This is a genomic window from Pseudomonas sp. RGB, assembly GCF_007713445.1.
Classification (GTDB): Bacteria; Pseudomonadota; Gammaproteobacteria; order Pseudomonadales; family Pseudomonadaceae; genus Aquipseudomonas.
This window is the reverse complement of record NZ_VMSH01000014.1, coordinates 1-111,640: the sequence shown is the minus strand read 5'-3', so window position 1 is coordinate 111,640 and position 111,640 is coordinate 1. Positions and strand designations below refer to the sequence as shown.

The following is a 111,640-nucleotide window of genomic DNA, read 5'->3' as shown; positions in this document are numbered from 1 at the left end:
GACGGCGGATGTGCACTACTGCGCGGCGCACCATTACCACCCCGACCGGGCGGCATTTCAGGATTTCGAGCCATTCTGGGAGTTTGTGGCCGGGCCTTTGAATGCAGGGAGTTTTGGGCCCAACCCGCTGGATAAAACCTTTGGCCCACAGGTGGTGTTCGAGAAGGCGCCGCCTGCGCAGAACACCTCGCCGCTGGCTGGGTTTCAGTTTTTTGGTGAGGTGCAGATTGACGGGCAGACGGCGGAGTTGACCGTAATCTTGCGGGACTTGGATGGGGTCTCGGTGTTCGAGCAAAAGCTGCAGCCTGCCTGACCTGCAATGCACTTAAACACTGTGGGAGCTGGCTTGCCTGCGATTGCATCACCCTGGTGTCACTGATACACCGAGGTGCCTGCATCGCAGGCAAGCCAGCTCCCACATTTGATCCTCGGTGTTTATGAGGGCTTAGTACACATCCCGACGATAGCGGCCCTGCTCGATCAAGCGCTCGACTGCTTCGCTGCCCAGCACCTCATGCAGCACCTGGTCCACGCCCGTCGCCATGCCCTGCAAACTGCCGCAGACATAAATGGCGGCGCCGTCTGCCAGCCATCGACGCAGCACGTCCGCCGACTCGCGCAGGCGATCCTGCACGTAGATTTTTTCTTGCTGATCGCGCGAAAACGCCAGGTCCAGCAGGGCCAGATCGCCGCTGGCCAGCCAGCCTTGTAGCTCGTCCTGGCACAGGTAATCGTGGGCGATATTGCGCTCGCCAAACAGCAGCCAGTTGCGCTGCTGGCCAGCGGCAATGCGCGCCTTGAGCAAGCTGCGCAGGCCGGCAAGGCCAGTGCCGTTGCCCAAAAGAATCAGCGGCACTGGCGCCTCAGGCAGATGGAAACCACTGTTGCGACGCACGCGCAGGCTGATGCTTGAGCCGAGGGCGGCGTGTTCGGTCAGCCAGCCGGAACCCAGGCCCAGACTGCCGTCGGGGTGACGTTCCTGGCGCACGATCAGCTCCAGCACGCCGTCGCTGGCAATCGAGGCGATGGAGTATTCGCGCATGCCCAGGGGCACCAGGGCGTTCACCAGTGCCTGGGCATGCAGGCCGACCAAGTGCGCGCGGTTGTCCGGCAATTGGCGGGTCGCCAGGGCTTGGTTGAGGGTTTGCGCAAGGCCCTCGATCAACACGCCGTCGCTGCCGGCCAGGCCCAGGCCGGCGAGGAAGTGTTCGATGGCCCACGGGCAATTGCGCGGCAGTATTTCCACCAGGTCGCCGGCCAGCCAAGTGTGTGGCGCAGGCGGTGTGAGGCCGAGCAAGTAGATGTCCGAGCCGACGCTGTCGCGGTTGAGCAGGGTGCGTCGGGTCAGGGTCCAGTTTTCGTACTGGGCGGTCTGCCAGGCGGATGCCGGCGCATGCCCGGTGAGCTGGCCCAGCTGCTGTTGCCAGGTCAGCAGCGCTTCGGTGTCGCCGCTGTCGACTTCCACAGGCGCGAACAACGGGTTACCGCCTTGGTGGGTCAGCCAGAAATGCAGGCGCCGGGCAAAGCCGCAGAAGTGTTCGTACTGGCGGTCGCCCAGGGCCAGCACCGAGTAGTTGAGGCCTTTGAGCGACAGGTCCTGGCCGAGCACGCTGCGTTCGAAACCGCGGGCGCTGTCGGGCGCTTCGCCGTCGCCGAAGGTGCTGACCACGAACAGTGCATGTTCTGACTCACACAGGTCTTGCTGGCTGACACTGCCCAACGGCTGCACCTTTACCGGCAGGCCGGCGGCCTGTAATTGGCCGGCCGTCTGCCACGCAAGCTGTTCGGCAAAGCCGCTCTGGCTGGCAAAGCCGATCAGCCACGCCGGGGTGTCGCTGTGGTTGGCGCCGAGGCCTTTGCGGGCATCGCGGACCTGGCGTTTTTTGCGACGGCGGTCGAGGTACAGCAGCCAGCCGGTAATAAAGAACAGCGGCATGCACAGCGCACTGACGGTCAGGATGATGCGGCCTACCAGGCCGAAGTAGCTGCCGGTGTGCAGCGCGTAGACACTGGTGAGCAATTGCGACTTGAAGGTCTTGCTCGCGTAGCGGTCATGGGACTTGACCTCGCCGGTGGCCGGGTCGAGGTTGATCTGGTTCAGCGCGCGGTCATGCGGCGATGTGTTGAGCAGGTAATACACAATGGCCGGCTGCCCGGCGACGGCCGGCATACGGATGTTGTAGGCGCTCAAGCCGGGGCCGGCGTTGGCGTAGATGCTGCTCCAGATCGCGTCGTAGTCGGCCACCGGCGCCGGGCCTTCGGGCGGCGGGCCGCGCTTGCGCATGCGTTCATTTTGCGGTGCGTCGGAGAGCAGTTTGGTCACGCCCTGGTTGTACCAGTCATACGACCAATACAGGCCAGTGAGCGCGGCCAATAGATAAAACAGCAGGCACCAGGTGCCGAATACCGAGTGCAGGTCCCAGTTGAAACTGCGGCCCTTTTTGCGCCAGTCCAGCGTCAGCCAGGCGCGCCAGCTTGCCACCTGGCGCGGCCAGCGCAGGTACAGGCCCGACAGGCAGAAGAACACCAGGATCAGCGTGCAGGCGCCAGTGATTTGCCGGCCGGTATCGCCAGCCGCCAGGAAGCGGTGCAGCTGCAAGATGAAACCGAACACGTCCTGGCCGACGGCGTCGCCCAGGTAGTTGCCGGTGTATGGGTCGAAGTAGCGCATCTGGCCACGCCGCTCGCCCGGCGGTGCGGTGAAGAACACGCGCGCGGCGTTGCCGCTGTCGCTTTCCACCCACAGCATCGACACGGTCTTGCCTTCGGTGGCCTCCAGCTTGTGCACCAGTTCGGCAGGCGGCAGCACGCCGGCTTCGCGTTTTTCGACGCTCAATACGGTCGGATTGAGCGCGCGCAGAATTTCATCCTGAAACGAGACCGCAGCCCCGGTAATCCCCATCAATGCCAGCACCAGCCCGGCGGTAATGCCGAAGAACCAGTGCAACTGGAACAGGGTTTTCTTCAACACGTCGGACCGCCTCGCTCATCTGGATATATAAGTCACGGCGCGCATTATGCCGTGGGCTAACGAGAAATCTTCTGTTTTACACGCAAAAGCCCCACGCATCCGATGCGTGGGGCTTTGGGCCAGAAGTTTGCCGCGTTTAGAAGTGGAAACTGGTGGTCAACAACGCCGTACGACCGGCCGCCTGGTTGGCGAAGTGCGCCGCGTAAGCTTTGTCGTAGTAGGTCTTGTCGGTCAGGTTTTGCACGTTCAATTGCAGGTCGACGTTCTTGGTCAGCTTGTAGCTGGCCATGGCGTCGTAGCGTGTGTACGACGGCACGTAAACGGTGTTGGCCGCATCGCCGTAAACCTGGTCGACGTAGAACGCACCGCCGCCGATGGTCAGCTTTGGCGTGATGTCATAGGTGGTCCACAGGCTGAAGGTGTTTTTCGGCGTGTTGGGCATTTGGTTGCCCTTGTTGGAACCGGCAGTGACGACACCCTGGCGGTTGCCGTTTTTGCCGGGGTCAACCAGCTCGCTTTTCAGGTAGCTGTAGCCGGCGAACACTTGCCATTGTTCGGTGAGCTTGCCGCTGGCGGACAGTTCGATGCCGTCCACTCGCGATTCGCCCGCGGTCTCGTAGGTGTTGGAGTCCACCAGAATGCGCGTGTTTTTCTTCTCGGTACGGAAGATCGCGCCGGTCAGGGACAGGCGGTTGTGGAACAGGTCCCACTTGGTGCCCAGTTCGTAGTTGACGGTTTCTTCGGGTTTCAGGTCGCTGGTGTTGATGCCGGTGACGAAGCCGTTGGTTTCCTGGCCTTCACCGACCATGCCGCCGGCAGGCGATGCCGAGGTGGCGTAGGAGGTGTAAATGCTGCCGTTCTCCAGCGGCTTCCAGACCAGGCCCGCCTGCCAGTTGAAGAACTGGCTGTCGTCCTTGATTTTGCTGCGCCCCGCGGCGGCGTTGGTGTTGGCTTCGGTGTCGAAGGTGTCGTAGCGCAGGCCCAGGTTCAACAGCCATTTCGGGTCCAGCTCAATGGTATCGAACGCGTAGGCAGCGCGGCTGGTGGCCTTGGTGTTGGTGCCGTAGTAGTTGCGCGCGACGCTGCCGGTCCAGGCGTCGTCCGGCGTCGGGTTGCTCAGCGAGGTGCACTGCCCGCCCAGGCTGCCTTTGGCCACGGTGCAGGTCGGGTTCGCGTTCGGGCTGACCGTGTAGCCGCTGACGCGGGTTTCTTCGCCGGTGAATTCCAGGCCGGTGGAGTACGAGTGCTTCATGCCCGCCAGCTGGAAATTGCCGAACAGGTCGGTCTGGTTGGTGGTGGTGTCGGTGGTCGACACTCGCGTGTTGGCACGGCGCCACACGGTGCCGAAACGGCTGACGTTGCGCTGGCTGTCGTCCGGCTGAGTGAGCACGTAGTCCTGGCCGGTGCTGCCATGGCGAAGGGTGTTTTTCAGCGTCATGTTGTCGTTCAGGTCGTGCTCGATGGAGAACGTGCTGATATCGGCGCGGGTCTTGCGGAAGTCGCGGTCCTTCAAACCGTAGAAGTTGTTGCTGTCACCGCCATCGGTGGGTTTGTCGTGCCCGTGGGCCGTGGCGGTCGGCGAGCTGTAGCCGTAGGGAATGCCCGAGTCCGGCAGGTCGTTGCTTTCCATGTGGTAGTAGCTGAAGTTGACGCGCGTCGGCGTGCCCAGGCCGAAGGTCAGCGACGGCGCAACACCCCAGCGGTCATAGTCGATGACATCGCGGCCAGCCACGTTCTGCTCGTGGCTCATCAGGTTCAAGCGGAACGCGGCGTTGTCGAGGAACTGGCGGTTCACGTCGAGCACGTAGCGGCGGGTCTGGTCGGAGCCGTAGGTGAAACCGCCGTTGGTGAAGTCGCGCGCCTGTGGCGTTTTGCTCACAAGGTTGATGCTGCCGCCCGCCGAGCCGCGACCGCCGAACGAGGAGTTCGGGCCCTTGCTGACTTCAATCGATTCGATGTCGAAGATCTCGCGGCTCTGGCCGCCGGTGTCGCGCACGCCGTCCAGATAAGTGTCGCCCTGGGCATCAAAGCCGCGAATGAACGGACGGTCGCCCTGAGGGTTACCGCCTTCACCGGCACCGAAAGTAATGCCCGGTACAGTGCGCAAGGCGTCCTGCAACGAGGTAGCGGCGGTGTCCTTGAGCACTTGTTGCGGCACCACGGTCACCGAGCGCGGGGTGTCTACCAATGGCGCGGTGTACTTTTGCGAAGCGGCTTTTTCCACCTGGTAGGACGTGTTGTCCTGCTCTTGGCCGGTAATGCTGGTGGCGCCCAGGGAGATGCTGTTGCGCTCGCCTTTGTGTTCGGTGCTCTCGGCCGCTTGCGCCAATTGGGCGGCAGAGCTGGCGCTGAGTGCGACGCCGATGGCCGAAGCCAGCAGGCGTGGTGAACTGGCTGGTGTTTTTAGCAGTGTGCGCGACATTGACGTGTCCCTTCCCCAAGGTTGTAAGGCCGCGGAATATAGGGTCAACAAGAGTTTCTATCAATTGCGATACATTACTATTCGCACTGAATTTACATTCTTTACACTTTTTGCTTACGGTTTTTACCAACTCGTTCGTCTCCCGCGTTTTACAGGGCGGATAAGAATCAATACCATTGGCGCCTCTCTGCCTCCAGGTACTGCCCCATGCTGCTGCACATTCCCGGCCTGTTCTCTCGCGAGGAGGTGCTGCGCATTCGCCAAGCCTTGGAAAGCACCGAGTGGGCCGACGGTAAAATCACCGCCGGGCACCAGTCCGCCAAAGCCAAACACAACCTGCAATTGCCCGAAGGCCACCCGCTGGCCAAGGAAATTGGCGCGGCGATGCTCGAGCGTTTGTGGAAAAGCCCGCTGTTTATGTCAGCGGCGTTACCGCATAAGGTCTTCCCGCCTTTGCTCAATTGCTACACGGCCGGTGGCAGTTTCGACTTCCATATCGACAACGCCGTGCGCCAGGCGCGGGGCAGCCATGAACGGGTGCGGACCGACCTGTCGTCCACGCTTTTTTTCAGCGACCCCGAGGAATACGACGGCGGCGAGCTTGAGATCCAGGACACCTTCGGCCTGCAGCGGGTCAAACTGCCGGCCGGCGACATGGTGCTGTACCCGGGTTCGAGCCTGCACAAGGTCAACGCCGTAACCCGTGGCGCGCGTTACGCCTCGTTCTTCTGGACCCAAAGCCTGGTGCGTGAAGACAGCCAGCGCACCTTGCTGTTCGAGATGGACGGCGCCATCCAGCAACTGACCCGCGATGTTCCTGACCATCCAGCGCTGATCCAGCTCACCGGCACGTACCACAACCTGTTGCGCCGCTGGGTCGAGGTCTGACATGGGCTTTTTACTGCGCCGTGAAGAAGTGCTCAACGTCGAGCAACTGCAAAGCATGCTCGACGATTCCCCGGTGCGCGCCGCCCAGGCGATTTTGATGGCCGCCAAGGCGGGCGTGGTAGACGCCCAGGCCTTGCTGGGGCAAATCCTGCTGGAAGGGCGCGGCATTGCGCGCGATGAAGCGCTGGCGCTGCGCTGGTTCCAGATCGCCGCCAACGGCGGGCAGTTGATGGCACGCAATATGGCCGGGCGTTGCCTGGAACATGGCTGGGGCTGCGCCGTCGATGAAGTGGCAGCTGCGCGGGAGTATCGCCTGGCGGCAGAGGCTGGGTTGGATTGGGGCCAGTACAACTATGCCAATCTGCTGGCCACCGGTCGTGGTGTCGACGAAGACCGACCGCGAGCGCTGGGGTTTTATCGGCTGGCTGCAGAGCAGGGCCACGCCAAGTCGATGAACCTGCTGGGGCGTTATTTGGAAGACGGCCACTCTTGCCCGAGGGATTTTGAGGTGGCTGTCGAGTGGTATCGGCGTTCAGCCGAGGGCGGGGATTTTCGCGGGCAGTTCAGCTATGCCGCGATATTGGCTGACCGAGGCCGAATCGACGAGGCATTGGCGTGGCTGCGCAAGGCGCTGGCGGGCGGCAATCTGAAGTTTTTGCGAACGGCTCACACCGCGTTGGCCGCAGCCAGTGATCCGCAGATTCGGGCGATGGCCGAGGCCTACCAACAGCGCGCCGCGAGCCTGTCCTGACCAAAAAAAACCCATGACATGTCATGGGTTTTTTGTGTGCGAATTGCTTACACGTAGTAAGACTTCAACGGCGGGAAGCCATTGAATTCCACAGCGCTGTAGCTGGTGGTGTACGCACCGGTCGACAGCCAGTACAAACGGTCACCAATCGCCAGGTTCAGCGGCAGGCCGTACTTGTAGTTTTCGTACATGATGTCGGCGCTGTCGCAGGTAGGGCCGGCGATGACCACTTCTTCCATCTCGCCTTTTTTCTCGGTCCAGATCGGGAACTTGATCGCTTCGTCCATGGTTTCGATCAGGCCGGAGAATTTGCCCACGTCGGTGTACACCCAACGCTCGACGGCGGTGCGGGATTTACGCGCCACCAACACCACTTCGCTGACCAGGATGCCGGCGTTGGCGATCAACGAACGGCCTGGTTCCAGGATGATTTCCGGCAGGTCGTCGCCGAAATCTTCCTTGAGGAAGCGGATGATTTCTTCGGCGTAGGTTTCCAGGCTGTTGGTGCGGGTGATGTAGTTGGCCGGGAAGCCACCGCCCATGTTGATCAGCTTCAGATGAATGCCGTCTTCTTCTTTCAGGCGTTCGAAGATCACTTTGACCTTGGCGATCGCCGCGTCCCACACGCTGATGTCGCGCTGCTGCGAGCCGACGTGGAAGGAGATGCCGTATGGCACCAGGCCCAGGTCACGGGCGAGGATCAGCAGGTCCATGGCCATGTCGGTCTGGCAGCCGAATTTGCGCGACAGCGGCCAGTCAGCCGTGGTCGAGCCTTCGGTGAGGATACGCACATAGACTTTCGAGCCCGGCGCGGCCTTGGCGATGTTGCGCAGGTCGGCTTCGGAGTCGGTGGAGAACAGGCGCACGCCCTTCTCGTAGAAGTAGCGGATGTCCTTGGATTTCTTGATGGTGTTGCCGTAGCTGATACGGTCGGGGCTGACGCCACGGTCCATGACCTTGTCCAGCTCGTAGATCGAGGCGATGTCGAAGCTCGAACCCTTGTCTTTCAACAGGTCGATGATCTCGACGGCAGGGTTGGCCTTGACCGCGTAATAAACTTTGGCGAATTCGAAACCGGCGCGCAGGTCATCGTAGGCCTGGCTGATCATCGCGGTGTCGATCACCACGAACGGGGTTTCTTGCTTGTCGGCGAACGCCTTCATTTTGTCAAACGTGGCGCGCGCGAAATAATCTTCGACGTTGATCGACATGCTGGGAACTCCTAAGGGCAAACTAATTTGATCAATGGGTGCAAATGAACGTCCTCCGTATCCCCACTTTGGTTCGCCTACTTCCCAAGGCATGTCGCCGAAAGCAAAAAGGCCATGGGATCACTTGCTTCCCTTGGCCTTGCTGTCTCGTCGTCAGTACTTGAGCCGGATGGATCGTTTCCAGCATGGACGTTCGGCGCGAACTTTAGGACGTGAGGGGCCATAGATCAACTAAAAATGTCGCGTTTTTGCACGCGTTCGTCGCAGGACCTCGTGCAGCTACTTATGTAACCGACCGGTGTGACGGATTGATGTTCCCCGGGAGGGCTAAATCGGCGGGATTTCAGCGAGCAAATGTGGGAGGGGGCTTGCCCCCGATAGGGGTGGATCAGTGACTGATGAAGTGACTGACACACCGTCATCGGGGGCAAGCCCCCTCCCACAGGTTGACCTGGGGTGTTTCAGATCAGGCCAGGGCGGTCTCGGCAGGGGAGACAATACTGGTCTTGCCGCCACGCGACTTACCGGAACTCAGGTACTCGGCAATCGATTCCTGAGTCACTTCACCCAGGAACACACGCTCCGCGTCCATCACCGGCAACCACGAGCGGTTGAACTCGTACATGCGCGACAACAGGATGCGCAAGTGCTCGTCATACGCCGCCGTGGCGTTGAACTCGCGCAAGTACTGGCCGCAGGTACCGGTCTGACGGTGCAGGTCGCGACGTCGTACATAACCCAGCGCCTTGTTCTCGGCACAGGTGACCACCACGTAGCGACGGTCCGTTTCGTCCATCAGCTCCAGGGCCTCGGCCACCGGAGTTTCGGGGCTCACCGACGGGGCGTTGTCCGCCGCGTCTTCGGCTTTCACCAGCAGCAGGCGCTTGAGGGTGCTGTCCTGGCCGACGAAATTGCTCACAAATTCATCCGCCGGATGCGCCAGCAGCGTGTCCGGGTGGTCAATCTGCAGCAGTTTGCCGGCACGGAAGATGGCGATTTTGTCGCCCAGCTTGATCGCTTCGTCGATGTCGTGGCTGACCATGATCACGGTCTTGTTCAGCGCGCGCTGCATCTCGAAGAATTCGTTCTGGATCATCTCGCGGTTGATCGGGTCAACCGCGCCGAACGGCTCGTCCATCAGCAGCAGCGGCGCATCGGCCGCCAACGCACGGATCACGCCGATGCGCTGTTGCTGGCCGCCCGACAGTTCACGCGGGTAGCGATGCAGGTAGTGCTTGGGCTCCAGCTTGATCATGCTCATCAACTCGCGGGCGCGGTCGTGGCATTTCTGCTTGTCCCAGCCGAGCAGCTTGGGCACCACCACGATGTTTTCCTCGATGGTCATGTTCGGGAACAGGCCGATCTGCTGGATCACATAACCGATGTTGCGACGCAGGGTCACCTCATCCAGGTCGGTGGTGTCTTCGCCGTTGATCAAAATCTTGCCCGAGGTGGGCTTGATCAGGCGGTTGATCATTTTCAGCGTGGTGCTTTTGCCGCAACCCGATGGGCCGAGGAACACGCAAATCTCGCCTTCATTGACGGTCAGGCTTACGTCGTTCACGGCAGATACGGTTTTGCCGTTGCTTTGAAAAGTCTTGGTCAGGTTTTGAAGTTCGATCATTTGAGCAGTCCTTTTGGAGTCAGCGAGCGTTGCAGCCATTGCAGAAGCAGGTCGGCGAAGATGGCCAGAAGACTGACCAGCACGGCGCCAACGATCAGCATCGACATGTCGCTGCGGCTGATGGAAGCCAGAATAAGTACACCCAGGCCACCGGCGCCGATGGTGGCGGCGATGGTCATCACACCAATGTTCATCACCACGGCGGTGCGCACACCGGCAAGGATCACGGGCACGGCGATGGGCAGTTCAACCATGCGCAGGCGCTGGCCGAAGGTCATGCCGATGCCTTTGGCGGCTTCGCGGATGCCCGGTTCCACGCCGGTGAGGGCCAGGTAGGTGTTACGCATGATCGGCAGCAGCGAGTAGAGGAACACCGCGGTGATCGCCGGCATCGGCCCCAGGCCCTGGCCGAACTTGGAGTAGAACGGCAGCAGCAGGCCGAACAGCGCGATCGACGGCACGGTCAGCAGCACGGTGGCGCTGGCTTGCAGCGGGCCGGCCAGGGTCGGGAAGCGCGTCATCAGCACGCCCAGCGGCACGCCCACGACGATTGCCAGAATGACGGCAATGCCGACCAGGGTGATGTGCTGCCAGGTCAGGTGCAGGACCTGGGCCCAATCAAGATGGGAAAAGGCGTTCAGAAATTCCATGTCTTCTCCTCTTATTGGCTGATGGGATGTTGGCGCAGGAAATCTGCAGCCACGGCGGACGGGCTTTCATGGTCGACGTCGACCCGTGCGTTCAACTGGCGCATGGTGGCGTCGTCAAACAGCGCGGCCAGTGGTTTCAGGTCAGCGGCCAGTTCAGGGTGAGCGTTGAGATAATCCTGACGCACCACCGGCGCAGCGGTGTAGTCCGGGAAGTAGTGTTTGTCGTCTTCCAGCAGCTTCAATTTGAAGGCGTTCAGGCGACCGTCGGTGGTGTAGACCAACCCGGCAAACACCTGGCCATTACGCAGCGCGGTGTAGACCAGGCCGGCGTCCATCTGCCGGGTGTTTTTGCGCGTGAGGTTCATGTCATACAGCTTGACCATGCCGGCCATGCCGTCGGAACGGTTGGCGAACTCGGTGTCCAAGGCCACCAGGCGCGTGCCTTTGGTTTTCTCGGCCAGGGCTTGGGTCAGGTCGCTGATGCTGTTGATCTGCGGGAATTCCTTGGCCACGTTTTCCGGCAACGCCAATGCGTAGGTGTTGCTGAATTTCGACGGGGAGAGCCAGACCAGGCCTTTTTTCGCATCGAGTTCTTTAACTCGGGCGTAGGACTGTTCGCTGTCGAGCTTCTCGTCCACATGGTTGTAGGCCACCAGCGACACGCCGGTGTATTCCCAGATCAGGTCCAGTTGCCCGCTTTCCTGGGCACTGCGCGCCAGGTTGCTGCCCAGGCCGCCGGTCACGCGGGTGTCGTAACCCTTGGTGCGCAGGTACTGGGAGGTGATTTCGGCGAGCAGGGTCTGTTCGGTGAACACTCGGGCGCCGATGCGGATCACCGGTTTTTCAGCGGCTTGCGCAAAACCTGCGAACAGCAGGACGCAGCTCAATATCAATGTCAGTTTTTTCATGTGAATTCCTTTGCCAAGCCTTAAGACGGACGCAACCCGCGTTCCAGCCAGAGGCGGCTGGCCATGGTCACCAGACCGTCAAGCAGCAATGCCAGCAGCGCGGTGCACGCGGCGCCGAGCAGCAGTTGCGGCTGATTGTTCAGGGCGATGCCGGGGAAGATCAGGCTGCCCAGGCTGTTGGCACCAATCAGGAACGCCAGCGGTGCGGTGCCGACGTTGATCGCCAGGGCCACGCGCACACCGCCGATGATGATCGGCACGGCGTTGGGCAATTCCACGCGAAACAGCACCTGGCGCGGCGTCATGCCGATGCCGGTGGCGGCTTCTTTCAGTGAGCCTTGAACGTTTTTGAGGCCTTCGTAGGTGTTGCGCACAATGGGCAGCAACGAGGCGAGGAACAACGCGAAGATGGCCGGGCCACTGCCGATGCCGAGGACGCCGAGGGCGATGGCCAGTACGGCCAGGGGAGGGACGGTGTTGCCGATGTTGAAGATCTGCATGAAACGTTCTGCGCGCCCGACCATGTTCGGTCGGCTGAGCAGGATACCGGCGGGGATGCCTACAACGAGGGCAGCCAGCATGGAGACAAGAACGAGGATCAAGTGTGCTTGCAGGTAAAACAACAAATCGTCGCGGTACAGTTCGATCGTGTTGATGCCGATCCAGTGGACCAGCAGGGCCAGGAGAGCGACGACAACCGCTCCTCCTATCAGCCCTTTGCCATAGCGAATAGCCACAGGCGGACTCCTTTTTTTCTTTTGTCGGCGAACACATTTCCGAGCGGCAATGCCATTCCTGGCTGTCGGCGAATGAGTTCGCGAAAAGCAGCTCGCCGATACCGGCAACGCGGTATGCGATCAAGCCATGAGCGCAGCCTCGTCAGGCTAACTTGCTGATTTTTCAGCCCCTGGTACGAGTGCGGTAGCAGGGGAGTGGACGTCTCTACCTTTTAAAAGGTTCCACACTTGGCAGCATTTAGCCACCCCCAATCGGGTGAACGGTGGTCTGGCTCCCTGGGTTTGCGCTATACTCGCCGCCCTTTTTTGACTCACCTGCCAGGCGATTTCCCATGACCCACCAGGCCGCCGAAGTCGCGAAACGCCGCACTTTCGCCATTATTTCCCACCCCGATGCCGGTAAAACCACCATCACCGAGAAGCTCCTGCTGATGGGCAAGGCAATCGCAGTGGCCGGCACGGTGAAATCCCGCAAATCCGACCGCCATGCCACCTCCGACTGGATGGAAATGGAAAAACAACGGGGTATTTCCATTACCACGTCGGTCATGCAGTTCCCGTATCGCGACCACATGGTCAATCTGCTCGACACCCCGGGCCACGAAGACTTCTCCGAAGACACCTACCGCACCCTGACCGCGGTGGACTCGGCCTTGATGGTCCTCGACGGCGGTAAGGGCGTTGAGCCACGTACCATTGCGCTGATGGACGTGTGCCGCCTGCGTGACACGCCAATCGTCAGCTTCATCAACAAACTCGACCGCGATATTCGCGACCCGATCGAGTTGCTCGATGAAATCGAAGCGGTCCTGAAGATCAAGGCTGCGCCGATCACCTGGCCGATTGGTTGCTACCGCGACTTCAAGGGCGTGTACCACCTGGCCGACGACTACATCATCGTTTACACCGCTGGCCACGGCCACGAGCGCACCGATGTGAAAATCATCGAAAAGCTCGACTCCGACGAAGCCCGCGCCCACCTGGGTGACGAGTACGACCGCTTTGTTGATCAACTGGAGCTGGTGCAGGGCGCCTGCCATGAGTTCAACCAGCAGGAATTCCTCGACGGCCAGCTGACCCCGGTGTTCTTCGGTACTGCGTTGGGCAACTTCGGTGTCGACCACGTACTCGACGCCGTCGTGAACTGGGCGCCGAAGCCTCTGGCCCGGGTTGCCAATGAGCGCACCGTGGAACCGGTCGAAGAGAAATTCACCGGCTTTGTGTTCAAGATCCAGGCGAACATGGACCCCAAGCACCGCGACCGTATCGCCTTCATGCGTATCTGCTCCGGCAAATACGAAAAAGGCATGAAGATGCGCCACGTGCGCACCGGCAAGGACCTGCGCATCGGCGATGCCCTGACGTTCTTCTCCTCCGAGCGTGAACAGCTCGAAGAAGCCTACGCCGGCGACATCATCGGCTTGCACAACCACGGCACCATCCAGATCGGTGACACCTTCACCGAAGGCGAAGTGCTGGGTTTCACCGGTATCCCGCACTTCGCCCCGGAACTGTTCCGCCGCGTACGCCTGCGCGACCCGCTCAAATCCAAGCAACTGCGCCAGGGCCTGCAGCAATTGGCGGAAGAGGGCGCCACCCAGGTGTTCTTCCCCGAGCGCAGCAACGACATCATCCTCGGCGCCGTCGGCGTGCTGCAGTTCGATGTGGTCGCCAGCCGCCTGAAAGAGGAATACAAGGTCGAGTGCTCCTACGAGCCAATCACCGTGTACTCCGCGCGCTGGATCGATTGCAGCGATAAGAAGAAGCTGGAAGAGTTCTCCAACAAAGCCGTGGAAAACCTGGCAGTGGACGGCGGTGGTCACCTGACCTACCTGGCCCCGACCCGCGTGAACCTGGCATTGATGGAAGAGCGCTGGCCGGATGTGAAATTCCGTGCGACGCGTGAGCATCATTAAGGTCTGAGCGGTACAAAAAGGGCGAAGCTGTCATGGCTTCGCCCTTTTTTGTGGGCGCGCCGGCGGCTCAATGTGGGAGCCGGCTTGCCTGCGATGGCGGCCTGTCAGTAACCCTATGAGTGGCTGACCCACCGCTATCGCAGGCAAGCCAGCTCCCACATTTGATCCTCATCTGTCAGCGGCATTGGCGAGAAGTCCGCATCCGGTCTAGCGTTTCAACTACTTCACCCAATCAGCGACGGATCAGGAGGCGACCTTGCGTATAACTCAACGCGCCATTCATGTGGTGCTGCTGGGGGCCTTGGGGCTGTCCACTGCTTTGGCTCACACCGCGGCGCTGGCGGATGCCGGAACCCCCCAGTGGAAGGACACCGGCCCTGTCAGCAAAAAAAAGCAAAAGGAGGTCAACTCCGGCAGTTGGCAACCCCAAGCCCAACCCGCGCCGAAGGAAGATGCAGAAAACCCTTATAACGAAGGCGAGGACAGCGACACCTACGACGATGGCGACACCTGAAGCCTGGCGCAAACCCGGCATTGGGACTAGCTTCTAACCTGGCGACAGTAAAACGCTGTCGTGCAGGATTCATCTACTGACTGGACGGAAATCGACCATGAGTATTTTTCAACGTGTAGTGCTGTTGATAAAAGTGCTGGTGCTGTTGTCGTTGGGGATGTCGACGGCCTGGGCGCATAACCCGGTGCAAGGCAGTCAGACGGGCTTTTCGGCGGTGCAGACAGCGCAGGGCAAGGGACTGCAGCTGGCCAAGTCGGAAGCCGAACCAGGCGATGAGGACCAAGGCGGTTCCAAGGATGATGACGACCAGCAAGCCCCGGATGACGATGATAGCGATCAAGGTGACAGCGATACCTGATTCGGCCTGAAGCACGGCCCCTCCCGTCAGGTATGCACCGCCTGACGGGAGGGCTGTAAACGCTTAACCCGTTCCCTTATAAGAATCACGCGATATCTTTGAAATAGTCGCTGTCCACTATCTTGTCTATTGAAAGTCCCTGTCCTGGCAGGTAATCGGTGCCGCTCGCGGCGGTGAATTTAATATCGCTGCTGCCCTTGGTAATGCTGCGCTCACCTGCAGTGGACGTGCGGGTGGTGTAAACCGTATTACGCATCGCCACGTACCCGCTCAAATCATTATTCATCTTTGTAAGACGGTCATTTATCTGGCCGGGCGTGAGGTTGAGTTTCTTTTCCAGGCGCACACCCCATCGCGTCAGGCAAGTTTCTGCAAAGTGGCGAACAATCTCGCCGGGTTCGGCATACACCTTGGCACCTTGGTTTCCATCGGGGGCAGCATTACCCACCAAGGTCGCGTGGCGCCCGGGCATTGGATAGATATGAACATGGGTACTTTTATCAAAGGTGGGCACAACACATGCGAAGCCGGAAGATCGCTCGTCCCTGGCGTAAAAACCGACGTACTCTTTAACGTTGCTGCCGAGCGTTACTCGACTGCTCTGGAAGTTCAAGAGTCCCGGAACGGGGTCGACAGCGAAGATATTGACCGGCACATTCTTCAAGACGCTGTCGTTGAGCATGGCGTTGGCCAGCATGTGGCAGCTGATCCCGCCGCGGCTCCAGCCGACCAGGTTGACGCGCGTGGGAATGATGCCGTCCTTTCGGAAGGTCTTGATGATCTGCTCTTGCAACTGCTGCTGCGTTACTTTGCGCGTACCGTAATCGTAAGTGCGCCAATACCAACTGCCGGTGACTTTGACGTCTTCAATCGGAATGCCGGCTTTTTGCAGTTGGGTGTAGTTTTCCTCCGTCAGTTTTTCGCGCTGCCAGGTAAACGTGCCCTTCATGATGTTAACCGCGTGAGCCACGTTTTCTTCCCAGCCGGAGCCCAGGGCGGTGCCCTTTAACTGAAGATAATTGCCAGACTCGGAGAACATCTCATCGGCCTGCAAGTTGCCGCTGCCGGGGCCGTCGATAACAATCCATTCGGCAAACTCCTTACTGACGCTTTGAGTGTTTTGCGCCAGCGTGGAAATCAACTCACCGTTCCAATAACTTGCGTGAGTATCGTCAAACTTGGTTGAGCCAGTGCCGCAGAAAAAAACAGTGAAAGTTGTCATGAGCGATTACCCGTCCATTGGATAAAGGGGTGAACTCATAACAATGCAAAAGGCCGTGGCTGGCTACTGTGAGAACTGACAGGCAGTTAGATTGGTTTCGAATACTGAAAGGGATTTGGTCATCAAAAGCGGGTGGTGCGAGCCAAAAAAAAGCCCCTCCCAACAGGCTGATGCGCAACCTGATGGGAAGGGCTTGTAGAACACCTGTCATGCCCTGGCGCTATCGCCAGGGCATTTTTGTTGCCAGCAGGCTCAGGCCACGAACTGCTCCGCGTAGTGGCAAGCCACCTGGCGGTTGTCCAGCGGCCGCAACAACGGCTCCTCGCTGCTGCAACGCGCTGTCGCATACGGGCAGCGCTTGTGGAACGCGCAGCCCGATGGCGGGTTCAGCGGGTTGGGCAGTTCGCCGACGATCTTGATCTTCGGCTTGTTCGGGTCTGGGTGGATGGTCGGGGTGGCCGACAGCAGCGCCTGGGTGTACGGGTGCAGCGGGCGGGCGTAGATGTCTTCCTTGGGGCCCACTTCCACCGGGCGGCCGAGGTACATCACCATCACGTCGTCGGCAACGTGTTGCACCACTGCCAAGTTGTGGGAAATGAACACGTAGGCGGTGTTGAATTCCTGCTGCAGGTCCATGAACAGGTTGAGCACCTGGGCCTGGATCGACACGTCGAGTGCCGAGGTCGGTTCATCGGCCACCAGCACTTTGGGTTGCAGCATCATCGCGCGGGCCAGTGCAATACGCTGGCGCTGGCCACCGGAAAACATGTGCGGGTAGCGCTGATAATGCTCAGGGCGCAGGCCCACTTGCTTCATCATCGCCTGCACTTTCTCGCGGCGCTCGGCGGCGGAGAGGTTGGTGTTGATCAACAGCGGCTCGCCGAGTTGATCACCGACCTTCTGGCGTGGGTTCAGCGAGGCATACGGGCTCTGGAACACCATCTGCACGTCTTTGCGCAGTTGCTTGCGCTGGGCCTTGTCGGCACCGGCGACTTCCTGGCCGGCGATTTTCAAGGAGCCCGACGACGGCTCTTCAATCAGCGTCAGCGCGCGGGCCAGGGTGGATTTGCCGCAACCCGACTCACCCACTACGGCGAGGGTCTTGCCGGCTTCCAGTTCAAACGACACACCATTAAGCGCGCGTACCAGCGCGTGGCCCTTGAACAGGCCACGGGAGACTTCGTAGTGACGGGTCAGGTCGCGGGCGGTAAGAACGACGGCCATTACGCCACCTCCTGGTTCAAGGGGTAGAAGCAACGCGCGAGGCTGTTGGTTTTCGGGTCAAGGCCAGGCCGCTGGGCACGGCAGGATTCCTGCACATACGGGCAGCGTGGCGACAGCAGGCAACCCTGCGGGCGGTCATAACGACCGGGAACAATACCCGGCAGCGTGGCCAGGCGCGTGGCGCCCAGGCTGTGCTCGGGGATCGCCTTGAGCAGCGCTTCGCTGTACGGGTGCGCCGGGATGTCGAACAATTGCGGCACCTGGCCGACTTCCACGGCTTGGCCGGCGTACATCACGCACACGCGCTGGGCGGTTTCGGCCACCACGGCCAGGTCGTGGGTGATCAGCACCAGGCCCATGTTCTGCTCTTTCTGCAGGGCCAGCAGCAGCTCCATGATCTGCGCCTGAATGGTTACGTCCAAGGCCGTGGTCGGCTCATCCGCGATCAGCAGTTTCGGCTCGCCGGCAATCGCCATGGCGATTGCGACACGCTGGCTCATACCGCCGGACAGTTGGTGCGGGTAGGCATCCATACGGCTGGCGGCACCCGGGATTTCCACTTTTTCGAGCAGTTCGATCGCACGTTTGCGCGCTTGCTTGCCGGACATTTTCAGGTGCAGGCGCAGCACTTCTTCGATCTGGAAACCCACGGTGTAGCTGGGGTTCAGCGCGGTCATCGGGTCCTGGAACACCATCGCCAGGTCTTTGCCGACGATTTGGCGGCGCTGACGGTTGCTCAGCTTGAGCATGTCCTTGCCATCGAAGTTCAGGGCGTCGGCGGTGACGATGCCGGGGTGCTCGATCAGGCCCATCAGCGCCATCATGGTCACGGATTTACCCGAGCCCGACTCGCCAACAATCGCCAGTACTTCGCCTTTGTCGACGGAAATGTCGAGGCCATCGACCACCGGCACGGCGGTCGCGTCGCCGAAGCGTACGTTGAGATTCTTGATTTCTAACAGTGACATGGGAATCTCCTCAGGCGGCGTTCTTGAGTTTCGGGTCCAGCGCATCGCGCAGGCCGTCACCCATCAAGTTGATTGCCAGCACGCTGAGCAAAATGGTCAAGCCCGGCAAGCTCACGACCCACCAGGCACGTTCGATGTAGTCACGGGCCGAAGCCAGCATGGTGCCCCACTCAGGGGTTGGCGGTTGTACGCCAAGGCCAAGGAAGCCCAGGGCCGCGGCATCGAGAATCGCCGAAGAGAAGCTCAAGGTGGCCTGTACGATCAGCGGCGCCATGCAGTTGGGCAGCACGGTGATGAACATCAGGCGTGGCAGGCCGGCGCCGGCGAGGCGGGCGGCCGTCACGTAGTCGCGGTTCAGTTCGCCCATCACCGCAGCACGGGTCAGACGCACATAAGAGGGCAGCGACACGATCGCAATGGCGATCACGGTGTTGATCAGGCCAGGGCCGAGGATCGCGACAATGGCCACCGCCAGCAGCAGCGACGGCAGGGCCAGCATGATGTCCATCAAGCGCATGATGGTTGGGCCAAGCAGGCGTGGGAAGAACCCGGCGAACAGACCCAGCAGGATGCCCGGGATCAGCGACATCACGACCGACGACAAGCCGATCAGCAAGGACAGGCGCGAACCCTGGATCAGGCGCGAGAGCAGGTCACGGCCCAGTTCGTCGGTGCCGAGCAGGAACTGCATCTGCCCGCCTTCCAGCCAGGCTGGAGGGGTGAGCAGGAAGTCACGGTATTGCTCGCTCGGGTTATGCGGCGCAACCCAAGGGGCGAAGATCGCGCAAAACACCACCAGCAACATGAACAGCAGGCCGGCGACGGCGCCTTTGTTCTTGGAAAAGGCTTGCCAGAATTCTTTGTACGGGGACGGGTACAGCAGGCTTTGATCGACTGCTACCGCGGAAGTAGGTGTGGTCATGGTCATGATCTCAGCGCTGGTGACGGATGCGTGGGTTGGCGAAGCCGTAGAGGATATCCACCACGAAGTTCACCAGAATCACCAGGCAGGCGATTAACAGGATGCCGTTTTGCACCACGGGATAGTCCCGTGCGCCAATGGCTTCGATCAGCCATTTGCCGATGCCGGGCCACGAGAAGATGGTTTCGGTCAGAACCGCACCGGCCAGCAGAGTGCCCACTTGCAGGCCGACCACGGTGAGTACCGGGATCAGCGCGTTACGCAGGCCGTGGACGAATACCACGCGCGCCGGCGACAGGCCTTTGGCCTTGGCGGTACGGATGTAGTCTTCGCGCAGGACTTCGAGCATCGACGAACGGGTCATCCGCGCGATAACCGCCAGCGGGATGGTGCCGAGCACGATGGCCGGCAGGATCAAGTGGTGCAGGGCGTCGAAGAACGCGTCCGGCTCGTCAGCCAGCAGCGTGTCGATCAGCATGAAGCCGGTGCGCGGCTCGATGTCGTAGAGCAGGTCGATACGCCCGGAAACCGGGGTCCAGCCCAGGCTTACCGAGAAGAACATGATCAGGATCAGGCCCCACCAGAAGATCGGCATCGAATATCCCGCCAGGGAGATGCCCATCACCCCATGGTCGAACAGGGATCCTCGTTTCAGGGCCGCGATCACCCCGGCCAACAGGCCCAGGATACCGGCGAACAACAGGGCGGCCATGGACAGTTCCAGGGTCGCAGGGAAGAGGGCGGTGAATTCGGTCCACACGCTGGTGCGCGTGCGCAGGGACTCACCGAGGTCGCCGTGGGCGAGTTTGCCTACGTAGTCCAGGTATTGCGCGTACAGCGGCTTGTTAAGGCCGAGGCGTTCCATTGCCTGTGCGTGCATCTCGGGGTCGACTCGTCGTTCGCCCATCATGACTTCGACAGGGTCGCCGGGGATCATGCGAATCAACGCAAACGTCAGCAACGTGATGCCGAAAAACGTGGGGATCAATAACCCCAATCGGCGGGCAATAAAACTAAACATCTTGTTGTGTACCTCAATCAGCCGGTTAGGCAGGTTCGGCACCGTCAATGGCGACGGTGCCGAGCGTCTTCTCTTATTACTTCACCTGGGTGGTGGCGAAGTTATTGGTCGTCAGAGGGCTTTGGGTATAACCCTCGACGTTTTTGCGCATGGCGGTGAACATTTTCGGGTAAGCCATGGGAATCCATGGTTGGTCCTTCTCGAAAACGTCCAGTGCTTGTTCATAGAGTGCAGCGCGCTGGGCCGGTTCAGCGATAGCGCGTGCCTTGTCGATCAAGTCTTGAAACTCTTTGTTACACCAGCGGGCGTAGTTTTCGCCGTTTTTGGCTGCATCGCAACTCAGGTTTGGTGTGAGGAAGTTATCCGGGTCCCCGTTATCCCCCGCCCAACCGGCGGACACCATGTCGTGCTCACCGTTTTTGGCACGCTTGAGCATTTCGCCCCATTCCATGACCTTGATGTTCACTTTCAAGCCGATCTGCGCCAGATCCGCCTGCATGCGCTGGGCGCCGAGCATCGGGTTGGGATTGGTCGGGCCGCCGCCGTTACGGGTGAACAGGGTGAACTCGGTGCCTTCCGGTACGCCGGCTTCCTTGAGCAGGGCGCGGGCCTTGTCCAGGTCACGCGGTGGGTTTTTCAGCTTGTCGCTAAAGCCCAGCAGGGTTGGCGGGTACGGGCCGGTGGCGTCGATTGCGTTGCCTTTGCCGTACAGGGACTCGTTGTAGCCTTTTTTGTCGAACGCGATGTTGATCGCGTGGCGCACGCGCGCGTCGCTCATGTACTTGTGGGTGGTGTTCAAGGCGGTGTAGCTGGTGGTCATCGCCGCCAGTTCCGCGACTTTCAGGTTGGGATCAGCCTTGGCGCTCGGCACATCATCGGGCTTGGGATACAGCGCGATCTGGCATTCGTTGGCCTTGAGCTTTTGCAGGCGCACGTTGCTGTCGGTAGTGATGGCCAGGATCAACGGGTCAGCCGGCGGCTTGCCACGGAAGTAGTCCGGGTTGGCCTTGAAGCGCACTTGGGCGTCTTTGGCGTAACGGTTGAAGATGAACGGGCCGGTGCCGATGGGCTTGGCGTTCAGGTCATCGGTCTTGCCGGACTTGAGCAACTGGTCGGCGTATTCGGCGGAGTGAATCGAGGAAAACGCCATGGCCAGGTCGGACAGGAACGGTGCTTCAGGACGGGTCAGGGTGAAGACCACGGTGTGGTCGTCGGTCTTCTCTACGCTCTTGAGCAGTTCCTTGAAACCCATGCTCTCAAAGTACGGGTAGCCCACGTTGGACTTGTTGTGCCACGGGTGATTCGGGTCCAGCTGGCGCTGGAAGCTCCAAAGCACGTCGTCGGCATTCATGTTGCGCGTGGGTTTGAAGTAATCGGTGGTGTGGAACTTGATGTCGTCACGCAGGTGGAACGTGTAGGTCAGGCCATCGGCGCTGATTTCCGGCAAGTCTTTGGCCAGGGCAGGCACGACTTCGGTGGTGCCGGGCTTGAAGTCCACCAGGCGGTTGAACATGGTTTCTGCCGCGGCGTCAGCGGTGACGGCGGTGGTGTACAGGACCGGGTCAAAACCTTCCGGGCTGGCTTCGGTGCAGACCACCAACGGTTTGGCCGAAACGCCGATCGCAACGCTCAATAGCGCAGCGGCAATGGCAGCTTGTAACGGGAGCATTTTCATTCAGAGCCCTCTGCAATCGAGTGAACCAGACAAGCGTAGACGGCGGGCTCGTCCTGAGCCCGCCGTCTACCTGGCGCTAATTAAAGAATGTTGAACGGGATGGTGGTGACCAGGCGGAACTCACGCAGGTTGCCGTCAGCCTGGTTGGCGCTGGCACGGTGAGTCACGTAGGTACCACGAATGGTGGTGGCCTTGAGTGCGCCGCTTTGAATCGCGTAGGAAGTACCCACGCCGTATTCCTGGTGTTTCTCGCCGTCCTGGGTCTGGATACCGTTGTAAGCAAAGCCGGCACGGCCGCCGTCGCCGGTGTAGTGAGTGCCGTCGATGCCCCAGCCGCGAGCCGAGTAGATGTTGAACTTCAGGCCTGGCACGCCGTATTCGGCCATGTTGATGCCGTAAGCGATCTGGAACGATTTCTCGTTCGGACCGTTGAAGTCGGACGTCAGGGAGTTGGCCAGGTAGATGCCGTTGGTTTCGTGCAGGTAGTCGAAGTACTCGTTACCGTTCACTTCCTGGTACGAGAAGGTCAGGCTGTGAGCCTGGTGAGTCAGGCCGAGCGACAGCGAGTAAGTGTCGTTGTCGATCTTGCCCATCAACTTTTTGCCTTCGTCGACGGTTTTGTAGTAGTTCAGGCCGGTGGTCAGGCTCAGTTGCTGGCTGTCACCCAGTTCATGGGTTGCGCCGAAGTAGTACTGGTTCCAGAAGTCTTTGACTTGAGCGCCGAAGAAGCTGGTTTTCAGGCTCTTGAACGGCTGGTAGTTCACGCCCGCGGTGTAGACGTGATCCGCTTCCTGGCCATTGCCGTATTCGCTGCGGAATTTCGACAGGCTCTGTTCGGTACGTGGCGACACGCGGTCGAAGTAAGCGCCCTGGAACGACAGGTTGCTGAACTCTTCGCTGTTGAGGGCAAAACCTTCAAAGCTCGACGGCAGTGCACGGTTGCCGATGGTGTCGACGATGCCGCTGCTGAAGTTCTGGCGACCGGCGGTCAAGGTGGTGTTGGACACACGGAACTTGACGTTGGCCAGGCCCAGTTTGCTCCACTGGCCTACTGCGTCGCCGTCGGAGTCGGCCAGGGTACGGTTGGAACCGCCCTTGATGTCACGCTTGCTCTGGTCGAGCGCGATGACGTTGTAACCCGCTACTTCGGTTGCTACCCCAACAGTGCCTTGGGTGAAGCCCGAGGAGTAGTTAAGGATGGTGCCTTGCAGCCAGTTGGTACGGTAGGCGTCGGTGCGAGCCTCGCCGTGCTTCTGGTAAGTGAACTTGCTACCACGGAAACGCTGCTCGTTGGAAAACCAGTTACGGGTGGTACCGCCCAGGCTTTGACCGTCGATAAAGCCTTTGGCCTCGCTTTGGGCGCTGGTGCCGGCCAATGTGGTAGGGACGAAGTCCTGGCTTTGGGTTTCAGCGAAGGCGGTTGCCGTGATGCTGCTGATGGCCAGGGCCAGAAGCGCTTTGCTGCTCAGTTTCATGGGTGAAGCTCCTTTGGTTCTCTTTTTAATGCCGGTCTTTTTAGGTGAACCGGCTATTGGGTGTGTAACTCGTTCAAGCCTTTGCAAACGTTTGCTGTAGGAAATTTCGCAACAAAAGGCTGCACGTTTGCCAGGGAGCCAACGTCGCTCCCTGCAATCCGGTTATTTTTTTATGGGTTGATACTGACGCCCGAGAACACGTTGCGGCCGAAGGGGCTGACTTTGAAACCTTCGACTTTGGCGCTTAACGGCTGGTTGACCGTGGAGTGGGCGACGGGCGTGATCGGCACCTGTGCTTTAAGCAGTTGCTGCGCCTGTTTGTACAGAACAGTCCTTTGTTCGCGGTCGGTGACGACCTTGGCTTGCTTGATCAGCTTGTCGTACGCCGGGTCACACCACATGGAGTAGTTGTTCCCGCCGATGGCGTCGCAGCTGTAAAGAGTGCCCAGCCAGTTGTCCGGGTCACCGTTGTCGCCGGTCCAGCCGATCAGGCTGACGTCGTGCTCACCGTTCTTGGTGCGCTTGATGTACTCGCCCCATTCGTAGCTGACGATCTTGACCTTGAGGCCGATCTTGGCCCAATCGCTTTGCAGCATCTCGGCCATCAGCTTGGCATTGGGGTTGTACGGACGTTGCACCGGCATCGCCCACAGGGTGATCTCGGTGCCTTCCTTGACGCCGGCGGCCTTGAGCAATTCCTTGGCTTTTTCCGGGTTGTAGGCAGCGTCCTTGATGGTGTCGTCGTAGGACCACTGGGTCGGCGGCATGGCGTTGACCGCCAGTTGGCCGGCGCCCTGGTACACGGCGTTGAGGATGCTTTGCTTGTTCACCGCCATGTCCAGCGCCTGACGCACTTCGAGCTGGTCGAAGGGTTTGTGGCGCACGTTGTAGGCGATGTAACCAAGGTTGAAGCCGGGTTTGGTCAGCAGTTGCAGGTTCGGGTCGGCCTTGAGGGCGTCGACGTCGGCCGGGCGCGGGTGCAGCGTGATCTGGCATTCGCCGGCCTTGAGCTTCTGTACCCGCACCGACGCATCGGTGTTGATGGCGAAGATCAGTTGGTCCAGCTTGACCCGGCTTGGGTCCCAGTACTGTTTGTTAGCCACGTAACGGATCTGCGAGTCTTTCTGATAACGCTGGAACACAAACGGGCCAGTGCCGATCGGCTTCTGGTTGATGTCGCTGGGCTTGCCTTCCTTGAGCAACTGCTCGGCGTACTCGGCCGACAGAATCGAGGCAAAGCTCATGGCGATGTTTTGAACGAACGCGGCGTCAACCGTATTCAAGGTCATCACCACGGTGTGCGGGTCGGTTTTCTCGACCTTGGCAATGTTCTTGTTCAGGCTCATCCCGTTGAAGTATGGAAACTCGGTGGGGTAGGCCTTGCGAAACGGGTGGTCGGGGTCAAGCATGCGGTTGAAGGTGAACAGCACGTCGTCGGCGTTGAAGTCGCGCGTCGGCTTGAATTCCTTGTTGCTGTGGAATTTCACCCCTTCACGCAAATGAAAGGTGTAGGTCAGGCCGTCTTCGGAAATATCCCACTTGGTTGCCAACCCAGGTACCACATTGGTCGCGCCTTTTTCGAACTCAACCAAGCGGTTGTACAGCGGCTCGGCCGCATCGTTGTCGGTGGCGGTGGTGTACTGCGCGGTGTCAAACCCGGCCGGGCTGCCTTCAGAGCAGAACACCAGGCTCTTCTTGTCGGCGGCTTGGCCCATCGTGGCCACAGCCAGCAGGCTGGTGCCAAAAATTGCGGATAGAACAGTGGTATGGCGCATGACGATCCCGATCCTTGTTTGTAGTTGTCATCAGCGAGCAATCACCCAGGCTCGAAGCCTGGGAGACATCACTGATCCCACACACGGCAGGTGCCTTTCCGATATTGGTGCCTCTGCTGTCGTACGACGGTATGGGCCGTGGACTTCGCAGTAAATGCGCCAAAACGGATTGACCTTGTAGGCAACAGACGCACCTATCGCAGTTCGTTGCCGTAGGACGGTAACGGTCGCAAAGGTGGTCTGATTCCTACGGTCCAGGCGGATGCAATAACGGCGACGTTATGAAACGTCGCCGTTATTAATCCTTACTTGCCGCTTACGCTTACGCCGTAGAAAGAGTTCAAGCCAAACGGGCTGATCTTGAAGTCCTGCACGGTGTTGCGCATGGGTTGATACACCGTCGAGTGCGCGATAGGTGTGTAAGGCAATTCATGTTTCAGGAGTTGTTGCGCCTGCTTGTACAGTTCGGTGCGCTTGGCCACATCAGTGGTCGACTTGGCCTGACTGATCAGGTCGTCGTACTGCTTGTTGGTGAACTTGGAGAAGTTGTTACCGTTCAAGGCCGAGGAGGCAAAGAGGGTACCCAACCAGTTGTCCGGGTCACCATTGTCACCGCTCCAGCCGATGATCATCGCCTGGTTCTCGCCGCCTTTGGAGCGCTTGATGTACTCGCCCCATTCGTAGCTGACGATGTTGACCTTCAGGCCGATCTGTTTCCAGTCGCTCTGCAGCATCTCAGCCATCAGCTTGGCGTTCGGGTTGTACGGACGCTGAACCGGCATGGCCCACAAGGTGATCTCGGTGCCTTCCTTGATACCGGCTTCCTTGAGCAGTTCCTTGGCTTTGGCCGGGTCGTACTTGGCGTCTTTGATGGTGGTGTCATACGACCATTGGGTCGGCGGCATGGCGTTGACGGCCAGTTGGCCTGCGCCCTGATACACGGAGTCGATGATCTGCTGTTTGTTGACCGACATGTCCAGCGCCTGGCGAACCCGCAGGTCTGCCAATGGGTTCGGCGTGGTCTGGCCCTTGAGCACAGGCATGACGTTGTAAGCGATATAACCCAGGTTGAAGCCCGCCTGGTGCGGCATCTTCATGTCCTTGTCCGCTTCCAGTGGCTTGATGTCCGCTGGGCGAGGATAGGCCGTGATCTGGCACTCGTTCTTCTTGAGTTTTTGAATGCGTACCGAGGCGTCAGTGGAGATCGAGAAGATCAGGTTATCAACCTTGACGTCTTCAGGCTTCCAGTAGTCCTTGTTGCCGGTAAAGCGGATGTTGGAGTCTTTCTGGTAGCTCTTGAAGACGAACGGCCCGGTGCCGATTGGCTTCTGGTTGATGTCGCTGGCTTTGCCTTCCTTCAACAGCTGGGCAGCGTATTCGGCCGACTGGATCGACGCGAAACTCATTGCCAGGTTCTGGATGAACGCTGCGTCCACGGTGCCAAGGGTGAACTTGACGGTATGGTCATCAACTTTTTCGATGTTCTTGATGTTCTTGTCCATCTCCATGTCCGAGAAGTACGGGAACTCGGTTGGATAGGCTTTGCGGAACGGGTCGTCCTTGTTGATCATGCGATTGAACGTGAACAGCACGTCATCGGCATTGAATTCACGAGTCGGCTTGAAATACGGGGTGGTGTGGAACTTGACGCCTTCACGAAGGTGGAAGGTATACGTCAGGCCATCCGGGGAAACGTCCCAACTGGTGGCCAGGCCTGGAACAACGGCGGTGCCGCCACGTTCAAATTGGCTCAGGCGGTTGAACACGGTTTCGGCCGAGGCATCGAAGTCTGTTCCGGTGGTGTACTGGCCTGGGTCAAAACCGGCCGGGCTCCCTTCGGAGCAGAACACCAGGTTAGTCGCCGCTTGGGCGAAAGGGGCTGCGGCCATAAGGCCAGCGCTAACTAAAAGCGGAAGGACTGCGTGTTTAAGCATGTTGGCCTCATGATTTGTTGTCATTTTTGGTGTTGAGGGCGACCTCGTGAGTCGGCCTGCGGATACTTATGCAGGGGCCATACCCATTGCAAGATGCTGAACCGTCGTGGAGGCCAAACAGTGGTACGAACGTACAGGAATGTCGCATTTATGAAAGTTTGTACATAAATGCATATATATAGAGGGTTTTTTCGGTGCATTTGACGCACCAAAAAAGCCCAACCGAGGCGTCTGGCGCACTCGGTTGGGGCGCAGCTGTTACTTATCTAGACTGACACCATAAAACGGCGTCAGGCCAAAAGGACTGATCTTGAAGTCCTGCACTTCTTTTCGAATAGGCTGGAAAACCGTCGAGTTTGCGATAGGCGTTATAGGTACTTGTTCCTTAAGGATTTTTTGTGCCTGTTGATACCACTTGATGCGCTGGTCGCGGTCACTGCTGACTTTGGCTTGCTGCACCAGTTTGTCGTAGGCCGGGTTACACCATTTGGCGTAGTTGCTGCCTTTGACCGCGGCACAACTGTAGAGCACGCCGAGCCAGTTATCCGGGTCGCCGTTGTCGCCGGTCCAGCCGTAAATCATCGCGTCATGTTCGCCATTTTTGGCGCGTTTGATGTATTCGCCCCATTCGTAGCTGACTATGTTGGCTTTGATACCCACCTTGTCCCAATCCTGCTGGATCATCTGCGCCGACATTCGCGCGTTTGGATTGGAGGCGCGCTGCACGGTCATCGCCCAAAGATTGATGGTGGTACCTGGTGCAACCCCTGCTTCTTTTAGTAGCGCCCGCGCCTTGGTCGGGTCGTATGGCGCGTCCTTGATGGTGGGGTCATAAGACCACTGGGCAGGTGGCAATGCGTTCTGCGCCAATTGCCCGGCGCTCTGGTACACAGCCTTGATGATCGCCGGCTTGTCGATGGCCATATCCAGGGCCTGACGCACTTTGAGTTGGTCGAGCGGCGGGTGAGTCACGTTGTAAGCAAGAAAGCCCAGGTTGAAACCGGCTTGTTGCAGCACGCGCAGGTTTGGGTCCTGTTTCATCACCTCGATATCGGCCGGGCGTGGGTAACCGCTGACCTGGCATTCGCCGGCCTTGAGCTTCTGCAAGCGCGAAGCGGCGTCCGGAGTGATGGCAAACACCAAGTTGTCGAGCTTCACATCCTCGGGTTTCCAATACTGTTTATTGGCGACGTAACGGATCTGCGAGTCTTTCTGGTAGCGCTTGAACACAAACGGCCCGGTGCCGACGGGTTTCTGGTTGATGTCTTCAGCCTTGCCCTGTTTCAACAGCTGGTCGGCGTATTCGGCCGATTGCACCGAGGCAAAACTCATGGCCAGGTTTTGCACGAACGAGGCATCGACATTATTCAGGTTGAAACGCACGGTGTGCTCGTCGAGTTTTTCGACGTTTTTAATCGTGGTGTTCAACCCCATGTCGGTGAAGTATGGCGACTCGGACGGGTAAGCCTTGCGAAATGGGCTGTCGGCATCCAGCAGGCGGTTGAAGGTAAACAGCACGTCATCCGCGTTGAAGTTGCGGGTAGGGGTGAAGTAGTCGGTGGTGTGGAACTTGACGCCATCGCGCAGATGGAAGGTGTAGCTCAGGCCGTCATTGGATACATCCCAGCTTGTTGCCAGGCCGGGTTCGACTTCGGTGCCGCCACGCTTGAACTGGGTCAAGCGGTTGAACACGGTTTCGGCGGAGGCATCAAAATCGGTGCCGCTGGTGTACTGACTGGGGTCGAAGCCGGCAGGGCTGGCTTCGGAGCAGTAGACCAGGGTGCTGGCCGCCTGGGCCATCGGCATGAACGCCAGCAGGCTTGCAGCCAGGAGTAGCGGTTTGAAAGCGGTTCTTTCCATGGAAACTCCTGAAGTGGCAGGCCTATACAGCCGCCCAAACGAAAACGGCGGCAACCGAGGTTACCGCCGTTCAGGTTTGTCAGGTAGAGGTCACTGCATCTGTACTTCGATCACGCCGTCGGCGCTCATGTTGACCTGGCTGGTACCCGCTTCTACTTCAGGCGTCGGTGCCGAATCCGCCATCGCCGCTTTCATCATCATGCCGGCGCCGCGCGCGTAAGGCATCGGGTAACCATTGGTGTTGAAGTTCAGGTTGACGATCTTGTAGCCCTTGCCGCCCAGCGCATCGGTGGCCAGCTGCGCGCGCGCCTTGAAGGCGGCGACCGCGTCTTTAAGCAGGGCATCTTCGCTGGACTTGCGCGTGGCGTCGGCGATGGCGAAGTCCATGTTTTCCATTTTCAGGGTGTTCAGCAGATCGCCGGTGAGCTTGGACAGCGCCGGGAAATCCGCGCTTTCCAGGCGCAGTTCGGCACGCTCGCGCCAGCCGGTGATCTTCTGGTTCTTGTTGTCGTAGATCGGGTAGCTGTTGCGGCTGCCCTGGCGCAGGGTCACGCCTTTGACTTCGCGCGCTTCGCCCAGGGCCTTGTTCAGGGTGGTGGTGATTTCGGCGGCGAGCTTGGCCGGGTCGGTGTTTTGTGACTCGGTATAAAGGGTGACGATCATCTTGTCGCGAGCCACTTCCTGGCTGACTTCGGCACGCAGGGAGATCTGGTTGTAATGCAGTTCATCGGCGGCCATGGCCGGCAGGCTGGCCAGGGCGCTGGCGCTGAGAGTGAGGACAGCTGCACTGCGAGTGAAACGAGACATGGAAGCTCCTTGGGATGGTCGTGTTGGTATAACCGTGTTCGGTAAGACTGTAGACGGTGCTATCGGGTTCTTCGGGTTTACACATTCGCTACAAGTGGCGCGGTGCCGACGAACGGTCATCTGCCCGGCCTGCGTCAAAGAGCCACACGCGCCGTGCCAGCGGGTCTGCTTCGTTTATACTCCTGCCGATCCGCCTGCAGCGCTCACCGGGAGAGCTCATGCTCGCCGCCGTAAAACTGACTTCCGCCACCCGCCAGAACCTCTGGCGCCTGACGTTCATTCGTACCTTGGTACTGGCCGCACAGGCCGGCTCCGTCGGGCTCGCGTATTGGTTCGACCTGCTGCCGCTGCCGTGGCTGCAGCTGGCCGTGACACTGGGCTTTTCCATCGTGCTGTGTGTGTTCACCGCCATTCGGCTGCGCACCACGTGGCCGGTGACCGAGCTGGAATACGCGCTGCAATTGGCCTGCGACCTGTTTATCCACAGTGTGTTGCTTTATTTCTCCGGTGGTTCCACCAACCCGTTCGTGTCTTATTACCTGGTGCCGCTGACCATTGCCGCCGTGACGTTGCCATGGCGCTATTCGGTGGTGCTGTCGGGCATCGCGCTGACGCTGTACACCTTGCTGTTGGCGCAGTTTTACCCCCTGAAGACCTTCCCTATCGCCCGGGAAAATCTGCAGATCTACGGGATGTGGCTGAGCTTTGCGCTGTCCGCTGCGGTTATCACGTTTTTTGCCGCGCGCATGGCCGAAGAGCTGCGCCGCCAGGAAGAATTGCGCGCCATTCGCCGTGAAGAAGGCCTGCGTGACCAGCAGTTGCTGGCCGTCGCCACCCAGGCCGCCGGCGCCGCCCATGAACTGGGCACACCGCTGGCAACCATGAGCGTACTGCTCAAGGAAATGACCCAGGACCATCACGACCCGGCGCTGCAAGATGACCTGAGCGTGTTGCAGGAACAGGTCAAGCAGTGCAAGCAGACCTTGCAGCAACTGGTACGCGCCGCCGAGGCCAATCGCCGCCTGGCGGTGGAGATGCAGGACGTGACCCAGTGGCTCGACGAAGCCCTGAACCGCTGGCACCTGATGCGCCCCGAAGCCAGTTACCGTTTCAACCTGCTGGGCCAGGGCAGCGTGCCGCGCATGGCGCCACCACCAGACCTGACGCAGGCGTTGCTCAACCTGCTGAACAACGCCGCCGATGCCTGCCCTGAAGGGTTGGGCGTGCAACTGGACTGGGACGCGGAAAACGTGACCATCAGCATTCGTGACCACGGCGCGGGCGTGCCGCTGGCCATTGCCGAGCAGATCGGCAAACCCTTCTTTACCACCAAGGGCAAAGGCTTCGGCCTCGGCCTGTTTTTGAGCAAGGCCAGCGTGACCCGCGCGGGCGGCTCAGTGAAGCTCTATAGTCATGAGGAAGGTGGCACGCTCACCGAGCTGCGCCTGCCCCGTGTCGCACGAGGAGATATCGATGAGTGACGAGATCCAAGTCGAAGGCGAAGAACTGCCGCACCTGCTGCTGGTAGATGACGACGCCACCTTTACCCGCGTGATGGCGCGCGCCATGAGCCGCCGTGGTTTTCGCGTGAGCACCGCAGGCTCGGCCGAAGAAGGCCTGACCATCGCCCAGGCCGATTTGCCGGACTACGCCGCGCTCGACCTGAAAATGGACGGCGACTCCGGCCTGGTGCTGCTGCCCAAGTTGCTGGAACTCGACCCTGAAATGCGCGTGGTGATCCTCACCGGTTACTCGAGCATCGCCACCGCCGTCGAGGCCATCAAGCGCGGCGCCTGCAATTATTTGTGCAAGCCGGCGGACGCCGACGACGTGCTGGCCGCGCTGCTCTCCGAGCATGCCGACCTCGACACCCTGGTGCCGGAAAACCCGATGTCGGTGGACCGTCTGCAGTGGGAGCATATTCAGCGCGTGTTGACTGAACACGAAGGCAATATCTCCGCTACCGCCCGCGCCCTGGGCATGCACCGGCGTACCCTGCAACGCAAGCTGCAGAAGCGTCCGGTACGGCGCTGAACAAAGTCTGAACAATCTGCTTCAGGCCGCACGGAGCCCTGAACCGATCGTCTATGATCGGTTCAAACGCCTGTCACTTTTTCCTACCGAGCCTGAACGATGAATCAGAACGCTGAGTACTCCGCGGTCAACGATGCGGTGCGTGGGCACTTCTTTCGCCGAACCTGGGCGATGATCACGCCCTATTGGCGCAGCGAAGAGAAGGGCAAGGCCTGGTTGTTGCTGGCTGCAGTGATTGGCCTGTCGCTGTTCAGCGTGGCGATCTCCGTGTGGATCAACCACTGGTATAAAGACTTCTACAACGCGCTGGAGAAGAAGGACACCGCCGCCTTCTGGCAACTGATCGGCTATTTCGGCGGGATCGCCGCCGTAGCGATTCTCGGCGCGGTCTACCGCCTCTACCTGACTCAGATGCTGACGATCCGCTGGCGTGCCTGGCTCACCGAAAAGCATTTTGCACGTTGGCTTGCCCACAAGAATTACTACCAGCTGGAGCAGGGCGGTTACACCGATAACCCGGACCAGCGGATTTCCGAAGACCTCAACAACTTCACCTCCAGCACCTTGAGCCTTGGCCTGGGCCTGCTGCGTAACGTGGTGAGCCTGGTGTCGTTCTCGATCATCCTGTGGGGCGTGTCGGGCAGTATCGAAGTGTTTGGTTTCACCATCCCCGGCTATATGTTCTGGTGCGCATTGGTCTACGCGGGCGTCGGTAGCTGGCTGACCCACCTGATCGGCCGTCGTTTGATCGGCCTGAGCAACCAACAACAACGCTTTGAAGCAGACCTGCGTTTCTCCATGGTGCGTGTGCGTGAGAACGCCGAGAGCATCGCCTTGTACAACGGCGAGCCGAATGAAAACCAGCGCCTGAGCGCACGCTTTGGCAAGGTCTGGCACAACTTCTGGGACATCATGAAAGTGTCCAAGCGCCTGACCTTTTTCACCGCTGGCTATAGCCAGATTGCGATCATCTTCCCCTTCATTGTCGCCGCGCCACGCTACTTCACCGGCAAGATCGAGCTGGGCGAGCTGATGCAAATCAACTCGGCGTTCGGCAACGTGCAAGAGAACTTCAGCTGGTTTATCAACGCGTATTCGGAGTTGGCTTCATGGCGCGCGACCAGTGATCGTCTGCTCAGCTTTCATCAGGCCATGAGTGATAACGAGCAGCGTGTGCCCGCCATCGATGTGCACCCCGAGGGCGAGCGCCTGGTGGTGAAAAACCTGGGCATGGATTTGGCTGACGGTCGTCACTTGCTGACCGACGCCGACATGACCGTAGAGCCGGGCCAGCGCGTGATGCTCAGCGGGCGCTCAGGCAGCGGCAAGAGTACGCTGCTGCGCGCAATGGGCCACCTCTGGCCAGCGGGCCACGGCAGCATTCGTCTGCCGGCTGCGCGTTACCTGTTTCTGCCGCAAAAGCCTTACTTGCCCATTGGCACGCTGAAGGCTGTGTTGAGTTATCCACAAGACGACAGCGCGTACTCGGCCGAACGTTATGTACAGGTCCTGGAAACGTGCCGCCTGCCGCATCTGGTTGCGCGCCTGGACGAAGCCAATCACTGGCAACGCATGCTCTCGCCGGGTGAGCAGCAGCGGCTGGCTTTTGCTCGCGCGTTGTTGTTCGCGCCGCAATGGCTGTACATGGATGAAGCCACCTCGGCGATGGATGAGGAAGACGAAGCCACGTTGTATCAAGCATTGATTGACGAGTTGCCGGGACTGAGCATCGTCAGCGTCGGCCATCGCAGCAGCCTCAAGCGCTTCCATGGGCGGCATGTACGGATTGACGGTGGGTTGTTGCAGGAGCAGCAACCGGCTTAAGGTCGTGCGCGGTCAATCTGGGAGCGGGCTTGCTCGCGAATACGGTCTGTCAGTTAGCGATGTACTGACTGACCCACCGCGTTCGCGGGCAAGCCCGCTCCCACAGTGGATCCCCAGTGTTCTGGAGAGTGAAGCCCAATAAAAAGCCCGGCTGATCATCGATCAGCCGGGCTTTTTGTTGCTTGCAGAAGACTTACTTCTTCAAGCCGTAATGCTCATCCAGCATGCCTGGGGCGTCCGGCGTTTTTGGCGCGTAGTCCCGTGGTGGCTCCTGGTTTTCCCGCGGAGGCGTCAGGCGCTCCCGTGGCGCGTGCGGTGCATCGGAATGCAGCGCGGCCAGCAGACGCTGGCGGGTGATGTCGTCGAGGGCCAGGCGGTTAGCGCCATCGGCGAGGTGATCCTGTACGTCCTGGTAGCTCTGGGTAAGCTTCTTGACCAGGGTCGCGGTGCTGTTGAAGTGGGTAACAACCTCGTTCTGATAACTGTCAAAACGTTCCTGAATGTCATCCAACTGACGCTGCGTGCGGTTAGGCGCGGCATTTGGCAGCAGGCGGGCAACCAGGAATCCAATGGCGACACCGGCAACCAAGGCGAGAGTCGGCAACAACCAAACTAAGAGCGAGTGTTCCACGAGTCCTTCCTCTATAAACGGCTTTGCTTTACGTTAACGGCTCGGACCTGCGCTGTATACCGCGATTAAGCTCGCAATGATGCCATGCACAGACTTTTAGCTAGACGAGTCGACCCTTTGTGAGGTCACGGAGTTCATTCCTTGCTCATGCGTGAAACCCCCGTTTTGATCGATGGCCCGGTTGGCCAATTGGAAGCCCTGTACCTGGATCACCCCGAGCCACGTGGCCTGGCGCTGATCTGCCACCCTAACCCGGTGCAGGGCGGGACCATGCTCAATAAAGTTGTCTCGACCTTGCAACGCACCGCTCGCGATGCCGGTTTGATTACTTTACGTTTCAATTACCGCGGCGTCGGTGCCAGCGCCGGTACCCACGACATGGCCACCGGTGAAGTGGATGATGCCGAAGCGGCCGCCACCTGGCTGCGGGAAAAACACCCCGACCTGCCGCTCACCCTGCTCGGGTTTTCCTTTGGTGGTTACGTGGCCGCCAGCCTCGGCGGCCGTCTGGAAGCCAAGGGTGAAAAGCTCGCGCACCTGTTCATGGTGGCCGCCGCCGTGATGCGCCTGCGTGATACCGACGTGCTGCCCCAAGGCTGCCCATTGACTTTGATCCAGCCGGAAACCGACGAAGTGGTCGACCCGCAGGTGGTCTACGATTGGTCCGCTGCCTTGAAACGCCCCCATGAGCTGCTGAAAGTGGCAGAATGCGGGCACTTTTTTCATGGCAAGCTCACCGATCTCAAGGATCTGGTGCTGCCGCGCCTCTCGAATTGATAGCAGTCTGATAAGCGATTACCCATGACGACTCGTACCCGTATTCTCACCGGCATCACCACCACCGGCACGCCGCACCTGGGCAACTACGCCGGCGCGATCCGCCCGGCGATCCTCGCCAGCCAGGACGCGAATGCCGATTCCTTCTACTTCCTGGCCGACTACCACGCCCTGATCAAATGCGATGACCCGCAGCGCATCCAGCGCTCGCGTATGGAAATTGCCGCGACCTGGCTGGCCGGTGGCCTGGATGTGAACCGGGTGACGTTCTATCGCCAGTCCGACATCCCGGAAATTCCTGAACTGACCTGGCTGCTGACCTGTGTTGCCGCCAAGGGCCTGCTCAACCGCGCCCACGCCTACAAGGCCTCGGTGGATAAAAACCTGGAAACCGGCGAAGACCCGGACGCGGGCATCACCATGGGCTTGTACAGCTACCCGGTGCTGATGGCCGCGGACATCCTGATGTTCAACGCGCACAAGGTGCCGGTCGGCCGCGACCAGATCCAGCACGTGGAAATGGCCCGCGACATTGGCCAGCGTTTCAACCACCTGTTTGGCAACGGTAAAGAGTTCTTCACCATGCCTGAGGCGTTGATCGAAGAAAGCGTCGCCACCTTGCCGGGCCTGGATGGCCGCAAGATGTCCAAAAGCTACGACAACACCATCCCGTTGTTCACCAGCGCCAAGGACATGAAGGACGCGATCTCGCGGATCGTCACCGACTCGCGTGCCCCAGGCGAAGCCAAAGACCCGGACAACTCGCACCTGTTCACCCTGTTCCAGGCGTTTGCAACCAAGGCCCAGGAAGAAGAGTTCCGTGCCGAGCTGCTGCAAGGCCTGGGCTGGGGCGAGGCGAAGAGCCGTCTGTTCCAATTGCTCGACGGCCAACTGGGGGAGGCGCGCGAGCGTTATCACCAACTGATGTCGCGCCCCGCGGACATGGAAGACCTGTTGCTGATCGGTGCCAAGAAAGCCCGCGCCGTGGCGGCGCCGTTCCTGGCTGAGCTGCGTGAAGCGGTGGGCCTGCGCTCGTTCGTCAATCAGGCCGCCGCGCCGGTGGCAGCCAAGAAGAAAGCCGCCAAAGCCGCGCGCTTTGTGAGCTTTCGCGAAGACGACGGCAGCTTCCGCTTCCGCCTGCTGTCGGCCGATGGCGAGCAACTGCTGCTGTCGCGCAATTTTGCCGACGGCAAAGCGGCTGGTGCGGTGACCAAGCAATTGCAGTCGGGTCAAACGTTGGACATTCGCACCGAAAAGTATGGTTTCAATGTTTGGCTCGACGGTGAGTGTGTGGCCGAAAGTTCAGCGATTTACGCAGATGCTGCTCAACGAGATGCCGGTATTGATACCCTGCGCGTTGCGTTGACCCCAACCGAGGATTAACCCGACCAAGGGTTGATTGCCATTATCCAGGGCCGTCGTTACAGTGACGGCCCGTTTTTGTTGCCTTGCTAACGAAATTATGACGCCCCTAGAACGATATCAAGCTGATCTGAAACGCCCTGAATTCTTCCATGATGCCGCGCAGGAAAATGCGGTGCGTCATTTGCAGCGCCTGTACGACGACCTGGTCGCGGCCTCGCAAAACAAGCCAGGGATGTTCAGCAAGCTGTTTGGCAAGAAAGACCATACGCCGGTCAAAGGCCTGTACTTCTGGGGTGGCGTGGGCCGCGGCAAGACTTACCTGGTCGACACCTTCTTCGAAGCGCTGCCGTTCAAGGAAAAGGTGCGTACGCACTTCCACCGCTTCATGAAGCGCGTGCACGAAGAAATGAAGACGCTGCCGGGCGAGAAAAACCCGCTGACCATCATCGCCAAGCGTTTCTCCGATGAGGCGCGGGTGATTTGTTTCGACGAATTCTTTGTCTCCGACATCACCGATGCCATGATCCTCGGCACCCTGATGGAAGAGCTGTTCAAGAACGGCGTGACCCTGGTTGCGACCTCGAACATCGTGCCCGATGGCTTGTACAAGGACGGCCTGCAACGCGCGCGCTTCCTGCCGGCCATCGCGCTGATCAAGCAGAACACCGAGATCGTCAACGTCGACAGCGGCGTCGACTATCGCCTGCGTCACCTTGAGCAAGCGGAGCTTTACCACTACCCGCTGAACGAGGCCGCGCTGGACAGCCTGAAAAAAAGCTTCCGCGCGCTCACGCCGGAATGCACCAAGGCGGTCGAAAACGACAAGCTGATGATCGAGAACCGCGAAATCATCGCGCTGCGCACCTGCGATGACGTGGCCTGGTTCGAGTTCCGCCAGCTGTGCGATGGCCCGCGCAGCCAGAACGACTACATCGAACTGGGCAAGATCTTCCACGCGGTGATCCTGAGCGGCGTGGAACAGATGAGCGTCACCACTGACGACATTGCGCGCCGGTTTATCAACATGGTGGACGAATTCTACGACCGCAACGTCAAGCTGATCATCTCGGCGGAAGTCGAACTCAAGGACCTCTACACCGGCGGTCGCTTGAACTTCGAATTCCAGCGCACGCTGAGCCGCTTGCTGGAAATGCAGTCCCACGAGTTCCTGTCGCGCGGGCACAAACCCTAACAGCGACACACATAAAAGGTGGGAGGGGGCTTGCCCCCGATAGCGGTGTGTCAGGGCCAGGTGTACTGACTGAACTACCGCTATCGGGGGCAAGCCCCCTCCCACATTTTTTTCGGTGTTTGGCCCTGCTTAAGCGGCTTGCTGGAACTGCTGCCGGTATTGGTTCGGCGACAGCTCGGTGTGCTGGCGGAACAGCCGCGCAAAGAAGCTCGCATCGTCGTAACCCACCTCATAGCTGATGGTCTTGATGCTTTTGCGGCTGCCCGAGAGCAAGCCTTTGGCGGTCTCGATGCGCAGGCGTTGCAGGTAGTGCAGCGGCTTGTCGCCGGTGGCGGTCTGGAAACGGCGCATGAAGTTGCGGATGCTCATGCCGTGTTCGCGGGCGACGTCTTCGAAGCGAAACTTGTCGGCAAAGTGCTCTTCGAGCCAGTGCTGGATCTGCAGGATGATCACGTCCTGGTGCAGCTTCTGCCCACCAAAACCAATGCGGCCCGGTGCGTAGCTGCGTTGCACTTCGTAGAGGATGTCGCGGGCCACGGCCTGGGCGATGTTGGCGCCGCAGAAGCGTTCGATCAGGTAGATATAAAGGTCGCACGCCGAGGTGGTGCCGCCGGCGCAATACAGGTTGTCGGCGTCGGTCAGGTGCTTGTCCTGGTTGAGCTGCACCTTGGGGAAGCGTTCGCTGAAGGCATTGAAGAAACGCCAGTAGGTGGTCGCCTCCTTGCCATCGAGCAATCCGGCCTCGGCCAGCCAGAACACTCCGGTGGCCTCGCCGCAGAGTACAGCGCCGCGTGCGTGTTGCTGGCGCAGCCAGGGCAGCACTTGCGGGTAGCGTGTGCATAACGCGTCGAAGTCGTCCCAGAAGGCCGGTAGCACGATGATGTCGGCGTCTTCCAGGCCGCCGTCCACCGGCATGATCACATCACTGAAGCTGCGCACCGATTGCCCGTCGGGGCTGACCAGGCGCGTTTCAAACGCCGGGGTCAGGCCCAGGCCTTGTTGTTTGCCATAACGCAGGCTGGCGAGATGGAAGAAATCCTTGGCTTGCATGAGGGTGGAAGCGAATACCCGATCAATGGCCAAAATGCTGACGCGCCGCAAGGGCGTGGAGATTTGGTTAGACATAATTTCATTTATTCTTATAGGGGAAAGTGGTCACCAGACGGCTGGATCGTCTTATTTTTTGTCGCATGTGTCCAGTGTCCCGTGACGGCTTCGCGGCATAGGCTCTGTGGTCTGGCCTTTGTCCGACAATCCACGCAGGTGACCCATGATCCCCAGAACCTTGTTCAGCTCGGAGCACGAACTCTTTCGCGAGAGCGTGCGCACCTTCCTTGAAAAACACGCCGCGCCGTTCCATGGGCAATGGGAGAAACAGGGCTATATCGACCGTGCGTTGTGGAGCAAGGCGGGGGAGGCGGGGATGCTTTGCTCCCACTTGCCGGAAGAGTATGGCGGCCTGGGCGCCGACTTTCTCTACAGCGCGGTGGTGATCGAAGAGGTCAGTCGCCTGGGTTTGACAGGCATCGGTTTCTCGCTGCATTCGGACATCGTCGCGCCATACATCCTGCATTACGGCAGCGAGGCGCTGAAGCAGAAGTACCTGCCCAAATTGATTTCCGGTGAAATGGTGACGGCCATCGCCATGACCGAGCCAGGGGCGGGTTCCGACTTGCAGGGCGTGAAGACCACCGCGGTGCTGGATGGCGATGAGTACGTGATCAACGGCTCAAAGACCTTCATCACCAATGGCTTTCTCGCCGAGCTGGTGATCGTCGTGGCCAAGACCGATCCCAAGGCCGGCGCCAAGGGCACCAGCCTGTTTCTGGTGGAAGCCGACACGCCGGGCTTCGACAAGGGCAAGCGCCTGGAGAAGGTGGGCATGAAGGCCCAGGACACCTCGGAGCTGTTTTTCCAGGACGTGCGTGTGCCCAAGGGCAACCTGCTGGGGCAGGCGGGCATGGGCTTCGCCTATTTGATGCAGGAGTTGCCGCAGGAGCGTTTGACCGTGGCGATTGCTGCGCTCTCATCGGCGGAGGCGGCGCTGCAGTGGACCTTGGAATACACACGCGAGCGCAGGGCGTTCGGCAAGGCGATTGCCGATTTCCAGAACACCCGGTTCAAGCTGGCGGAGATGGCCACGGAGATTCAGATCGGTCGCGTGTTTGTCGACCAGTGCATGGCGTTGCACCTGGAAGGCAAGCTCGACGTGCCTACTGCAGCGATGGCCAAGTATTGGGCCACGGACCTGCAATGCAAGGTGCTCGACGAGTGTGTGCAGCTGCACGGCGGTTACGGCTTTATGTGGGAATACCCGATCGCGCGGGCCTGGGCGGATGCGCGGGTGCAGCGGATTTATGCGGGGACCAACGAAATCATGAAAGAGATTATTGCGCGAGCGCTTTGATCTTCGGTGGTGCTCAGGGCCTCATCGGGGGCAAGCCCCCTCCCACATTTTGATGTGTGAATACAGTCAAATGTGGGAGCTGGCTTGCCTGCGATAGCTATCTAAAGATCAATCAAGGCGCTGGATTCGGATGATCCTTCTGAATCGCCTCAATCCCTTCCAACACTTCTTTCGACAGCTTCAAGTCAGCGCTGGCGATGTTGCTATCCAGTTGCTCCAAAGACGTCGCACCAATAATGTTGCTGGTCACAAACGGCTGTTGCGTCACAAACGCCAAGGCCATCTGCGCCGGGTCCAGGCCGTGTTCACGCGCCAACGCCACATAGCGGCTGCACGCCGCTTCGGACTGCGGGTTGAAGTAGCGGCTGAAACGGCTGTATTCGGTCAGGCGTGCCTTGGCCGGGCGTGCGCCGTTCTCGTACTTGCCGCTGAGCATGCCGAACGCCAGGGGCGAATACGCCAGCAGGCCGCACTGTTCACGAATTGCCACTTCCGCCAGGCCCACCTCAAAGCTGCGGTTGAGCAGGTTGTAGGGGTTCTGGATCGACACCGCGCGGGGCCAGCCACGGGCTTCGGCCAGGGCGAGGAACTTCATGGTGCCCCACGGGGTTTCGTTGGACAGGCCGATGTGGCGGATCTTGCCGGCTTTTACCTGCTCGTCCAGCGCTTCGAGGGTTTCTTCAAGCGGGGTGAGGTCGTCTTCGTCCTTGTGCTTGTAGCTCAGTTGGCCGAAGAAATTGGTGCTGCGTTCCGGCCAGTGCAGCTGGTAGAGGTCGATCCAGTCGGTTTGCAGGCGCTTGAGGCTGGCATCCAGTGCTTCGACGATGTGCTTGCGGTTGTGGCGCAGGTAGCCGTCGCGGATGTAGTCGATGGTGTTGCCGGGGCCGGCGATCTTGCTGGCGAGGATCCAGTCGGCACGGTCGCCGCGGCTTTTGAAGTAATTACCGATGTAACGCTCGGTGGTGGCATAGGTGTCGGCCTTGGGCGGCACCGGGTACATTTCCGCCGTGTCGAGGAAGTTGATCCCCGCGGCCTTGGCCCGTTCGATCTGCGCGAAGGCCTCTGCCTCGCTGTTCTGCTCACCCCAGGTCATGGTGCCCAAGGCTATCGCGCTTACGTTCAGATCGGTTCGGCCCAGCTGTCGATAATCCATCGGGTACTCCTTCAGGGAAAACAATCATAAAAGCAGGTTGAATTTTTTTTCGCAATCTGCATAATTGCCCACCTCTTTCTGCAGTGGAAGTGATGCGCCGCCTGCCGAAGAATCTTGCCGTTGAACGGACGCGCCGACCCGAGCCCCCGATAGCGTCTGTATCCGGCTGCCTTTGACTTGTCAAAGTACGCACTATTCAGTAAGATCCGCCGTCTAATTTACAGGGCGGCCCCTGAGGCTATTAAAGAATGACAACTTTTACTGCAAAACCGGAAACAGTTCAGCGCGACTGGTTTGTCGTCGACGCCGCTGGTCAGACCCTGGGTCGTCTGGCCACTGAAGTCGCCAGCCGTCTGCGTGGCAAGCACAAGCCTGAGTACACCCCTCACGTTGACACCGGTGACTACATCGTGATCATCAACGCTGAGCAGGTACGTGTTACCGGCAACAAAGCGCAAGACAAAATGTACTACCGTCACTCCGGTTTCCCAGGCGGTATCAAGTCTTCGAACTTTGAAGGCCTGATTTCCAAGAAGCCTGAAGCCCCGATCGAAATCGCGGTCAAAGGCATGCTGCCGAAGGGCCCACTGGGTCGCGATATGTTTCGCAAGCTGAAAGTCTATGCGGGCGCTGTACACCCTCATGCTGCTCAGCAGCCCCAAGAACTGAAGTTTTAACGGAATAGTTCATTATGTCGGCGACTCAAAATTACGGCACTGGCCGTCGCAAAACCGCAACCGCACGCGTTTTCCTGCGTCCGGGCACTGGTAACATCTCGATCAACAACCGCACTCTGGACAACTTCTTCGGTCGCGAAACTGCCCGCATGGTAGTTCGTCAGCCGCTGGAACTGACCGAGACTGTTGAAAAGTTCGACATCTACGTCACCGTTATCGGTGGCGGTGTAAGTGGTCAAGCTGGCGCAATCCGCCACGGTATCACTCGCGCTCTGATGCAGTACGACGAAACCCTGCGTGGCGCACTGCGCAAAGCTGGCTTCGTAACTCGCGATGCTCGTGAAGTTGAACGTAAGAAAGTCGGTCTGCGTAAAGCGCGTAAGCGTCCGCAGTACTCGAAGCGTTAATTCGCTTTACGTTCCACAAAAACGCCCAACTCCTCACGGAGCTGGGCGTTTTTTATTGCCTGCGATTTATGCACAAATTTCGCCGTGACAACTTGCCACATCCGTAGACCCCCTATACTACAAGGCCTGGAGAGGGAGCCCCGGGCAATTCCCTTGTCATACGTGGGGCTTTTCATTACCATTCGGCAAAATTTTTATAAGTAAAGATTCAACACTTAGTAGACGCCTGATTTAACAGGCCAAAAAGCTGATGGGAGAGGACTGAATGAGCAATGACGGCGTGAATGCAGGCCGGCGTCGCTTCTTGGTAGCAGCCACATCCGTGGTGGGTGCTGCAGGAGCGGTGGGGGCTGCGGTCCCGTTCGTGGGGTCATGGTTTCCCAGTGCCAAGGCGAAAGCCGCAGGTGCACCGGTGAAGGTGAATGTCAGCAAGATCGACCCAGGCCAGCAGATGATTGCTGAGTGGCGCGGTCAGCCGGTCTTCATCGTTCGTCGTACTGAGGAAATCCTGGGGAATCTGAAAAAAATCGAAGGTCAGCTGTCTGATCCCGACTCGAAGAATTCCGACCAACCCGCCTACGTCGATAAGGAAATCCGTTCGATCAAGCCAGAGATTCTGCTGCTGATCGGTATCTGCACCCACCTCGGCTGCTCGCCTACCTTCCGCCCTGAAGTTGCTCCTGCCGACCTGGGCAAAGATTGGGTGGGTGGTTACTTCTGCCCTTGCCATGGCTCTCATTACGACCTGGCCGGCCGCGTCTACAAGTCACAACCCGCACCACTGAACCTGCCAGTTCCGCCACATCACTACGAGACTGACAGTGTCATTGTCATTGGCGTCGACGAGGGGGAGAAAGCCTGATGAGCAAGTTCATGGATTGGGTGGATGCGCGCTTCCCCGCTACCAAAATGTGGGAAGACCATCTCAGCAAATATTACGCACCAAAAAACTTCAACTTCTTCTACTTCTTCGGCTCCCTGGCGCTGTTGGTGCTGGTCAACCAACTCGTCACCGGCGTCTGGCTGACGATGAGCTACACACCTTCGGCTGAAGAGGCCTTTGCGTCCGTTGAAGGGATCATGCGCGACGTCGAGTACGGCTCGATTCTGCGTTTGCTTCACTCCACCGGCGCCTCGGCGTTCTTCATCGTGGTCTACATGCACATGTTCCGTGGCTTGCTCTATGGCTCATACCAGAAACCCCGCGAGCTGGTGTGGGTGTTTGGCATGCTGATCTATCTGGCGCTGATGGCAGAGGCCTTCATGGGTTACCTGCTGCCGTGGGGGCAGATGTCGTACTGGGGCGCTCAGGTGATCATCTCGCTGTTCGGCGCGATCCCGGTCATCGGCAACGACCTGACCCAGTGGATCCGTGGTGACTACCTGATCTCCGGCATCACCTTGAACCGCTTCTTCGCCTTGCACGTTGTGGCCCTGCCGATCGTGATTCTCGGCCTGGTGGTGCTGCACATCCTGGCGCTGCACGAAGTGGGTTCGAACAACCCCGATGGCGTCGACATCAAGAAGCACAAAGACGAAAACGGCATCCCGCTGGACGGCATTCCGTTCCACCCGTACTACACCGTGAAAGACATTGTCGGCGTGGTGGTGTTCTTGTTCATCTTCTGCTCGATCGTGTTCTTTTTCCCGGAGATGGGCGGGTATTTCCTCGAGAAGCCTAACTTCGAACAGGCCAACGCCTTCAAGACGCCTGAGCACATTGCACCGGTCTGGTACTTCACGCCGTTCTACGCGATCTTGCGGGCGATTCCAGACAAGCTCATGGGCGTTGTTGCCATGGGCGCCTCGATTGCGCTGTTGTTTGTCCTGCCGTGGCTTGACCGCAGCCCGGTCAAATCGATGCGCTACAAGGGATGGTTGAGCCGAATCTGGCTGGTCGTGTTCTGCATCGCGTTCATGCTGCTGGGCTGGACCGGCGTCCAGGCACCGAAGCCTGCGCTGACGTTGCTGTCGCAGGTCTGCACCTTCCTGTACTTCGCCTACTTCATTCTGATGCCGTTCTACACCCGGCTCGAGAAGACCAAACCGGTTCCGGAAAGGGTGACTGGCTGATGAAAAAGTTATTCGTTGCTTTGATGCTTGCGGCACTGCCGCTACTGTCCTTCGCGGCCGAGCAGGGCCCGGAACTGGAAAAAGTCGATATCGACGTCTCTGACAAAGCTGCAATGCAAGATGGCGCGCGTACCTTCGCCAACTACTGCATGGGCTGCCACAGCGCCAAGTTCCAGCGCTATGAGCGGGTTGCCGATGACCTCGGTATCCCTCATGAGCTGATGCTGGAGAAACTGGTGTTCACCGGCGCCAAGATTGGCGACCACATGAACATCGGCATGCAGCCTGCCGACGCCAAAGCCTGGTTCGGTGCTGCACCGCCTGACCTGACCCTGGTGGCGCGCGTGCGGGGTACCGACTGGCTGTATGGCTACCTTAAATCCTTCTACGAAGACCCGGCGCGCCCTTGGGGTGTGAACAACAAAGTCTTCCCGAACGTCGGTATGCCTAACGTTCTGGTCGGCCTGCAGGGTCGCCAAGTGGTAGGATGCAAGCAGGTTCAGGTCGTTGAAGACGGCAAGAAGCAATATGATCCGTTGACCGGCACGCCTCTGACGCATGAAGCGTGTGATCAACTGACCATAGTGCCCAAGACCGGTACGCTGAACGAAGAGCAGTTCGACGAGAAGGTCAAGAATCTGGTGACCTTCCTGGCCTACTCGGCCAACCCGGTCAAACTGCAACATCAGCGCATCGGCACCTATGTATTGCTGTACCTGGCCTTCTTCTTCGTATTCGCCTATCTGCTCAAACGCGAATACTGGAAGGATGTGCATTGATCCAACCGTAAGCAATTGCTGTTAATCTTGCGCGCCCAGCGGCATCTCTGAACACGTAGCGGTCTGGTTGAACCAGGCACTGCAGAGATGCTCTCTGGGCGCGCTCGTTTTTGAGCTTTCGATAATTTCAACAAGCGAGGAGGACCGCCATGGGCGTGACCAATCGGTTGGCCTGTTACTCCGACCCCGCCGACCACTATTCCCACCGAGTACGCATCGTGCTCGCAGAGAAGGGTGTCAGCGCCGAGATCATCAGTGTGGAGGTGGGACGTCATCCGCCGAAACTGATCGAAGTGAACCCTTACGGCAGCTTGCCCACCCTGGTCGATCGTGACCTGGCGTTGTGGGAGTCAACCGTGGTGATGGAATACCTGGATGAGCGTTACCCGCATCCGCCTTTGTTGCCGGTGTACCCGGTGGCGCGTGCCAACAGCCGCCTGCTGATCCATCGGATCCAGCGTGACTGGTGCGGGCTGGTGGATGTGATTCTGGATTCACGCAGTAAAGAAGCCGTTCGGGTGCAGGCGCGCAAGGAATTGCGTGAGAGCCTGACCGGTGTTTCGCCGCTGTTCGCCGACAAACCTTTTTTCCTCAGCGAGGAACAAAGCTTGGTGGATTGCTGCCTATTACCCATACTCTGGCGCTTGCCGATCCTGGGCATTGAACTGCCACGGCCGGCCAAGCCGTTGCTTGATTACATGGAGCGCCAGTTTGCGCGTGAGGCTTTCCAGGCGAGTCTGTCTGGTGTCGAACGCGATATGCGCTAAGGCTTAAGGAGCCGCTGATGAACTCCAGTCGACCCTATTTGGTCCGCGCGCTCTATGAGTGGATTGTGGACAACGATTGCACCCCGCACATGCTGGTCAACTCCGAATTTCCCAAGGTTGACGTGCCTCAAGGCTTTGCCAGTGACGGGCAGATTGTGCTGAACGTATCACCCAGTGCCGTGCGCCACCTGCACATGGACAACGAGGCTGTCAGCTTCGAAGGGCGTTTTGGCGGCGTGGCCCATACGCTGTTCGTGCCGATTGGCGCGATTCTCGGGATCTATGCCCGCGAGAACGGCCAAGGCATGGTGTTCGATCTGGAGTCGCCTTTCGAGGACGACGAATCGATTGAAGGCGAAGACGGTGATGATGTACCACCACCGGACTCCGAGCCACCGCGTCCAAGCGGCCGGCCGAGCCTGAAAGTGGTGAAGTAAGCGGCTTTCACCCTCGGGTGAGCCTGAAAAATGCCTCGACATGCGTCGGGGCATTTTTTTGCGCGAAGGATGTGGATGAAAGTCGCGACACAACAGTGATCGTACAACCGCCATGGGCTATGATGCGGGCTCAAGTTCGCCGAGAAAGATGGTTCATCATGGAAAACGCCAACACCGCCCCTCGTCTTCCCCGCAAGCGCCGCAGCCTTGCCCAGGAATTGGTCACGGTGTTGTCTGAGCAGATCCGCGACGGTCAACTCAAACGTGGCGATAAGTTGCCCACCGAGTCGGCCATCATGGAAGCCCATGGCGTCAGCCGCACGGTCGTGCGTGAAGCCATCTCGCGCTTGCAGGCGGCGGGGCAGGTCGAAACCCGTCACGGTATCGGCACCTTTGTGTTGGACACGCCAAGCCCGAGCGGCTTCCGGATTGACCCGGCCACGGTGGTTACGCTGCGCGATGTGCTGGCGATTCTGGAGCTGCGGATCAGCCTGGAAGTGGAGTCCGCCGGCCTTGCCGCGCTACGTCGCAGCGACGAGCAACTGGCCGCCATGCGTGCGGCGCTCGATGCCCTGAATGAAAGCGCGGCCCACGCCGGCGATGCAGTGGCGTCAGACTTCGCGTTCCACCTGGAAATTGCGCTGTCCACCGGCAACCGCTACTTCACCGACATCATGACCCACTTGGGCACCAGCATCATTCCGCGTACGCGCCTGAATTCAGCACGCCTGGCTCACGACGATCAGCAGCACTACATGGGCCGCCTGAGCCGCGAGCACGAAGAGATTTATGAGGCAATTGCCCGCCAGGATTCGGACGCTGCACGCGCCGCCATGCGCTTGCATTTGACCAACAGCCGAGAGCGACTGCGCCATGCCCACGAAGAGGCAGAAGCGCAGCGCGGTTAACCGGGCAACCGAGTGGTGTCGGGAGTAAATCGATCCAAGTGTGGGAGCGGGCTTGCCCGCGAATGCGGTGTGTCAGTCTGCACATGCATCAACTGAAAAACGCCTTCGCGAGCAAGCCCGCTCCCACATTTTGATCTCCTTGGCCTGGAATTTTGCGTCTACTTAATTAGCCGGCTGATTGGGCTTGTAGTCCTTGAGCAGCAGATACGTACTCCAACCCCACCAATCATTGGTCCAGTGTTTGTCGTTCAGGTCATTCACGTCCTTGCGGCGCAGCACCTTGTCGCCTTCCGTCTTGAACAGCGGCGAAAAGTTATTCGCCGGGTTCTGCGCTGCGTTCAAATCCGGCACATACAGCGGCGCCTTGAAGTTGGCCGGGGAGGGCGCCACACCGCTGATAAAGGTCTCGAAGACCTCATCGGCCGAGGCCTGTACCGCCCGTTTGACCATCGCCCGATTGTCCGCGTCGATGGCATCGAAGTAGCGTTTATCCCCATAGGCATGCCATTGATCGCCCTTGGCGTTGCGCACCTTGAGCCCGAACTTGCTGTCCTCATCGTGCATGAAGCGGCTGATCAGCGAGCCCAGTTCGCCAGGCGTCACCACCGCCGCCAATTGCTTGCGCGGCACGCGCAGGTGGCCGGCGGAAAACAGGTCGGTCAAAAAGTGATCAGCAAAGCTGTTCATGGCGTAGGCCAATTCCAGTGCCTGATCGGTGCCGGTTTGATGGGCCGCGACCGCCTGTTGCAGTGCCGCCGTATGGCCAGCCAGATACGCGGATAGCGCCCATTCGCCGAAGTGGTCAGCGTTATCTGCGGCCAATTTCAGGTAGCGCCCCAGCGGAATCAATGCCGAAACGGCACTGCCGCCGCCGGTGATGCGGTTCCATTCCTCGGACAACGTATCACCCAGCGCGTCATAGGCTTCGTGCGGTTGTTTGCCGTCCTTGATCGCCTGGTTCACGGCGTTGATCTCCTTTTGCATCACCGCGAGGATTTTCCCGGCCTCTTCCCGCGAGGCTGGCAGCACCGCCAGCGAATTGAACGCTGCAGTAAAGCGCTGCACGCGATCGGCGGCGGACGCGCCGTCGCTGATCGGCTGGCCAGGAATGCCATAGAAGTCGCCGCCCAGCGCGATCACCTGACCATAGGTGAGTGCCAGCCCGTTGGGCAGGTGCAACTCGACTTGGTGGGCGGGAATCGCCGGGGCGTCTTTGACGAAACGCAACAGCGTGTCATCGCCGATGGCGGTGTGCTCACCGCCTTCGAAGCGCAGGGTAGGTGGGTTTTTCTCGGGGGCTGCGAGTTCAAGACCTGACATGTTAGCTCCTTGCTATGTCGTAGGAATCTTCCGTGATAACTGTATGTATATACAGTTAATCGGAGCATAGAGGATTAATTTCCTACGTCAAGAAAGCGCGTTTAAACGCAGGGCCGGATGAAGCCCGATGAATTGCAGTTGACGAATCTTATTATAGTTGTACGATGACGTACGACATCAACAAACCAACAACAACCTTTCGACAGAAAGTCTTCGCCCAGGGTGTTCGAATAATGAATCCACAAGAACTGAAGTCCATCCTCTCCCACGGTCTGCTGTCTTTCCCCGTGACCGATTTCAATGCGCAGGGTGACTTCCACCAGGCCGGCTACATCAAGCGTCTGGAATGGCTCGCCCCGTACGGCGCCACCGCCTTGTTCGCCGCCGGTGGCACTGGTGAGTTTTTCTCCCTGGCTGCCAGCGAATATTCCCAAGTGGTGAAGACCGCTGTTGATACCTGCGCCACCAGCGTGCCGATTCTCGCCGGTGTGGGTGGTTCGACTCGCCAGGCCATCGAGTACGCCCAAGAGGCTGAACGCCTCGGTGCCAAAGGCTTGCTGTTGCTGCCGCACTACCTGACCGAAGCCAGCCAGGACGGCGTCGCCGCCCACGTGGAAGCGGTGTGCAAGTCGGTCAAAATCGGCGTGGTGGTCTACAACCGCAACGTTTGCCGCCTGACTGCGCCTCTGCTGGAACGCCTGGCCGAGCGCTGCCCGAACCTGATCGGCTACAAGGACGGCCTGGGTGACATCGAGTTGATGGTGTCGATCCGCCGTCGCCTGGGTGACCGTTTCAGCTACCTCGGCGGCCTGCCGACTGCAGAGGTTTACGCCGCTGCCTACAAGGCCCTGGGCGTGCCGGTGTACTCCTCGGCGGTATTCAACTTCATCCCGAAAACTGCGATGGACTTCTACCACGCGATTGCCAAGGACGATCATGCCACCGTCGGCAAGATCATCGACAACTTCTTCCTGCCTTACCTCGACATCCGCAACCGTAAGGCGGGTTATGCCGTGAGCATCGTCAAGGCCGGGGCAAAAATCGCCGGCTATGACGCCGGCCCTGTGCGCACGCCGCTGACCGACCTGCTGCCGGAAGAATACGAAGCCCTGGCCGCGCTGATCGACAAGCAAGGTCCGCAGTAACTTATCAACAAGGCCGCTGAGAGATCAGCGGCCTTTTGCGTCAGGAGAAGATTTGTGTCCCAAGCCAAACGTTTTGAGAACTACATCAACGGCGAGTGGGTGGCCGGTGCCGATTACTGCAACAACATCAATCCGTCGGAGTTGTCCGATGTCATCGGCGAATATGCCAAGGCTGACGTAGCTCAAGTCAACGCCGCCATCGATGCCGCGCGTGCCGCCTTCCCGGCCTGGTCCACCTCCGGCATCCAGGCTCGCCACGATGCGCTGGACAAAGTCGGCAGTGAAATCCTCGCCCGCCGTGAAGAACTCGGCACCCTGCTGGCCCGTGAAGAGGGCAAGACCCTGCCCGAAGCCATCGGCGAAGTGACCCGCGCCGGTAACATTTTCAAGTTCTTCGCCGGTGAATGCCTGCGCCTGTCCGGTGACTACGTGCCGTCCGTGCGCCCGGGCGTCAATGTGGAAGTCACCCGTGAAGCCCTGGGTGTGGTCGGCTTGATCACCCCGTGGAACTTCCCGATTGCGATCCCCGCCTGGAAAATTGCCCCGGCCCTGGCCTACGGCAACTGCGTGGTGATCAAACCCGCCGAACTGGTGCCGGGCTGCGCCTGGGCCCTGGCCGAGATCATCTCCCGCGCCGGCTTCCCCGCCGGTGTGTTCAACCTGGTGATGGGCAGCGGCCGCGTGGTTGGCGACGTATTGGTCAATAGCCCGAAAGTCGACGGCATCAGCTTTACCGGTTCGGTCGGCGTGGGCCGTCAGATCGCCGTCAGCTGTGTGTCGCGCCAAGCCAAAGTGCAGTTGGAAATGGGCGGCAAGAACCCGCAGATCATCCTCGACGACGCCGACCTCAAGCAGGCCGTCGAGCTGTCGGTACAGAGCGCGTTCTACTCCACCGGCCAGCGTTGCACCGCCTCCAGCCGCTTGATCGTCACCGCCGGTATCCACGACCAGTTCGTTGCGGCCATGGCTGAGCGCATGAAGTCGATCAAAGTCGGCCACGCGCTGAAAAGCGGCACCGACATCGGCCCGGTGGTTTCCCAGGCCCAGCTGGACCAGGACATGAAGTACATCGACATCGGCCAAAGCGAAGGTGCGCGGCTGGTCAGCGGTGGCGGCCTGGTGACCTGCGACACCGAAGGCTACTACCTGGCGCCGACGCTGTTTGCCGACAGCGAAGCCGCCATGCGCATCAGCCGTGAAGAGATCTTCGGCCCAGTAGCCAACGTGGTGCGCGTAGCGGATTACGAAGCGGCGCTGGCCATGGCCAACGACACCGAATTCGGCCTGTCGGCGGGCATTGCCACCACCTCGCTCAAGTACGCCAACCACTTCAAACGCCACTCCCAGGCCGGGATGGTGATGGTCAACCTGCCGACTGCCGGTGTGGATTACCACGTGCCGTTCGGTGGCCGTAAGGGCTCCTCGTATGGTTCGCGCGAGCAAGGTCGCTACGCGCAAGAGTTCTACACCGTGGTGAAGACCAGCTACATCGGTTCGTAACTCGTAACACCCGTGGGAACCGGCTTGTGTGGGAGCTGGCTTGCCTGCGATAGCGGTGTATCACCGCTATCGCAGGCAAGCCAGCTCCCACAGAAAGCGGTTCCTGCACTTAAAACAGAAATGCTTACCCGCAAAAAAAATAATTAGTGGGAGTACATCTTCATGCAAGCGACCAAGCCGACCCACGTCCGCTATTTGATCCTGCTCATGCTGTTTCTGGTGACCACGATCAACTACGCCGACCGGGCCACTATCGCCATCGCCGGCTCCAGCCTGCAAAAAGACCTCGGTATCAGCGCGGTCACCCTCGGTTATATCTTCTCCGCATTCGGTTGGGCCTACGTGGCCGGGCAAATCCCCGGTGGCTGGTTGCTGGACCGGTTCGGCTCGAAAAAAGTCTATGCCCTGAGCATCTTCACCTGGTCGCTGTTCACCATTCTGCAAGGCTATGTCGGCGAGTTTGGCGTTTCCACCGCCATCGTCGCGCTGTTTATGCTGCGCTTTCTGGTGGGCTTGGCGGAAGCGCCGTCGTTCCCCGGTAATGCGCGCATTGTGGCCGGCTGGTTCCCCACCGCCGAACGCGGTACGGCTTCGGCGATCTTTAACTCGGCGCAGTACTTCGCCACGGTGTTGTTCGCGCCGCTGATGGGCTGGATCGTCTACACCTTCGGCTGGCAGCACGTGTTTATCGTGATGGGCGGGATTGGCGTGCTGTTCTCGCTGATCTGGCTGAAAATTATCCACAGCCCGCGCCAGCACCCGATGATCAACGAGGCCGAACTCAAGTACATCTGCGAGAACGGTGCAATGGTCGACATGGATCAGGAGAAGACCAAGGGCCAGAAAACCGACGGTCCGAAGTGGGATTACATCCGTCAGCTGCTGACCAACCGCATGATGCTCGGCGTGTACCTGGGCCAGTACTGCATCAATGGCATCACCTATTTCTTCCTGACCTGGTTCCCGGTGTACCTGGTGCAGGAGCGTGGCATGACCATCCTCAAGGCGGGGTTCATTGCTTCTCTGCCGGCCATCTGCGGGTTTGTCGGCGGGGTGTTGGGTGGTTTGATTTCCGATTACCTGCTGCGCAAAGGCCATTCCCTGACGTTTGCGCGCAAGGCACCGATTATTGGCGGGTTGCTGGTGTCGTGCAGCATCGTGGCCTGCAACTACGTGGATATCGAATGGATGGTGGTGGGCTTTATGGCGCTGGCCTTCTTCGGTAAAGGCGTTGGCGCACTGGGTTGGGCGGTGGTGTCTGACACCTCGCCGAAACAAATCGCCGGCCTCAGTGGCGGTCTGTTCAATATGTTTGGCAACCTGGCCTCCATCAGCACACCGATTGTGATCGGCTACATCATCGCCACCACCGGCTCGTTCAAGTGGGCCCTGGTGTTCGTCGGCGCCAACGCCTTGCTGGCGGTGTTCAGCTACTTGGTGATCGTCGGCCCGATCAAGCGTGTGGTGCTCAAAGAGCCGCCCAGCAGCAAAGGGCCTGAGCTGACCCAATTTATCCAAGCGCATTCCTGAGGGGCGATGTAATGCAGTTGATTGAACATGCCGACTCGCCGCGCTCGATCCGTTTGCACGAGCGCGACAACGTAGTGATCGTGGTCAACGATCAAGGCGTACCGGCCGGGACCGAGTTCCCGGACGGCCTGGTGACTGTGGACTTCATCCCGCAGAGCCACAAGGTGACCCTGGAAGATATCCCTGAAGGCGGTCAGATTATTCGCTACGGGCAGACCATTGGTTACGCCCTGGCGCCGATTCCACGTGGCAGTTGGGTGCAGGAAGACCAACTGCGCATGCCCACCGCGCCGCCGCTGGACAGCCTGCCGCTGTCTACCGAAGTGCCTGAAACCCAGGCGCCGCTGGAAGGTTTTACGTTTGAGGGTTACCGCAACGCCGACGGCACCGTGGGCACGCGCAATATTCTGGGCATCACCACCACAGTGCAGTGCGTCACCGGTGTGCTGGACCATGCGGTCAAGCGCATCAAGGATGAATTGCTGCCCAAATACCCGAACGTCGATGACGTGGTGGCGCTGACCCACAGCTACGGCTGCGGCGTGGCGATCACGGCAACAGACGCGTACATCCCGATCCGCACCGTGCGCAACCTGGCGCGCAACCCGAACCTGGGTGGCGAAGCGCTGGTGATCAGCCTGGGCTGCGAGAAGCTGCAGGCCGGGCAGGTGATGCACGACAACGACAGCTCTGTCGACCTCAGCGAGCCGTGGCTGTATCGGCTGCAGGATTCCAGCCATGGGTTTACCGAGATGATCGAACAGATCATGGGCCTGGCCGAAATCCGCTTGAAAAAACTCGACCAGCGCCGTCGCGAAACCGTGCCGGCATCGGAGCTGATTCTGGGCATGCAGTGCGGCGGCAGTGATGCGTTTTCCGGCATTACCGCCAACCCGGCGCTGGGGTTTGCCTCGGATCTGCTGTTGCGGGCCGGGGCGACGGTGATGTTTTCCGAAGTGACTGAAGTGCGTGACGCCATTTACCTGCTGACCGCTCGTGCCCAGAGCAAAGAAGTGGCCCAAGCGCTGGTCAGGGAAATGGACTGGTACGACCGCTACCTGGCCAAAGGCGAGGCGGACCGCAGCGCCAATACCACGCCGGGCAACAAGAAGGGTGGGTTGTCGAATATCGTCGAGAAGTCCCTGGGCTCCATCGTCAAGTCGGGCAGCAGCGCGATCACTGGCGTGCTTGGCCCGGGCGAGCGTTTCACGGGCAAAGGCCTGATCTTTTGCGCCACACCAGCCAGTGATTTTGTCTGCGGCACCTTGCAACTGGCGGCCGGGATGAACCTGCATGTGTTCACCACCGGGCGTGGCACGCCGTATGGACTGGCGATGGCGCCGGTGGTGAAGGTCTCGACGCGTACGGAATTGGCGCAGCGCTGGCCGGACTTGATCGATATCGACGCCGGACGCATCGCCACCGGGCGTGCGAGCATTGAGGAACTGGGCTGGGAGTTGTTCCACTTCTACCTGGATGTGGCCAGCGGCAAGAAGCAGACGTGGGCGGAGCGGCATAAGCTGCACAACGACATTACGCTGTTCAACCCGGCGCCCATCACCTGAGACCGACGCGGCCCCTGTGGGAGCAGGCTTGTCTGCTCCCACATTTGATTAGTGAATACCTTCAAATGTGGGAGGGGGCTTGCCCCCGAAGGCGGCCTACCAGACGCCGCACAGCCGCATGGCTTATCATTAGCCACCTGACGACACCCACCAAGGTTCTCCCCGGCATGCTGGCTATCTTCCTCACCACCCTCACCATCACCGCGCCGGTGTTTGCCATGCTGTTTCTGGGTGTGCTGCTCAAACGCATCAACTGGATCAACGACAACTTTATCCACACCGCCTCCTCCCTTGTTTTCAACGTGACCATGCCGGCGCTGCTGTTCCTGGGCATCCTGCACGCCGACCTGCACGCGGCGCTCAAGCCAGGTCTGCTGATCTACTTTGCGGTGGCCACGTTGCTGAGCTTTGCGTTGGCCTGGGGCTGGGCGATCTATCGTTGCCCGCGCGTAGACCGCGGTATCTACACCCAGGGTGCGTTTCGCGGTAACAACGGCGTGATCGGCCTGGCGCTGGCGGCCAGCATGTATGGCGACTACGGCATTTCCCTGGGCGCGATCCTCGCGGCGCTGGTGATTCTGTTCTACAACACCCTGTCGACCATCGTGCTGGCGGTGTACAGCCCGGTGATCAAGTCCGACCCGTGGAGCATCTTCAAAAGCGTGGTGGCCAACCCGCTGATCATCAGCGTGATTGCGGCCGCACCGTTCGCGATTTTCAAGATCGGCCTGCCGGGGTGGCTGGAGTCGTCCGGGCAATACCTGGCGGACATGACCTTGCCGCTGGCATTGATCTGCATCGGCGGCACCTTGTCGCTGGCGGCCTTGCGCAAAAGCGGAAGCATGGCCCTGAGTGCCAGCCTGGTGAAGATGATCGGTTTGCCGCTAGTTGCGACGCTGGGCGCATGGCTGCTGGGCTTCAGGGGCCCGGAGCTGGGGATTCTGTTTTTGTACTTTGGCGCACCGACCGCGGCGGCGAGTTTTGTCATGGCCAGGGCGGCCGAGGGCAATCATGAGCTGGCGGCGGCGATTATTGTGATTACGACCTTGATGGCGGCGGTGACCACCAATATCGGGATATTTGTGTTGCAGGCGGGTGGCTGGATCTGAAGGTTGCGGCAGGCTAGTCAGCTCCCACCGTTTGATCTGTGAATACAGTCAACGGTGGGAGCTGGCTTGCCTGCGATGACTAACCAGCCGTCACGGCTTATCCGCCTGATACGCCTCAATCACTTCCTGCGCCGCCCGAAACGCATCAATCGCCGCCGGCACGCCTGCATACACCGCGCAATGCAGCAGTGCTTCGCGAATCTCTTCCACTGTGCAGCCATTGTTCAGCGCGCCGCGCACGTGGCCCTTGAGTTCCTGCGGGCACTTGAGGGCGGTGAGGGCGGCCAGTGTGATCAGGCTGCGCGTCTTCAACGGCAGGCCTTCGCGGTTCCACACGCTGCCCCATGCATGCTCATTGACGAAATCCTGCAGCGGCTGGGTGAACTCGGTGGCATTGCCCAGGGCGCGGTCGACGAACACATCGCCCATGACCTGGCGACGCATTTCAACCCCGGACTTTTTCTGTTCGGTCATTGCGATTCCCTCTTGTGTTGGCGGCGCCAGGCTTGCAGCGAGGTGAACAACACAAACGCGACCAGCGCTGGCAGGACGTAATACAGCATCAATTGTTCAAGCCGGGTGGCCAGCGGCATGCCGAAGGTGAACGACACCACATGCAGCCCATACGCCAGATACAACCCCAGAAACACCAGGCCTTCAGCGCGGGTGACGCGGTAGCCGCTGTAGAACACCGGCAGGCACAACACCACCACGCCGAGCATCACCGGCAAGTCGAAATCCAGTGCGTTGGGCGACACCGACAACGGCGAGGGCGCCACCAGCGCGGTGAACCCCAGCACGCCGAGCAGGTTGAACAGGTTGCTGCCGATCACGTTGCCCACGGCAATTTCGCGCTCGCCGCGCAGCGCGGCAATCAGCGAGGTGGCCAGGCACGGCAGCGAGGTGCCGACACCGATCAGCGTCAGGCCGATGATGCGTTCGGACAGGCCCAGGTCGCTTGCGACATCCACCGCTGCGCCCAGCAGCAAATGCCCGGCCAGCACCAGAATCAACAACCCGCCCAGCATCAGCAACGCGCTGCTCAGCCAGGGCGCGCGGGCCACCGTGTCCAGCGTGCGCGGACGGCGGGAATGGCGGGTCTGGTAGTGCAACACACCGAGGTAGGCTATCAGCGCAACCACTAAAAAGAGGCCGTCGAGCGGTGTCAGTTCTTCATTGGCGGCCAGGGTGAACACCAAGAGGCCGGCGAAGATCATCACCGGAATGTCCAGACGCACCAGCTGCCGAGAGACGCGCAGCGGAATGATCAACGCCGCCAGGCCCAGGGTGACGAGGGTGTTGAAGATACTGCTGCCGATGACGCTGCCCACGGCGATATCGGTATTGCCGGCCAGGGTGGCCTGCAGGCTGACGGTCATCTGCGGCGCACTGCTGCCGAAAGCGACGATGCTCAAGCCGATAATCAGTGGCCGCACCTTGAGGCTGGCTGCCAGGCGCACGGCGGCGCGCACCAGGATTTCGGCGCCGACGATCAGCAACACCAGGCCGCTGATCAGTTCGATCAGGCTCCAGGGCGAGAGGGCGGTTAATCCGAAAATGGCCAAGGCTCCTTTATCAGTTGCTCAGCGCCTGCACGCGAACCCGTGCAGTGCCGCTGCCCAGCATACCGAGTTGTTCGGCAGCCTTGCGTGAAACGTCGATCAGGCGCCCACGGGTATGCGGGCCGCGATCATTGATGCGCACGACCACGGATCTGTTGTTGTTGAGATTGGTCACCTTGACCTGAGTGCCGAAGGGCAGACGCCGATGGGCGGCGGTCAGGGTGTTCTGGTTGAAGGGTTCACCGCTGGCAGTCTTGTTGCCATGGTGCTTGGCGCCGTAATAGGAGGCGGTGCCGGTTTCGTCGTAGCCGTTGGGGTCGATGAGGCCGCTGGCGCAACCGGCCAACGCAGAGAACAGGGCCAGGAGGCCGAGTAGACGCTTCACTTTAAGTTAAGTCCCCATTATAAATGTGGAAGCTGGCTTGCCTGCGATGCAGGCACCTCGGTGTTTCAGTTGCACCGAGGCGATACTATCGCAGGCAAGCCAGCTCCCACATGGGTCCGAGTTGGGTAGGAAATCCCGCTCGGACCCTTTCACCGCGAATCAGCCTTCGAGCTTGCTTTTCAGCAATTCGTTCACCTGTTGCGGGTTGGCTTTGCCTTTGGAGGCTTTCATCGCCTGGCCGACAAAGAAGCCGAACATTTTGCCGCGCTTGGCTTCGTCTGCGGCGCGGTATTGCTCGACCTGTTCGGCGTTGGCCGCCAGCATTTCATCGAGCACGGCCGAGATCGCGCCGCTGTCGGTGACTTGCTTGAGGCCGCGCTTCTCGATGATCTCATCGGCGCTGCCTTCGCCTGCGGCCATCGCTTCAAACACGGTCTTGGCGATTTTGCCGGAGATGGTGTTGTCCTTGATGCGCAGCAGCATGCCGCCCAGTTGCTCGGCGGTCACCGGGGCTTCGTCGATTTCCAGGCCCTGTTTGTTCAACAGGCTGCCCAGCTCAACCATCACCCAGTTGGCCGCCAGCTTGGCGTCGCCGGCAATGCTCACGACTTTTTCGAAGTAGTTGGCTTGCTCGCGGCTGGAGGCCAGCACGCTGGCGTCGTAGACCGACAGGCCGAACTGCGCCTGGAAGCGCTCGCGTTTCTGCTGCGGCAATTCCGGCAGGGTGGCGCGGATGTCATTGAGGAACGAATCCTCAAGCACCACCGGCAACAGGTCCGGGTCGGGGAAGTAACGGTAGTCGTTGGCTTCCTCTTTGCTGCGCATGGCACGTGTTACGTCTTTGTTTGGGTCGTACAGGCGGGTTTGCTGGATGACCTTGCCGCCGTCTTCGATCAGGTCGATCTGGCGACGCACTTCGCTGTTGATCGCTTTTTCGATGAAGCGGAACGAGTTGACGTTCTTGATCTCGCAGCGGGTGCCGAACTCGACCTGGCCCTTGGGACGAATCGAGACGTTGCAGTCGCAACGCAGCGAGCCTTCGGCCATGTTGCCGTCGCAGATGCCCAGGTAACGCACCAGCGCGTGGATCGTCTTGACGTAGGCCACGGCTTCCTTGGCGCTGCGCATGTCCGGCTCGGAGACGATTTCCAGCAACGGCGTGCCGGCACGGTTCAAGTCGATGCCGGTAGCGCCCGGGAATTCTTCGTGCAGGCTCTTGCCGGCGTCTTCTTCCAGGTGCGCGCGGGTCACGCCGACCCGTTTGATGGTGCCGTCTTCCAGTGGGATGTCCAGGTAGCCCTTGCCGACAATCGGCAACTCCATCTGGCTGATCTGGTAGCCCTTGGGCAGGTCCGGGTAGAAGTAGTTCTTGCGCGCGAACACGTTGTGCTGGCCGATCTCGGCGTCAATCGCCAGGCCGAACATCACCGCCATGCGCACTGCTTCCTGGTTCAGCACCGGCAGCACGCCGGGCATGCCCAGGTCTACCAGGCTGGCCTGGGTGTTGGGCTCTGCGCCGAACGTGGTGGCGCTACCGGAGAAAATCTTCGATTGGGTGGCGAGCTGGGTATGAATCTCCAGTCCGATCACAACTTCCCATTGCATAGTGTTCTCCTCAGAAGCCGGTAGGGGTGCGAGTGTGCCAGTCGGTGTTCAACTGGTACTGGTGCGCCACATTGAGCAGGCGGCCTTCCTGGAAATACGGGGCGAGCAATTGCACACCGACCGGCAGGCCATCGACGAAACCGGCGGGCATGGACAAGCCCGGCAAGCCCGCGAGGTTGGCGGTGATGGTGTACAGGTCTTCCAGGTACTCGGCGATCGGGTCGCCGGTCTTGGCGCCGATCTTCCAGGCCGGGTTCGGCGTGGTTGGGCCGAGGATCACGTCGACTTCTTCGAAGGCGGCCATGAAGTCGTTCTTGACCAAGCGACGGATTTTCTGCGCCTTGAGGTAGTACGCGTCGTAATAGCCGGCGGACAGGGCGTAGGCACCGACCATGATCCGACGTTGGACTTCGGCGCCGAAGCCTTCGCCGCGCGAGCGTTTGTACAGGTCTTCGAGGCCTTTCGGGTTTTCACAGCGATAGCCGAAGCGCACGCCGTCGAAACGCGACAGGTTGGAAGAGGCTTCTGCCGGCGCGATCACGTAGTAGGCAGGAATCGCGTGCTGGTTGTTCGGCAGGCTGATTTCCTTGATCACGGCGCCGAGCTGTTCCAGCGTCTTGACGCTGTTGTGCACCAGTTCGGCGATACGCGGGTCGAGGCCGGCGCTGAAATACTCTTTCGGCACGCCAATACGCAGGCCTTTGAGCGAGGTATTGAGGCTGGCGCTGTAGTCCGGCACCGGCTCATCAATGCTGGTGGAGTCCTGCTTATCAAACCCGGCCATACCTTGTAACAAAATCGCGCAGTCTTCAGCGGTACGTGCCAGCGGGCCGCCCTGATCCAGGCTGGAGGCGTAGGCGATCATGCCCCAACGCGAAACACGACCGTAGGTCGGCTTCAAACCGGTGAGGTTGGTGAACGCGGCGGGCTGACGGATCGAGCCGCCGGTGTCGGTAGCGGTAGCCGCCGGCAGGAAGCGCGCGGCAACCGCGGCAGCCGAACCACCGGACGAACCGCCTGGCACGTGATTCAGGTTCCACGGGTTTTTCACGGCGCCGTAGTAGCTCGACTCGTTGGCAGAACCCATGGCGAATTCGTCCATGTTGGTCTTGCCCAGAGTCACGGCGCCGGCGGCGGCCAGCTTGGACACCACGGTGGCATCGTAGGGCGCTTTGAAGTTGTCGAGCATCTTCGAGCCGCAACTGGTGCGAATGCCCTGGGTGCAGAACAGGTCTTTGTGGGCGATTGGTGCGCCCAGCAGTGCGCCATTCTCACCGTTGGCGCGACGTACGTCGGCGGCCTTGGCCTGGCTCAGGGCCAGTTCCTGGGTGAGGCTGATGAAGCTGTTGACCTTCGGATCAAGCTCGGCGATGCGCGCAAGCAGGGTCTTGGTCAGCTCTTCGGAAGAAAACTTTTTGTCGGCGAGACCGCGGGCGATCTCGGCCAGAGTCATGTGATGCATGAAAGGCTCTTTCCCTTTAGTCGATGACTTTCGGAACCAGGTACAGGCCGTTTTCGACCGCTGGCGCGATGGACTGGTAGGCCTCGCGATTATTTCGCTCGGTCACAACGTCTGCGCGCAGGCGCTGGCTGGCTTCCAGCGGGTGAGCCAGGGGCTCGATGCCGTCGGTATTGACGGCCTGCATTTGGTCAACCAGCCCGAGAATGCTGTTCAGGGCTGCGGTGGTCTGTGGAAGATCGGCTTCATTCAGGCCAAGCGAGGCCAGATGAGCGATTTTTTCCACGTCGGAGCGTTCAAGCGCCATGGGATTCTCCAGTGGAAAACAGAACGGAGGGCGTCCGTGTGTTAGATTGTCGGAACACTACCGCATTTCTACGGTCATATGGCCGCGATTGTGGGGGTTGGTGCACAGAAAGTCGGCCAATTTAGCACATTGGCGCCTTGCCCAAAATCCCTGTCGTTGTTAGAGTTTGCCGCACTTTTTTACCCACGCGTTGCCTAGGGTCCTTTCCCCATGTTCAAGAAACTGCGTGGCATGTTTTCCAGCGATCTTTCCATTGACCTGGGCACTGCCAACACCCTTATTTACGTGCGCGAGCGCGGTATCGTTCTGAATGAGCCATCGGTTGTGGCCATTCGGACCCATGGTAATCAGAAAAGTGTCGTTGCCGTTGGCACCGAGGCCAAGCGCATGCTCGGCCGAACACCAGGCAACATCGCTGCCATTCGTCCGATGAAGGACGGCGTGATCGCCGACTTCAGCGTCTGCGAGAAGATGCTGCAGTACTTCATCAACAAGGTTCACGAAAACAGTTTCCTGCAGCCCAGCCCTCGTGTGCTGATCTGCGTTCCGTGCAAGTCCACCCAGGTTGAGCGTCGTGCCATCCGTGAATCGGCCCTTGGCGCCGGTGCCCGCGAAGTATTCCTGATCGAAGAGCCTATGGCTGCCGCTATCGGCGCCGGCTTGCCGGTCGAAGAAGCGCGCGGTTCGATGGTGGTGGATATCGGTGGTGGTACCACTGAAATCGCCCTGATTTCCCTGAACGGTGTGGTGTACGCCGAATCCGTGCGTGTAGGCGGCGACCGTTTCGATGAAGCGATCATTACTTATGTGCGTCGTAACTACGGCAGCTTGATCGGCGAATCCACCGCCGAGCGCATCAAGCAGGAAATCGGCACCGCTTACCCGGGCGGCGAAGTTCGCGAAGTTGATGTTCGCGGTCGCAACCTGGCCGAAGGCGTTCCACGTGCTTTCACCCTGAACTCCAATGAAGTGCTGGAAGCTCTGCAAGAGTCCCTGGCCACCATTGTTCAGGCAGTGAAGAGCGCCCTGGAGCAATCGCCTCCGGAGCTGGCTTCCGACATCGCCGAGCGTGGCCTGGTGCTGACCGGTGGTGGCGCCTTGCTGCGCGACCTCGACAAGCTGCTGGCCCAGGAAACAGGCCTGCCGGTGATCGTCGCCGAAGACCCGCTGACCTGCGTCGCCCGTGGTGGTGGCCGTGCACTGGAAATGATGGATAAACACACCATGGACCTGCTTTCCAGCGAATAAGATTGCCGGAATGGTTCATGCTTCGCCCGCAGGCAGCACTTTGCAGTGCTGCCTGTTGGCGTTTATCTTCTTCAATCTGCATCCAGGCCGGTTTGATGCCGTATGAATAAAGAGAACATTTGCCCGGGAGGAGCGGCTTATTAAACCGCTTTTCGCCAAAGGCCCCTCATTGGGCGTGCGCTTATTGGTGCTGGTCGTGCTTTCGGTCGCGCTGATGGTGGTCGATGCCCGCTTTGCACTGCTCAAGCCCGTGCGTAGCCAGATGTCGCTGGTGTTGATGCAGACTTACTGGATCACCGACCTGCCGCAACGGCTCTATCAGGGCGTGGCCAGCCAATTCGGCAGCCGCACTGAGCTTGTCGCCGAGAACGAAAAACTCAAGACTGAAAACCTGCTGTTGCAGGGGCGCATGCAAAAGCTGGCGGCCCTCACCGAGCAGAACGTTCGGCTGCGCGAGTTGCTTAACTCTTCGGCATTGGTCAACGAGAAGGTCGAAGTGGCCGAGTTGATCGGCATGGACCCCAACCCCTTTACCCATCGCATCATCATCAACAAGGGTGAGCGCGACGGTGTGGTCCTGGGTCAACCGGTGCTCGACGCCCGTGGCCTGATGGGCCAGGTGGTCGAGTTGATGCCCTACACTTCGCGCGTATTACTGCTGACGGACACCACCCACAGCATTCCCGTACAGGTCAACCGCAACGGCTTGCGCGCGATTGCCAGCGGTACCGGTAACCCGGAGCGTCTTGAGTTGCGCCATGTGGCCGACACTGCCGACATCAAGGAGGGCGACCTGTTGGTCAGTTCCGGCCTGGGTCAGCGGTTCCCCGCGGGTTACCCGGTCGCGACGGTCAAGGAAGTGATCCACGATTCCGGCCAGCCGTTCGCCATTGTGCGTGCGGTACCGACGGCGGCCTTGAACCGTAGCCGTTACCTGTTGCTGGTGTTCAGCGACAACCGTACGCCGGAAGAGCGTGCCAACGACGCTGCCCAGGCGCAGGAAGCAGAAGACAAGCAGAACGGCACCGCGCCGGTCATTCCTGCCACGGTGCCAAAACCAGCCTTCGTGGGGCCGCCTGCTCCTGCGGCGACCTCGGTCGCGCCAGTGGCGACGCCCGTCAAACCTGCGGCCCACAGCGCCCGCTCAGCCAAACCGGCTGCGGCCAAGCCAACGGTTACCACGCCGGCCGCCACCGCGCCAGCGGCTAAACCGCCTGCCACGTCGGCAACCCGACCAGCGGCCGCAGCGCCGGCAACCACGCGGCAGAGGGAGGAATAATGGCCGGTACGCATTCGCGCAATGGCTGGATCGTCTGGCTGACCTTCGCCATCGGCTTGCTGCTCAGCGTTTCGCCGTTGCCGCAGTTCATGGAAATCCTGCGACCGCTCTGGCTCGCCTTGCTCCTGGCGTTCTGGTCGCTGACCTTGCCGCACAAGGTAGGCATGGTCACGGCGATGTGCCTGGGCTTGGCGGAGGACGTGCTCTATGGCACCTTGCTGGGCCAGAACGCGCTGATCCTGACCCTGATTACTTTCCTGGTGCTGTCATTGCAGCAGAGGTTGCGCATGTTCCCGATGTGGCAGCAGTGCCTGGTGATCCTGGTGATCTTCGGCCTGGCGCAGTTGGTGCAACTGTGGCTCAGCGCCTTGACCGGTAACCGCCAGCCAACTTTGGCCCTGGTATTGCCGGCCCTGGTCAGTGCATTGCTGTGGCCATGGGTCAGCTTCGGCCTGCGTGGTTTACGTCGCCGCTATAAAATCAATTGAATGGATTGCGAGGCTCTGCCTGGTTATCGAACCCTACAGGGAGAGTCTGCAATGAATTCGCTTTATCTGGCCTCGGGCTCCCCAAGGCGGCGTGAACTGCTGACGCAGATCGGTGTGCCTTTCACCGTGGTCAGCGCCGCCATTGATGAAACTCCTCTTACAAACGAATCCGCCGTTGCCTACGTCGAGCGCCTTGCGCACGGCAAGGCCACGGCGGGTTTTGCTGCGCTTGAAAAGGCTGTCGGGGCCTGCGTGCTGGGCGCCGACACGGCCGTGATCGTTGATGGTCAGATCCTTGGCAAACCGGTTGACCAGGCCGACGCCCTGGCGATGTTGATGGCCCTGTCGGGACGCGAGCATGAAGTCCTCACCGCCATTGCCGTCACCGACGGCGAGCGCAGCGAAACTCGATGTGTGAGCAGTCGGGTACGTTTTCGCGCTATTTCTGTCGAGGAGGCTACAACCTACTGGCGCAGCGGCGAACCTCAGGACAAGGCGGGCGGCTATGCTATCCAGGGGCTTGGATCGGTGTTTGTCGCCGGGCTCAATGGCAGCTATTCCGCCGTGGTAGGCCTGCCTGTGTGCGAAACCGCGCAACTGCTTGGTCAATTCGGCATACCCTGTTGGCAAAACCTTACCGCGCGCTGAACGCCGTATTCCAGCGCCAAGCCTTAAGCGATCGGTCACTATTGTGAAAACGCCTGAACGAGACCCAGCCATGAGTGAAGAGATTCTGATCAATATCACGCCGATGGAATCGCGCGTGGCGGTGGTAGAGAACGGTGTTCTGCAAGAAGTGCACGTCGAGCGCACCCAGAAGCGCGGCATTGTCGGCAATATCTATAAAGGCAAAGTGGTGCGCGTGTTGCCGGGCATGCAGGCGGCATTCGTCGACATCGGCCTGGACCGCGCCGCGTTTATCCATGCATCGGAAATCTCCCTGCGCGAAGGCCCTGCGGTTGAAAGCATCAGCGCGCTGGTACACGAAGGGCAGAGCCTGGTGGTGCAAGTCACCAAGGACCCGATCGGTTCCAAGGGCGCGCGGCTGACCACTCAACTGTCGATTCCTTCGCGTTATCTCGTGTACATGCCGCGCACTGCGCATGTCGGTATTTCTTTAAAAATCGAAGACGAAGCCGAGCGTGAACGCCTGAAAAAGGTGGTCAGCGACTGCGTGGCTGCCGAGGGCATCAAGGAAGCGGGTGGTTTTATCCTGCGCACGGCCGCAGAAGGCGCCGGCGCCGATGAAATCCTCATGGACATCAGGTACCTGCGGCGCTTGTGGGACCAGATCGGCGCACAGATCAAAACCATTGGCGCGCCGAGCGTGATCTATGAAGACCTTGGCCTCGCGCTGCGTACGTTGCGCGATTTGGTCAGCCCGAAAATCGAGAAAATTCGCATCGACTCGCGGGAAACCTTCCAGCGCACCACACAATTTGTCGCCGAATTGATGCCGGAAATAGCCGACCGCCTCGAGCATTACCCCGGCGAGCGGCCGATCTTCGATCTTTATGGCGTCGAAGACGAAATCCAGAAAGCCCTGGAGCGCAAAGTGCCGCTCAAATCCGGCGGCTATCTGGTCGTGGACCCGGCAGAGGCCATGACTACCATTGACGTCAACACCGGCGCGTTTGTCGGCCACCGCAATCTCGAAGAGACCATCTTCAAGACCAACCTCGAAGCCGCCACCGCGATTGCCCGCCAACTGCGCCTGCGCAACCTGGGCGGCATCATCATCATTGACTTCATCGACATGGAAGACGAAGAGCACCAGCGCCAGGTGCTGCGTACCCTCGAGAAGCAACTGGAGCGCGATCACGCCAAGACCAACATCATCGGCATCACCGAGCTGGGCCTGGTGCAGATGACCCGCAAGCGTACCCGCGAAAGCCTTGAGCAAGTGCTCTGCGAACCCTGCAGCAGCTGCCAGGGGCGCGGCAAGCTGAAGACCCCGGAAACGGTTTGCTACGAGATTTTCCGCGAAATCTTACGGGAGGCACGCGCCTATCAAGCCGAAGGTTATAGAGTGCTCGCCAACCAGAAAGTCGTCGATCGGTTACTGGATGAAGAGTCTGGTAACGTCGCTGAACTGGAGGGTTTTATCGGGCGCACGATTCGCTTCCAGGTCGAAACCATGTATTCCCAGGAACAATATGACGTGGTGCTGCTCTGATCCCCAATCGCTTAATTTCTTCGAGAACGGCAGACCTTGATCTGCCGTCCGTCCACTGCTTTGAGGGTCGCCTGACATGGAGCGTCTGATACGCTTTTTTGCCGCTTTGACCCGTTGGGGCCTGGGCTTGTGTGCCTTGCTGCTGGTGTTGGCTGCGGTGTACGTGAGCCTGGGTCGTGAATTGACTCCGCTGGTGGCTGAATACCGCGCCGAAATCGAAGCCAAGGCTCAGGCTGCGGTGGACATGCCCGTGCAAATCGGCAGCCTTGAAGGCCGCTGGAGCGGTTTCGCTCCTGTGTTGCTGGCTCACGACGTGATGGTCGGCGAGGGCAGCAGTGCCTTGCGCCTGGACCAGGTTGAGGTGGTGCCGGATATCTGGGCCAGCCTGATGGCCCGCGAAGTGCGTATAGCCCACCTGGAAGTCAGCGGGCTGCAGTTGAGCGTCAAGGAAGACAAGGACGGCCACTGGGCGCTCCAAGGCCTGCCGGTGCAAGATGACCAACCGTTGGACCCTGAGCAGGTGCTGACGCGCATGCAGATGGTCAAGCGCGTGTCCTTGCTCGATAGCCAGGTCACGCTGCAACCGTTCGGCCAGGCGCCGCTGACCCTGACTTACGTGGGCCTGAGCCTGCACACCGGCGCCAATCGCCAGCGCCTCGATGCGCGCCTGACCCTGCCGGATGGCCAGCCACTGGCTGTAAACCTGCGTACCCGTATTCGCGCCAGCGCTTGGAAAGACGGTGAAGTCCAGGCTTACCTGAGCCTGCCGCAAAGCGACTGGGCCAAATGGATACCCGCCAGGCTGACCCAGCAATGGAACGTCACGCAGTTCAAGGCCGGCGGCGAATTCTGGCTGACCTGGGCCAAAGGCACCGTGCAAAGCGCGGTGGCGCGTCTGAACTCACCCCAGCTCAAAGGCAGCTACGCCGACCGCAAGCCGGTTCATATCGAAAACCTTGCCCTTACGGCTTACCTGCAACGCAGTGAAAGCGGCCTCAACGTGCTGTTTGACTCGCTGGCGATGAACATTGGTGAAACGCGCTGGGAGTCGCGCCTGCAATTGCAGCAAAGCCTGGCTACCGACAAGGATCTGGAAGTCTGGAAACTGCAGGCCGACCGCCTTGACCTGACGCCGATCACGCCGTTGCTGAATGCCTTGGCGCCCCTGCCGGAAGGCTTTGCCAAAACCGTCGAACACCTCAAGGCCACTGGCATGCTACGCAACGTGCTGGTGGATTTCCGTCCCCAGGATACGAGCGATCAGAAGGTCAGTTTTGCCGCCAACCTCGAGCGCATCGGGTTTGATGCCTACTTCGGCGCACCGGCTGCGCGCAACGTATCCGGCAGTATCAGCGGCGACTTGGGGCACGGTGAGTTGCGCATGGACAGCAAGGACTTCTCCTTGCACCTGTACCCGATCTTTGCCAAACCGTGGCAGTACATCCAGGCCAATGCACGCCTGACCTGGAAGCTGGATAAAGAAGGTTTCACCCTGATCGCCCCCTACATCAAGGTGCTCGGCGAAGAAGGCAAGGTTGCGGCAGACTTCCTGATTCGTCTGCATTTCGACCATAGCCAGGAAGACTATATGGACCTGCGGGTCGGCATGGTCGATGGCGATGGCCGTTTTACACCCAAGTATTTGCCGGCGGTATTGAGCCCGTCGCTGGATGAGTGGTTGCGCACAGCGATTCTCAAAGGCGCGGTTGACCAAGGTTTCTTCCAGTACCAAGGTTCGCTGAACCATGACGCGCTGCCGGCTGCACGCAATATCAGTCTGTTCTTCAAGGTGCACGATGCCGAACTGGCGTTCCAGCCCGGCTGGCCGCATGTGAGCAAGGTCAATGGTGAAGTGTTTGTCGAGGAGAGCGGCGTGCGCATCCTGGCGAGCAAGGGCCAATTGCTCGACACCAAGGTCAAGGACGTTTACGTCAATATTCCTCACGCGCCAGCCGGTAAAGACAGTCATCTGCTGATCACCGGTGGATTCGCAGGTGGCCTGGGGGATGGCTTGAAGATCCTTCAGGACGCGCCGATCGGCACTGGCTCGACGTTTGCCGGCTGGAAAGGCGAGGGCGACCTGCAAGGCAAGCTGGACCTGGATATTCCGCTGGTCAAAGGCACCGAACCCAAGATCGTGGTGGACTTCCAGACCGACAAGTCCCGCCTGCAATTGGCCGAGCCGACTCTGGATTTGAGCCAGCTCAAGGGCGATTTTCGCTTCGACAGCACCAAGGGGCTGAGTGGCCAGAACATCTCCGCCCAGGCGTTTGATCGTCCGATCACCGCGCAGATCGTTGCCGATGGCAAACCGGGCACTATCAGCACGCGTATCACCGCCAAGGGGCAGGTCACGGTCAAGCGCCTGACGGACTGGTTGAAAATTAGCCAGCCGCTGCCGGTGTCCGGCGATATCCCGTACCAATTGCAAGTGACACTGGACGGCGCCGACAGCCAACTGATGGTCAGTTCCAACATGAAAGGCGTAGCGGTCGATCTGCCCGCACCGTTTGGCATGCCCGCCAGCCAGGGGCGCGACAGCGTATTCCGCATGACCTTGCAGGGGGCCGAGCGCCGCTACTGGTTCGATTATGGCGAGCTGGCGAGCTTCACCTTTGCGTCGCCTCCGGACAAATTCAATGAGGGTCGCGGGGAGTTGTTCCTGGGGGACGGTGATGCCGTGCTGCCGGCTGCCAAAGGCTTGCGCATTCGTGGCGTGCTGTCGGAGCTGGATATAGACCCGTGGAAAAAACTGGTCGACCGTTACGCCGGCAATGACCCAGGCGGCAATGCCAAGCAACTGCTCAGCGGTGCTGATTTCAAGGTGGGCAAGTTGAGCGGTTTTGGTACCCAGTTTGACCAGGTCAACCTGCAACTTGACCGCAAACCGGCCGCATGGGGGCTGCAGTTCGACAGTCAACAAGCCAAAGGTGCTGTGAACCTTCCTGATGCCAAGGGCGCGCCTATTGCAATCAACCTGCAGTACGTGAAGTTGCCGGCGGTGGATCCGAAGGCACAGGCCGACGAAAACGCGCCAGACCCGTTGGCGGATGTCGACCCCAAGGACATTCCAGCACTGGATATCTCTATCAATCAACTGTTCCAGGGGCCGGACTTGGTGGGCGCCTGGTCACTGAAAGTACGGCCGACGGCCAAAGGCCTGGCCTTCAACAATCTGGACCTTGGCCTCAAAGGCATGCAGCTCAACGGCGCTGGTGGTTGGGAAGGCGCGCCGGGTAACAGCAGCAGTTGGTACAAAGGACGCCTGGATGGCAAGAACATCGCCGATGTGCTCAAAGGCTGGGGGTTCGCGCCGACGGTAACCAGTGAAGACTTCCATCTGGATGTGGACGGGCGCTGGCCGGGCTCGCCGGCTTGGGTCGGTCCCAAGCGTTTCTCCGGTAGCCTGGATGCAGCGTTCCGCAAAGGCCAGTTCGTTGAGGTCGAAGGTGGCGCGCAGGCTCTGCGGGTATTTGGCTTGCTGAATTTCAACTCCATCGGGCGCCGTTTGCGTCTGGACTTCTCGGACTTGCTCGGCAAAGGCTTGAGCTATGACCGGGTCAAAGGCTTGCTCGCGGCCAGCAATGGCGTGTTCGTGACGCGTGAACCCATCACCATGACCGGGCCTTCCACCAACCTGGAGCTCAACGGCACGCTGGACCTGGTAGCCGACCGCGTCGACGCCAAGCTGCTGGTCACGTTGCCGGTGACCAATAACCTGCCGATCGCCGCTTTGATTGTCGGTGCACCGGCCATTGGTGGCGCGCTGTTTTTGATCGACAAGTTGATTGGCGATCGTGTTTCGCGCTTCGCCAGCGTGCAGTACAAGGTGCAAGGGCCTTGGAAGGATCCAAAAATCACCTTCGACAAGCCATTTGAAAAACCAAACTGAGAGGCTGTGGAGTAGCATGGCCGCATGCCCTTTTCGGAGTGTCGGCCTATGTCCTTTGCGGTAATTCAGATGGTCAGCCAGAGCGATGTTCTGGCCAACCTGGCCCAGGCCAGGCGCTTGCTGGAGCAAGCGGCGGCGGGCGGCGCGAAGCTGGCGGTACTGCCGGAGAACTTCGCCGCCATGGGCCGTCGTGACGTAGCTGATCTCGGCCGCGCCGAAGCTTTGGGCGAAGGCCCGATCCTGCCGTGGTTGAAACAGACCGCTCGCGACCTCACCTTATGGATAGTGGCCGGTACTTTGCCGTTGCCGCCCAAGGACCAACCCAACGCCAAGTCCAACGCTTGCTCGCTGCTGATCGATGATCAGGGCGAAATCGTCGCCCGTTACGACAAGCTGCACTTGTTCGATGTGGATGTAGCAGATGCGCGGGGTCGTTATCGTGAATCTGACGACTATGCTTTCGGGAGCAATGTGGTGGTAGCGGACACGCCGGTGGGGCGATTGGGCCTGACGGTGTGCTACGACCTGCGGTTCCCCGAGCTGTACAGCGAATTGCGCGCGGCCGGGGCTGAATTGATTACCGCGCCCTCGGCGTTTACAGCGGTAACCGGTGCTGCGCATTGGGACGTACTGATTCGGGCGCGAGCCATTGAAACCCAGTGTTACTTGCTGGCAGCTGCCCAAGGCGGCGTACACCCAGGCCCACGGGAAACCTTTGGCCACGCAGCGATTGTCGACCCTTGGGGGCGCGTGCTGACACAACAGGATCAGGGCGAAGCGGTGTTGTTGGCCGAACGCGATAGCAATGAACAAGCGTCGATACGGGCGCACATGCCGGTGGTCAACCATCGGCGCTTTTTCTCGCAGGGCGCGCAGCGGCCTGCTTCGGAACGATGAATTTAAGGCCAAACCTATGAGCGAGTTGTTGTCCTCAGTCAGTGAACACCTCCTGGCACCCGGTGGCGTGACCATCGAAAGCTTGCAAACCGTGCTCGGCGACCTGGCCGGGCCAGGCATCGACGCGGCGGACCTGTATTTCCAGGGGCAGATTTCCGAGTCATGGGCCCTCGAAGACGGCATCGTCAAGGAAGGCAGTTTCAACCTTGACCAGGGCGTGGGCGTGCGTGCGCAATCCGGTGAAAAGACCGGGTTTGCCTACAGTAATGCCATCACCCTTGAAGCGCTGGGTCTGGCGGCCCGCGCAGCGCGCTCGATTTCCCGCGCTGGCCAGAACGGCACGGTGCAGGCGTTCAGTACCCAGGATGTGGCGCAGTTGTACGCGCCGGATAACCCTCTGGAAGTGATCAGCCGTGCGGAAAAGGTCGATTTGCTCAAGCGTATCGACGCCGCTACCCGTGCCCTCGACCCACGCATACAGCAAGTGACCGTGAGCATGGCCGGTGTGTGGGAGCGCATTCTGGTGGCGTCCACCGACGGCGGGCTGGCGGCAGATGTACGGCCGTTGGTACGGTTTAATGTCAGCGTGATCGTTGAGCAGAATGGTCGCCGCGAGCGCGGTGGCCATGGCGGCGGCGGGCGTACCGACTACCGTTATTTCCTTTCTGATGACCGCGCCATGGGCTATGCCCGCGAGGCGTTGCGCCAGGCGCTGGTTAACCTGGAAGCCATCCCTGCACCCGCCGGTACCTTGCCGGTGGTGTTGGGTTCGGGCTGGTCTGGGGTTTTGCTGCACGAAGCGGTGGGACACGGCCTGGAAGGCGACTTCAATCGCAAGGGCAGTTCGGCCTACAGCGGGCGCATGGGCGAGATGGTCGCGTCCAAGCTGTGCACCATTGTCGACGACGGTACCTTGGCGGGTCGCCGTGGTTCGTTGAGCGTTGATGACGAAGGCACGCCGACCGAGTGCACCACGCTGATTGAAAACGGTGTGCTCAAGGGCTACATGCAAGACAAACTCAATGCGCGCCTGATGGGCGTGGCGCGCACCGGTAACGGCCGTCGCGAGTCCTACGCGCACTTGCCGATGCCACGTATGACCAATACCTACATGCTCGGTGGCCAAAGCGATCCGGCGGAAATCATCGCCTCGGTCAAACGCGGGATCTACTGCGCCAACCTCGGCGGCGGCCAGGTGGATATCACCAGCGGCAAGTTTGTGTTCTCCACCAGCGAGGCGTACCTGATCGAAGACGGCAAGATTACCGCGCCGGTCAAAGGGGCGACGTTGATTGGTAACGGACCGGAAGCCATGAGCAAGGTGTCGATGGTCGGTAACGACCTGTCGCTGGACAGCGGCGTGGGCACATGCGGCAAGGATGGGCAGTCGGTGCCGGTCGGCGTTGGCCAGCCAACCTTGAAGATTGATGCGATCACCGTGGGTGGCACGGGGTCGTAAGCGGTGGAGCTTCGGGTGGCGCAGAACGCCACCCGGGGAAGAGGATCAGCGCAGGCCGCGTTGAGTCTCGTCCAGCTCACGGATGTACTTGAAAATTTTACGGCTGGTGGCCGGAGCCTTGTTTTGCGCCAGTTCGTGCTGGGCCTGACGGATCAGGGAGCGCAGTTGCTGGCGGTCCGCGTCCGGGTAGTCCACCACGAATTTCTCCAGTACAGCGTCATCGCCCGAAATCAGGCGGTCACGCCAACGTTCCAGGTTATGGAAACGTTCGTTGTACTGGCGAGTGGAGGCATCGAGTTGATCGAGCAACGTCAGAATGGCGTCAGTGTCCTGATCGCGCATCAATTTGCCGATAAACATGATGTGCCGTTTACGCGCGATATTCGCGGTGTGCTTGGGCGCATCCGCCAGGGCCCGGCGCATTTCGTCGGTCAGTGGCAGTTTTGCAACCAAATCCGGCTTGAGCGTTGTAAGGCGCTCGCCAAGGTCAACCAGAGCATGCAGCTCGCGTTTGACCTGGGTTTTGCTTTTCTCCCCATCGAGGGAGTCGTCGTAAGAATCAACCATGGTGGCAGTCCGCAAAGAAACGCCGCCATGATAACCAGTCGGGGGCCGCTTGTCCGGCCCGGTCGCTCGATGGCCTTAACCGAAAGCAGAATTTGAGTGGAGAAAACCATGAGTGCAGCCCAAAGCGTCGGTCCGCAAGCGTTACCGGCACTGCAGGAACAAGTCGAGCAGATCCTTGCCGAGGCCAAGCGTCAGGGTGCCAGTGCCTGTGAAGTGGCCGTATCGCTGGAGCAGGGGCTGTCGACGTCGGTGCGCCAGCGGGAAGTGGAAACTGTCGAATTCAATCGCGATCAGGGTTTTGGCATCACCTTGTATTCGGGGCAGCGCAAAGGCTCGGCGAGTACGTCGGCCAGCGGTCCGGAAGCGATTCGCGAAACTGTCGCTGCTGCATTGGCCATTGCCAAGCACACGTCCGAAGATGAAAGCTCGGGCTTGGCCGACAAAGCGCTTATGGCCAAGGACTTGAAGGATTTCGACCTCTTTCACGCCTGGGACATCACGCCTGAGCAGGCTATCGAGCAGGCGCTGATCTGCGAAGCTGCGGCGTTTGATGCCGATCCCCGCATCAAGAATGCTGATGGCACCACCTTGAGCACCCATCAGGGTTGCCGTGTTTACGGCAACAGCCACGGTTTTATCGGCGGTTACGCTTCTACTCGCCATAGCTTGAGCTGCGTGATGATCGCCGAAGCCGATGGCCAGATGCAGCGTGATTATTGGTATGACGTAAGCCGCCAGGGTGAATTGCTGGCGAACCCGGTCAGTATTGGTCAGCGCGCTGCGCAGCGCGCGGCGAGCCGTTTGGGCGCGCGTCCGGTGCCGACGTGTGAAGTGCCGGTGCTGTTCTCGGCCGAACTTGCCGGCGGCCTGTTTGGCAGCTTCCTGGGGGCGATTTCCGGTGGGAATCTGTACCGCAAGTCCTCGTTCCTTGAGGGCGCAATCGGCCAGAAGTTGTTCCCTGAGTGGCTGACCATCGATGAGCGTCCTCATCTGATGCGTGCCATGGGCAGTTCCGCCTTCGACGGTGATGGCCTGGCGACCTATGCCAAGCCGTTCGTCGAGAAGGGCGAGCTGGTCTCGTACGTGTTGGGCACTTACGCCGGTCGCAAGCTGGGGCTGCCGAGCACGGCCAACTCCGGTGGCGTGCACAACCTGTTCGTGACCCATGGCGACGAAGACCAGGCTGCGCTGCTGCGTCGCATGGGCCGCGGCCTGCTGGTGACCGAATTGATGGGCAGTGGCCTGAATATGGTCACGGGTGACTATTCTCGCGGCGCCGCCGGTTTCTGGGTGGAAAACGGCGAGATTCAGTTCGCCGTCCAGGAAGTGACTATCGCCGGCAACATGCGCGACATGTTCAAGCAGATCGTTGCCGTCGGTAACGATCTGGAGCTGCGCAGCAATATTCGCACGGGGTCGGTGTTGATCGAGCGGATGACCGTCGCCGGCAGCTAAACACTCAACGTCTCAAAAAAAAGGCGCGCCATCCTACAGATGGCGCGCCTTTTTTTGTGCTCGCGCCATGGGTGGATTCATGTGTCACTCTTGTTTTGATTCTCAATATCATTTAATAATAAATATCATTACCGAATGAGTGTGGATCATGAGTTCTGTCCTGCATGAGGATCCGTACCTGGAAAGCTGGCGCTGGATGAGTCGTCAGATTCGCTGCGGCCTCGATCCCAATGAACCTCGCCTGATCGAACATTACCTCAATGAGGGTCGATACCTGGCGTGCTGCACCGCGACCCATCCGTGGACGATCGCTGAAACATCATTCCGTCTGTTGATCGACACCGCCAGCGATGTCGTCTTGCCCTGGCATTGGCGATCCATATGCCTGGACCAGGCGTGGCGCCCGCTGCGTGACCTGGAAAAACTCTCTCACTGTGCCTGCCGCCTCAAGCGCTGGCAGACCTTTGCCTGGCAATTGGCGACCTGCGAATTGCTGCCCTCCATTTCCGTTTCTGACCTGGTGCAAGGATCTTCCGATGAGTAACACCCGTATCGAACGCGACAGCATGGGCGAACTGCAAGTGCCTGCCGGGGCCCTGTATGGCGCGCAAACCCAACGCGCGGTGAACAACTTCCCAATCAGCAACCAGCGTATGCCGGCGCAATTCATTCGCGCCCTGATTTTGGCCAAGGCCGCCGCCGCCAAGGTCAACGTCGACCTCAAACAGATCAGCGAAGCGCAAGGCAAAGCCATTGTCGACGCCGCCCAGGGTTTGCTGGAAGGTGATTACATGCCGCACTTTCCGGTGGATATCTTCCAGACCGGTTCCGGCACCAGCTCCAACATGAACGCCAACGAAGTGATTGCGACCCTCGCCAGCCGTTTGCTGGGCGAAGCGGTCAACCCCAACGACCACGTGAACTGCGGCCAAAGCAGCAACGACATTATCCCGACCACCATTCACGTCAGCGCCGCATTGGTGTTGCACGAGCAAACGCTGCCGGCCTTGCTGCACCTGGTGCAGGTGATCGAACACAAGGCCGAGGAGGTCCATCCGTTTATCAAAACCGGCCGCACCCACTTGATGGACGCCATGCCGGTGCGTATGAGCCAAGTGCTCAACGGCTGGGCGCAACAACTCAAAGCCAATATCGGTCACTTGCAGGACTTGCTGCCGAGCTTGCAAGCCCTGGCCCAGGGCGGCACGGCGGTCGGCACCGGGATCAACGCACACCCGGAATTCGCCGCGCGTTTCAGCCAGCAACTGAGCACCCTGACCGGCGTGAAATTCACACCGGGCAAGAACCTGTTCGCGTTGATTGGCTCCCAGGACACCGCTGTGGCCGTCTCCGGCCAGCTGAAAGCCACCGCCGTCTCGCTGATGAAAATTGCCAACGATTTGCGCTGGATGAACTCCGGACCGCTCGCGGGCCTGGGCGAAATCGAACTGGAGGGCTTGCAGCCGGGCTCTTCGATCATGCCTGGCAAGGTCAATCCGGTGATCCCCGAAGCGACTGCGATGGTTGCTGCGCAAGTCATTGGCAATGACACCGTGATCACTGTTGCGGGTCAGTCCGGCAACTTTGAACTCAACGTGATGCTGCCGATCATTGCCCAAAACCTGCTCAGCAGCCTCGAACTGCTGGCTAATTCCAGCCGATTGCTGGCGGACAAGGCCATCGCCAGCTTCAAAGTCAACGAGGCCAAGCTCAAGGAAGCGCTGTCGCGCAACCCGATTTTGGTCACGGCCCTCAACCCGATCATTGGTTATCAAAAGGCCGCTGAAATTGCCAAGAAGGCCTACCAGCAAGGCCGTCCGGTAATTGACGTCGCCCTCGAGCACACCGACTTGTCACGTAGCCAACTCGAGATCCTGCTGGATCCGGAAAAGCTCACGGCCGGCGGCGTGTAATCACTGACTCTGCTTTGGAGGCTCACCATGGAGCACTGGAAACGCACGATCGAACGAGCCAATCGCTGCTTTATGCAGGGCGAATTGGTTGACGCTCGCGAGGCCTATTTGCAAGCCCTGGCCCTGGCTCAAGTGTTATTCGAGCGCTGGGCGGATGCCGACGAAGCAGTGGCGGCTTGCGTCATCTCCCATCACAACCTGGCGGACTTGCACCTGCGCCTGAACCAGCCCGAGGAAAGCGCAGAATACCTGTGCGCTATCCACCAACGCCTGTTGCAGACCATGCAGGACCCGCGCCTGAGCCCGCAATTGCGCGAGGCGGCGCTGCGCCAGAGCAGCAAGACCTACGTCGAACTGTTGAACTTCATCAGTGATCACGGCGAGTACCCGCGGACCCATCGCTTGCTGGGTGGCACTGCGGCGCAATCGCAAGCGTCGACCCGCAACAGTCCCTATTACGGAGCACATTGATATGTCCTACACCTTGCCTGCCTTGCCCTACGCCTATGATGCCCTGGAGCCGCATATCGATGCGCAGACCATGGAAATCCACTACACCAAGCATCACCAGACCTACATCAACAATCTGAATGCGGCGGTCGAGGGCACCGAGTTTGCGGGCTGGCCGGTTGAAAAGCTGGTCTCCAGCGTCCAGCAACTTCCGGAAAAACTACGCGCAGCGGTGATTAACCAAGGTGGCGGTCACGCTAACCATTCGTTGTTCTGGGCGGTGATGTCTCCCAAAGGCGGTGGCAAACCCGAGGGCGCGCTAGGCACAGCGATCGAGACGCAACTGGGCGGTTTCGACAGTTTCAAGGATGCCTTCACCAAGGCGGCCTTGACCCGATTCGGCAGCGGCTGGGCCTGGTTGAGCGTCACGCCGCAAAAAACTCTGGTGGTCGAAAGCAGCGGCAACCAGGACAGCCCACTGATGAACGGCAACACGCCGATCCTCGGTCTGGACGTCTGGGAGCACGCTTACTACCTGCTCTACCAGAACCGCCGCCCGGAATACATCAACGCCTTCTACAGCGTCATCAACTGGCCGGAAGTCGCCGCACGCTACCAGGCCGCCTTGGCCTGATATTCATCCAATAACAAGATCTAAGGCCAACTATGGGCACTGAAACACTGGCGATTAGCAGCGGACGAATGTTTCGTTATGCGTTTGGTTCGCTGCTGCTATTGGCAGGTACTGCATTGCTGGTGGCCCACGGGCTGGCCTGGCTGGATCTTGAACCGCGCATCCTGCGCGCCTTGCAGGGCGGGGCGATCTGCGCGCTTGGGACGGCACTGGGCGCAGTCCCGGTGCTGGTGATTCGCCGGATGCCGGTAGCGCTCAGCGATACCCTGCTGGGATTTGGCGCCGGTGTGATGTTGGCGGCGACGGCCTTTTCGCTGATCGTGCCAGGTATTGCGGCCGCTGAAGGCCTTGGGCTATCGCCTTGGGGAGCCAGTGGTTTGATCAGCTTCGGCATCATGCTCGGTGCGTTCGGGTTGTACCTGGTTGACCGCAAGGTCTCCGGCGCCAGCCCGGAAATGTTGGTGGGCACGCCGGACAAGCCGGTGATACCACCGCGCATTTGGTTGTTCGTGTTTGCCATCATTGCCCACAACATTCCGGAGGGCATGGCCGTAGGTGTCTCGGCGGGTGGCGGCATGCCGGATGCCGACAGCCTGGCCATGGGCATCGCCCTGCAGGATGTTCCGGAAGGTTTAGTGATTGCGCTGGTCTTGGCCGGGGCAGGGATGTCGCGGATCAAAGCGTTCTTGATCGGCGCTGCGTCAGGGTTGGTCGAACCCATATTTGCGGTGCTATGTGCCTGGCTGGTGAGCCTTGCGGAAATTTTGTTGCCGCTGGGGCTCGCACTCGCAGCTGGGGCGATGTTGCTGGTGGTGACGCACGAAGTGATTCCCGAATCGCGCCGCAATGGTCACGAAAAGCTTGCCAGCCTGGGACTGTGCATCGGGTTCTGCTTGATGATGGTGATGGATACTGCTCTGGGATAAACCTCGGCCCATTATTACAAGCCAGGCTTGGCAACGGTGGCGTCCGCCCGGTGACGGCAAGGCTTGAGGGCGTCCCGCCAGCGAGCCGATGCCTGGACGTGGTTATTCGCCTTCGTCAAAGAAGTTATTGATCAGCTTTACCAGCGCATCCATCGCTTCCTGTTCTTGCTCGCCTTCAGTCTTCAAGTGAATCTTGGTGCCCTTGCCGGCAGCCAGCATCATCATGGCCATGATGCTCTTGCCGTCGACCATGGATTCAGGAGTGCGCCCGGCCCGGATCTGGCAAGGGAACTGCCCGGCCACACCGACGAATTTGGCGGAAGCGCGAGCGTGCAGGCCCAGCTTGTTGATGATTTCAATTTCCAGAGCGGGCATCGAACAGGTGTTCCTTTCAGCTAAGGTCGCGGTGGCGAACCTGGACGTTCTTGAGGGTTTGTTGCAGCACCTGGCCAAGGCGTTCAGTCAGGTAGACAGAACGGTGATGGCCGCCGGTGCAGCCGATGGCGATGGTGACATAGGCACGATTACTCGCGGCAAAACGTGGTAACCATTTGAGCAGGTAGCTGGAAATGTCCTGGAACATCTCTTCGACATCCGGTTGCGCAGCCAGGTACTCGGCCACCGGCTGATCCAGCCCCGACTGATCACGCAGCTCCGGCTTCCAGTAAGGGTTGGGCAGGCAGCGAACATCGAACACCAGGTCGGCATCGACCGGCATGCCTCGTTTAAAGCCAAACGACTCGACGAGAAATGCCGTGCCAGGCTCTGGTTGATTCAGCAGGCGTAGTTTGATGGCGTCGCGCAGCTGATACAAGTTCAGGCCGGTGGTGTTGATCTTGAGATCGGCGAGGTCGATGATCGGCCCCAGCAGCGTGGTCTCGTCCTCAATGGCCTCGGCCAGCGAGCGGTGAGGGCTGCTCAGAGGGTGACGTCGACGGGTTTCAGAGAAGCGCTTGAGCAGCGTCTCTTCGTCGGCATCCAGGTACAGCACGTCGCAATGGATGTGCTTGGCCCGCACTTCTTCGAGCAATTCAGGAAATCGCGAGAGGTGGCTGGGGAGATTACGTGCATCAATTGAAACGGCAACCAGCGGCTGCGCCAACTCAGTGTGAATCAGCGCACGCTCGGCCAGTTCCGGCAGCAGGCCGGCGGGCAGGTTGTCGATGCAATAGAAGCCATTGTCTTCAAGGACATTGAGTGCGGTGCTTTTACCCGAGCCGGAACGGCCGCTGACGATGATCAAACGCATGATTACTGCCTGTTTTGTTCATCCAGGACAACCTGATAGAGCGCCTCGTTGCTGCTGGCACTGCGCAGTTTGTCGCGTACTTCCTTGCGGTCGAGCATGCTGGCGATCTGCCGGAGCAGTTCCAGGTGTGCATCGGTAGCAGCTTGTGGGACCAGCAGAACGAACAGCAGGTCGACCGGGGCGCCGTCGATGGCATCAAAATCGATTTTTTCTTGCAGGTGTAAAAGTGCACTTACGGGAGAAGTACAGCCTTCAAGGCGGCAGTGAGGAATGGCGATGCCGTTACCAAAACCGGTCGAACCCAGCTTTTCACGGTCAATCAGGGCCTTGAACACAACTTGCTCATCCAGCTCAGGCACTTCACGGCTGATCAGGTTGGCGATGTGTTCGAGGGCTTTCTTCTTGCTGCCGCCCGGCGCGTTCACGAGTGAACGGCCGGGGGTCAGGATGGTTTCAAGTTGGATCATGGGGGAGAGTTAACGACCTGTACCTTGCATCAGGTGCAGATACTTTTCCTTATGCTTTATGAGTTGGCGGTCCAGCTTGTCGTAGAGCGAGTCAATCGCTGCGTACATGTCTTCATGCTCCGCATTGGCGACGAGCTTCGCATTCGGTACGTGCAGGGTGGCCTCGATTTTTTGCTTGAGCTTGTCGACCTCCATGATGACCTGCACGTTGGTGATCTTGTCAAAATGCCCCGCAAGCTTGTTCAGCTTGCTCTCGGTGTACTCACGCAGGGGCTTGGTAACTTCCAGTTGGTGTCCACTGATGTTGACTTGCATACAGCTTCTCCTTCGTTGCCAGTGCATAAAGCGGCAGGCAAAACGCCTGCCACTGGAACGCTATGGCCCGCCCGTCACATCAAACGCTTACGCTCGCTGGAAGGCGCGATCCCTAGGGACTCGCGGTACTTGGCGACGGTTCGACGGGCGACCTGAATGCCTTGTGCCTCCAGTAAACCAGCGATCTTGCTGTCACTCAACGGCTTTTTCTGATTTTCCGCAGCAACCAGTTTTTTGATGATCGCGCGGATCGCCGTGGAGGAGCATTCGCCGCCCTCGGAGGTGCTGACATGGCTGGAGAAAAAGTATTTCAACTCATAAATACCCCGTGGGGTATGCATGAACTTCTGCGTGGTCACCCGGGAGATCGTTGATTCGTGCATGCCCACCGCCTCGGCGATGTCATGCAGCACCAACGGTTTCATTGCCTCGTCGCCATATTCCAGGAAGCCGCGCTGGTGCTCGACGATCTGGGTGGCCACTTTCATCAGGGTTTCATTGCGGCTTTGCAGGCTCTTGATGAACCAGCGCGCTTCCTGCAACTGGTTGCGCATGAAGGTGTTGTCGGCACTGGTGTCGGCGCGGCGCACAAAGCCTGCGTATTGCGGGTTGACGCGCAAACGTGGCACCGATTCCTGGTTAAGCTCCACCAGCCAGCGCTCGTTGTCCTTGCGCACGATCACGTCGGGAACGACGTATTCGGCTTCGCTGGACTCGATTTGCGAGCCGGGACGCGGATTGAGGCTCTGTACCAGCTCGATGACCTGGCGCAGGTCGTCTTCCTTGAGCTTCATGCGGCGCATCAGTTGGCTGTAGTCGCGGCTGCCCAGCAGGTCGATGTAGTCGGTGACCAGGCGCTGGGCCTCGGCGAGCCAAAGCGTCTTGGCGGGCAGTTGACGCAATTGCAGCAGCAGGCACTCGCTGAGGGTGCGAGCACCGATGCCGGCGGGCTCAAACTGTTGAATGCGGTGAAGGACGGCTTCGATTTCGTCCAGCTCGATGTCCAGCTCCGGGTCGAAGGCCTCGAGGATTTCATCAAGGGTTTCGTCCAGGTAGCCCTGGTTATTGATGCAGTCGATCAGAGTGACAGCGATCAGGCGATCGGTGTCGGACATCGGCGCGAGGTTAAGTTGCCACAACAAATGGCTTTGCAGGCTTTCGCCAGCGGACGTGCGGGTGGTGAAATCCCATTCGTCATCGTCATTGCTGGGCAGGCTGCTGGCGCTGGTCTGGTAAACGTCTTCCCACGCGGTATCCACGGGAAGGTCGTTGGGGATGCGTTCGTTCCATTCGCCTTCCTCAAGGTTATCCACCGTTGGGGCGGTTTCCTGGTAGGAGGGTTCCTGCACGTCGGAGTTGGGTTTTTGCTCGATGTTGTCGGCCAGCGGGTCTGCATTATCGAAGTCGTCGCCTTCTTCCTGGCGTTCGAGCATCGGATTGGACTCCAGGGCCTCCTGGATTTCCTGTTGCAGGTCCAGGGTCGACAATTGGAGCAGGCGGATGGCCTGTTGCAGCTGAGGTGTCATCGTCAGCTGCTGGCCCATTCTCAGGACTAGCGATGGTTTCATGGCAGGGGCTTAACACCTTATTCGCCGGCGCAATGCGCCATCCACGACAGGGCGCGTGAGCGCCAAACATAAGCAAATTATATGCCTGATGTCGGGGGCTTTGCCTAGAGCGCGGTAACAATAAAAAAAAGAGGTTTTTATTGACTCCCGCGCGCCTTGGCGAACAGCCGTGACACCACGGTGCTTACAGGCGGAACTCGTGGCCCAGATACACTTCCTTGACCAGTTCGTTAGCCAGGATTGTGGCTGAATCGCCCTCGGCGATCAGCTGACCATCGTTGACGATATAAGCCGTTTCACAGATATCGAGGGTTTCACGGACGTTGTGGTCAGTGATCAACACGCCGATGCCCTTGGCTTTGAGGTGGTGGATGATCTGTTTGATGTCGCCGACCGAGATCGGGTCAACGCCGGCAAACGGTTCGTCCAGCAGGATGAACTTCGGTGCGGTTGCCAGTGCACGTGCGATTTCCACGCGACGGCGCTCACCACCGGACAGGCTCATGCCGAGGTTGTCGCGAATGTGGTTGATGTGGAATTCCTGAAGCAGGCTTTCCAGCTCCTTGCGGCGGCCGTCACGGTCGAGTTCCTTGCGGGTCTCGAGGATCGCCATGATGTTGTCCGACACCGACAGTTTGCGAAAGATCGACGCCTCCTGTGGGAGATAGCCGATACCTGCGCGTGCGCGGCCGTGCATCGGCTGGTGGCTCACGTCGAGGTCGTCGATCAATACACGGCCCTGATCCGCCTGGACCAGCCCGACGATCATATAGAAACACGTGGTTTTGCCGGCACCGTTAGGGCCGAGCAGGCCGACGATCTGGCCGCTGTCGATCGACAGGCTGACGTCGCGCACGACCTGACGGCTTTTGTAAGCCTTGGCCAGATGCTGGGCTTTGAGGGTTGCCATTAGTTCGCCTTCTTCGCAGCGGGTTTAGGCGCAGGCTGAGCGGCAGCGTCTTTCTGCTTGGGCTGGATAACCATGTCGATACGCGGCTTCGGCGTGCCGATCTTCGCGCCAGTGGCGCGACCCGCCTGAGCGATCTGCTTCACGGTGTCATAGGTGATTTTCTCACCGTCCGTGGTGTTGCCATCGCTGCTCACAACCCTGGCCTGATCGATCAGGATGATACGGTTTTGCTGGGCGTGATACTGGATGGTCTTGCCGTAGCCCTTCATCGGAGCAGGGTCTGCAGCAGCCTGCTTCTGTTCGAAATAGGCCAGGTTACCCACCGAAGTCACCACGTCGATGTCACCCGCAGGCGTACGCGTGAGCGTCACCGTGTTGCCGGTAATTTTCATCGAACCTTGGGTGATGATCACGGCACCGGTATAGGTTGCAACGCCTTGCTTGTCATCCAGCTGCGCATCGTCAGCCTGAATGTGGATCGGTTGCTGGCTATCGTTCGGCAGAGCCCAGGCGCTCACGCTTCCCAGTGCTGCGCCCAGACCGAGCAAAATAGGGAGGGTTTTAACGAGCCTCATACTGTCCTCTTACGTTCGATAGCAGGTGTATCCTGCTTTCTTTCAAATACGCTTTCATTCCCTTGCCAGTCGATACACCGCCAGCGCCGTCGATTCTAACGTCTTGCTCGGTCTGCGCATATTGCTGTTGTGGGAAAACGGTCATGCGACTGCTGGTAATAATAGTGTCGCGGTTCTTATCGTCAGTACGTGCAACACGTACCGAGTCGATCAGTTCTACCTGAGTGCCGTCCGGGTTGACCTCGCCATGCTTGCTGGTGACATGCCAGGGGAACTCAGTGCCGCGGTACAGGTTCATGTCCGGGTTGGTCAGCAACGTGACTTCCGACGACTTCAGATGCTCGACTTTGTCCGAGGTCATTTCATACTGAACCTTGCCATCCGGCAGGAACTGCACGCTGTAGGCGTTGGTTGCGTAATAGTCGATGGCGCCTCCGTCAACCTGCGCAACAGGCTTGTCGAGAAAGCGTTCGGGGCTGATATTCCAGTAGCCTACCGCCAGAAACAGTGCGGCGATGACCCCGAACAGCAGGAAATTGCGAATCTTTTTGCTCAGCATAAAACGCTCTATAAGTAGGCGGCGTGTGCCGCTTCAAGGCTGCCCTGGGCACGCAGGATCAATTCGCAGAACTCGCGGGCGGCACCTTCGCCGCCACGGGCTGTGGTGATGCCATGGGCGTGCTCGCGAACAAAAGTCGCCGCATTGGCGACGGCCATACCCAGGCCTACGCGGCGGATAACCGGGAGGTCAGGCAGGTCATCGCCCAAGTAGGCGACCTGCTCATAGCTTAGGTTGAGTTGGCCAAGAAGCTCGTCCAGAACCACCAGTTTATCCTCACGGCCCTGATACAGGTGAGGAATACCCAGGTTTTGTGCACGGCGTTCCACAACCGGTGTTTTTCGACCGCTGATAATCGCAGTTTGCACGCCCGCGGCCATCAACATTTTGATGCCTTGGCCATCGAGGGTGTTGAACGTCTTGAATTCACTGCCATCTTCGAGGAAGTACAGGCGGCCGTCGGTCAGCACACCATCGACGTCGAAAATTGCCAGTTTGATGTTTTTACCGCGTTGCAGCAGGTCGCTGGTCATTTACATCACTCCCGCACGCAGCAAGTCGTGCATGTTCAGTGCGCCAACCGGGTGATCGTCGCCGTCGACAACTACCAGCGCAAGAATCTTGTGGTCTTCCATGATCTTCAACGCTTCGGCCGCGAGCATTTCCGGGCGTGCGGTCTTGCCGTGAGGGGTCATGACTTCATCGATCGTAGCCGTTTGAATGTCGAGATTGCGGTCCAGCGTGCGGCGCAGGTCACCGTCAGTGAAAACGCCGGCCAGACGCCCGTCGGACTCCAGAATGACAGTCATGCCCAGGCGCTTGAGGGTCATTTCCATCAGCGCGTCCTTTAATAGGGTGCCGCGCTGGACGTGGGGCAGTTCATCCCCCGAATGCATGACGTTTTCCACTTTCAGCAGCAGGCGACGGCCGAGAGCGCCGCCTGGATGCGAAAACGCAAAATCTTCAGCTGTAAAACCGCGAGCTTCCAAGAGCGCCACGGCCAAGGCATCGCCCATGACCAGTGCGGCGGTGGTCGAGGAAGTCGGCGCCAGATTCAGCGGGCAGGCTTCGTGGGCTACGTGAACATTCAAGTTCACTTCCGCGGCCTTGGCCAGCGTCGAATCCGGGTTGCCGGTAATGCTGACCATCTTGATGCCCAGGCGCTTGATCAGCGGCAGCAGGGTCACGATTTCGTTGGTGGTGCCGGAGTTCGACAAGGCCAGGATGATGTCATCCTTGGTGATCATGCCCATGTCGCCGTGGCTGGCTTCGGCCGGGTGTACGAAAAAAGCCGTGGTTCCGGTGCTGGCCAGCGTGGCGGCAATCTTGTTGCCAACGTGGCCTGACTTGCCCATGCCAACCACGACAACGCGGCCTTTGCTGGCCAGAATCATCTCGCAGGCACGTACGAAATCCGCGTCGATATGGGCCAGCAAGCCCTCTACGGCTTCTAGCTCGAGGCGGATGGTGCGTTGTGCGGATTGAATAAGGTCGCTGGATTGGCTCATGTCTGAAATCGTATAGCCTGACGAAAAGTCGGCGATTATAGCGGTAATGATCAATTCCCTCACGCAAGTTCGTCAGGGTTTATTCTGCTAGTGCACGAGAATCATGCCCAGCAAGGTTTTTTGCCTGTCCCGAATCTGAACGAGCGCTGTTCCGGCCTTGGGGGCTCTGTACCACCAGTGATATAGTTCGCCGCCAGTTCGGTCCGCCCAACCCATGTGACTAATGAATGCGCACCTGTTGCAAACTATTGCGCACCCATTGCAAACGAATGTCGCAAACATGGTGTCTGAGTGAAAGGCTGCATCCCAAGGAGATTAGATGAGTGCCGATAACGCCTACGCGGTCGAGCTGAAGGGCCTTACCTTCAAGCGCGGGACGCGCAGCATCTTCAATAACGTCGATATTCGCATTCCCCGCGGTAAAGTCACGGGCATCATGGGGCCTTCCGGTTGCGGCAAGACCACCCTGTTGCGCCTGATGGGCATGCAATTGCGCCCTAGCGCCGGCGAAGTGTGGGTCAACGGCCAGAACCTGCCGACACTGTCGCGCAGCGATCTGTTCGATGCCCGCAAGCATATGGGCGTGCTGTTCCAGAGCGGTGCCTTGTTCACCGACCTCGATGTTTTCGAAAACGTGGCGTTTCCGCTGCGGGTGCATACCCAGCTGTCCGATGAAATGATTCGTGACATCGTGTTGCTGAAACTGCAGGCCGTGGGCCTTCGCGGTGCCATCGACCTGATGCCTGACGAATTGTCCGGCGGCATGAAGCGCCGTGTCGCGTTGGCGCGTGCCATTGCTCTCGATCCGCAGATCCTCATGTATGACGAGCCCTTCGTCGGTCAGGACCCCATTGCCATGGGGGTGCTGGTGCGGCTTATCCGCCTGCTCAACGATGCGCTCGGCATCACCAGTATCGTGGTGTCCCACGACCTGGCTGAAACCGCGAGCATCGCCGACTACCTCTATGTGGTAGGCGATGGCCAGGTGCTGGGGCAGGGCACGCCTGAAGAGCTGATGAACGCTGACAACCCGCGCATTCGCCAATTCATGACCGGCGATCCCGATGGCCCGGTGCCTTTTCATTTTCCGGCAGCGGACTACCGCTCAGATCTTCTGGGGAAGCGCTGATGCGCAAGACATCTCTCATCGAAAAGGTTCGCCTTTTCGGTCGCTCGGGCATCGACATGGTCGAAGTGCTTGGGCGTTCGACGATTTTCCTGTTTCACGCGTTGCTCGGTCGCGGCGGCATCGGTGGCGGCTTTGGCCTGCTGCTAAAGCAACTGCACTCAGTAGGCGTGATGTCCCTGGTCATCATCGTGGTTTCCGGGATTTTCATCGGCATGGTGCTGGCGTTGCAGGGGTTCAATATCCTCTCCAGCTACGGCTCGGAGCAGGCAGTGGGGCAGATGGTCGCCCTGACGCTGTTGCGTGAGCTGGGCCCGGTGGTCACCGCCTTGCTGTTTGCCGGGCGCGCAGGTTCTGCGCTGACTGCCGAGATCGGCAACATGAAGTCCACCGAGCAGTTGTCCAGCCTGGAAATGATCGGCGTGGACCCACTCAAGTACATTGTTGCCCCGCGCCTGTGGGCCGGCTTCATTTCCCTGCCACTGCTGGCGATGATTTTCAGCGTGGTGGGCATCTGGGGCGGTTCGTGGGTGGCGGTTGACTGGTTGGGCGTCTATGACGGCTCGTACTGGGGCAACATGCAAAACAGCGTGACCTTCAGCGGCGACGTGCTCAATGGCATCATCAAAAGCATCGTTTTCGCCTTTGTAGTGACCTGGATCGCCGTATTCCAAGGCTATGACTGTGAGCCCACTTCAGAAGGGATCAGTCGCGCCACCACCAAGACCGTTGTGTACGCCTCGCTGGCGGTACTGGGCCTTGACTTCATTTTGACCGCCTTGATGTTTGGAGATTTCTGATGCAAAACCGCACTGTGGAAATCGGTGTCGGCCTTTTCTTGCTGGCTGGCATCCTGGCTTTACTCTTGCTGGCCCTGCGAGTCAGTGGCCTTTCGGCCAGCCCGACCGCCGATACTTATAAACTTTACGCTTACTTCGACAATATCGCCGGTTTGACTGTCAGAGCTAAAGTGACCATGGCCGGTGTAACCATCGGCAAGGTCACGGCAATCGATCTGGATCGCGACAGCTTCACCGGGCGAGTGACCATGCAGGTAGACAAGAAGGTAGATAATCTGCCGACTGACTCCACTGCATCTATTCTCACTGCGGGTCTGCTGGGCGAGAAGTACATCGGCGTCAGCGTGGGCGGGGAAACAGCCCTGCTCAAGGATGGTTCGACAATCCACGACACACAGTCGTCGCTGGTGCTTGAAGACTTGATCGGTAAATTCCTGCTCAATACGGTCAATAAAGACGCCAAATGAGGAATCTGTTCATGATCTCTACCTTGCGACGTGGCCTGCTGGTGCTGCTTGCAGCGCTGCCCCTGATGGCCAACGCGGCGGGTTCTGCGCACGATCTGGTGCAGGACACGACCAACAAAATGTTGGCTGACCTGACCGCCAACAAAGAGCAGTACAAGCAAGACCCAAGCAAGTTTTACGATGCGCTCAACACCATTGTTGGGCCAGTGGTTGATGCCGAAGGCATTTCCCGCAGCATCATGACGGTCAAGTATTCGCGCAAGGCAACGCCTGCGCAGATGCAGACCTTCCAGGAAAACTTCAAAAAGGGCCTGTTCCAGTTCTACGGTAATGCCCTGCTGGAATACAACAACCAGGGGATCACCGTTGCTCCGGCCGGGGATGAGTCAGGTGATCGCACCAGCGTCAACATGACCGTCAAGGGCACCAACGGCGCCGTCTACCCTGTGCAGTACACGCTGGAGAAGGTCAAAGGCGAGTGGAAGCTGCGCAACGTGATCATTAACGGCATCAACATTGGCAAGCTGTTCCGCGATCAGTTCGCTGACGCCATGCAGCGCAATGGCAACGACCTGGACAAAACCATCAATGGTTGGGCCGGTGAAGTCGCCAAGGCCAAGGAAGAAACCGACAAACAAGCTGCCGGGAAGCCTGCGCAATGACCGAGTCGGCTGTTCGGCTTGGTGACGCCGGCGAATTATTCCTGAGCGGCGTGCTTGATTACCGCTCCGGGCCTGACCTGCGTAAGCAGGGCCAGGCGCTGATCAACAGCAGCAACGCGCCTGCGCTGGTGCTGGATTGCTCGGCAGTGACCAAGTCCAGCAGCGTCGGTTTGTCATTGTTGCTGTGCTTCATGCGGGATGCCGAGGCGGTCAAAAAACCGGTCAGCATCCGTGCGTTGCCTGAGGATATGCGCGAAATTGCTGAGGTTTCCGGTCTGACCGAGCTTCTGGCGCATCCTTAATAGCCAATATCAAGGAAGCCCCCCGTCAGAGTCCTGCTATGCGGGGTTCGCAGGCGCGGGGCTTTTTTGTATGATGTGCGACCCGTGCGCACTGGGCGCCGATAGAGGTTGAGCATGCAGGCCCTAGAAGTTAAAAGCTTCCTTGAAGGAAAGCTGCCCGAAACGAACGTAGAAGTTGAAGGCGAAGGCTGCAATTTCCAGCTGAACGTGATTAGCGATGAACTGGCGGCATTGAGCCCGGTCAAGCGTCAACAGCAGATCTATGCCCATTTAAACCCGTGGATCACCGATGGCAGCATCCACGCGGTCACTATGAAATTTTTCAGCCGCGCGGCCTGGGCCGAGCGCACCTGAGCCCCCAAGGCGTCGAGATTCTTATGGATAAATTGATTATTACCGGCGGTGCCCGCCTTGATGGCGAGATCCGCATTTCCGGTGCGAAAAACTCCGCCTTGCCGATTCTGGCAGCGACCCTGCTGTGCGATGGCCCGGTAACTGTGGCCAACCTGCCGCACTTGCACGACATCACCACCATGATCGAACTGTTCGGTCGCATGGGCATTGAGCCTGTGATCGACGAAAAACTGTCCGTCGAAATCGACCCGCGCACCATCAAGACCCTGATCGCTCCGTACGAGCTGGTGAAAACCATGCGCGCGTCGATCCTGGTGCTGGGCCCGATGGTTGCCCGTTTCGGTGAGGCCGAAGTGGCACTGCCTGGCGGTTGCGCCATTGGCTCGCGTCCGGTCGATTTGCACATCCGTGGCCTTGAAGCCATGGGCGCAACCATCGACGTCGAAGGCGGCTACATCAAGGCCAAGGCGCCGGAAGGCGGCCTGCGTGGTGCCAACTTCTTCTTTGATACCGTCAGCGTGACCGGTACCGAGAACATCATGATGGCCGCCGCTCTGGCCAACGGCCGCAGCGTCCTGCAAAACGCCGCGCGCGAGCCGGAAGTCGTCGACCTGGCCAACTTCCTGATCGCCATGGGTGCCAACATCACCGGCGCCGGCACTGACACCATCACCATCGACGGTGTTAAGCGTCTGCACTCGGCCACTTATAAAGTGATGCCGGACCGTATCGAGACCGGCACCTACCTGGTGGCTGCTGCCGTTACGGGTGGCCGCGTCAAGGTCAAGGATACCGATCCGACCATCCTTGAAGCCGTCCTGGAAAAACTCAAGGAAGCCGGTGCTGAAATCACCACCGGTGCCGACTGGATCGAGCTGAACATGCACGGCAAGCGGCCTAAAGCCGTCAACGTGCGGACCGCTCCTTACCCGGCGTTCCCGACCGACATGCAAGCGCAGTTCATTTCCTTGAACGCGATTGCCGAAGGCACCGGTGCCGTGATCGAAACCATCTTCGAAAACCGCTTCATGCACGTGTATGAACTGCACCGCATGGGCGCCAAGATCCAGGTCGAAGGCAACACTGCCATCGTCACCGGTATCGACAAGCTCAAGGGCGCGCCAGTGATGGCCACCGACCTGCGTGCGTCGGCCAGCCTGGTCATCTCGGCGCTGTGCGCTGACGGCGACACTTTGATCGACCGCATCTACCACATAGACCGTGGTTACGAGTGCATCGAAGAAAAACTGCAGATGCTCGGCGCCAAGATCCGCCGCGTACCGGGCTAGGTCCAGTAGCTGTAAACACCGTCACTGTGGCGGGCGGGCTTGTCGAGTCGTCGTACCGCCCGCGTAGCGACCCCCAAAACGGGACGCTATGCAGTCCAGCGCTGGACAAGCCCGCTCGCCACGGGATGGTGTTTTGCTGTTAACTGAGCGTGTCCCTGCTGAACTTGTTTCAAATCGAGGCTGTAATGGCCTCGATCTGTGTCTGGCGCCGTTTGCGACCGGACAGCAATAGCCTGATGAAGGACTGACGTTTCCCATGTTGACCATCGCACTGTCCAAGGGCCGCATCCTTGACGACACTTTGCCGCTTCTGGCTGAAGCGGGCATCGTGCCGACCGAGAATCCGGACAAGAGCCGCAAGCTGATCATCCCCACGACCCAGGACGACGTTCGCCTGCTGATCGTGCGTGCCACTGACGTGCCGACTTACGTTGAACATGGCGCAGCCGACCTCGGTGTCGCGGGTAAAGACGTGTTGATGGAATACGGCGGCCAGGGCCTGTACGAGCCGCTGGATCTGCGTATCGCCCTGTGCAAGCTGATGACCGCCGGCCGTGTCGGTGACGTCGAGCCCAAAGGCCGCCTGCGCGTGGCGACCAAGTTCGTCAACGTTGCCAAGCGTTACTATGCCGAGCAAGGTCGCCAGGTCGACATCATCAAGCTTTACGGCTCGATGGAGCTGGCACCGCTGATCGGCCTGGCCGACAAGATCATCGACGTGGTCGACACCGGCAACACGCTGCGTGCCAACGGTCTTGAGCCTCAGGATTTTATTGCCGACATCAGCTCGCGACTGATCGTCAACAAAGCTTCGATGAAAATGCAACACGCCCGAATCCAGGCGTTGATCGACACCCTGCGCAAGGCAGTGGAGTCTCGACACCGCGGTTGACTCACCTGCGCGGCCGTAGGTCGCGCCCGTCTATCCGCCTCATAGCCAGAATTCTCAGGTGCCCAAGCGGAAACGACTGCTAGTTTAGGGCGCCTGAGTTTTTGCCAATTCTATTGAGGCCCTCGCTATGACCACGTCCACTGCAATTGCCCGACTCAACGCTGCCGACCCGGATTTCGCCCATCATCTGGATCATCTGCTGAGCTGGGAAAGCGTGTCCGACGACTCGGTCAACCAGCGGGTGCTCGACATCATCAAGGCCGTGCGCGAGCGCGGTGATGCGGCGCTGGTGGACTTCACCCGCCAGTTCGACGGCCTCGACGTCGCGTCGATGTCCGATCTGATCCTGCCGCGCGAACGCCTTGAGCTGGCGCTGACGCGCATCACCGCGCCGCAGCGTGAAGCCCTGGAAGTCGCAGCGGCACGCGTACGCAGCTACCACGAAAAACAAAAACAGGATTCCTGGAGCTACACCGAGGCCGACGGCACCGTGCTGGGCCAGAAGGTCACGCCGCTGGACCGCGCTGGGTTGTACGTGCCGGGCGGTAAAGCCTCGTATCCGTCGTCGGTGTTGATGAACGCTATCCCGGCCAAAGTGGCGGGCGTGACCGAAGTGGTCATGGTCGTGCCGACGCCGCGTGGCGAAATCAACGAGCTGGTGCTGGCTGCCGCGTGCATCGCCGGGGTTGACCGCGTGTTCACCATCGGCGGCGCTCAAGCTGTCGCGGCGCTGGCCTATGGCACCGAAAGCGTGCCGAAGGTCGACAAAGTGGTCGGCCCAGGCAACATCTATGTCGCCACCGCCAAGCGGCACGTGTTCGGCCAGGTCGGTATCGACATGATTGCCGGCCCTTCGGAAATCCTGGTGGTGTGTGACGGCCAGACCGACCCGGACTGGATCGCCATGGACCTGTTCTCCCAGGCCGAGCATGACGAGGACGCCCAGGCGATTCTGGTCAGCCCCGATGCCGAGTTCCTCGACAAGGTCGCCGCCAGCATCGACAAGCTGCTGCCGACCATGGAACGCGCCGAGATCATCGAGAAGTCGATCAATGGCCGTGGCGCGCTGATCCTGGTACGCGACATGGCGCAGGCCATTGAGGTGGCCAACCGCATCGCGCCGGAGCACCTGGAGTTGTCCGTGGCCGACCCACAAGCCTGGCTGCCGTCGATTCGCCACGCTGGCGCGATCTTCATGGGCCGCCACACCAGTGAAGCCCTGGGCGACTACTGCGCCGGCCCGAACCACGTGCTGCCGACCTCCGGCACCGCGCGTTTCTCGTCGCCGCTCGGCGTGTATGACTTCCAGAAGCGCTCCTCGATCATCTTCTGCTCGCCACAAGGCGCTTCCGAGCTGGGCAAGACCGCCTCGGTACTGGCCCGCGGTGAATCGCTGAGCGCGCACGCTCGCAGCGCCGAATATCGCATCCTTGAAGACAAGAAGGGGAACTGAGACATGAGCAAATTCTGGAGCCCCTTCGTCAAGAACCTGGTGCCGTACGTGCCCGGCGAGCAACCCAAGCTGACCAAGCTGGTCAAGCTCAACACCAACGAGAACCCCTACGGCCCATCGCCTAAGGCGCTCGCCGCGATGCAGGCCGAGTTGAACGACAACTTGCGCCTGTACCCGGACCCCAACAGCGACCTGCTCAAGCAGGCGGTGGCCAGGTATTACGGAATCGACGCCGGCAAGGTCTTTCTCGGCAACGGTTCCGATGAAGTCCTGGCGCATATCTTCCACGGCCTGTTCCAGCACGATTTGCCGCTGCTGTTTCCGGACATCAGCTACAGCTTCTATCCGGTTTACTGCGGCCTGTATGGCATCAAGTCCGACCCGGTGCCGCTGGACGAGCAGTTCCAGATTTGTGTGGCCGACTACGCCAAGCCCAACGGCGGGATCATCTTCCCCAACCCGAACGCGCCTACCGGCTGCGTGCTGGCGCTGGACGCGGTGGAGCAAATCGTCAAGGCCAGCCCGGATTCGGTAGTGGTCGTCGATGAAGCCTATATCGACTTTGGCGGCGAAACCGCTATCAGCCTGGTGGACCGTTACCCGAACCTGCTGGTGACTCAGACCCTGTCCAAGTCGCGCTCATTGGCCGGTTTGCGTGTGGGCCTGGCCGTGGGCCACCCGGACCTGATCGAGGCGCTGGAGCGGGTCAAGAACAGCTTCAACTCCTACCCGCTGGATCGCCTGGCGATTGTCGGCGCGGCGGCGGCGTTCGACGACCGTGAATATTTCGAGAAAACCTGCAAACAGGTGATCGACAGCCGCGACAAGGTGGTCGCGCAGTTGCAAGCCAAGGGCTTTGAAGTGTTGCCATCGGCGGCCAACTTCATCTTTGCTCGTCACCCACGGCACGACGCTGCCGGCCTGGCAGCCAAGTTGCGTGAGCAAGGGGTGATTGTGCGGCACTTCAAACAGGAGCGGATTGCCCAGTTCCTGCGGATCAGCATCGGTACGCCGGAGCAGAACCAGGCGCTGATTGATGGCCTCGGCGAGCTCTAAGCCACACTGAAGATAAAAAATGTGGGAGCTGGCTTGCCTGCGATAGCGGTGTAACAGTCGACATATCCGTCGTTTGATACACCGCCATCGCAGGCAAGCCAGCTCCCACACGGCTTTGCGTTGGGTCAGTTAGAGCAACGGCTCATCCGGCTTCTTGTTCTTCCAGCCATCATTGCCCGGCAGCAGCAGGTTCAAACCAATCGCTACCACCGCGCACAGGGCAATGCCCTTGAGGCCGAAATCATCCGGACCGGTGCCGGTGCCGACCAGCACACCGCCAATCCCGAACACCAGGGTCACCGACACAATCACCAGATTGCGCGCCTCGCCGAGGTCGATCTTGTGGCGGATCAGCGTGTTCATGCCCACCGCCGCAATCGAGCCGAACAGCAGGCACAGAATGCCGCCCATCACCGGCACCGGGATGCTCTGCAGCAGTGCGCCGAACTTACCGATAAACGCCAGGCTGATGGCAAATACCGCCGCCCAGGTCATGATTTTCGGGTTGTAGTTCTTGGTCAGCATCACCGCGCCGGTCACTTCGGCGTAGGTGGTGTTCGGCGGGCCGCCAAACAGGCCGGCGGCCGTGGTGGCAATGCCGTCACCCAACAGCGTGCGATGCAGGCCAGGTTTCTTCAGGTAGTCGCGACCGGTCACGCTGCCCACCGCAATCACACCGCCGATATGCTCGATCGCCGGGGCCAGGGCCACCGGGACGATGAACAGAATCGCCTGCCAGTTGAACTCCGGCGCGGTGAAGTGGGGCAGGGCGAACCAGGGTGCAGCGGCGATCTTCGCCGTGTCGACCACACCAAAGTAGAACGACATGGCAAAGCCCACCAGCACTCCGGAAATGATCGGCACCAGGCGGAATATGCCTTTGCCGAACACCGCCACGATCAACGTGGTCAGCAGCGCTGGCATCGAGATCAGCATCGCCGTCTGGTAATGGATCAGCTCGCTGCCATCCCCGGCTTTGCCCATCGCCATGTTGGCGGCAATCGGGGCCATGGCCAGGCCGATGGAAATGATCACCGGGCCGATGACCACGGGCGGCAGCAGCCGGTCGATAAAACCGGTGCCTTTGACCTTCACAGCCAGGCCGAGGAAGGTATAAACGAAACCGGCCGCCATCACCCCACCCATGGTCGCCGCGAGGCCGAACTGGCCCTTGGCGAGAATGATCGGGGTGATAAACGCAAAACTCGATGCCAGGAATACCGGCACCTGCCGCCCTGTCACCACCTGGAACAGCAACGTGCCCAGGCCAGCGGTAAACAGTGCGACGTTTGGATCAAGACCTGTGATCAGCGGCATCAACACCAACGCGCCAAATGCTACGAAGAGCATCTGTGCGCCAGACAGGATCTGGCGCCAAAGCGGGTCGTTGAAATCATCCTGCATGCTCACGCGTCCTTCTGCTTGGTGCCGAAGATCTTGTCACCGGCATCGCCCAGGCCTGGGATGATGTAGCCGTGTTCGTTCAGGCGCTCATCGATGGACGCGGTGTAGATCTGCACGTCCGGGTGGGCCTTCTCGACGGCAGCAATGCCTTCGGGCGCAGCCACCAGCACCATGGCGCGGATGTCTTTGCAGCCAGCTTTTTTCAGCAGGTCGATGGTGGCGACCATGGAACTGCCGGTGGCGAGCATCGGGTCGATGATCATCGCCAGGCGCTCGTTGATTTCCGGAACGAGTTTTTCCAGGTAGGTGTGGGCCTGCAAGGTTTCCTCATTGCGGGCCACGCCAACGGCGCTGACTTTGGCGCCCGGGATCAGGCTGAGGACGCCTTCAAGCATGCCGATACCGGCGCGCAGGATTGGCACCACGGTGATTTTCTTACCGGCGATTTTCTCGACCTGGACGGGGCCGGCCCAACCAGGAATCTCGTAGGTTTCCAGGGGCAAATCTTTGGTTGCTTCGTAAGTGAGCAGCGCTCCTACTTCCTGAGCGAGCTCACGGAAGTTCTTCGTGCTAATGTCGGCACGGCGCATAAGGCCGAGTTTGTGTCTGATCAGCGGGTGGCGGATCTCGCGAGTGGGCATGGGAAAAGCTCCGGCGGCGGGCAAAAAAACCGGCCTAGATTAATCTATCCGAGGGTGTTGTCCTATAGACATCTAGTACGTTAGTCCATTAAGGCTTGAACGTTGCGCCTCACATGCGTACCTTTGCCCGCTTTTCTTGCCACAGCACCCCCTTGGAGAGCGCCATGTCCGCTGATCTCGAGCATATCCGTCAAATCATGCGCGAGGCTGACTGCCTGTACACCGAAGCGCAAGTCGAAGAGGCGATCGCCAAGGTCGGCGCGCACATCACCCGCGAAATGGCTGACACCAACCCGGTGGTCTTCTGCGTGATGAACGGTGGCCTGATCTTCGCCGGCAAATTGCTGACTCACCTGCAATTCCCGCTGGAAGCCTCCTACCTGCACGCCACCCGTTATCGCAACGAAACCAGCGGCGGCGACCTGTTCTGGAAAGCCAAGCCGGAAGTCTCGTTCATCGACCGCGACGTGCTGATCATCGACGACATCCTTGATGAAGGGCACACCCTGGGCGCGATCATCGACTTCTGCAAACACGCCGGCGCGCGCAAAGTGCACACCGCCGTGCTGATCGACAAAGACCATGACCGCAAGGCACGCCCGGACCTGAAAGCCGATTACGTCGGTCTGCCATGCATCGACCGCTACATTTTCGGTTACGGCATGGACTACAAAGGCTACTGGCGTAATGCCAATGGGATCTTCGCCGTCAAAGGGATGTAAGCCATGGTCCGCTTTCTTGATCAAACACTGTTCACCGAACTGGCCGAGAAAGCGGCTGCCAGCCCCCGTGGCCGGCACCATCATAACTTTCATCAGATGGAAGAGCCTTGCCATCGCCTGGCCGTTGGCATGCAACCCGATACCTATGTGCCGCCGCATCGGCACCTGAGTGCGGACAAGGCAGAGACCCTGATGGTGCTCAAGGGCACCATGGGCCTGCTGGTTTTCAGCGAAACCGGTGAGGTGATCGCCAAGCGCGTCCTGCAGGCGGGCGGCGAGTGTGCCGGTGTGGACCTGCCGCCCGGTGTATTTCACGGCTTGGTGGTGCTGGAGCCCGACAGCGTGTTGTTTGAATGCAAGGCCGGGCCGTATCGACCCGTAGGCGAGGGCGAGTTGGCTGACTGGGCGCCGCACGAAGGCGATGCCGGCGTTGCCGAGTATCGACGCTGGATGCTCGCCCAGTTCGATTGAGCTACAGTGCTCGGCCATCTCTCTCGGAGCGGCCCATGAGCCTGTTGAAACGCACCTGCGCCGCCTTGGCGTTGACTCTCAGCTTGCCGCTGGCTGCGGCGCCTGCGCCGATGCACAGCCAGTTCCTGCCGCCCGACGACCTCACCTTGCGCGCCGCCACGCTCGACCAGCAGCAGCTGCTGCAAATTACCGAGTATGCGGTGGTGGTCGGCAATCAGCGTCAATCGACCCAGCAGCCGATTCCGGTGACGTCGCCGCTGATGATTCGCCTCAAGGGCAAACCCTTGAACAAAGGCGCGACCATCGCCCAGGTGGTGCTCAATTTTGATGCCGAAAGCAAAAGCCTGAAAAAGCCGATGTTCGATGAGAGCAGTAAGACCCTGACCTTGTCTTACCCGGTGGCCCAGTACCGCGTGATCGTTGACCTGCTGCGCAACGACACGGTGTATGTGCAGTTCCTCAGCTATGCCAACGGGCACATTTGGGCGGACCTGCACACCGGCGCCGTTCGCGCTAAATAGTGAGACCGCAGGTATCTACACAACTGCTGGCGAACACAACATCTGTAGAAGGCGAGCTTTTGTGGTGAGCGGGGCAAGCCCGCTCACCACACGGGATGTGGCGGCCTTTTATGCTGCGATGGTGGCGGGTCAGTGGGCCCAACTGTCACTGATGCACCGCCATCGCAGGCAAGCCAGCTCCCACATAGGTTCTTGGTCGCTTCCGAAGCGTGTGTGCCGCAGGTAAACTGCGTTTCCCGTGTAAATGTCTGCAGGCTGGAGTCGGTAATGCGTAAAGATAAGAAACAGGTGATTGGTGACGAGATTGGCGACGACCAGATCAAGTTGTTCCTGGACTTCGAGCCGGTTGACGCGACTTCACCGTCCCTGCACAAACTGATCAAAGCCTACCGTGGCTTGCGTATCGACGACTTCGCGCGGTTCCTGGGCTTTTTCAAGGAAGCGGGCCTGGATCTGGATGGCAAGGACGAGCATGGCCAGACCTTCGTTGACCTGATCAAGGATCAGCGCAACGCCGATGAGTACATCGAGCTGATCAACGCCGCTCGCAGCTGAGTGCCCGAGACCTAAAAAAACGCCCCGTTCTCATGCCGAGAGCGGGGCGTTTTTTATTGCGTCAACGCCTTATGCGTAGCTTTCGGCTTCGTTGCTTTGCTCAACCAGTTCCAGGCTGATGTTGTTCTGCGTATTGATCTTGCGATACAGCTCGGCATCGGTCTCCAGGACTTTTTCGCGCGCCGGGAAGATCTCGTGCAGTTTGGCCGCCCACTCGCCCGCAGCCTTTTGCGGGAAGCAGCGCTCGATCAGTTCCAGCATGATCGACACGGTCACCGAAGCACCTGGAGACGCGCCCAGCAGGGCGGCCAACGAGCCGTCTTTGGCCGCAACCAGCTCGGTGCCAAATTGCAGCACGCCGCCTTTTTTCGGGTCTTTCTTGATGATCTGCACCCGCTGGCCGGCGACTTCCAGGCGCCAGTCTTCGGCTTTCGCCTCAGGGTAGAAGCGGCGCAGGGATTCCAGGCGTTGCTCCATGGATTGGCGCACTTCGCTGACCAGGTACTTGGTCAGGTCCATGTTGTCGCGAGCCACGGCCAGCATCGGGCCGATGTTGCCGGCGCGAATCGACATTGGCAGGTCCAGGAACGAGCCGTGCTTGAGGAACTTGGTGGTAAAGCCGGCGTATGGCCCGAACAGCAGGGATTTCTTGCCATCGACCACACGGGTGTCCAGGTGCGGCACGGACATCGGCGGCGAACCTACCGCGGCCTGGCTGTAGACCTTGGCCTGGTGGTGCTTGACCACCTCCGGGTTGTCGCAACGCAGCCACTGGCCGCTGACCGGGAAGCCGCCGAAGCCTTTGCTTTCTTCGATGCCCGAGGCTTGCAGCAGCGGCAGGGCCGCGCCACCGGCGCCGAGGAACACAAACTTGGCGTCGACTTCGCGGCTGTTGCCGCTGTTGACGTCCTTGATGCTCACGGTCCAGCCCGCGCCGTTGCGCTTGAGGCCAGTGACGCGCTTGCAGTACTTGACCTGCGCATCCGGTGCGCTGGTCAGGTGCGACAGCAATTGATTGGTCAGGGCGCCGAAGTTGACGTCGGTGCCATTCATCACGCGGGTGGCAGCGATTTTTTCGTCGAGCGGGCGGCCCGGCATCATCAGCGGCATCCACTCGGCCATCTCGCTGCGGTCTTCGGTGTAGTGCATGTCCGAGAACGCGTGGTGCTGGCTGAGGGTTTCAAAGCGCTTCTTGAGGAAGGACACGCCTTTGTCGCCCTGCACGAAGCTCAGGTGCGGCACCGGGCTGATGAAGGATTTGGACGAGCCAAAGGTGCCTTTTTTGGTCAGGTACGCCCAGAACTGCTTCGACACCTCGAACTGGGTGTTGATGTGCACGGCTTTCTTGATGTCGATGGAGCCATCAGCGGCCTGCGGCGTGTAGTTCAGCTCACACAGCCCGGCGTGACCGGTACCGGCGTTGTTCCACGGGTTGGAACTTTCCGCGGCACCCGAATCCATCAGCTCAACGACTTCCAGCTTGAGGCCGGGGTCGAGCTCTTTGAGCAGTACGGCCAGGGTGGCACTCATGATGCCGGCCCCTACCAGTACTACGTCGACTGCTTCGTTATGCGCCATTTAACGCGTCTCCAAAATCTGCAGCACCAAATTGACGGCATGGCTGCCAGGAGTGACGGGGCGGTTCACGTGTTGCCCCAGGTTACCCATGGCCAGGATCGCCATGTCCGATTCGCAATTCTTTGCAACTTCAGCACACGCTTCCTGCCGGGCTAATCTGCCTATGAACGCATTCATAGGCGCCTGTGGCAATTCGACTTATGGTCAAAGCGTGCGATTTGTGCAACCAATCCGTAGCGGACAGGCTCAAGCTCCGGTGTTTGAGGAGTGCTCGGTCCTGTGTGGTTGGGCTGTTCCAGACGCTGATGGTGCTTGTACAAACGCCAAACTATTCATTTGCTCGCCACACTCTTGTGAAGTTGTGAAAACCCGTTTTTTCACGCTCTTTTGAAGACGTGAACCTCAAAAAAGGGCTGCCCCAGCCTGGCACCTGGCCCGCAAACCTCTGCCGACACGCGGCAAACGGGCAAACAACTCAAGTGGCCGAGCGCAATGGCAGCTCTGGCAGATTCGGTAAGGCGGGTGGGTTGCAAAGAAACAGCAAGCGCGCCAGCTTCACTCGATCTGTGTGGGCGGCTCTCTGTGGGCGATTGTTGGGTTAATACCGAGGCATTAACGATGCTGCGAGGCCCGATCAGGAGACGTCCTTATAATCGGGGGGAGATTGTAGCGAAGAACGCCGGGGAAATGGGCGTGTTTTATGACTTTTATTCGTGTCTTGGTCAGGAGGCCAACGCATGCCGCGGTTGTGCGTGCGTAACCTTCGGGCTGACCCGCGCGCTTGCCGGCAGCGGGCGGTGCATCCAGCCCAGATGAGTCTCCGACACTTCCACCCAACCTTCGCCGACAGGCGGCAGGCTGCACTGCTTGAACGCCAGGCAATGGCCGTGCGCATCAAGCAGCGCATAGTGGCGATGACGGGCGTGTTGCATGAACAATGACTTGAGAAGGCGCATGGCTTTGTACCTGTTGCGTTACATGCTTGAAGGTTGCCAGTGTGGCATGACATTGGAATGACGGATTTATGCGAAATTGTAATTTGAGCATGCCTTCAGCTGCCGTTCAGGATGGCTGGTGAGTGGCGCGCATGCACCGTTATACTGGCGCCCTGTTTGCATCTAGTCCTGGAGAAATGAGTATGTTGCAACGCCTGTTGTTCGGTTTGATCACTGTGACCAGTTTGACCCTGGTTGGCTGCGCCAACAGCCCGCAACAACTCAGCCCGCAACCTAAAGTCACCGCGCAGCTGGCGCCTGTCGGTCACGGTCAGCCGGTATCGGTGCGTGTAGTGGACGGTCGTCCGTCGCCGACGCTGGGTTCGCGTGGCGGGCTGTACCCTGAGACCGCGCTTATTTCGGTCACCGGTCAAGACGTGCTGCCCAAGCTGCAGGCCCAGGCCGAAGCCGCCGTGCGCCTGTTGGGCTTCACACCCGCCAACTCGCCGGGCGCGCCTCAGCTGACCATCACCCTGGCCGAACTGAAATACCAGTCGCCCAAAGAAGGCTTGTACGTGACTGAAGCTTCCATTGGCGCGACGTTCAAGTCCGACGTCAGTGCTGGCACCCGTCGCTACAGTGGCCGCTACGGCGCATCGCTGAATCAGCGTTTCGGCATGTCGCCCAACCAGGAGACCAACACCAAGCTGGTCAGCGACGTCCTCAGCGACGCCCTGACTCGCCTGTTCAAAGACCCAAGCATCGGCCAACTGCTCAGCGCGCAGTAACCCTGCATAAAAAAACCGGGCTCAGCGATGAGCCCGGTTTTTTTACGCCTGTCGCTTTCATGCCGCGGTTTCGACATAAAAGTCCAGCACACTCACACCGGTAAGCAGGTCCAGCTCCGGCAGGTCGGCGTGCTGGTGCCCGCCCAGCGCGCAATACACCAGCCAGTGGCGATCCTGGACATTGAAGGCCAGTGCGCCAACCAGCGCCTCTTGCTCATCGTTTGGGGCGATCAAATACAGCCGATCCTGGTTTTGCGCATGCAGCATGACAAGCTCCCGGGTGTTCGAAGGGCAACAGAGTGGCTTGTTAAGGTGACGTTCAGGTGACGCTGTAAATTAATGGATACATTAATCGTACTTGGGGGACGGAACGTTTCAGCGGCAGGAGGCCGATATCACTCAGGTTTGTATCTGAATTGATACCAGCATACTGTACGACTGAGGTTTGCGATGGCGCTGCCTGCACTGCTGATCAATGTTGTGGCTCTACTGGTGGCCTGCCCGGGCGCAGCGCTGCTGTTCATTACCCGTTTGCGCGAGCAGCGCGCACTGGCCGATCTGACCGCGCAAAGCGAAGATCGCGCGATTGACCAGCCGATGTTGTTTCTGGATGTGCGCACCGAACGGGCGCATCGTCTGGCTTACCGCGTCGGGTTTGCCTGCCTTGGGCTGGCGCTGGCCACGTCCTGGCTCAGTACTCACCTCTAAAAAACACCACAAAACAAATGTGGGAGCGGGCTTGCCCGCGAATGCAGGGTCTGAGTCGATACATCCTTGACTGAACCACCGCTTTCGCGAGCAAGCCCGCTCCCACATTTTGCTTCGGTGTCTACAGTGGAATCCCGGCTTTAACCCGATATTGATTCCTCACCGGCGTCGCGTACTGCACCACCAGGTACGGGCGATGCTCGGCCGGGCACTCACTCAAGCGCCGCTCCCACTCCGCTTGCGCCTTGGCCAGCTCATCGGCCGGGAACACCTCGGCCGCCGTCGGCACCTGCAATTGCGGGTCGGCGTCGCTCCACTGCGCGTACGCCAGGTAATGCACCGGGAACAGGCGATAGCCGCCGAGAATCTGCCGGTCCATTTCCACCGCCAGCAGCTTGGTGTCCTCGAAACGCTCGGTGATCGGCGGCGCAAAGTTCACATGCACACGGCCCTTGTAGCCGGTGATGCCCAGAGCGATGCTCACATCATCCTCGCCCGGCGCCTTGCTGTAGGTGCCGGTGGTGGCGCGGATATACAGTTCACGGGCCTTGGCCGTGTCGCAGGGGTCGTATTCGTAGCTGATCGACACCGGCGTCAGGTTCAGCGACTGGATCACCTCGGCAAACGGCTCATCCTTGCGGCTGACGTGAAACATCTTGAGGATCGCCGATTCGGTGCGATCATCGCCATCCTTGGCGCGGCCTTCGGCCTGGGCGATCCAGATCGACTGACAGTCGTTGCGGATCGAATGGTTGATGTAGGCCGACAGCAGGTTGTACGCCGCCATCTTTTCCTTTCGCCCGGTGATCGAGCGGTGCACGATGAAGCTCTTGTTCAGGCGCATCAGGTCGCTGACAAACGGCTTTTGCAGCAGGTTGTCGCCAATGGCAATGCGCGGCGTCGGCAGGCCGGCGTGGTACACGGCGTAGTTGACGAAGGCGGGGTCCATCACGATGTCGCGGTGGTTGGCCAGAAACAGGTAGGCGGTGCCCGACTTAAGCTGTTCGACGCCGGTGTACGTCACGCCGTCGGTTGCGCGGTCAATGGTGTGGTCGACGTAATATTCGACTTTGTCCTGCAGCGTGGCCACGGTGGTGACACCGGCGAACTCGCGGCGCAGCTTGCGGGCGATCATCGGCTTGAGCAGCCAGCCCAGGGCGCCGGCAAAGCGCGGGAAGCGGAAGTGGGTCAGGATGTCCAGAAAGGCCTTGTCACTGAACAGACGCGCCAGCACTGCCGGGACTTCGCTGTCGTTGTAAGGTCGGATGGTATCGAATTCGCCCATCATGCTCTCTTGTTAGAAACGGCTAGTGTAAGTAAAGGAAGTATCAGGGTGCGGCCGCAATATTGGCTCTGCCGTGAATAGCCCTGTAAATAGACCGGCGATTATACGCACAAGTCACCTGGGAGACCGCGATGCTGGAAACCGAGTCGTACGATTGTCCTTATTGTGGTGAGCCGGCTGAGGCCGTGCTGGACCTTTCCGGCGGCGATCAGTCATACATTGAAGACTGCCCGGTGTGTTGCCGGCCGATAATCTTTGATCTGCAGGTACACGGTGACGAATGGATGCTCACGGTCCGCAGCGAAAACGAGTAACAGGTGCGCCCATGCAGCGAATCTATGAACCGGAAAACCTGATGGAAGGCGAGTTGCTGCAACAAATGCTCGCCAGCGAGGGCATCGAGGCGCACCTGGTGGGGCGCCATTTACTCGGTGGTACCGGCGAATTGCCGATTTTCGGCCTGCTGGGCCTGGAGGTAGACAACGACCAGGCCGTTTACGCCCGTGAGCTGATTACGGCCTACATCGGCGCGCAACCGCTGCCCGGCGATGAACCCGACAGCTTTCCCGACGTATTGGTCTGTTAGGCTGTCGGTCGGTTTACCCAAGAGTCGTGTTGCCCCATGTGTGGACGTTATGCCCTGTTTCGCTGGAACCCTACGTTTGCTGCCTTGCCGGGATTCCCGGCCGACCAGCAGGCGCAGTGGAACATCTCCCCGAATGATTCGGTGCTGATTCAGCGCTTGAGCGAAGGCCAGCGCACCCTGGCGCGTGCGCGCTGGGGCCTGACGCCGCCCTGGCTGACTGACCTTTCCCGCACCCCGGCCCACGCCCGCGCCGAAACCTTGGCCGAACAACCGATGTTCCGTGAAGCCTTCCGCCAGCGCCGCTGCCTGCTGCCCGCCAACGGGTTTTACGAGTGGCGCGGCACCCAGCGCAAGCGCCCGTACTGGCTGACGCCGGGCGAGGGTTCGACCCTGTTTTTTGCGGCGATCTGGGAAGCGTATCCGGTGCAGGAGCAGGTGTGGCTGAGCACCGCGGTGGTGACCCAGGCGGCGCAGAATCAGCGGCGGCCGTTGATTCTGGATGCGGCGGGGCAGGAGGCGTGGCTGGATCCACAAACGCCGTTGCCTGTGTTGCAGGGTTTGCTGGCCAGTGAGCCGGCTGCGTTGCGCGAGCGGGTGTTGGCCAATATGGTCAATGATCCGAAGCTGAATGGGCCGGAGTGCCTGACCCCAGGTTGAGGTTGGAGCCACTGGCCCCTTCGCAGGCAAGCCAGCTCCCACATTTGACGGTATTCACCCATCCAAATGTGGGAGCTGGCTTGCCTGCGATGGCGGCCTCAAACCCGCCACAAATCCCTAAACCTTGAACTGATTGATCAAGCGCCGCTGCTGCTCCGCCAGCTTGGTCAACTCCGCGCTGGCTGCGCTCGATTCATCCGCGCCGCCCGCCACTTCATTGGCCACCTGGCCGATATTGATCACATTGCGATTGATGTCCTCGGCCACCGCGCTCTGCTCCTCGGCGGCGCTGGCGATCTGGGTGTTCATGTCGTTGATCACCGACACCGCCTGAGTAATTGTCTCCAGCGCCTCGGCCGCCTTCGCCGCATGCTGCACGCTTTCATCGGTGCGGTTCTGGCTGTCTTCCATCACCTTAACCACATCGCGCGTGCCTTGTTGCAACTGCTGGATCATGGTCTGGATTTCTTCGGTGGCCTTCTGCGTCTTCTGCGCCAGGTTGCGCACTTCATCGGCCACCACCGCGAAACCACGGCCTTGCTCGCCGGCCCGCGCTGCCTCGATGGCGGCGTTGAGGGCCAGCAGGTTGGTCTGCTCGGCAATCCCGCGAATCGCTGTGAGGATCGCGTTGATGTTCTCGCTGTCCTTGGCCAGGGTTTGCACCACGCCCACCGCTTTACCGATTTCCTGCGCCAATGCGCCGATAGACGTTGAGGTGTCGCGCACGATGCGCATGCCCTGGCTTGCGGCCTGGTCAGCGTGGCTGGCGGCTTGCGCGGCCTGGGTGGCGTTGCGCGCCACGTCCTGGGCGGTGGCCGTCATCTCATGCACAGCGGTGGCCACCTGGTCGATCTCGACCATCTGTTTGTGCACGCCCTGGTTGGTGCGAATGGCGATGTCGGCGGTGTGCTCCGACGAATCGCTGACCTTCTGCACCGAACTCACCACCTGGGTGATCATGCCCTGCAACTTGATCAGGAAGGTATTGAAGCCAGTGGCAATCGCGCCCAGTTCGTCGGCGCGGTCACTGGTCAGGCGGCGCGTCAGGTCGCCTTCGCCCTGAGCGATGTCATTGAGCATGGCCACCATTTGCTTGAGTGGGCGGGCGATGCCGTGGCCCACCAGCCAGATCACCAGCAAGCCGATGCCGGCAATCAACAGGCCCACCATGGCCATGCCGAAGGTGTCGGTCTTGCGCTGGGCTTGCAGGTCGCTTTGCAGTTTTTGCGAATCGGCCATCACCGCGCTCAGTGGCAGTTGCAGCATCAAGGTCCAGCGTGCTTCGGCCTGGCCGATGTTGAAGGGCAGGAACAGCTCGATGTGCCCGTGTTCCTTGTCGATGTCGTAGCGCACTTCGCCGACTTTCAACTGGCCGAGATTGGCCAGCTCGTTGCTGTCGAGCAAGTCAGTGGCTTTTTCGCCCAGCTTGCTCGCGTCCTTGGTGTAGGCCACCAGGCGACCATTGTTGGAAATCAGCGCCATTTCGCCAGCGCCGTTGTAGAGGTTCTGGTCGGCGCGGGTGAGCATGTCCTGGATGAAGTTCACCGACAGGTCGGCGCCGACGATGCCCTGGAAGGTGCCGTCGATCATGATCGGTTCGATAAACGAGGCCAGCATTACCATCGCATTGCCGACCTTGTAAGGCGCAGGGTCGATGGCGCAGGGCTTCTTGCTTTCTTTGGAGCACAGGTAGTACTCACTGGCGCGCACGCCAGTGGCGAGGATGTTCTGGTCGTTGACGTCGGCGAGTTTATCCAGGCCCAGGCTGCCATCGGCGTTGCGGTACCACCACGGCAGGAAGCGCCCGTCGGCGGCCATGCCGACGATCGGCGTGTTCACGTAGGCGGCGTCATTGTGGTCGATCGCATTGGGCTCCCAGCCGATATAGGCGCCGAGGATTTTCGGGTTGCGCACCACGGTTTCGTGCAGCAGGTTGATCAGTTGTTCGCGGCCCACCTGCAAGGCCGGTTCGCCCTTGGCGTCTTTCATGCCGAGCAGGGCGTTGGCTGTGGCCAGGCCTTTGGCGGTCACCAATGGCGCTTCCAATTCACGCTGGATCAACGTGGCCTGGGTTTGCGCCAGGGCGGTGAGCCGTTGCTCGATGATCTGCTCGAACTGCGCCTGGGTGCGTTGCTGCACCAGTTCCTGGGTGCGCGCGCCGGCGAACACCGCGTAAAGCACCAGGACAGCGACCACACTCAGCACAATGGCGCCGGTCAGTGCTGCGACAGAAAACTGAATCGACTTGAATTTCATGAACGCTCCGGGCGCAAGGGCAGGTGGGCTGCCTATGTGTATCGGCCACGGGCTCGGGAGGCTTAAGGCTTGGCGGGCGAAATAGTGCCGAATGTCGCAAATGGACTGGTGGCCGCCGCTGTGGGCATGTGGGATGTATCTGAAAGTTAGCGGTTACACGTCTGTTGTATCTGGCGCCGATACACATGAGCGCCTAGGATACGCGCCATGTTTTCAGGGAGCGTGTTCATGAAGAAGTCATTGGCGGTAAGTGGTTTGGTTGCGGCGATGCTGCTGGCGGGTTGCCAGTCGGTAAACACCACCAGCGGCGGCGCCGTCGGGGTAGAGCGCAAGCAGTACATGTTCAGCATGTTGTCGAGTCAGGAAGTCGACCAGATGTATGCCCAGTCCTACCAGCAGACGCTGGGTGAGGCGAGTGGCAAAGGCATGCTCGACAAGACCAGTGCCAACGCCAAGCGCGTGCAGGCCATTGCCAATCGACTGATCGCCCAGGCGCCGACCTTTCGCCCGGATGCGGCGCAGTGGAAGTGGGAAGTGAACCTGATCAAAAGCGATGAGATGAACGCCAACTGCGGACCTGGCGGCAAGATCTTCGTGTACAGCGCGTTGATCGACAACCTCAAGCTCACTGATGACGAACTGGCCGCGGTGATGGGCCATGAAATCGCTCACGCCTTGCGCGAACACGGCCGTGAAGCCATGTCCAAGGCCTACGGCATCGAGATGGCCAAGCAGGGCGCCGGTGCCTTGTTCGGCCTGGGCCAGGACAGCCTGGCGCTGGCCGATACGGTGGCCAACTACGGCATGACGCTGCCCAACAGCCGCGCCAATGAAAACGAAGCCGACCTGATCGGCCTGGAGCTCTCGGCCCGGGCCGGCTACAACCCGAACGCGGCCATCACGTTGTGGAACAAGATGGCCAAGGCTTCGGAAGGTGCACCGCCGGAGTTCATGAGCACACACCCGGCCTCCGACAGCCGAATCGCCTCGTTGCAGGCGGCGATTCCGAAGGTGATGCCGCTTTACCAGCAGGCCAAAAAATCCTGAGTTAACGTGGACCCATGTGGGAGCTGGCTTGCCTGCGATGCAGGCGGCTCGGTCCTTCAGAAATACCGAGTTGATGCTATCGCAGGCAAGCCAGCTCCCACATTGGGTTGGGTTTACAGGTCTAGATCCAGCCGCTGCTTTGCATGGCCTTGTACACCGCCACCACCGCCAGAACGAAGAACGCCGTAGCCGCCAGTCGACGAATCAAGGTCAATGGCAGTTTCTCCGCCGCAAAATTCCCCGCCAGAACCACCGGCACGTTGGCAATCAGCATGCCCAGGGTGGTGCCGATAATCACCAGCCACAGTTCAGGGTATTGCGCGGCCAGCATCACCGTGGCGATCTGCGTCTTGTCACCGATTTCGGCGAGGAAGAACGCAATCAGCGTGGTCAGGAACGGCCCGAATTTACGCGTGGTACTGGCTTCGTCGTCGTCAAGTTTGTCCGGCACCAGGGTCCACAGCGCCGTGGCGCAGAAGCTCGCCGCGAGGATCCAGTGCAACACCGCATCCGAGAAGAAGCTGCCGAACCAGGCCCCCACGGCACCGGCGGCCGCATGGTTGGCCAGGGTCGCGGCGACGATGCCGGCGATGATGGGCCAGGGCTTGCGGAAGCGAGCAGCAAGGATGAGCGCGAGCAGTTGCGTCTTGTCGCCGATTTCGGCCAGGGCAACGATTGCGGTAGGAACGAGTAATGAATCCAGCATCAGGTAAGTTTCCAGGGGCGGGTCGACACGGCTATGACACGTACAGCCTTCCCGCCCCGGGTAAGGTGTGCGTGTCATAGGTCTTGTCAAACCCCGGTCCGTCTGTGCGGACTCCTGGGTCGCATACGCCATGGTCTGCTGACCAAGTATGTTGACGTATGCCGGACGAGCATGGCGCTCGTGGGAGACTACTCCCCTAGGACGGAGCGGATTCTGCCTAGGCAAAACCCATTCGGCAAGCCTTCTTTTTCAAAAAGCCATCAGCCGCGTTTGGCACGATAAATGCGAAAACCATTGCCTTCGGCCTTGATTGCACACACGCCCAAGTGCTCTTCGATCAGCGGTTGGTACTTGAGGAAACTGTTGGCCACCAAGCGCAGTTCGCCGCCTTTTGCGAGGTGTTTCGCCGCTTTTCGCAGCAAGTTTTCCGTGGCGAAATAGTCAGTGTGCACGCCGACATGGAACGGCGGGTTGCTCAAAATCGCGTTTAAACCCATCGGCGCGGCGTCGATGCCGTCACCGGTCAACACCTCGGCTTCCAGGCCATTGGCCGCCAAGGTCAGGCGGCTGCTGGCGGCGGCGAACGCATCCACGTCAAGCATTGTCACCGTGTTGTGCGGGTAGCGACGCTTGACCGCAGCGCCCAGCACGCCCGCGCCGCAGCCAAAGTCGAGCAAGTGCCCGCTGGGCAGCTTGTCCAGGTGTGCAAGCAACAGCTCGGTGCCGCGATCCAGGCGACCGTGGCTGAACACGCCCGGCAGGCTCACAACCTTGAGCGGTCCTTCGGCCAGCGGCACCTCAAACACCTGCGCCAGGCTTTCCAGTTCGACCGCTTGCGGGGCATTGGCCACGGTGACCTGCCACAGCTGGCAGTGTCGCGCGTTGTCGAGCTTGCGGGGCTTGCCGAACGGAATCATCTGCTTGGCGGCGCTTTCGATACCGCCTTTTTTCTCGCCGACCAGAAACAGCTCGGCGCCGGGCAGGCGGGCGGCCACGGCGTTGAGCAGGTAGTCGGTGAGGTCCTTGGACTTGGGCAGGAAAATCACCGCCGCATCAAAATTGCGCTCGGGCGCGTTCACGCCGAAATGGCTGCGCTCGGGGAAGCGCGCATCGAGCGCCGCCTGGTCGCCGGCATGCCAGCTCCAGCCGTGGGCATTGGGCAGGCGGCCGAGCAAATCGTCGGCGGGCAAACCTACCAGCAGCAGGTTGCCTTGAAAAAGTTCGGCCTGACGAAGCAGTACTTCACTGCGCGGATCCATGGTCTGCTCCTTGAAAAGGGGCGCAGTTTATCAACTGACGACGCGCAGCGGGGTGCCGTTGAAAAAGCCGCGGGCGTTTTCCGCCAGTTGGCCAACGATGCGCTGTCGCGCTTCGCGACTGCCCCAGGCGTTGTGGGGCGTCACGATCAAGCGAGGAATATCGCCGGCCAGCAGCGGGTTGCCATTGACCGGTGGCTCCACGCTCAGCACATCGGTGGCCGCACCGCCCAGATGGCCGCTGCGCAACGCATCCGCCAGGGCTTGTTCGTTGATCAAGCCACCGCGCGCGGTGTTGACGATAAACGCGCCGGGCTTGAGCAGTGCCAGTTCGCGGGCGCCGATAAAGTCGCGGGTGTGTTCATTGAGCGGGCAGTGCAGGGTCAGCGCGTCGACTTGCGCGAGCAGTTCATCCAGGGGCACGCGGTCAGCGCGGGCAGGGCGGCCCGGAATCGCGCCGAGCACCACGCGCATGCCGAAGGCTTCGGCCAGGCGCGCGACGGCGCTGCCCAGTTCGCCATGGCCGAGCAGGCCGAGGATTTTGCCCTCCAGCTCGACAATCGGGTAGTCCAGCAGGCAGAACTGCTTGGCTTGTTGCCATTTGCCCGCGCTGACGTCGCGTTGGTAGTCGTTCAGGCGCGTCGCCAGATTCAGCAACAGCATGATCGTGTGCTGCGCCACCGACGGCGTACCGTAGCCCTGGCAGTTGCTCACCGTGATGCCATGGGCACGGGCGGCGGCGAGGTCGACGTTGTTGGTGCCGGTGGCCGAGACCAGGATCAGCTTGAGTTCGGGGCAGGCTTGCAGCGTTTCGGTATTCAGCGCGATCTTGTTGCTGATGACCACTTGGGCGCCTTGCAGGCGCTCGACCACATTCTGCGGCGTGGTGTGCGCGTAAAGCTGCAGGTCGCTGAAGCTGTTGCGCAATTCGCTGAGGTCCAGGTCCCCAAGGTCCAGGGACGGGTGATCAAGGAAGACGGCGCGGCGATTGTTCGTCATCAACTGTACCTTTTGCGACAGGGTTCGAAGGCGTAATCTGCCGAGCCTATCAGATGAAATAATCAGTTACTTAATGGAGTGAGCATGTACGCCGCCGAGTTTTTGACCGTAGCCTTGATTCACTTATTGGCGGTGGCCAGCCCCGGCCCGGATTTCGCTGTTGTGGTGCGCGAGAGTGTGACCCATGGCCGTCGCGCCGGCACCTGGACCGCGCTGGGGGTGGGCTCGGCGATTTTCCTGCACGTGGGCTACTCGCTGCTGGGGATTGGTTTGATCGTGTCGCAGTCCATCGTGCTGTTTAACGCACTGAAGTGGGCGGCGGCGGCGTACTTGCTGTACATCGGTTTCAAAGCGTTGCGCGCGCAGCCGGCCAAGCCGGTTGCCGAGGGTGAGTTGCAGCCTGAAGTGGGTGAGCGCACTCCGCGCGCGGCGTTTACCGCGGGGTTTGTGACCAATGGTTTGAACCCCAAGGCCACGCTGTTTTTTCTGTCGCTGTTTACGGTGGTGATCAATCCGCACACGCCGCTGGCGATCCAGGCTGGATACGGTGTGTACCTGGCGGTGGCGACGGCGTTGTGGTTTTGCCTGGTGGCTATGTTGTTCAGTCAGCAGCGGGTGCGTGCAGGGTTTGCGCGGATGGGGCATTGGTTTGATCGGACCATGGGGGCGGTTTTGATTGCGATTGGTGTGAAGCTTGCGTTTACGAGTATGAAGTGAGGGGTGGGGTTTGGTTTGTGCTGTGGGAGGGGGGGACATATCCGTTGCTGCGGTAACGGCGGCTGGTGGTTCCGCTCTTACAGCGGGTCACTTTTGGCAAACGCCCCAAAAGTAACCAAAA

The 111,640-nt window shown here is 59.9% G+C and carries 110 protein-coding genes, 1 pseudogene and 1 riboswitch (1 of these 112 cut by a window edge); of the genes and pseudogenes, 61 read left to right on the top strand and 50 right to left on the bottom strand.

The genetic code is table 11. The annotated features are described in order from the left end of the window. Positions 1–313: the final stretch of an alkaline phosphatase gene (locus FPT15_RS24185; RefSeq protein ID WP_145165269.1), read on the top strand. It extends 1,229 nt beyond the left edge of the window; the window shows 313 of its 1,542 coding nt (coding positions 1,230–1,542); the start codon falls outside the window, past its left edge; the stop codon is at positions 311–313. 132 nt (positions 314–445) lie between these two features. Here FPT15_RS24185 and FPT15_RS24180 read toward each other — a convergent pair whose 3' ends face one another. Next, entirely contained in the window at positions 446–2,971 is a 2,526-nt protein-coding gene (locus FPT15_RS24180) for a sulfite reductase flavoprotein subunit alpha (RefSeq protein ID WP_145165267.1), read from the bottom strand. Between the two features lie 136 nt (positions 2,972–3,107). Then, the gene (locus tag FPT15_RS24175) at positions 3,108–5,393 is read right to left on the bottom strand and encodes a TonB-dependent siderophore receptor (RefSeq protein WP_145165265.1); all 2,286 of its coding nucleotides are present in this window, start codon (positions 5,391–5,393) and stop codon (positions 3,108–3,110) included. 207 nt (positions 5,394–5,600) lie between these two features. On the opposite strand from FPT15_RS24175, the gene FPT15_RS24170 reads away from it, so the two are divergent. Next, positions 5,601–6,281 carry a Fe2+-dependent dioxygenase gene (locus FPT15_RS24170; protein WP_145165263.1) on the top strand — a complete coding sequence of 227 codons (681 nt, stop codon included), beginning with the start codon at positions 5,601–5,603 and terminating at the stop codon, positions 6,279–6,281. Between the two features lies 1 nt (position 6,282). Continuing rightward, positions 6,283–7,032: a tetratricopeptide repeat protein gene (locus tag FPT15_RS24165; protein WP_145165262.1), complete on the top strand. Its 750-nt coding sequence runs from the start codon at positions 6,283–6,285 to the stop codon at positions 7,030–7,032. Between the two features lie 47 nt (positions 7,033–7,079). Here the strand turns inward: FPT15_RS24165 and FPT15_RS24160 are convergent, their stop codons facing one another. The 5 genes from FPT15_RS24160 to FPT15_RS24140 form a co-directional block, all read right to left on the bottom strand. Then, positions 7,080–8,243: a type III PLP-dependent enzyme gene (locus tag FPT15_RS24160; RefSeq protein WP_053254366.1), complete on the bottom strand. Its 1,164-nt coding sequence runs from the start codon at positions 8,241–8,243 to the stop codon at positions 7,080–7,082. A gap of 466 nt (positions 8,244–8,709) precedes the next feature. After that, positions 8,710–9,867, bottom strand: a complete 1,158-nt coding sequence (locus FPT15_RS24155; protein ID WP_145165260.1) for a betaine/proline/choline family ABC transporter ATP-binding protein — start codon at positions 9,865–9,867, stop codon at positions 8,710–8,712. Beyond that, positions 9,864–10,517 carry an ABC transporter permease gene (locus FPT15_RS24150; protein ID WP_027604864.1) on the bottom strand — a complete coding sequence of 218 codons (654 nt, stop codon included), beginning with the start codon at positions 10,515–10,517 and terminating at the stop codon, positions 9,864–9,866. Before FPT15_RS24150 ends, FPT15_RS24155 begins: the two co-directional genes overlap by 4 nt. 11 nt (positions 10,518–10,528) lie before the next feature. Next, a complete protein-coding gene (locus FPT15_RS24145) occupies positions 10,529–11,425 on the bottom strand; it encodes a glycine betaine ABC transporter substrate-binding protein (RefSeq protein ID WP_145165257.1) in 897 nt (298 codons plus the stop codon). Positions 11,426–11,445: 20 nt separating this feature from the next. Next, positions 11,446–12,162 carry an ABC transporter permease gene (locus tag FPT15_RS24140; protein ID WP_025856261.1) on the bottom strand — a complete coding sequence of 239 codons (717 nt, stop codon included), beginning with the start codon at positions 12,160–12,162 and terminating at the stop codon, positions 11,446–11,448. A 332-nt stretch (positions 12,163–12,494) separates the two neighbouring features. Here FPT15_RS24140 and FPT15_RS24135 point away from each other — a divergent pair, with 332 nt between their 5' ends. The 3 genes from FPT15_RS24135 to FPT15_RS24125 all read left to right on the top strand — a co-directional run bounded on the left by FPT15_RS24135 (position 12,495) and on the right by FPT15_RS24125 (position 14,950). Beyond that, positions 12,495–14,078 carry a peptide chain release factor 3 gene (locus tag FPT15_RS24135; protein ID WP_145165255.1) on the top strand — a complete coding sequence of 528 codons (1,584 nt, stop codon included), beginning with the start codon at positions 12,495–12,497 and terminating at the stop codon, positions 14,076–14,078. A gap of 256 nt (positions 14,079–14,334) precedes the next feature. Further along, a complete protein-coding gene (locus FPT15_RS24130; protein ID WP_145165253.1) occupies positions 14,335–14,592 on the top strand; it encodes a hypothetical protein in 258 nt (85 codons plus the stop codon). 97 nt (positions 14,593–14,689) lie between these two features. Then, entirely contained in the window at positions 14,690–14,950 is a 261-nt protein-coding gene (locus tag FPT15_RS24125; protein ID WP_106578629.1) for a hypothetical protein, read from the top strand. Positions 14,951–15,035: 85 nt separating this feature from the next. Here FPT15_RS24125 and FPT15_RS24120 read toward each other — a convergent pair whose 3' ends face one another. From FPT15_RS24120 to FPT15_RS24070, 11 genes are all read right to left on the bottom strand, one after another. Next, on the bottom strand, positions 15,036–16,172 hold the full coding sequence (locus FPT15_RS24120; RefSeq protein ID WP_145165251.1) for a hypothetical protein: 1,137 nt from the start codon (positions 16,170–16,172) through the stop codon (positions 15,036–15,038). Between the two features lie 252 nt (positions 16,173–16,424). Beyond that, on the bottom strand, positions 16,425–17,396 hold the full coding sequence (locus tag FPT15_RS24115; protein WP_106578631.1) for a peptide ABC transporter ATP-binding protein: 972 nt from the start codon (positions 17,394–17,396) through the stop codon (positions 16,425–16,427). Next, positions 17,396–18,364, bottom strand: coding sequence for an ABC transporter ATP-binding protein (locus FPT15_RS24110; RefSeq protein ID WP_145165249.1), 969 nt, complete (start codon positions 18,362–18,364; stop codon positions 17,396–17,398). Before FPT15_RS24110 ends, FPT15_RS24115 begins: the two co-directional genes overlap by 1 nt. A gap of 10 nt (positions 18,365–18,374) precedes the next feature. Continuing rightward, positions 18,375–19,286 carry an ABC transporter permease subunit gene (locus FPT15_RS24105; RefSeq protein WP_145165247.1) on the bottom strand — a complete coding sequence of 304 codons (912 nt, stop codon included), beginning with the start codon at positions 19,284–19,286 and terminating at the stop codon, positions 18,375–18,377. 10 nt (positions 19,287–19,296) lie between these two features. Further along, positions 19,297–20,307, bottom strand: a complete 1,011-nt coding sequence (locus tag FPT15_RS24100; protein ID WP_010565541.1) for an ABC transporter permease subunit — start codon at positions 20,305–20,307, stop codon at positions 19,297–19,299. A gap of 76 nt (positions 20,308–20,383) precedes the next feature. Next, positions 20,384–21,982 carry an ABC transporter substrate-binding protein gene (locus tag FPT15_RS24095; RefSeq protein WP_145165245.1) on the bottom strand — a complete coding sequence of 533 codons (1,599 nt, stop codon included), beginning with the start codon at positions 21,980–21,982 and terminating at the stop codon, positions 20,384–20,386. Between the two features lie 80 nt (positions 21,983–22,062). Beyond that, a complete protein-coding gene (locus FPT15_RS24090; protein WP_145165243.1) occupies positions 22,063–23,457 on the bottom strand; it encodes an OprD family porin in 1,395 nt (464 codons plus the stop codon). A gap of 170 nt (positions 23,458–23,627) precedes the next feature. Then, positions 23,628–25,172, bottom strand: coding sequence for an ABC transporter substrate-binding protein (locus tag FPT15_RS24085; protein WP_370004724.1), 1,545 nt, complete (start codon positions 25,170–25,172; stop codon positions 23,628–23,630). A 365-nt stretch (positions 25,173–25,537) separates the two neighbouring features. After that, positions 25,538–27,166 (bottom strand): ABC transporter substrate-binding protein, encoded by a 1,629-nt coding sequence (locus FPT15_RS24080; RefSeq protein ID WP_106578637.1) that lies wholly within the window; start codon positions 27,164–27,166, stop codon positions 25,538–25,540. Positions 27,167–27,424: 258 nt separating this feature from the next. Beyond that, positions 27,425–29,026: an ABC transporter substrate-binding protein gene (locus tag FPT15_RS24075; RefSeq protein ID WP_145165239.1), complete on the bottom strand. Its 1,602-nt coding sequence runs from the start codon at positions 29,024–29,026 to the stop codon at positions 27,425–27,427. Between the two features lie 90 nt (positions 29,027–29,116). Next, positions 29,117–29,833, bottom strand: coding sequence for an SIMPL domain-containing protein (locus tag FPT15_RS24070; protein ID WP_145165237.1), 717 nt, complete (start codon positions 29,831–29,833; stop codon positions 29,117–29,119). A gap of 218 nt (positions 29,834–30,051) precedes the next feature. Here FPT15_RS24070 and FPT15_RS24065 point away from each other — a divergent pair, with 218 nt between their 5' ends. From FPT15_RS24065 to FPT15_RS24055, 3 genes are all read left to right on the top strand, one after another. Then, positions 30,052–31,314 (top strand): ATP-binding protein, encoded by a 1,263-nt coding sequence (locus FPT15_RS24065; protein WP_106578640.1) that lies wholly within the window; start codon positions 30,052–30,054, stop codon positions 31,312–31,314. Beyond that, on the top strand, positions 31,307–31,867 hold the full coding sequence (locus tag FPT15_RS24060; protein WP_003171731.1) for a response regulator transcription factor: 561 nt from the start codon (positions 31,307–31,309) through the stop codon (positions 31,865–31,867). Before FPT15_RS24065 ends, FPT15_RS24060 begins: the two co-directional genes overlap by 8 nt. Positions 31,868–31,966: 99 nt before the next feature. Beyond that, positions 31,967–33,691: an ABC transporter ATP-binding protein/permease gene (locus FPT15_RS24055; RefSeq protein ID WP_145165235.1), complete on the top strand. Its 1,725-nt coding sequence runs from the start codon at positions 31,967–31,969 to the stop codon at positions 33,689–33,691. A 193-nt stretch (positions 33,692–33,884) separates the two neighbouring features. On the opposite strand, the gene FPT15_RS24050 is transcribed toward FPT15_RS24055, so the two are convergent. After that, positions 33,885–34,322, bottom strand: a complete 438-nt coding sequence (locus tag FPT15_RS24050; RefSeq protein ID WP_145165233.1) for a YhcB family protein — start codon at positions 34,320–34,322, stop codon at positions 33,885–33,887. Positions 34,323–34,469: 147 nt separating this feature from the next. On the opposite strand from FPT15_RS24050, the gene FPT15_RS24045 reads away from it, so the two are divergent. The 3 genes from FPT15_RS24045 to zapE all read left to right on the top strand — a co-directional run bounded on the left by FPT15_RS24045 (position 34,470) and on the right by zapE (position 37,656). Next, positions 34,470–35,099, top strand: a complete 630-nt coding sequence (locus tag FPT15_RS24045; RefSeq protein WP_145165231.1) for an alpha/beta hydrolase — start codon at positions 34,470–34,472, stop codon at positions 35,097–35,099. Between the two features lie 24 nt (positions 35,100–35,123). Then, complete coding sequence (locus FPT15_RS24040) at positions 35,124–36,482, top strand: tryptophan--tRNA ligase (protein ID WP_145165229.1); 1,359 nt, start codon at positions 35,124–35,126, stop codon at positions 36,480–36,482. A 79-nt stretch (positions 36,483–36,561) separates the two neighbouring features. After that, entirely contained in the window at positions 36,562–37,656 is a 1,095-nt protein-coding gene (gene zapE / locus FPT15_RS24035; protein ID WP_145165227.1) for a cell division protein ZapE, read from the top strand. Positions 37,657–37,785: 129 nt separating this feature from the next. Here the strand turns inward: zapE and FPT15_RS24030 are convergent, their stop codons facing one another. After that, entirely contained in the window at positions 37,786–38,706 is a 921-nt protein-coding gene (locus tag FPT15_RS24030; RefSeq protein WP_178119741.1) for a GlxA family transcriptional regulator, read from the bottom strand. 220 nt (positions 38,707–38,926) lie between these two features. On the opposite strand from FPT15_RS24030, the gene FPT15_RS24025 reads away from it, so the two are divergent. Beyond that, a complete protein-coding gene (locus FPT15_RS24025; protein WP_145165223.1) occupies positions 38,927–40,063 on the top strand; it encodes an acyl-CoA dehydrogenase family protein in 1,137 nt (378 codons plus the stop codon). Positions 40,064–40,175: 112 nt separating this feature from the next. Here FPT15_RS24025 and FPT15_RS24020 read toward each other — a convergent pair whose 3' ends face one another. Then, positions 40,176–41,216, bottom strand: a complete 1,041-nt coding sequence (locus tag FPT15_RS24020; RefSeq protein ID WP_145165221.1) for an NADP(H)-dependent aldo-keto reductase — start codon at positions 41,214–41,216, stop codon at positions 40,176–40,178. A 248-nt stretch (positions 41,217–41,464) separates the two neighbouring features. On the opposite strand from FPT15_RS24020, the gene rplM reads away from it, so the two are divergent. From rplM to FPT15_RS23980, 8 genes are all read left to right on the top strand, one after another. Continuing rightward, on the top strand, positions 41,465–41,893 hold the full coding sequence (gene rplM, locus FPT15_RS24015; RefSeq protein ID WP_003171742.1) for a 50S ribosomal protein L13: 429 nt from the start codon (positions 41,465–41,467) through the stop codon (positions 41,891–41,893). Between the two features lie 14 nt (positions 41,894–41,907). Beyond that, positions 41,908–42,300, top strand: a complete 393-nt coding sequence (gene rpsI, locus FPT15_RS24010; protein WP_003171743.1) for a 30S ribosomal protein S9 — start codon at positions 41,908–41,910, stop codon at positions 42,298–42,300. 265 nt (positions 42,301–42,565) lie between these two features. Further along, positions 42,566–43,162, top strand: coding sequence for a ubiquinol-cytochrome c reductase iron-sulfur subunit (gene petA / locus FPT15_RS24005; RefSeq protein ID WP_003216040.1), 597 nt, complete (start codon positions 42,566–42,568; stop codon positions 43,160–43,162). Beyond that, a complete protein-coding gene (locus tag FPT15_RS24000) occupies positions 43,162–44,373 on the top strand; it encodes a cytochrome bc complex cytochrome b subunit (protein ID WP_145165219.1) in 1,212 nt (403 codons plus the stop codon). Before petA ends, FPT15_RS24000 begins: the two co-directional genes overlap by 1 nt. Next, positions 44,373–45,152 (top strand): cytochrome c1, encoded by a 780-nt coding sequence (locus tag FPT15_RS23995; RefSeq protein ID WP_145165217.1) that lies wholly within the window; start codon positions 44,373–44,375, stop codon positions 45,150–45,152. The genes FPT15_RS24000 and FPT15_RS23995 overlap by 1 nt, the downstream gene beginning before the upstream one ends. 149 nt (positions 45,153–45,301) lie before the next feature. Further along, on the top strand, positions 45,302–45,919 hold the full coding sequence (locus FPT15_RS23990) for a glutathione S-transferase N-terminal domain-containing protein (protein ID WP_106578651.1): 618 nt from the start codon (positions 45,302–45,304) through the stop codon (positions 45,917–45,919). Positions 45,920–45,936: 17 nt separating this feature from the next. Beyond that, positions 45,937–46,356 carry a ClpXP protease specificity-enhancing factor gene (locus FPT15_RS23985; protein WP_145165215.1) on the top strand — a complete coding sequence of 140 codons (420 nt, stop codon included), beginning with the start codon at positions 45,937–45,939 and terminating at the stop codon, positions 46,354–46,356. Between the two features lie 158 nt (positions 46,357–46,514). Next, a complete protein-coding gene (locus tag FPT15_RS23980; protein WP_106578653.1) occupies positions 46,515–47,264 on the top strand; it encodes a FadR/GntR family transcriptional regulator in 750 nt (249 codons plus the stop codon). Positions 47,265–47,426: 162 nt separating this feature from the next. Here FPT15_RS23980 and FPT15_RS23975 read toward each other — a convergent pair whose 3' ends face one another. After that, positions 47,427–48,584 (bottom strand): phospholipase, encoded by a 1,158-nt coding sequence (locus FPT15_RS23975; protein ID WP_145165213.1) that lies wholly within the window; start codon positions 48,582–48,584, stop codon positions 47,427–47,429. Between the two features lie 233 nt (positions 48,585–48,817). On the opposite strand from FPT15_RS23975, the gene kdgD reads away from it, so the two are divergent. The 5 genes from kdgD (at position 48,818) to FPT15_RS23950 (ending at position 55,433) form a co-directional block, all read left to right on the top strand. Then, entirely contained in the window at positions 48,818–49,729 is a 912-nt protein-coding gene (gene kdgD / locus FPT15_RS23970) for a 5-dehydro-4-deoxyglucarate dehydratase (RefSeq protein ID WP_064450699.1), read from the top strand. A gap of 54 nt (positions 49,730–49,783) precedes the next feature. Beyond that, positions 49,784–51,229, top strand: coding sequence for an aldehyde dehydrogenase family protein (locus FPT15_RS23965; RefSeq protein WP_017138260.1), 1,446 nt, complete (start codon positions 49,784–49,786; stop codon positions 51,227–51,229). Between the two features lie 162 nt (positions 51,230–51,391). Next, on the top strand, positions 51,392–52,759 hold the full coding sequence (locus FPT15_RS23960) for an MFS transporter (RefSeq protein ID WP_145165211.1): 1,368 nt from the start codon (positions 51,392–51,394) through the stop codon (positions 52,757–52,759). Between the two features lie 11 nt (positions 52,760–52,770). Further along, positions 52,771–54,324, top strand: a complete 1,554-nt coding sequence (gene garD / locus FPT15_RS23955; RefSeq protein ID WP_145165209.1) for a galactarate dehydratase — start codon at positions 52,771–52,773, stop codon at positions 54,322–54,324. Between the two features lie 167 nt (positions 54,325–54,491). Then, a complete protein-coding gene (locus FPT15_RS23950; RefSeq protein WP_145165207.1) occupies positions 54,492–55,433 on the top strand; it encodes an AEC family transporter in 942 nt (313 codons plus the stop codon). Positions 55,434–55,523: 90 nt separating this feature from the next. Here the strand turns inward: FPT15_RS23950 and FPT15_RS23945 are convergent, their stop codons facing one another. From FPT15_RS23945 to gatC, 6 genes are all read right to left on the bottom strand, one after another. Beyond that, positions 55,524–55,907, bottom strand: a complete 384-nt coding sequence (locus tag FPT15_RS23945) for a carboxymuconolactone decarboxylase family protein (RefSeq protein WP_106578660.1) — start codon at positions 55,905–55,907, stop codon at positions 55,524–55,526. Continuing rightward, positions 55,904–56,950, bottom strand: coding sequence for a calcium/sodium antiporter (locus tag FPT15_RS23940; protein ID WP_145165304.1), 1,047 nt, complete (start codon positions 56,948–56,950; stop codon positions 55,904–55,906). The genes FPT15_RS23945 and FPT15_RS23940 overlap by 4 nt, the downstream gene beginning before the upstream one ends. Before the next feature lie 58 nt (positions 56,951–57,008). Beyond that, entirely contained in the window at positions 57,009–57,380 is a 372-nt protein-coding gene (locus tag FPT15_RS23935; protein WP_145165205.1) for a septal ring lytic transglycosylase RlpA family protein, read from the bottom strand. Positions 57,381–57,539: 159 nt separating this feature from the next. Continuing rightward, positions 57,540–58,985: an Asp-tRNA(Asn)/Glu-tRNA(Gln) amidotransferase subunit GatB gene (gatB, locus tag FPT15_RS23930; protein ID WP_145165203.1), complete on the bottom strand. Its 1,446-nt coding sequence runs from the start codon at positions 58,983–58,985 to the stop codon at positions 57,540–57,542. 10 nt (positions 58,986–58,995) lie between these two features. Continuing rightward, the gene (gatA, locus tag FPT15_RS23925; RefSeq protein WP_145165201.1) at positions 58,996–60,447 is read right to left on the bottom strand and encodes an Asp-tRNA(Asn)/Glu-tRNA(Gln) amidotransferase subunit GatA; all 1,452 of its coding nucleotides are present in this window, start codon (positions 60,445–60,447) and stop codon (positions 58,996–58,998) included. A 16-nt stretch (positions 60,448–60,463) separates the two neighbouring features. After that, positions 60,464–60,751: an Asp-tRNA(Asn)/Glu-tRNA(Gln) amidotransferase subunit GatC gene (gene gatC / locus FPT15_RS23920; RefSeq protein WP_003171764.1), complete on the bottom strand. Its 288-nt coding sequence runs from the start codon at positions 60,749–60,751 to the stop codon at positions 60,464–60,466. 210 nt (positions 60,752–60,961) lie between these two features. Between gatC and mreB the strand changes: the two genes are divergently transcribed. The 8 genes from mreB (at position 60,962) to tldD (ending at position 72,190) form a co-directional block, all read left to right on the top strand. Next, on the top strand, positions 60,962–61,999 hold the full coding sequence (gene mreB, locus FPT15_RS23915; protein ID WP_002555108.1) for a rod shape-determining protein MreB: 1,038 nt from the start codon (positions 60,962–60,964) through the stop codon (positions 61,997–61,999). A 139-nt stretch (positions 62,000–62,138) separates the two neighbouring features. Then, positions 62,139–63,278 (top strand): rod shape-determining protein MreC, encoded by a 1,140-nt coding sequence (gene mreC, locus FPT15_RS23910; RefSeq protein ID WP_145165199.1) that lies wholly within the window; start codon positions 62,139–62,141, stop codon positions 63,276–63,278. Next, a complete protein-coding gene (gene mreD / locus FPT15_RS23905) occupies positions 63,278–63,766 on the top strand; it encodes a rod shape-determining protein MreD (RefSeq protein ID WP_017138250.1) in 489 nt (162 codons plus the stop codon). The genes mreC and mreD overlap by 1 nt, the downstream gene beginning before the upstream one ends. Positions 63,767–63,817: 51 nt before the next feature. Next, on the top strand, positions 63,818–64,414 hold the full coding sequence (locus tag FPT15_RS23900; protein WP_145165197.1) for a nucleoside triphosphate pyrophosphatase: 597 nt from the start codon (positions 63,818–63,820) through the stop codon (positions 64,412–64,414). A 70-nt stretch (positions 64,415–64,484) separates the two neighbouring features. Further along, positions 64,485–65,942 (top strand): ribonuclease G, encoded by a 1,458-nt coding sequence (rng, locus tag FPT15_RS23895; protein WP_010213134.1) that lies wholly within the window; start codon positions 64,485–64,487, stop codon positions 65,940–65,942. A 76-nt stretch (positions 65,943–66,018) separates the two neighbouring features. Beyond that, positions 66,019–69,834, top strand: coding sequence for a YhdP family protein (locus FPT15_RS23890; protein WP_145165195.1), 3,816 nt, complete (start codon positions 66,019–66,021; stop codon positions 69,832–69,834). A 48-nt stretch (positions 69,835–69,882) separates the two neighbouring features. Then, a complete protein-coding gene (locus FPT15_RS23885) occupies positions 69,883–70,731 on the top strand; it encodes a carbon-nitrogen hydrolase family protein (protein WP_145165193.1) in 849 nt (282 codons plus the stop codon). 16 nt (positions 70,732–70,747) lie between these two features. Next, positions 70,748–72,190, top strand: coding sequence for a metalloprotease TldD (gene tldD, locus FPT15_RS23880; protein ID WP_145165191.1), 1,443 nt, complete (start codon positions 70,748–70,750; stop codon positions 72,188–72,190). Between the two features lie 45 nt (positions 72,191–72,235). Here the strand turns inward: tldD and yjgA are convergent, their stop codons facing one another. Beyond that, complete coding sequence (gene yjgA / locus FPT15_RS23875; RefSeq protein WP_083360139.1) at positions 72,236–72,757, bottom strand: ribosome biogenesis factor YjgA; 522 nt, start codon at positions 72,755–72,757, stop codon at positions 72,236–72,238. A gap of 108 nt (positions 72,758–72,865) precedes the next feature. Here yjgA and pmbA point away from each other — a divergent pair, with 108 nt between their 5' ends. From pmbA to FPT15_RS23845, 6 genes are all read left to right on the top strand, one after another. Next, the gene (gene pmbA, locus FPT15_RS23870) at positions 72,866–74,212 is read left to right on the top strand and encodes a metalloprotease PmbA (protein WP_124416442.1); all 1,347 of its coding nucleotides are present in this window, start codon (positions 72,866–72,868) and stop codon (positions 74,210–74,212) included. Positions 74,213–74,360: 148 nt separating this feature from the next. Beyond that, entirely contained in the window at positions 74,361–74,756 is a 396-nt protein-coding gene (locus tag FPT15_RS23865) for a FagA protein (RefSeq protein ID WP_145165189.1), read from the top strand. Then, the gene (locus FPT15_RS23860) at positions 74,749–76,125 is read left to right on the top strand and encodes a lyase family protein (RefSeq protein ID WP_145165187.1); all 1,377 of its coding nucleotides are present in this window, start codon (positions 74,749–74,751) and stop codon (positions 76,123–76,125) included. Before FPT15_RS23865 ends, FPT15_RS23860 begins: the two co-directional genes overlap by 8 nt. A gap of 27 nt (positions 76,126–76,152) precedes the next feature. After that, positions 76,153–76,596, top strand: coding sequence for a hypothetical protein (locus tag FPT15_RS23855; RefSeq protein WP_145165185.1), 444 nt, complete (start codon positions 76,153–76,155; stop codon positions 76,594–76,596). Position 76,597: 1 nt separating this feature from the next. Next, positions 76,598–77,209 (top strand): superoxide dismutase, encoded by a 612-nt coding sequence (locus FPT15_RS23850; RefSeq protein WP_145165183.1) that lies wholly within the window; start codon positions 76,598–76,600, stop codon positions 77,207–77,209. 32 nt (positions 77,210–77,241) lie between these two features. Beyond that, the gene (locus tag FPT15_RS23845; RefSeq protein ID WP_145165181.1) at positions 77,242–78,135 is read left to right on the top strand and encodes a ZIP family metal transporter; all 894 of its coding nucleotides are present in this window, start codon (positions 77,242–77,244) and stop codon (positions 78,133–78,135) included. A gap of 102 nt (positions 78,136–78,237) precedes the next feature. Here the strand turns inward: FPT15_RS23845 and FPT15_RS23840 are convergent, their stop codons facing one another. From FPT15_RS23840 to FPT15_RS23795, 10 genes are all read right to left on the bottom strand, one after another. Next, positions 78,238–78,510: an HPr family phosphocarrier protein gene (locus FPT15_RS23840; RefSeq protein WP_049709983.1), complete on the bottom strand. Its 273-nt coding sequence runs from the start codon at positions 78,508–78,510 to the stop codon at positions 78,238–78,240. Positions 78,511–78,526: 16 nt separating this feature from the next. Continuing rightward, the gene (gene rapZ, locus FPT15_RS23835) at positions 78,527–79,384 is read right to left on the bottom strand and encodes an RNase adapter RapZ (protein ID WP_145165179.1); all 858 of its coding nucleotides are present in this window, start codon (positions 79,382–79,384) and stop codon (positions 78,527–78,529) included. Positions 79,385–79,386: 2 nt separating this feature from the next. Continuing rightward, on the bottom strand, positions 79,387–79,851 hold the full coding sequence (gene ptsN, locus FPT15_RS23830; protein WP_058419319.1) for a PTS IIA-like nitrogen regulatory protein PtsN: 465 nt from the start codon (positions 79,849–79,851) through the stop codon (positions 79,387–79,389). A gap of 9 nt (positions 79,852–79,860) precedes the next feature. Continuing rightward, positions 79,861–80,166 carry a ribosome hibernation-promoting factor, HPF/YfiA family gene (gene hpf, locus FPT15_RS23825; RefSeq protein ID WP_106578678.1) on the bottom strand — a complete coding sequence of 102 codons (306 nt, stop codon included), beginning with the start codon at positions 80,164–80,166 and terminating at the stop codon, positions 79,861–79,863. Positions 80,167–80,240: 74 nt separating this feature from the next. Further along, complete coding sequence (locus tag FPT15_RS23820; protein ID WP_145165177.1) at positions 80,241–81,734, bottom strand: RNA polymerase factor sigma-54; 1,494 nt, start codon at positions 81,732–81,734, stop codon at positions 80,241–80,243. A gap of 184 nt (positions 81,735–81,918) precedes the next feature. Further along, complete coding sequence (gene lptB / locus FPT15_RS23815; protein WP_016974288.1) at positions 81,919–82,644, bottom strand: LPS export ABC transporter ATP-binding protein; 726 nt, start codon at positions 82,642–82,644, stop codon at positions 81,919–81,921. Continuing rightward, positions 82,644–83,219, bottom strand: a complete 576-nt coding sequence (gene lptA, locus FPT15_RS23810) for a lipopolysaccharide transport periplasmic protein LptA (RefSeq protein WP_145165175.1) — start codon at positions 83,217–83,219, stop codon at positions 82,644–82,646. The genes lptB and lptA overlap by 1 nt, the downstream gene beginning before the upstream one ends. Continuing rightward, positions 83,206–83,778: an LPS export ABC transporter periplasmic protein LptC gene (gene lptC / locus FPT15_RS23805; protein ID WP_145165173.1), complete on the bottom strand. Its 573-nt coding sequence runs from the start codon at positions 83,776–83,778 to the stop codon at positions 83,206–83,208. Before lptC ends, lptA begins: the two co-directional genes overlap by 14 nt. An 8-nt stretch (positions 83,779–83,786) precedes the next feature. Further along, positions 83,787–84,311: an HAD family hydrolase gene (locus FPT15_RS23800; protein ID WP_145165171.1), complete on the bottom strand. Its 525-nt coding sequence runs from the start codon at positions 84,309–84,311 to the stop codon at positions 83,787–83,789. Then, the gene (locus FPT15_RS23795; RefSeq protein WP_106578683.1) at positions 84,312–85,286 is read right to left on the bottom strand and encodes a KpsF/GutQ family sugar-phosphate isomerase; all 975 of its coding nucleotides are present in this window, start codon (positions 85,284–85,286) and stop codon (positions 84,312–84,314) included. A 319-nt stretch (positions 85,287–85,605) separates the two neighbouring features. Here FPT15_RS23795 and FPT15_RS23790 point away from each other — a divergent pair, with 319 nt between their 5' ends. From FPT15_RS23790 to hisC, 10 genes are all read left to right on the top strand, one after another. Next, positions 85,606–86,415 carry an ATP-binding cassette domain-containing protein gene (locus tag FPT15_RS23790; protein ID WP_003171811.1) on the top strand — a complete coding sequence of 270 codons (810 nt, stop codon included), beginning with the start codon at positions 85,606–85,608 and terminating at the stop codon, positions 86,413–86,415. Further along, a complete protein-coding gene (gene mlaE, locus FPT15_RS23785; RefSeq protein WP_106578684.1) occupies positions 86,415–87,212 on the top strand; it encodes a lipid asymmetry maintenance ABC transporter permease subunit MlaE in 798 nt (265 codons plus the stop codon). Before FPT15_RS23790 ends, mlaE begins: the two co-directional genes overlap by 1 nt. Continuing rightward, positions 87,212–87,679, top strand: a complete 468-nt coding sequence (gene mlaD / locus FPT15_RS23780) for an outer membrane lipid asymmetry maintenance protein MlaD (protein ID WP_005784855.1) — start codon at positions 87,212–87,214, stop codon at positions 87,677–87,679. Before mlaE ends, mlaD begins: the two co-directional genes overlap by 1 nt. Before the next feature lie 11 nt (positions 87,680–87,690). After that, positions 87,691–88,341 carry a phospholipid-binding protein MlaC gene (locus FPT15_RS23775; protein WP_119736621.1) on the top strand — a complete coding sequence of 217 codons (651 nt, stop codon included), beginning with the start codon at positions 87,691–87,693 and terminating at the stop codon, positions 88,339–88,341. Further along, entirely contained in the window at positions 88,338–88,643 is a 306-nt protein-coding gene (locus FPT15_RS23770; RefSeq protein ID WP_106578686.1) for a lipid asymmetry maintenance protein MlaB, read from the top strand. The genes FPT15_RS23775 and FPT15_RS23770 overlap by 4 nt, the downstream gene beginning before the upstream one ends. 114 nt (positions 88,644–88,757) lie before the next feature. After that, complete coding sequence (locus tag FPT15_RS23765; protein WP_008434291.1) at positions 88,758–88,997, top strand: BolA family protein; 240 nt, start codon at positions 88,758–88,760, stop codon at positions 88,995–88,997. 23 nt (positions 88,998–89,020) lie between these two features. Further along, a complete protein-coding gene (gene murA, locus FPT15_RS23760) occupies positions 89,021–90,286 on the top strand; it encodes a UDP-N-acetylglucosamine 1-carboxyvinyltransferase (RefSeq protein WP_106578687.1) in 1,266 nt (421 codons plus the stop codon). Positions 90,287–90,542: 256 nt separating this feature from the next. Then, positions 90,543–91,178 carry an ATP phosphoribosyltransferase gene (hisG, locus tag FPT15_RS23755; protein ID WP_003188599.1) on the top strand — a complete coding sequence of 212 codons (636 nt, stop codon included), beginning with the start codon at positions 90,543–90,545 and terminating at the stop codon, positions 91,176–91,178. 127 nt (positions 91,179–91,305) lie between these two features. Then, positions 91,306–92,631, top strand: coding sequence for a histidinol dehydrogenase (hisD, locus tag FPT15_RS23750; RefSeq protein WP_145165169.1), 1,326 nt, complete (start codon positions 91,306–91,308; stop codon positions 92,629–92,631). 3 nt (positions 92,632–92,634) lie between these two features. Continuing rightward, positions 92,635–93,687 (top strand): histidinol-phosphate transaminase, encoded by a 1,053-nt coding sequence (gene hisC, locus FPT15_RS23745; RefSeq protein WP_145165167.1) that lies wholly within the window; start codon positions 92,635–92,637, stop codon positions 93,685–93,687. A gap of 129 nt (positions 93,688–93,816) precedes the next feature. Here the strand turns inward: hisC and FPT15_RS23740 are convergent, their stop codons facing one another. Both FPT15_RS23740 and upp read right to left on the bottom strand, forming a co-directional pair. Continuing rightward, entirely contained in the window at positions 93,817–95,091 is a 1,275-nt protein-coding gene (locus FPT15_RS23740; RefSeq protein WP_145165165.1) for a uracil-xanthine permease family protein, read from the bottom strand. 2 nt (positions 95,092–95,093) lie between these two features. Then, positions 95,094–95,732, bottom strand: coding sequence for a uracil phosphoribosyltransferase (gene upp / locus FPT15_RS23735; RefSeq protein WP_017138223.1), 639 nt, complete (start codon positions 95,730–95,732; stop codon positions 95,094–95,096). Between the two features lie 164 nt (positions 95,733–95,896). Here upp and FPT15_RS23730 point away from each other — a divergent pair, with 164 nt between their 5' ends. From FPT15_RS23730 to FPT15_RS23715, 4 genes are all read left to right on the top strand, one after another. Continuing rightward, entirely contained in the window at positions 95,897–96,454 is a 558-nt protein-coding gene (locus tag FPT15_RS23730; protein WP_025856323.1) for a hypoxanthine-guanine phosphoribosyltransferase, read from the top strand. Between the two features lie 3 nt (positions 96,455–96,457). Beyond that, positions 96,458–96,925: a WbuC family cupin fold metalloprotein gene (locus FPT15_RS23725; protein WP_145165162.1), complete on the top strand. Its 468-nt coding sequence runs from the start codon at positions 96,458–96,460 to the stop codon at positions 96,923–96,925. A 35-nt stretch (positions 96,926–96,960) separates the two neighbouring features. Beyond that, positions 96,961–97,446 carry a hypothetical protein gene (locus tag FPT15_RS23720; protein ID WP_145165160.1) on the top strand — a complete coding sequence of 162 codons (486 nt, stop codon included), beginning with the start codon at positions 96,961–96,963 and terminating at the stop codon, positions 97,444–97,446. 267 nt (positions 97,447–97,713) lie between these two features. Continuing rightward, positions 97,714–98,001, top strand: a complete 288-nt coding sequence (locus FPT15_RS23715) for a PA4642 family protein (RefSeq protein WP_145165158.1) — start codon at positions 97,714–97,716, stop codon at positions 97,999–98,001. Positions 98,002–98,070: 69 nt separating this feature from the next. Here FPT15_RS23715 and mqo read toward each other — a convergent pair whose 3' ends face one another. After that, the gene (mqo, locus tag FPT15_RS23710; RefSeq protein ID WP_106578695.1) at positions 98,071–99,579 is read right to left on the bottom strand and encodes a malate dehydrogenase (quinone); all 1,509 of its coding nucleotides are present in this window, start codon (positions 99,577–99,579) and stop codon (positions 98,071–98,073) included. A gap of 722 nt (positions 99,580–100,301) precedes the next feature. Next, positions 100,302–100,535 (bottom strand): hypothetical protein, encoded by a 234-nt coding sequence (locus FPT15_RS23705; protein WP_145165156.1) that lies wholly within the window; start codon positions 100,533–100,535, stop codon positions 100,302–100,304. A 182-nt stretch (positions 100,536–100,717) separates the two neighbouring features. On the opposite strand from FPT15_RS23705, the gene FPT15_RS23700 reads away from it, so the two are divergent. After that, positions 100,718–101,302 carry a YajG family lipoprotein gene (locus FPT15_RS23700; protein ID WP_064450736.1) on the top strand — a complete coding sequence of 195 codons (585 nt, stop codon included), beginning with the start codon at positions 100,718–100,720 and terminating at the stop codon, positions 101,300–101,302. A 57-nt stretch (positions 101,303–101,359) separates the two neighbouring features. Here FPT15_RS23700 and FPT15_RS23695 read toward each other — a convergent pair whose 3' ends face one another. Continuing rightward, complete coding sequence (locus FPT15_RS23695) at positions 101,360–101,569, bottom strand: hypothetical protein (protein ID WP_106578697.1); 210 nt, start codon at positions 101,567–101,569, stop codon at positions 101,360–101,362. 183 nt (positions 101,570–101,752) lie between these two features. Here FPT15_RS23695 and FPT15_RS23690 point away from each other — a divergent pair, with 183 nt between their 5' ends. Further along, on the top strand, positions 101,753–102,010 hold the full coding sequence (locus FPT15_RS23690) for a hypothetical protein (protein WP_145165154.1): 258 nt from the start codon (positions 101,753–101,755) through the stop codon (positions 102,008–102,010). Positions 102,011–102,131: 121 nt separating this feature from the next. Here FPT15_RS23690 and FPT15_RS23685 read toward each other — a convergent pair whose 3' ends face one another. Beyond that, a complete protein-coding gene (locus FPT15_RS23685) occupies positions 102,132–103,295 on the bottom strand; it encodes a 1-acyl-sn-glycerol-3-phosphate acyltransferase (RefSeq protein ID WP_178119739.1) in 1,164 nt (387 codons plus the stop codon). Between the two features lie 131 nt (positions 103,296–103,426). On the opposite strand from FPT15_RS23685, the gene FPT15_RS23680 reads away from it, so the two are divergent. Genes FPT15_RS23680 through FPT15_RS23670 form a run of 3 tightly spaced genes read left to right on the top strand, consistent with a single transcriptional unit; the run spans position 103,427 to position 104,538 of the window. Continuing rightward, entirely contained in the window at positions 103,427–103,609 is a 183-nt protein-coding gene (locus FPT15_RS23680) for a CPXCG motif-containing cysteine-rich protein (RefSeq protein WP_145165150.1), read from the top strand. Between the two features lie 11 nt (positions 103,610–103,620). Continuing rightward, positions 103,621–103,881 carry a putative signal transducing protein gene (locus FPT15_RS23675; RefSeq protein WP_106578701.1) on the top strand — a complete coding sequence of 87 codons (261 nt, stop codon included), beginning with the start codon at positions 103,621–103,623 and terminating at the stop codon, positions 103,879–103,881. A 36-nt stretch (positions 103,882–103,917) separates the two neighbouring features. Then, positions 103,918–104,538 (top strand): SOS response-associated peptidase, encoded by a 621-nt coding sequence (locus FPT15_RS23670; protein ID WP_145165148.1) that lies wholly within the window; start codon positions 103,918–103,920, stop codon positions 104,536–104,538. A gap of 117 nt (positions 104,539–104,655) precedes the next feature. Here FPT15_RS23670 and FPT15_RS30450 read toward each other — a convergent pair whose 3' ends face one another. Together FPT15_RS30450 and FPT15_RS30445 are read right to left on the bottom strand one after the other, a co-directional pair. Beyond that, positions 104,656–105,399, bottom strand: coding sequence for a methyl-accepting chemotaxis protein (locus FPT15_RS30450; RefSeq protein ID WP_372241492.1), 744 nt, complete (start codon positions 105,397–105,399; stop codon positions 104,656–104,658). 114 nt (positions 105,400–105,513) lie between these two features. Then, a pseudogene (locus tag FPT15_RS30445) lies at positions 105,514–105,708 on the bottom strand (HAMP domain-containing protein); the annotation flags it as partial. Between the two features lie 1,314 nt (positions 105,709–107,022). On the opposite strand from FPT15_RS30445, the gene FPT15_RS23660 reads away from it, so the two are divergent. Continuing rightward, positions 107,023–107,841 carry a M48 family metallopeptidase gene (locus FPT15_RS23660; RefSeq protein ID WP_145165144.1) on the top strand — a complete coding sequence of 273 codons (819 nt, stop codon included), beginning with the start codon at positions 107,023–107,025 and terminating at the stop codon, positions 107,839–107,841. Positions 107,842–107,962: 121 nt separating this feature from the next. Here the strand turns inward: FPT15_RS23660 and FPT15_RS23655 are convergent, their stop codons facing one another. The 3 genes from FPT15_RS23655 to FPT15_RS23645 all read right to left on the bottom strand — a co-directional run bounded on the left by FPT15_RS23655 (position 107,963) and on the right by FPT15_RS23645 (position 110,802). Beyond that, a complete protein-coding gene (locus FPT15_RS23655) occupies positions 107,963–108,547 on the bottom strand; it encodes a TMEM165/GDT1 family protein (protein WP_016974259.1) in 585 nt (194 codons plus the stop codon). 89 nt (positions 108,548–108,636) lie between these two features. Continuing rightward, a riboswitch (yybP-ykoY riboswitch) is annotated at positions 108,637–108,756 on the bottom strand. 51 nt (positions 108,757–108,807) lie between these two features. Further along, entirely contained in the window at positions 108,808–109,806 is a 999-nt protein-coding gene (locus tag FPT15_RS23650; protein WP_145165142.1) for a class I SAM-dependent methyltransferase, read from the bottom strand. 30 nt (positions 109,807–109,836) lie between these two features. Next, complete coding sequence (locus tag FPT15_RS23645) at positions 109,837–110,802, bottom strand: 2-hydroxyacid dehydrogenase (protein ID WP_145165140.1); 966 nt, start codon at positions 110,800–110,802, stop codon at positions 109,837–109,839. Between the two features lie 84 nt (positions 110,803–110,886). On the opposite strand from FPT15_RS23645, the gene FPT15_RS23640 reads away from it, so the two are divergent. Beyond that, the gene (locus FPT15_RS23640) at positions 110,887–111,519 is read left to right on the top strand and encodes a LysE family translocator (RefSeq protein WP_145165138.1); all 633 of its coding nucleotides are present in this window, start codon (positions 110,887–110,889) and stop codon (positions 111,517–111,519) included. Positions 111,520–111,640: the final 121 nt, after the last annotated feature.

What these genes read in the sequence shown, in the direction of transcription:
- FPT15_RS24175 (WP_145165265.1), bottom strand. Translation starts at nt 5,393, where the DNA reads ATGTCGCGCACACTGCTAAAAACACCAGCCAGTTCACCACGCCTGCTG.
- FPT15_RS24170 (WP_145165263.1), top strand. Translation starts at nt 5,601, where the DNA reads ATGCTGCTGCACATTCCCGGCCTGTTCTCTCGCGAGGAGGTGCTGCGC.
- FPT15_RS24165 (WP_145165262.1), top strand. Translation starts at nt 6,283, where the DNA reads ATGGGCTTTTTACTGCGCCGTGAAGAAGTGCTCAACGTCGAGCAACTG.
- FPT15_RS24160 (WP_053254366.1), bottom strand. Translation starts at nt 8,243, where the DNA reads ATGTCGATCAACGTCGAAGATTATTTCGCGCGCGCCACGTTTGACAAA.
- FPT15_RS24155 (WP_145165260.1), bottom strand. Translation starts at nt 9,867, where the DNA reads ATGATCGAACTTCAAAACCTGACCAAGACTTTTCAAAGCAACGGCAAA.
- FPT15_RS24150 (WP_027604864.1), bottom strand. Translation starts at nt 10,517, where the DNA reads ATGGAATTTCTGAACGCCTTTTCCCATCTTGATTGGGCCCAGGTCCTG.
- FPT15_RS24145 (WP_145165257.1), bottom strand. Translation starts at nt 11,425, where the DNA reads ATGAAAAAACTGACATTGATATTGAGCTGCGTCCTGCTGTTCGCAGGT.
- FPT15_RS24135 (WP_145165255.1), top strand. Translation starts at nt 12,495, where the DNA reads ATGACCCACCAGGCCGCCGAAGTCGCGAAACGCCGCACTTTCGCCATT.
- FPT15_RS24125 (WP_106578629.1), top strand. Translation starts at nt 14,690, where the DNA reads ATGAGTATTTTTCAACGTGTAGTGCTGTTGATAAAAGTGCTGGTGCTG.
- FPT15_RS24120 (WP_145165251.1), bottom strand. Translation starts at nt 16,172, where the DNA reads ATGACAACTTTCACTGTTTTTTTCTGCGGCACTGGCTCAACCAAGTTT.
- FPT15_RS24115 (WP_106578631.1), bottom strand. Translation starts at nt 17,396, where the DNA reads ATGGCCGTCGTTCTTACCGCCCGCGACCTGACCCGTCACTACGAAGTC.
- FPT15_RS24110 (WP_145165249.1), bottom strand. Translation starts at nt 18,364, where the DNA reads ATGTCACTGTTAGAAATCAAGAATCTCAACGTACGCTTCGGCGACGCG.
- FPT15_RS24105 (WP_145165247.1), bottom strand. Translation starts at nt 19,286, where the DNA reads ATGACCACACCTACTTCCGCGGTAGCAGTCGATCAAAGCCTGCTGTAC.
- FPT15_RS24100 (WP_010565541.1), bottom strand. Translation starts at nt 20,307, where the DNA reads ATGTTTAGTTTTATTGCCCGCCGATTGGGGTTATTGATCCCCACGTTT.
- FPT15_RS24095 (WP_145165245.1), bottom strand. Translation starts at nt 21,982, where the DNA reads ATGAAAATGCTCCCGTTACAAGCTGCCATTGCCGCTGCGCTATTGAGC.
- FPT15_RS24090 (WP_145165243.1), bottom strand. Translation starts at nt 23,457, where the DNA reads ATGAAACTGAGCAGCAAAGCGCTTCTGGCCCTGGCCATCAGCAGCATC.
- FPT15_RS24085 (WP_370004724.1), bottom strand. Translation starts at nt 25,172, where the DNA reads ATGGGCCAAGCCGCCGACAAGAAGAGCCTGGTGTTCTGCTCTGAAGGC.
- FPT15_RS24080 (WP_106578637.1), bottom strand. Translation starts at nt 27,166, where the DNA reads ATGCTTAAACACGCAGTCCTTCCGCTTTTAGTTAGCGCTGGCCTTATG.
- FPT15_RS24075 (WP_145165239.1), bottom strand. Translation starts at nt 29,026, where the DNA reads ATGGAAAGAACCGCTTTCAAACCGCTACTCCTGGCTGCAAGCCTGCTG.
- FPT15_RS24070 (WP_145165237.1), bottom strand. Translation starts at nt 29,833, where the DNA reads ATGTCTCGTTTCACTCGCAGTGCAGCTGTCCTCACTCTCAGCGCCAGC.
- FPT15_RS24065 (WP_106578640.1), top strand. Translation starts at nt 30,052, where the DNA reads ATGCTCGCCGCCGTAAAACTGACTTCCGCCACCCGCCAGAACCTCTGG.
- FPT15_RS24060 (WP_003171731.1), top strand. Translation starts at nt 31,307, where the DNA reads ATGAGTGACGAGATCCAAGTCGAAGGCGAAGAACTGCCGCACCTGCTG.
- FPT15_RS24055 (WP_145165235.1), top strand. Translation starts at nt 31,967, where the DNA reads ATGAATCAGAACGCTGAGTACTCCGCGGTCAACGATGCGGTGCGTGGG.
- FPT15_RS24045 (WP_145165231.1), top strand. Translation starts at nt 34,470, where the DNA reads ATGCGTGAAACCCCCGTTTTGATCGATGGCCCGGTTGGCCAATTGGAA.
- FPT15_RS24040 (WP_145165229.1), top strand. Translation starts at nt 35,124, where the DNA reads ATGACGACTCGTACCCGTATTCTCACCGGCATCACCACCACCGGCACG.
- zapE (WP_145165227.1), top strand. Translation starts at nt 36,562, where the DNA reads ATGACGCCCCTAGAACGATATCAAGCTGATCTGAAACGCCCTGAATTC.
- FPT15_RS24030 (WP_178119741.1), bottom strand. Translation starts at nt 38,706, where the DNA reads ATGCAAGCCAAGGATTTCTTCCATCTCGCCAGCCTGCGTTATGGCAAA.
- FPT15_RS24025 (WP_145165223.1), top strand. Translation starts at nt 38,927, where the DNA reads ATGATCCCCAGAACCTTGTTCAGCTCGGAGCACGAACTCTTTCGCGAG.
- FPT15_RS24020 (WP_145165221.1), bottom strand. Translation starts at nt 41,216, where the DNA reads ATGGATTATCGACAGCTGGGCCGAACCGATCTGAACGTAAGCGCGATA.
- rplM (WP_003171742.1), top strand. Translation starts at nt 41,465, where the DNA reads ATGACAACTTTTACTGCAAAACCGGAAACAGTTCAGCGCGACTGGTTT.
- rpsI (WP_003171743.1), top strand. Translation starts at nt 41,908, where the DNA reads ATGTCGGCGACTCAAAATTACGGCACTGGCCGTCGCAAAACCGCAACC.
- petA (WP_003216040.1), top strand. Translation starts at nt 42,566, where the DNA reads ATGAGCAATGACGGCGTGAATGCAGGCCGGCGTCGCTTCTTGGTAGCA.
- FPT15_RS24000 (WP_145165219.1), top strand. Translation starts at nt 43,162, where the DNA reads ATGAGCAAGTTCATGGATTGGGTGGATGCGCGCTTCCCCGCTACCAAA.
- FPT15_RS23995 (WP_145165217.1), top strand. Translation starts at nt 44,373, where the DNA reads ATGAAAAAGTTATTCGTTGCTTTGATGCTTGCGGCACTGCCGCTACTG.
- FPT15_RS23990 (WP_106578651.1), top strand. Translation starts at nt 45,302, where the DNA reads ATGGGCGTGACCAATCGGTTGGCCTGTTACTCCGACCCCGCCGACCAC.
- FPT15_RS23985 (WP_145165215.1), top strand. Translation starts at nt 45,937, where the DNA reads ATGAACTCCAGTCGACCCTATTTGGTCCGCGCGCTCTATGAGTGGATT.
- FPT15_RS23980 (WP_106578653.1), top strand. Translation starts at nt 46,515, where the DNA reads ATGGAAAACGCCAACACCGCCCCTCGTCTTCCCCGCAAGCGCCGCAGC.
- FPT15_RS23975 (WP_145165213.1), bottom strand. Translation starts at nt 48,584, where the DNA reads ATGTCAGGTCTTGAACTCGCAGCCCCCGAGAAAAACCCACCTACCCTG.
- kdgD (WP_064450699.1), top strand. Translation starts at nt 48,818, where the DNA reads ATGAATCCACAAGAACTGAAGTCCATCCTCTCCCACGGTCTGCTGTCT.
- FPT15_RS23960 (WP_145165211.1), top strand. Translation starts at nt 51,392, where the DNA reads ATGCAAGCGACCAAGCCGACCCACGTCCGCTATTTGATCCTGCTCATG.
- garD (WP_145165209.1), top strand. Translation starts at nt 52,771, where the DNA reads ATGCAGTTGATTGAACATGCCGACTCGCCGCGCTCGATCCGTTTGCAC.
- FPT15_RS23950 (WP_145165207.1), top strand. Translation starts at nt 54,492, where the DNA reads ATGCTGGCTATCTTCCTCACCACCCTCACCATCACCGCGCCGGTGTTT.
- FPT15_RS23945 (WP_106578660.1), bottom strand. Translation starts at nt 55,907, where the DNA reads ATGACCGAACAGAAAAAGTCCGGGGTTGAAATGCGTCGCCAGGTCATG.
- gatB (WP_145165203.1), bottom strand. Translation starts at nt 58,985, where the DNA reads ATGCAATGGGAAGTTGTGATCGGACTGGAGATTCATACCCAGCTCGCC.
- gatA (WP_145165201.1), bottom strand. Translation starts at nt 60,447, where the DNA reads ATGCATCACATGACTCTGGCCGAGATCGCCCGCGGTCTCGCCGACAAA.
- gatC (WP_003171764.1), bottom strand. Translation starts at nt 60,751, where the DNA reads ATGGCGCTTGAACGCTCCGACGTGGAAAAAATCGCTCATCTGGCCTCG.
- mreB (WP_002555108.1), top strand. Translation starts at nt 60,962, where the DNA reads ATGTTCAAGAAACTGCGTGGCATGTTTTCCAGCGATCTTTCCATTGAC.
- mreD (WP_017138250.1), top strand. Translation starts at nt 63,278, where the DNA reads ATGGCCGGTACGCATTCGCGCAATGGCTGGATCGTCTGGCTGACCTTC.
- FPT15_RS23900 (WP_145165197.1), top strand. Translation starts at nt 63,818, where the DNA reads ATGAATTCGCTTTATCTGGCCTCGGGCTCCCCAAGGCGGCGTGAACTG.
- rng (WP_010213134.1), top strand. Translation starts at nt 64,485, where the DNA reads ATGAGTGAAGAGATTCTGATCAATATCACGCCGATGGAATCGCGCGTG.
- FPT15_RS23890 (WP_145165195.1), top strand. Translation starts at nt 66,019, where the DNA reads ATGGAGCGTCTGATACGCTTTTTTGCCGCTTTGACCCGTTGGGGCCTG.
- FPT15_RS23885 (WP_145165193.1), top strand. Translation starts at nt 69,883, where the DNA reads ATGTCCTTTGCGGTAATTCAGATGGTCAGCCAGAGCGATGTTCTGGCC.
- tldD (WP_145165191.1), top strand. Translation starts at nt 70,748, where the DNA reads ATGAGCGAGTTGTTGTCCTCAGTCAGTGAACACCTCCTGGCACCCGGT.
- yjgA (WP_083360139.1), bottom strand. Translation starts at nt 72,757, where the DNA reads ATGGTTGATTCTTACGACGACTCCCTCGATGGGGAGAAAAGCAAAACC.
- pmbA (WP_124416442.1), top strand. Translation starts at nt 72,866, where the DNA reads ATGAGTGCAGCCCAAAGCGTCGGTCCGCAAGCGTTACCGGCACTGCAG.
- FPT15_RS23865 (WP_145165189.1), top strand. Translation starts at nt 74,361, where the DNA reads ATGAGTTCTGTCCTGCATGAGGATCCGTACCTGGAAAGCTGGCGCTGG.
- FPT15_RS23860 (WP_145165187.1), top strand. Translation starts at nt 74,749, where the DNA reads ATGAGTAACACCCGTATCGAACGCGACAGCATGGGCGAACTGCAAGTG.
- FPT15_RS23855 (WP_145165185.1), top strand. Translation starts at nt 76,153, where the DNA reads ATGGAGCACTGGAAACGCACGATCGAACGAGCCAATCGCTGCTTTATG.
- FPT15_RS23850 (WP_145165183.1), top strand. Translation starts at nt 76,598, where the DNA reads ATGTCCTACACCTTGCCTGCCTTGCCCTACGCCTATGATGCCCTGGAG.
- FPT15_RS23845 (WP_145165181.1), top strand. Translation starts at nt 77,242, where the DNA reads ATGGGCACTGAAACACTGGCGATTAGCAGCGGACGAATGTTTCGTTAT.
- FPT15_RS23840 (WP_049709983.1), bottom strand. Translation starts at nt 78,510, where the DNA reads ATGCCCGCTCTGGAAATTGAAATCATCAACAAGCTGGGCCTGCACGCT.
- rapZ (WP_145165179.1), bottom strand. Translation starts at nt 79,384, where the DNA reads ATGCGTTTGATCATCGTCAGCGGCCGTTCCGGCTCGGGTAAAAGCACC.
- ptsN (WP_058419319.1), bottom strand. Translation starts at nt 79,851, where the DNA reads ATGATCCAACTTGAAACCATCCTGACCCCCGGCCGTTCACTCGTGAAC.
- hpf (WP_106578678.1), bottom strand. Translation starts at nt 80,166, where the DNA reads ATGCAAGTCAACATCAGTGGACACCAACTGGAAGTTACCAAGCCCCTG.
- FPT15_RS23820 (WP_145165177.1), bottom strand. Translation starts at nt 81,734, where the DNA reads ATGAAACCATCGCTAGTCCTGAGAATGGGCCAGCAGCTGACGATGACA.
- lptB (WP_016974288.1), bottom strand. Translation starts at nt 82,644, where the DNA reads ATGGCAACCCTCAAAGCCCAGCATCTGGCCAAGGCTTACAAAAGCCGT.
- lptA (WP_145165175.1), bottom strand. Translation starts at nt 83,219, where the DNA reads ATGAGGCTCGTTAAAACCCTCCCTATTTTGCTCGGTCTGGGCGCAGCA.
- lptC (WP_145165173.1), bottom strand. Translation starts at nt 83,778, where the DNA reads ATGCTGAGCAAAAAGATTCGCAATTTCCTGCTGTTCGGGGTCATCGCC.
- FPT15_RS23800 (WP_145165171.1), bottom strand. Translation starts at nt 84,311, where the DNA reads ATGACCAGCGACCTGCTGCAACGCGGTAAAAACATCAAACTGGCAATT.
- FPT15_RS23795 (WP_106578683.1), bottom strand. Translation starts at nt 85,286, where the DNA reads ATGAGCCAATCCAGCGACCTTATTCAATCCGCACAACGCACCATCCGC.
- FPT15_RS23790 (WP_003171811.1), top strand. Translation starts at nt 85,606, where the DNA reads ATGAGTGCCGATAACGCCTACGCGGTCGAGCTGAAGGGCCTTACCTTC.
- mlaE (WP_106578684.1), top strand. Translation starts at nt 86,415, where the DNA reads ATGCGCAAGACATCTCTCATCGAAAAGGTTCGCCTTTTCGGTCGCTCG.
- mlaD (WP_005784855.1), top strand. Translation starts at nt 87,212, where the DNA reads ATGCAAAACCGCACTGTGGAAATCGGTGTCGGCCTTTTCTTGCTGGCT.
- FPT15_RS23775 (WP_119736621.1), top strand. Translation starts at nt 87,691, where the DNA reads ATGATCTCTACCTTGCGACGTGGCCTGCTGGTGCTGCTTGCAGCGCTG.
- FPT15_RS23770 (WP_106578686.1), top strand. Translation starts at nt 88,338, where the DNA reads ATGACCGAGTCGGCTGTTCGGCTTGGTGACGCCGGCGAATTATTCCTG.
- FPT15_RS23765 (WP_008434291.1), top strand. Translation starts at nt 88,758, where the DNA reads ATGCAGGCCCTAGAAGTTAAAAGCTTCCTTGAAGGAAAGCTGCCCGAA.
- murA (WP_106578687.1), top strand. Translation starts at nt 89,021, where the DNA reads ATGGATAAATTGATTATTACCGGCGGTGCCCGCCTTGATGGCGAGATC.
- hisG (WP_003188599.1), top strand. Translation starts at nt 90,543, where the DNA reads ATGTTGACCATCGCACTGTCCAAGGGCCGCATCCTTGACGACACTTTG.
- hisD (WP_145165169.1), top strand. Translation starts at nt 91,306, where the DNA reads ATGACCACGTCCACTGCAATTGCCCGACTCAACGCTGCCGACCCGGAT.
- hisC (WP_145165167.1), top strand. Translation starts at nt 92,635, where the DNA reads ATGAGCAAATTCTGGAGCCCCTTCGTCAAGAACCTGGTGCCGTACGTG.
- FPT15_RS23740 (WP_145165165.1), bottom strand. Translation starts at nt 95,091, where the DNA reads ATGCAGGATGATTTCAACGACCCGCTTTGGCGCCAGATCCTGTCTGGC.
- upp (WP_017138223.1), bottom strand. Translation starts at nt 95,732, where the DNA reads ATGCCCACTCGCGAGATCCGCCACCCGCTGATCAGACACAAACTCGGC.
- FPT15_RS23730 (WP_025856323.1), top strand. Translation starts at nt 95,897, where the DNA reads ATGTCCGCTGATCTCGAGCATATCCGTCAAATCATGCGCGAGGCTGAC.
- FPT15_RS23725 (WP_145165162.1), top strand. Translation starts at nt 96,458, where the DNA reads ATGGTCCGCTTTCTTGATCAAACACTGTTCACCGAACTGGCCGAGAAA.
- FPT15_RS23720 (WP_145165160.1), top strand. Translation starts at nt 96,961, where the DNA reads ATGAGCCTGTTGAAACGCACCTGCGCCGCCTTGGCGTTGACTCTCAGC.
- FPT15_RS23715 (WP_145165158.1), top strand. Translation starts at nt 97,714, where the DNA reads ATGCGTAAAGATAAGAAACAGGTGATTGGTGACGAGATTGGCGACGAC.
- mqo (WP_106578695.1), bottom strand. Translation starts at nt 99,579, where the DNA reads ATGGCGCATAACGAAGCAGTCGACGTAGTACTGGTAGGGGCCGGCATC.
- FPT15_RS23705 (WP_145165156.1), bottom strand. Translation starts at nt 100,535, where the DNA reads ATGCGCCTTCTCAAGTCATTGTTCATGCAACACGCCCGTCATCGCCAC.
- FPT15_RS23700 (WP_064450736.1), top strand. Translation starts at nt 100,718, where the DNA reads ATGTTGCAACGCCTGTTGTTCGGTTTGATCACTGTGACCAGTTTGACC.
- FPT15_RS23695 (WP_106578697.1), bottom strand. Translation starts at nt 101,569, where the DNA reads ATGCTGCATGCGCAAAACCAGGATCGGCTGTATTTGATCGCCCCAAAC.
- FPT15_RS23690 (WP_145165154.1), top strand. Translation starts at nt 101,753, where the DNA reads ATGGCGCTGCCTGCACTGCTGATCAATGTTGTGGCTCTACTGGTGGCC.
- FPT15_RS23685 (WP_178119739.1), bottom strand. Translation starts at nt 103,295, where the DNA reads ATGGGCGAATTCGATACCATCCGACCTTACAACGACAGCGAAGTCCCG.
- FPT15_RS23680 (WP_145165150.1), top strand. Translation starts at nt 103,427, where the DNA reads ATGCTGGAAACCGAGTCGTACGATTGTCCTTATTGTGGTGAGCCGGCT.
- FPT15_RS23675 (WP_106578701.1), top strand. Translation starts at nt 103,621, where the DNA reads ATGCAGCGAATCTATGAACCGGAAAACCTGATGGAAGGCGAGTTGCTG.
- FPT15_RS23670 (WP_145165148.1), top strand. Translation starts at nt 103,918, where the DNA reads ATGTGTGGACGTTATGCCCTGTTTCGCTGGAACCCTACGTTTGCTGCC.
- FPT15_RS30450 (WP_372241492.1), bottom strand. Translation starts at nt 105,399, where the DNA reads ATGGTCGAGATCGACCAGGTGGCCACCGCTGTGCATGAGATGACGGCC.
- FPT15_RS23660 (WP_145165144.1), top strand. Translation starts at nt 107,023, where the DNA reads ATGAAGAAGTCATTGGCGGTAAGTGGTTTGGTTGCGGCGATGCTGCTG.
- FPT15_RS23655 (WP_016974259.1), bottom strand. Translation starts at nt 108,547, where the DNA reads ATGCTGGATTCATTACTCGTTCCTACCGCAATCGTTGCCCTGGCCGAA.
- FPT15_RS23650 (WP_145165142.1), bottom strand. Translation starts at nt 109,806, where the DNA reads ATGGATCCGCGCAGTGAAGTACTGCTTCGTCAGGCCGAACTTTTTCAA.
- FPT15_RS23645 (WP_145165140.1), bottom strand. Translation starts at nt 110,802, where the DNA reads ATGACGAACAATCGCCGCGCCGTCTTCCTTGATCACCCGTCCCTGGAC.
- FPT15_RS23640 (WP_145165138.1), top strand. Translation starts at nt 110,887, where the DNA reads ATGTACGCCGCCGAGTTTTTGACCGTAGCCTTGATTCACTTATTGGCG.